Source organism: Burkholderia sp. BCC1988, assembly GCF_905339895.1.
GTDB lineage: Bacteria > Pseudomonadota > Gammaproteobacteria > Burkholderiales > Burkholderiaceae > Burkholderia.
In genome coordinates, this window is the sequence record NZ_CAJPHA010000023.1 from 1 (window position 1) to 113267 (window position 113267).

104 protein-coding genes and 1 pseudogene (1 of these 105 running past the window's edge) are annotated in these 113267 nt (G+C 67.7%); 61 read left to right on the forward strand and 44 right to left on the reverse strand.

The features are described 5' to 3' along the window. From U4012_RS28060 to U4012_RS28080, 5 genes are all read right to left on the reverse strand, one after another. A partial coding sequence (locus U4012_RS28060) for an FAD-dependent oxidoreductase (protein WP_321802614.1) occupies positions 1-151 on the reverse strand: 151 nt, incomplete at its 3' end. A gap of 21 nt (positions 152-172) precedes the next feature. Next, positions 173-838, reverse strand: a complete 666-nt coding sequence (locus tag U4012_RS28065) for a HutD family protein (protein WP_321802387.1) — start codon at positions 836-838, stop codon at positions 173-175. Beyond that, positions 835-1779 (reverse strand): electron transfer flavoprotein subunit alpha/FixB family protein, encoded by a 945-nt coding sequence (locus U4012_RS28070; protein ID WP_321802390.1) that lies wholly within the window; start codon positions 1777-1779, stop codon positions 835-837. Before U4012_RS28070 ends, U4012_RS28065 begins: the two co-directional genes overlap by 4 nt. Continuing rightward, a complete protein-coding gene (locus tag U4012_RS28075) occupies positions 1776-2555 on the reverse strand; it encodes an electron transfer flavoprotein subunit beta/FixA family protein (protein ID WP_321802392.1) in 780 nt (259 codons plus the stop codon). The genes U4012_RS28070 and U4012_RS28075 overlap by 4 nt, the downstream gene beginning before the upstream one ends. 27 nt (positions 2556-2582) lie before the next feature. Next, positions 2583-3767: an FAD-binding oxidoreductase gene (locus U4012_RS28080; RefSeq protein WP_321802394.1), complete on the reverse strand. Its 1185-nt coding sequence runs from the start codon at positions 3765-3767 to the stop codon at positions 2583-2585. A gap of 176 nt (positions 3768-3943) precedes the next feature. On the opposite strand from U4012_RS28080, the gene U4012_RS28085 reads away from it, so the two are divergent. After that, entirely contained in the window at positions 3944-4909 is a 966-nt protein-coding gene (locus U4012_RS28085) for a LysR family transcriptional regulator (RefSeq protein ID WP_321802616.1), read from the forward strand. 17 nt (positions 4910-4926) lie between these two features. Next, a complete protein-coding gene (gene hutG / locus U4012_RS28090) occupies positions 4927-5736 on the forward strand; it encodes an N-formylglutamate deformylase (protein ID WP_321802396.1) in 810 nt (269 codons plus the stop codon). A gap of 212 nt (positions 5737-5948) precedes the next feature. Here the strand turns inward: hutG and U4012_RS28095 are convergent, their stop codons facing one another. Then, entirely contained in the window at positions 5949-6551 is a 603-nt protein-coding gene (locus tag U4012_RS28095; protein ID WP_321802398.1) for an XRE family transcriptional regulator, read from the reverse strand. A 250-nt stretch (positions 6552-6801) separates the two neighbouring features. On the opposite strand from U4012_RS28095, the gene glnT reads away from it, so the two are divergent. The 5 genes from glnT to U4012_RS28120 all read left to right on the forward strand — a co-directional run bounded on the left by glnT (position 6802) and on the right by U4012_RS28120 (position 12762). Then, complete coding sequence (glnT, locus tag U4012_RS28100) at positions 6802-8190, forward strand: type III glutamate--ammonia ligase (protein WP_185715754.1); 1389 nt, start codon at positions 6802-6804, stop codon at positions 8188-8190. 12 nt (positions 8191-8202) lie between these two features. Beyond that, positions 8203-9111: an amidophosphoribosyltransferase gene (locus tag U4012_RS28105; RefSeq protein WP_321802401.1), complete on the forward strand. Its 909-nt coding sequence runs from the start codon at positions 8203-8205 to the stop codon at positions 9109-9111. Continuing rightward, positions 9099-9788 carry a protein glxC gene (locus tag U4012_RS28110; RefSeq protein ID WP_321802403.1) on the forward strand — a complete coding sequence of 230 codons (690 nt, stop codon included), beginning with the start codon at positions 9099-9101 and terminating at the stop codon, positions 9786-9788. The genes U4012_RS28105 and U4012_RS28110 overlap by 13 nt, the downstream gene beginning before the upstream one ends. Positions 9789-9813: 25 nt before the next feature. After that, positions 9814-11175, forward strand: coding sequence for an FMN-binding glutamate synthase family protein (locus U4012_RS28115; RefSeq protein WP_039370809.1), 1362 nt, complete (start codon positions 9814-9816; stop codon positions 11173-11175). Between the two features lie 189 nt (positions 11176-11364). After that, entirely contained in the window at positions 11365-12762 is a 1398-nt protein-coding gene (locus tag U4012_RS28120) for an ammonium transporter (protein WP_124521263.1), read from the forward strand. A gap of 198 nt (positions 12763-12960) precedes the next feature. On the opposite strand, the gene U4012_RS28125 is transcribed toward U4012_RS28120, so the two are convergent. After that, positions 12961-13266 (reverse strand): hypothetical protein, encoded by a 306-nt coding sequence (locus U4012_RS28125; RefSeq protein WP_260427865.1) that lies wholly within the window; start codon positions 13264-13266, stop codon positions 12961-12963. Between the two features lie 349 nt (positions 13267-13615). On the opposite strand from U4012_RS28125, the gene U4012_RS28130 reads away from it, so the two are divergent. Beyond that, complete coding sequence (locus U4012_RS28130; RefSeq protein WP_321802410.1) at positions 13616-14536, forward strand: SDR family oxidoreductase; 921 nt, start codon at positions 13616-13618, stop codon at positions 14534-14536. A 51-nt stretch (positions 14537-14587) separates the two neighbouring features. Here U4012_RS28130 and U4012_RS28135 read toward each other — a convergent pair whose 3' ends face one another. The 8 genes from U4012_RS28135 to U4012_RS28170 all read right to left on the reverse strand — a co-directional run bounded on the left by U4012_RS28135 (position 14588) and on the right by U4012_RS28170 (position 24047). Beyond that, positions 14588-16936, reverse strand: coding sequence for a DUF1989 domain-containing protein (locus tag U4012_RS28135; RefSeq protein ID WP_321802412.1), 2349 nt, complete (start codon positions 16934-16936; stop codon positions 14588-14590). Positions 16937-17056: 120 nt separating this feature from the next. Continuing rightward, positions 17057-18427, reverse strand: coding sequence for an NAD(P)/FAD-dependent oxidoreductase (locus U4012_RS28140; protein ID WP_321802414.1), 1371 nt, complete (start codon positions 18425-18427; stop codon positions 17057-17059). Between the two features lie 73 nt (positions 18428-18500). Further along, positions 18501-19367, reverse strand: a complete 867-nt coding sequence (locus U4012_RS28145; RefSeq protein ID WP_321802416.1) for a bifunctional methylenetetrahydrofolate dehydrogenase/methenyltetrahydrofolate cyclohydrolase FolD — start codon at positions 19365-19367, stop codon at positions 18501-18503. Continuing rightward, a complete protein-coding gene (gene purU, locus U4012_RS28150; RefSeq protein WP_260426285.1) occupies positions 19364-20221 on the reverse strand; it encodes a formyltetrahydrofolate deformylase in 858 nt (285 codons plus the stop codon). The genes U4012_RS28145 and purU overlap by 4 nt, the downstream gene beginning before the upstream one ends. Positions 20222-20294: 73 nt before the next feature. Next, positions 20295-21425, reverse strand: coding sequence for an aminomethyltransferase family protein (locus U4012_RS28155; protein WP_321802419.1), 1131 nt, complete (start codon positions 21423-21425; stop codon positions 20295-20297). Positions 21426-21473: 48 nt separating this feature from the next. Beyond that, a complete protein-coding gene (locus tag U4012_RS28160) occupies positions 21474-22490 on the reverse strand; it encodes a DUF3445 domain-containing protein (protein WP_321802420.1) in 1017 nt (338 codons plus the stop codon). 10 nt (positions 22491-22500) lie between these two features. Continuing rightward, complete coding sequence (locus U4012_RS28165) at positions 22501-23436, reverse strand: PDR/VanB family oxidoreductase (RefSeq protein ID WP_321802422.1); 936 nt, start codon at positions 23434-23436, stop codon at positions 22501-22503. Next, positions 23433-24047: a dimethylamine monooxygenase subunit DmmA family protein gene (locus U4012_RS28170; protein WP_321802424.1), complete on the reverse strand. Its 615-nt coding sequence runs from the start codon at positions 24045-24047 to the stop codon at positions 23433-23435. Before U4012_RS28170 ends, U4012_RS28165 begins: the two co-directional genes overlap by 4 nt. Positions 24048-24271: 224 nt before the next feature. On the opposite strand from U4012_RS28170, the gene U4012_RS28175 reads away from it, so the two are divergent. The 3 genes from U4012_RS28175 to U4012_RS28185 are packed head-to-tail and all read left to right on the forward strand — an operon-like array spanning position 24272 to position 26795. After that, positions 24272-25363: a sensor histidine kinase gene (locus tag U4012_RS28175; RefSeq protein ID WP_321802426.1), complete on the forward strand. Its 1092-nt coding sequence runs from the start codon at positions 24272-24274 to the stop codon at positions 25361-25363. Further along, positions 25363-26016 carry a response regulator gene (locus U4012_RS28180; RefSeq protein WP_124488086.1) on the forward strand — a complete coding sequence of 218 codons (654 nt, stop codon included), beginning with the start codon at positions 25363-25365 and terminating at the stop codon, positions 26014-26016. The genes U4012_RS28175 and U4012_RS28180 overlap by 1 nt, the downstream gene beginning before the upstream one ends. Next, on the forward strand, positions 26016-26795 hold the full coding sequence (locus U4012_RS28185; protein WP_321802618.1) for a PAS domain-containing protein: 780 nt from the start codon (positions 26016-26018) through the stop codon (positions 26793-26795). The genes U4012_RS28180 and U4012_RS28185 overlap by 1 nt, the downstream gene beginning before the upstream one ends. Positions 26796-26911: 116 nt before the next feature. Here U4012_RS28185 and U4012_RS28190 read toward each other — a convergent pair whose 3' ends face one another. Together U4012_RS28190 and U4012_RS28195 are read right to left on the reverse strand one after the other, a co-directional pair. Continuing rightward, on the reverse strand, positions 26912-28600 hold the full coding sequence (locus U4012_RS28190; RefSeq protein ID WP_321802429.1) for an APC family permease: 1689 nt from the start codon (positions 28598-28600) through the stop codon (positions 26912-26914). A gap of 265 nt (positions 28601-28865) precedes the next feature. Continuing rightward, complete coding sequence (locus tag U4012_RS28195) at positions 28866-29018, reverse strand: hypothetical protein (protein ID WP_321802431.1); 153 nt, start codon at positions 29016-29018, stop codon at positions 28866-28868. A 275-nt stretch (positions 29019-29293) separates the two neighbouring features. Between U4012_RS28195 and U4012_RS28200 the strand changes: the two genes are divergently transcribed. From U4012_RS28200 to U4012_RS28225, 6 genes are all read left to right on the forward strand, one after another. Beyond that, complete coding sequence (locus U4012_RS28200) at positions 29294-29860, forward strand: TetR/AcrR family transcriptional regulator (RefSeq protein ID WP_124488085.1); 567 nt, start codon at positions 29294-29296, stop codon at positions 29858-29860. Between the two features lie 226 nt (positions 29861-30086). Further along, on the forward strand, positions 30087-30512 hold the full coding sequence (locus tag U4012_RS28205) for an organic hydroperoxide resistance protein (RefSeq protein ID WP_011880657.1): 426 nt from the start codon (positions 30087-30089) through the stop codon (positions 30510-30512). Positions 30513-30579: 67 nt separating this feature from the next. Next, entirely contained in the window at positions 30580-31614 is a 1035-nt protein-coding gene (locus U4012_RS28210) for an alpha/beta hydrolase (RefSeq protein WP_321802440.1), read from the forward strand. 275 nt (positions 31615-31889) lie between these two features. Then, positions 31890-32261, forward strand: coding sequence for a CidA/LrgA family protein (locus tag U4012_RS28215; RefSeq protein WP_044847703.1), 372 nt, complete (start codon positions 31890-31892; stop codon positions 32259-32261). Further along, entirely contained in the window at positions 32258-32992 is a 735-nt protein-coding gene (locus U4012_RS28220; protein ID WP_124571249.1) for an LrgB family protein, read from the forward strand. The genes U4012_RS28215 and U4012_RS28220 overlap by 4 nt, the downstream gene beginning before the upstream one ends. Before the next feature lie 244 nt (positions 32993-33236). Continuing rightward, positions 33237-33572 (forward strand): hypothetical protein, encoded by a 336-nt coding sequence (locus tag U4012_RS28225; RefSeq protein ID WP_044847701.1) that lies wholly within the window; start codon positions 33237-33239, stop codon positions 33570-33572. Positions 33573-33746: 174 nt separating this feature from the next. On the opposite strand, the gene wrbA is transcribed toward U4012_RS28225, so the two are convergent. Beyond that, positions 33747-34349, reverse strand: a complete 603-nt coding sequence (gene wrbA / locus U4012_RS28230; RefSeq protein ID WP_321802445.1) for an NAD(P)H:quinone oxidoreductase — start codon at positions 34347-34349, stop codon at positions 33747-33749. A 61-nt stretch (positions 34350-34410) separates the two neighbouring features. Continuing rightward, positions 34411-35136: a pirin family protein gene (locus U4012_RS28235; protein WP_321802448.1), complete on the reverse strand. Its 726-nt coding sequence runs from the start codon at positions 35134-35136 to the stop codon at positions 34411-34413. Between the two features lie 126 nt (positions 35137-35262). On the opposite strand from U4012_RS28235, the gene U4012_RS28240 reads away from it, so the two are divergent. From U4012_RS28240 to U4012_RS28250, 3 genes are all read left to right on the forward strand, one after another. After that, positions 35263-36180: a LysR family transcriptional regulator gene (locus U4012_RS28240; RefSeq protein ID WP_321802449.1), complete on the forward strand. Its 918-nt coding sequence runs from the start codon at positions 35263-35265 to the stop codon at positions 36178-36180. A 103-nt stretch (positions 36181-36283) separates the two neighbouring features. Next, positions 36284-37405, forward strand: a complete 1122-nt coding sequence (locus U4012_RS28245) for a Fic family protein (RefSeq protein WP_321802451.1) — start codon at positions 36284-36286, stop codon at positions 37403-37405. A gap of 313 nt (positions 37406-37718) precedes the next feature. Then, complete coding sequence (locus U4012_RS28250; RefSeq protein WP_321802453.1) at positions 37719-38702, forward strand: lysozyme inhibitor LprI family protein; 984 nt, start codon at positions 37719-37721, stop codon at positions 38700-38702. Positions 38703-38927: 225 nt separating this feature from the next. Here U4012_RS28250 and U4012_RS28255 read toward each other — a convergent pair whose 3' ends face one another. Beyond that, entirely contained in the window at positions 38928-40196 is a 1269-nt protein-coding gene (locus tag U4012_RS28255; protein WP_321802455.1) for an alginate lyase family protein, read from the reverse strand. A gap of 342 nt (positions 40197-40538) precedes the next feature. On the opposite strand from U4012_RS28255, the gene U4012_RS28260 reads away from it, so the two are divergent. The 8 genes from U4012_RS28260 (at position 40539) to U4012_RS28295 (ending at position 46996) form a co-directional block, all read left to right on the forward strand. Continuing rightward, a complete protein-coding gene (locus U4012_RS28260) occupies positions 40539-41549 on the forward strand; it encodes an AraC family transcriptional regulator (RefSeq protein WP_321802458.1) in 1011 nt (336 codons plus the stop codon). Between the two features lie 11 nt (positions 41550-41560). After that, entirely contained in the window at positions 41561-42235 is a 675-nt protein-coding gene (locus U4012_RS28265) for an NAD(P)H-binding protein (RefSeq protein WP_321802460.1), read from the forward strand. Between the two features lie 41 nt (positions 42236-42276). Continuing rightward, positions 42277-42465 carry a hypothetical protein gene (locus U4012_RS28270; protein WP_321802462.1) on the forward strand — a complete coding sequence of 63 codons (189 nt, stop codon included), beginning with the start codon at positions 42277-42279 and terminating at the stop codon, positions 42463-42465. Between the two features lie 108 nt (positions 42466-42573). Next, on the forward strand, positions 42574-43191 hold the full coding sequence (locus tag U4012_RS28275; RefSeq protein ID WP_044847693.1) for an START domain-containing protein: 618 nt from the start codon (positions 42574-42576) through the stop codon (positions 43189-43191). A 111-nt stretch (positions 43192-43302) separates the two neighbouring features. Then, positions 43303-44136 carry an oxidoreductase gene (locus tag U4012_RS28280; protein ID WP_321802464.1) on the forward strand — a complete coding sequence of 278 codons (834 nt, stop codon included), beginning with the start codon at positions 43303-43305 and terminating at the stop codon, positions 44134-44136. Between the two features lie 41 nt (positions 44137-44177). Then, positions 44178-45026, forward strand: coding sequence for an SDR family NAD(P)-dependent oxidoreductase (locus tag U4012_RS28285; protein WP_321802466.1), 849 nt, complete (start codon positions 44178-44180; stop codon positions 45024-45026). Between the two features lie 451 nt (positions 45027-45477). Continuing rightward, a complete protein-coding gene (locus U4012_RS28290; RefSeq protein WP_044847690.1) occupies positions 45478-45891 on the forward strand; it encodes a DoxX family protein in 414 nt (137 codons plus the stop codon). 160 nt (positions 45892-46051) lie between these two features. After that, complete coding sequence (locus U4012_RS28295) at positions 46052-46996, forward strand: SDR family oxidoreductase (RefSeq protein WP_321802469.1); 945 nt, start codon at positions 46052-46054, stop codon at positions 46994-46996. 462 nt (positions 46997-47458) lie between these two features. Here the strand turns inward: U4012_RS28295 and U4012_RS28300 are convergent, their stop codons facing one another. Continuing rightward, on the reverse strand, positions 47459-48073 hold the full coding sequence (locus U4012_RS28300; protein WP_124488071.1) for a c-type cytochrome: 615 nt from the start codon (positions 48071-48073) through the stop codon (positions 47459-47461). 519 nt (positions 48074-48592) lie between these two features. Here U4012_RS28300 and U4012_RS28305 point away from each other — a divergent pair. Further along, entirely contained in the window at positions 48593-49174 is a 582-nt protein-coding gene (locus tag U4012_RS28305; protein WP_124521235.1) for a hemerythrin domain-containing protein, read from the forward strand. 69 nt (positions 49175-49243) lie between these two features. Here the strand turns inward: U4012_RS28305 and U4012_RS28310 are convergent, their stop codons facing one another. Then, positions 49244-49615, reverse strand: a complete 372-nt coding sequence (locus U4012_RS28310; RefSeq protein ID WP_321802474.1) for a DUF3564 family protein — start codon at positions 49613-49615, stop codon at positions 49244-49246. A 190-nt stretch (positions 49616-49805) separates the two neighbouring features. On the opposite strand from U4012_RS28310, the pseudogene U4012_RS36010 reads away from it, so the two are divergent. From U4012_RS36010 to U4012_RS28330, 4 genes and pseudogenes are all read left to right on the forward strand, one after another. Continuing rightward, positions 49806-49982: pseudogene (locus U4012_RS36010) on the forward strand (RNA-directed DNA polymerase); the annotation flags it as partial. Between the two features lie 366 nt (positions 49983-50348). Further along, a complete protein-coding gene (locus U4012_RS28320) occupies positions 50349-50678 on the forward strand; it encodes an H-NS family nucleoid-associated regulatory protein (RefSeq protein ID WP_044847685.1) in 330 nt (109 codons plus the stop codon). Between the two features lie 258 nt (positions 50679-50936). Then, the gene (locus U4012_RS28325) at positions 50937-52184 is read left to right on the forward strand and encodes an MFS transporter (RefSeq protein WP_321802477.1); all 1248 of its coding nucleotides are present in this window, start codon (positions 50937-50939) and stop codon (positions 52182-52184) included. A gap of 95 nt (positions 52185-52279) precedes the next feature. Beyond that, positions 52280-52846 (forward strand): DNA-binding protein, encoded by a 567-nt coding sequence (locus U4012_RS28330; protein ID WP_321802478.1) that lies wholly within the window; start codon positions 52280-52282, stop codon positions 52844-52846. A gap of 197 nt (positions 52847-53043) precedes the next feature. Here U4012_RS28330 and U4012_RS28335 read toward each other — a convergent pair whose 3' ends face one another. The 4 genes from U4012_RS28335 to U4012_RS28350 form a co-directional block, all read right to left on the reverse strand. Then, entirely contained in the window at positions 53044-54120 is a 1077-nt protein-coding gene (locus U4012_RS28335; protein WP_415750412.1) for a polyamine ABC transporter substrate-binding protein, read from the reverse strand. Between the two features lie 268 nt (positions 54121-54388). After that, positions 54389-54559, reverse strand: coding sequence for a hypothetical protein (locus tag U4012_RS28340; RefSeq protein ID WP_221622533.1), 171 nt, complete (start codon positions 54557-54559; stop codon positions 54389-54391). 449 nt (positions 54560-55008) lie between these two features. Then, entirely contained in the window at positions 55009-55701 is a 693-nt protein-coding gene (locus U4012_RS28345; RefSeq protein WP_321802483.1) for a pentapeptide repeat-containing protein, read from the reverse strand. An 86-nt stretch (positions 55702-55787) separates the two neighbouring features. Further along, positions 55788-56426, reverse strand: a complete 639-nt coding sequence (locus U4012_RS28350; protein WP_321802485.1) for a helix-turn-helix domain-containing protein — start codon at positions 56424-56426, stop codon at positions 55788-55790. Positions 56427-56654: 228 nt separating this feature from the next. Between U4012_RS28350 and U4012_RS28355 the strand changes: the two genes are divergently transcribed. The 4 genes from U4012_RS28355 (at position 56655) to U4012_RS28370 (ending at position 61837) form a co-directional block, all read left to right on the forward strand. Next, on the forward strand, positions 56655-57779 hold the full coding sequence (locus tag U4012_RS28355; RefSeq protein ID WP_321802487.1) for a Rieske 2Fe-2S domain-containing protein: 1125 nt from the start codon (positions 56655-56657) through the stop codon (positions 57777-57779). A 12-nt stretch (positions 57780-57791) separates the two neighbouring features. Beyond that, positions 57792-59519: an FAD-dependent oxidoreductase gene (locus U4012_RS28360; protein WP_321802490.1), complete on the forward strand. Its 1728-nt coding sequence runs from the start codon at positions 57792-57794 to the stop codon at positions 59517-59519. A gap of 113 nt (positions 59520-59632) precedes the next feature. Next, complete coding sequence (locus tag U4012_RS28365; protein ID WP_321802492.1) at positions 59633-60532, forward strand: acetoacetate decarboxylase family protein; 900 nt, start codon at positions 59633-59635, stop codon at positions 60530-60532. Between the two features lie 54 nt (positions 60533-60586). Next, positions 60587-61837, forward strand: coding sequence for a saccharopine dehydrogenase family protein (locus U4012_RS28370; protein WP_321802494.1), 1251 nt, complete (start codon positions 60587-60589; stop codon positions 61835-61837). A 230-nt stretch (positions 61838-62067) separates the two neighbouring features. On the opposite strand, the gene U4012_RS28375 is transcribed toward U4012_RS28370, so the two are convergent. Then, positions 62068-63156: an AraC family transcriptional regulator gene (locus U4012_RS28375; protein ID WP_044847711.1), complete on the reverse strand. Its 1089-nt coding sequence runs from the start codon at positions 63154-63156 to the stop codon at positions 62068-62070. A gap of 258 nt (positions 63157-63414) precedes the next feature. On the opposite strand from U4012_RS28375, the gene U4012_RS28380 reads away from it, so the two are divergent. The 3 genes from U4012_RS28380 to U4012_RS28390 all read left to right on the forward strand — a co-directional run bounded on the left by U4012_RS28380 (position 63415) and on the right by U4012_RS28390 (position 67729). Then, positions 63415-64806, forward strand: a complete 1392-nt coding sequence (locus U4012_RS28380; protein WP_321802497.1) for an APC family permease — start codon at positions 63415-63417, stop codon at positions 64804-64806. A gap of 64 nt (positions 64807-64870) precedes the next feature. Continuing rightward, positions 64871-66268 (forward strand): aspartate aminotransferase family protein, encoded by a 1398-nt coding sequence (locus tag U4012_RS28385; protein WP_321802499.1) that lies wholly within the window; start codon positions 64871-64873, stop codon positions 66266-66268. A gap of 36 nt (positions 66269-66304) precedes the next feature. Next, the gene (locus U4012_RS28390) at positions 66305-67729 is read left to right on the forward strand and encodes an aldehyde dehydrogenase family protein (protein ID WP_321802501.1); all 1425 of its coding nucleotides are present in this window, start codon (positions 66305-66307) and stop codon (positions 67727-67729) included. 67 nt (positions 67730-67796) lie between these two features. Here the strand turns inward: U4012_RS28390 and U4012_RS28395 are convergent, their stop codons facing one another. Further along, complete coding sequence (locus tag U4012_RS28395; protein ID WP_124571231.1) at positions 67797-68651, reverse strand: FadR/GntR family transcriptional regulator; 855 nt, start codon at positions 68649-68651, stop codon at positions 67797-67799. Between the two features lie 233 nt (positions 68652-68884). Here U4012_RS28395 and U4012_RS28400 point away from each other — a divergent pair, with 233 nt between their 5' ends. From U4012_RS28400 to U4012_RS28435, 8 genes are all read left to right on the forward strand, one after another. Further along, positions 68885-70093 (forward strand): ABC transporter substrate-binding protein, encoded by a 1209-nt coding sequence (locus U4012_RS28400; protein ID WP_321802505.1) that lies wholly within the window; start codon positions 68885-68887, stop codon positions 70091-70093. 69 nt (positions 70094-70162) lie between these two features. Further along, positions 70163-71023, forward strand: coding sequence for a branched-chain amino acid ABC transporter permease (locus U4012_RS28405; protein WP_044847063.1), 861 nt, complete (start codon positions 70163-70165; stop codon positions 71021-71023). After that, on the forward strand, positions 71020-72063 hold the full coding sequence (locus tag U4012_RS28410) for a branched-chain amino acid ABC transporter permease (protein ID WP_321802508.1): 1044 nt from the start codon (positions 71020-71022) through the stop codon (positions 72061-72063). The genes U4012_RS28405 and U4012_RS28410 overlap by 4 nt, the downstream gene beginning before the upstream one ends. Continuing rightward, positions 72060-72827 carry an ABC transporter ATP-binding protein gene (locus tag U4012_RS28415; RefSeq protein WP_124667137.1) on the forward strand — a complete coding sequence of 256 codons (768 nt, stop codon included), beginning with the start codon at positions 72060-72062 and terminating at the stop codon, positions 72825-72827. The genes U4012_RS28410 and U4012_RS28415 overlap by 4 nt, the downstream gene beginning before the upstream one ends. Further along, positions 72824-73525 carry an ABC transporter ATP-binding protein gene (locus U4012_RS28420; RefSeq protein WP_044847066.1) on the forward strand — a complete coding sequence of 234 codons (702 nt, stop codon included), beginning with the start codon at positions 72824-72826 and terminating at the stop codon, positions 73523-73525. The genes U4012_RS28415 and U4012_RS28420 overlap by 4 nt, the downstream gene beginning before the upstream one ends. Positions 73526-73559: 34 nt before the next feature. Beyond that, positions 73560-74840, forward strand: a complete 1281-nt coding sequence (locus tag U4012_RS28425) for a Zn-dependent hydrolase (protein WP_321802512.1) — start codon at positions 73560-73562, stop codon at positions 74838-74840. Beyond that, a complete protein-coding gene (locus tag U4012_RS28430; RefSeq protein WP_321802516.1) occupies positions 74837-76339 on the forward strand; it encodes a M81 family metallopeptidase in 1503 nt (500 codons plus the stop codon). The genes U4012_RS28425 and U4012_RS28430 overlap by 4 nt, the downstream gene beginning before the upstream one ends. A 120-nt stretch (positions 76340-76459) precedes the next feature. Next, positions 76460-77656, forward strand: a complete 1197-nt coding sequence (locus U4012_RS28435; RefSeq protein ID WP_321802518.1) for a beta-propeller fold lactonase family protein — start codon at positions 76460-76462, stop codon at positions 77654-77656. A 170-nt stretch (positions 77657-77826) separates the two neighbouring features. Here U4012_RS28435 and U4012_RS28440 read toward each other — a convergent pair whose 3' ends face one another. Next, positions 77827-78585 (reverse strand): hypothetical protein, encoded by a 759-nt coding sequence (locus tag U4012_RS28440; protein WP_124521195.1) that lies wholly within the window; start codon positions 78583-78585, stop codon positions 77827-77829. Between the two features lie 150 nt (positions 78586-78735). Then, the gene (locus U4012_RS28445) at positions 78736-78870 is read right to left on the reverse strand and encodes a hypothetical protein (protein WP_006750603.1); all 135 of its coding nucleotides are present in this window, start codon (positions 78868-78870) and stop codon (positions 78736-78738) included. 398 nt (positions 78871-79268) lie between these two features. Between U4012_RS28445 and U4012_RS28450 the strand changes: the two genes are divergently transcribed. From U4012_RS28450 to U4012_RS28470, 5 genes are all read left to right on the forward strand, one after another. Next, positions 79269-79700, forward strand: coding sequence for a hypothetical protein (locus U4012_RS28450; RefSeq protein WP_321802521.1), 432 nt, complete (start codon positions 79269-79271; stop codon positions 79698-79700). 112 nt (positions 79701-79812) lie between these two features. Then, complete coding sequence (locus U4012_RS28455) at positions 79813-80625, forward strand: alpha/beta hydrolase (protein WP_321802522.1); 813 nt, start codon at positions 79813-79815, stop codon at positions 80623-80625. A gap of 185 nt (positions 80626-80810) precedes the next feature. Then, the gene (ampC, locus tag U4012_RS28460) at positions 80811-81980 is read left to right on the forward strand and encodes a class C beta-lactamase (protein ID WP_321802523.1); all 1170 of its coding nucleotides are present in this window, start codon (positions 80811-80813) and stop codon (positions 81978-81980) included. A 248-nt stretch (positions 81981-82228) separates the two neighbouring features. Beyond that, positions 82229-83140 carry an NAD-dependent epimerase/dehydratase family protein gene (locus U4012_RS28465; RefSeq protein WP_321802525.1) on the forward strand — a complete coding sequence of 304 codons (912 nt, stop codon included), beginning with the start codon at positions 82229-82231 and terminating at the stop codon, positions 83138-83140. Between the two features lie 318 nt (positions 83141-83458). Further along, complete coding sequence (locus U4012_RS28470) at positions 83459-84361, forward strand: LysR substrate-binding domain-containing protein (protein ID WP_321802528.1); 903 nt, start codon at positions 83459-83461, stop codon at positions 84359-84361. A gap of 137 nt (positions 84362-84498) precedes the next feature. On the opposite strand, the gene U4012_RS28475 is transcribed toward U4012_RS28470, so the two are convergent. The 7 genes from U4012_RS28475 to U4012_RS28505 all read right to left on the reverse strand — a co-directional run bounded on the left by U4012_RS28475 (position 84499) and on the right by U4012_RS28505 (position 94018). Next, on the reverse strand, positions 84499-85893 hold the full coding sequence (locus U4012_RS28475; RefSeq protein WP_321802530.1) for an efflux transporter outer membrane subunit: 1395 nt from the start codon (positions 85891-85893) through the stop codon (positions 84499-84501). Beyond that, positions 85890-89081, reverse strand: a complete 3192-nt coding sequence (locus U4012_RS28480; RefSeq protein WP_321802532.1) for a multidrug efflux RND transporter permease subunit — start codon at positions 89079-89081, stop codon at positions 85890-85892. Before U4012_RS28480 ends, U4012_RS28475 begins: the two co-directional genes overlap by 4 nt. Then, entirely contained in the window at positions 89078-90313 is a 1236-nt protein-coding gene (locus U4012_RS28485) for an efflux RND transporter periplasmic adaptor subunit (RefSeq protein WP_321802534.1), read from the reverse strand. Before U4012_RS28485 ends, U4012_RS28480 begins: the two co-directional genes overlap by 4 nt. 280 nt (positions 90314-90593) lie before the next feature. After that, positions 90594-90935 carry a DUF4148 domain-containing protein gene (locus U4012_RS28490; protein WP_321802536.1) on the reverse strand — a complete coding sequence of 114 codons (342 nt, stop codon included), beginning with the start codon at positions 90933-90935 and terminating at the stop codon, positions 90594-90596. Between the two features lie 176 nt (positions 90936-91111). Beyond that, a complete protein-coding gene (locus U4012_RS28495; protein ID WP_321802538.1) occupies positions 91112-92254 on the reverse strand; it encodes an FAD binding domain-containing protein in 1143 nt (380 codons plus the stop codon). Between the two features lie 37 nt (positions 92255-92291). Further along, on the reverse strand, positions 92292-93167 hold the full coding sequence (locus U4012_RS28500; RefSeq protein ID WP_257773327.1) for an alpha/beta fold hydrolase: 876 nt from the start codon (positions 93165-93167) through the stop codon (positions 92292-92294). A 131-nt stretch (positions 93168-93298) separates the two neighbouring features. Next, complete coding sequence (locus U4012_RS28505; protein ID WP_321802542.1) at positions 93299-94018, reverse strand: TetR/AcrR family transcriptional regulator; 720 nt, start codon at positions 94016-94018, stop codon at positions 93299-93301. Positions 94019-94369: 351 nt separating this feature from the next. On the opposite strand from U4012_RS28505, the gene U4012_RS28510 reads away from it, so the two are divergent. The 3 genes from U4012_RS28510 to U4012_RS28520 are packed head-to-tail and all read left to right on the forward strand — an operon-like array spanning position 94370 to position 97560. Beyond that, the gene (locus tag U4012_RS28510; RefSeq protein ID WP_044847097.1) at positions 94370-95101 is read left to right on the forward strand and encodes a YoaK family protein; all 732 of its coding nucleotides are present in this window, start codon (positions 94370-94372) and stop codon (positions 95099-95101) included. 48 nt (positions 95102-95149) lie between these two features. Next, positions 95150-96091, forward strand: a complete 942-nt coding sequence (locus tag U4012_RS28515; RefSeq protein ID WP_124667126.1) for a glyoxalase — start codon at positions 95150-95152, stop codon at positions 96089-96091. 14 nt (positions 96092-96105) lie between these two features. After that, complete coding sequence (locus U4012_RS28520) at positions 96106-97560, forward strand: alginate export family protein (RefSeq protein WP_321802545.1); 1455 nt, start codon at positions 96106-96108, stop codon at positions 97558-97560. 28 nt (positions 97561-97588) lie between these two features. On the opposite strand, the gene U4012_RS28525 is transcribed toward U4012_RS28520, so the two are convergent. Next, positions 97589-98494, reverse strand: coding sequence for a LysR family transcriptional regulator (locus U4012_RS28525; RefSeq protein WP_044847188.1), 906 nt, complete (start codon positions 98492-98494; stop codon positions 97589-97591). Positions 98495-98598: 104 nt separating this feature from the next. On the opposite strand from U4012_RS28525, the gene U4012_RS28530 reads away from it, so the two are divergent. Together U4012_RS28530 and U4012_RS28535 are read left to right on the forward strand one after the other, a co-directional pair. Further along, positions 98599-99240: a DsbA family oxidoreductase gene (locus U4012_RS28530; protein WP_321802547.1), complete on the forward strand. Its 642-nt coding sequence runs from the start codon at positions 98599-98601 to the stop codon at positions 99238-99240. Between the two features lie 208 nt (positions 99241-99448). Next, the gene (locus tag U4012_RS28535; protein WP_321802620.1) at positions 99449-100390 is read left to right on the forward strand and encodes an MBL fold metallo-hydrolase; all 942 of its coding nucleotides are present in this window, start codon (positions 99449-99451) and stop codon (positions 100388-100390) included. 22 nt (positions 100391-100412) lie between these two features. On the opposite strand, the gene U4012_RS28540 is transcribed toward U4012_RS28535, so the two are convergent. Further along, the gene (locus U4012_RS28540; protein WP_321802549.1) at positions 100413-101321 is read right to left on the reverse strand and encodes an AraC family transcriptional regulator; all 909 of its coding nucleotides are present in this window, start codon (positions 101319-101321) and stop codon (positions 100413-100415) included. Positions 101322-101740: 419 nt separating this feature from the next. Between U4012_RS28540 and U4012_RS28545 the strand changes: the two genes are divergently transcribed. The 3 genes from U4012_RS28545 to U4012_RS28555 all read left to right on the forward strand — a co-directional run bounded on the left by U4012_RS28545 (position 101741) and on the right by U4012_RS28555 (position 107444). Then, on the forward strand, positions 101741-104632 hold the full coding sequence (locus tag U4012_RS28545; RefSeq protein ID WP_321802551.1) for an ATP-binding protein: 2892 nt from the start codon (positions 101741-101743) through the stop codon (positions 104630-104632). A 165-nt stretch (positions 104633-104797) separates the two neighbouring features. Further along, the gene (locus tag U4012_RS28550) at positions 104798-106678 is read left to right on the forward strand and encodes an amidohydrolase (RefSeq protein WP_321802554.1); all 1881 of its coding nucleotides are present in this window, start codon (positions 104798-104800) and stop codon (positions 106676-106678) included. Positions 106679-106772: 94 nt separating this feature from the next. Then, positions 106773-107444, forward strand: coding sequence for a phosphohydrolase (locus U4012_RS28555; RefSeq protein WP_321802555.1), 672 nt, complete (start codon positions 106773-106775; stop codon positions 107442-107444). Between the two features lie 113 nt (positions 107445-107557). On the opposite strand, the gene U4012_RS28560 is transcribed toward U4012_RS28555, so the two are convergent. The 5 genes from U4012_RS28560 to U4012_RS28580 form a co-directional block, all read right to left on the reverse strand. Continuing rightward, positions 107558-108670, reverse strand: coding sequence for an alkene reductase (locus tag U4012_RS28560; protein ID WP_321802557.1), 1113 nt, complete (start codon positions 108668-108670; stop codon positions 107558-107560). A gap of 162 nt (positions 108671-108832) precedes the next feature. Further along, the gene (locus U4012_RS28565; RefSeq protein WP_321802559.1) at positions 108833-110050 is read right to left on the reverse strand and encodes an MFS transporter; all 1218 of its coding nucleotides are present in this window, start codon (positions 110048-110050) and stop codon (positions 108833-108835) included. Positions 110051-110234: 184 nt separating this feature from the next. After that, positions 110235-111362 carry a hypothetical protein gene (locus tag U4012_RS28570; RefSeq protein ID WP_321802561.1) on the reverse strand — a complete coding sequence of 376 codons (1128 nt, stop codon included), beginning with the start codon at positions 111360-111362 and terminating at the stop codon, positions 110235-110237. Between the two features lie 141 nt (positions 111363-111503). Beyond that, positions 111504-112421, reverse strand: coding sequence for a LysR family transcriptional regulator (locus U4012_RS28575; RefSeq protein WP_044847103.1), 918 nt, complete (start codon positions 112419-112421; stop codon positions 111504-111506). 71 nt (positions 112422-112492) lie between these two features. Beyond that, on the reverse strand, positions 112493-113267 hold the 3' portion of the coding sequence (locus tag U4012_RS28580) for a xanthine dehydrogenase family protein molybdopterin-binding subunit (protein WP_321802563.1). The gene runs 1487 nt beyond the window's last position; 775 of the gene's 2262 nt are visible here — the last part of the coding sequence; its start codon lies beyond the right edge, outside the window — the gene reads right to left on this strand; it ends in the stop codon at positions 112493-112495.

The window sequence follows — 113267 nt, forward strand, 5'->3', positions numbered from 1 at the left end:
CGCACACGCCGATCTCGGTGCCTTTCTCGGCGGCCAGCTGCTTGAGCCGGATCGCGGCCGACAGTCCGGCCGGGCCGCCGCCGACGATCACGACGTCGTATTCCATCGATTCGCGCGGGCCGTATGGTGCGACAAACGAAGCGTGTGACATGAGCAGGTAGGCGGGCAGGGATTAGCGTTCGACCGACTCGATTGCGATCGAGATCAGGCGGGCGTCAAGTGCATCGGACTGCAGATCGATTTCTTCGCTGCGGCCGTCGAGCCACAGGCCATGCATCGGCAGCAGGGTCTGGGTACTGAGCGACGCGCTGCTGAAGCGCCATTGGCCGGCCGCGCAAATCAGCAGATGCGTCGGCGCCGGCGTTACGCGGCGTGAATGCGTCGCCACGCTCACGGTGGCCCGGCAGGCGGCGCGGCGCGTCATCACGTTGAGTACGTGCGTGGGTCGCACGATATCGGTCGTCCACACCGGCAAATCGCCGGGAAAGCATGCTGGCACGATCGGGTGCGCGACGAGATGCCCGTCCTGCGCGCGGAGTTCGACGCTCGAGTTGTCGACCGGCACGAGTATCCGGTCGACGCCCGGAAACTGCGAGAAGCGGGCCGGTCCGTCGAGCGTCGCGAGACTGATACGCCAGTCTACATTGCCGTCGGCGTCGATGCGGTTGGCGATCGTTCGCGTGACGCCGGCGCCGTTCGCCCAGGCTTCAGGCTCGACTTGCGCGCAATCGACAAACCTGACGGACGGGTAGTGCGATGCCGACGATGCACTCCCGCTGGAGGAACGTGGTGCAGGTACGCGCGGGACGCCGCCCTGCCCGGAATCCGGGTGCGTCATGCGCCACCCCCGGCGTCGATGTGACGTTCGAGGGCAGCCATCACGTCGAACAGGTCCCCCACGAAGCCCACGTCCGCGAACGAGAAGATGGGCGCATCCGGATCCTTGTTGACGGCGACGATCAGCTTCGAATCCTTCATGCCGGCCAGGTGCTGAATGGCCCCGGAGATCCCGAATGCGAGATAGGCGTCGGGGGCGACGGTTTTGCCTGTCTGGCCCACCTGAATGGCGTTCGGTGCATAGCCGGCGTCGACCGCGGCGCGCGATGCGCCGAGGGCTGCGCCGAAACGCGATGCGAGTGTGCCGAGTCGCACCATGTTCTCGCCGGACGCGAGCCCGCGTCCGCCTGACACGACGATCGGCGCATTCGCGAGATCGACGCCGGCTGTCTGAGTGCTGTTGCGTTCGACGAGCGTCGTCGCGGCGAATGCGGGCGGCGCATCCACGGAATCGATCGGTGCCGGTTCCGCACGCGCGCCTGCCGCCGCGAACGACGACGCGCGCACGGTCGCAAAGCTGGTCTCTCGCGCGCTTTCGACGGTCGCGACGATGCTTCCCGCATACAGGCCGCGCACGAAGCGCCCGTCGTCCGTGATGCCGGTCACGTCCGCGACGAACGCCGCGCCGGCGAGGGCCGCGGCCCGCGGCAACGCGTTCCGGCCCAGCGTGCGATGGGCGGCCGCGATCAGCGTGTAGCGTGGCGCCAGTCCGGCAAGCAGCACGGCGAGGCTTTCCGGCGTGACGGCGCCGGCCGTGCCGGGCAGATCGGGCCGGAGTACACGGTCGACGCCGTCGATCAGCGCGGCTTGCGCGGCCGCCGCGGGATCGAGCACCAGCACGTCGACAGGATGCCGGCGTGCCGTTGCGGCAGTCACGACGCGCCGGACCGTATCCGGCAGCGTATGGTCGGCCGTGGTTTCGGCGATGACGAGCGTTCTCATGCGGAGGTTCCTGTATGAGCAAAGACGCGGTGTGCGGCGAGCGCGGCGATCAACGCATCGATGTCGGCAACGCGGTGGCCTGTGCGCTGCGCCATCGGCTCGTCGAGCTGCACCGCGCGCGACGACGGCACGAGATCGACCGGGAACCGGGCGGCATGAATGACGGCAAGCGGCTTCTGTTTCGCCTTGACGATGCTGGGCAGCGTCACGCGTCGCGGTTCGGCCAGGCGCAGGTCGGCGCTCACGACGGCGCGGCCGGTCAGCCGCCAGGTTGCGGTGCCGCTGTCGTCGCCGCACGTGACGCGCCAGCCGTCGCCTTCGGGCGCGAGAGCGGTCGCGTCGAGACCTTGCGGCCAGCCGAGCAGGCCGGCGAGCATCGGCGCGACGCCGCCGGTGTCGTCGTCGATCGCCTGCTTGCCGCAAAGCACGAGGTCGTAAGGCGACGTGCCGAGGTACGCGTGGAGCAACCGTGCGACGCCCAGCGAGTCGAGCGACGCGGCGACGTCGCCGGTGTCGATCAGGATCGCGTCGTCGGCGCCCATGGCCAGGCCGGTGCGCAGCACGTCCTGGCAAGCGGCCGCGCCGCACGTGACGACGCTCACCTGGGCGGCATGGCCGGCCTCGCGCAGGCGCAGCGCCATCTCGAGCGCGCATTCGTCGAACGGGTTGATGGACATCTTGAGGCCGGTCGTCTCGATCGAACCGGTTGAACCGACCCGCACGCGCACGTTCGGATCGACGACGCGCTTGACGGGCACCAGTATCTTCAGGGGCATGGGAATGTCTCGTCGAAAGGATGAAGATCAGGACACGGCGCCGAGGCCATACTTGCCGGTGAGCAACGCGCCGGTCGCGAAGCGTTCGAGCGAGTAAGGGGCGAGCGACACGTCGGTCGGCTGTCCGAGCGCATGCTGTGCGAGCAGTTTGCCGATGCCGGGCGACAGCTTGAAGCCGTGGCCCGAGAAACCGAAGCCAACCACGAGTCCGTCGATGTCGCCGACGTTGCCAAGCACCGGGTTCCAGTCGGGGGTCACGTCGTAGACGCCGGTCCATGACGACGCGAGCCCGGCTGTCTCGTAGGCGGGAAAGCGTTCGGCGACCTGCGCACCGACTTCGGCGACGTAATCCAGCGAAATGTCGCCCTGTTCGGTTTCCGGCGCATTCAGCGTCTCGCCGACGACGCCCTCGGAGACCAGCATCTGGCTGCCGCCATAGCTGCGGTAATAGAGCATGCCGGGCGAGCCCAGGTCCTTGAACGCCGGCATCTGGAACGAATATCGTGCGTCGCACTCGAGCGCCAGCACGGTGTGCCGTTCCGGTTTCACGGGTAGCGGGACGTCGATCCAGCCGGACAGTTCCGGCGTCCAGATGTTCTGCGTACTGATCAGCGTGCCGCACATGAAGCGGCCGGCACTCGTGTCGACGCCGACGATGCGGCGGCCGTCACGCACGACCCCCGTGACGGTCGTGCCTTCGAGAATCTTCACGCCGCGCCGGCGTGCCGATTTCGCGAAGCTAGTCGCGACGAGATAGGCGTCGGCGAAGCCCGCTTCCGGCTCGAAGCCGATCAGCGCCGCGTCGTCGAACCGTGCGATCGGCAGGCGGGCACGTGCGTCGTCCCGATCGAGCAACTGCACCTCGATGTCCATCGCGCGTTGCGCGTCGAGCGACGCGCGCAGCGGCTCGAGCTTCGCCCCGTCCGGCGCGCAGATCATGTAGCCGCACTTGACGAGCCCGCACGACGCCTCGTCGTCGCCGACGTATTCGGCGAAGTTGTTGAAGGCCGACCACGACGCGCGCGCCAGCTCGACGTTCTGGCGGACCGAATAATGCGTGCGCAGCAGGCCGGACGATTGCGACGTGGTGCCGGCGCCGATCATGCCGCGTTCGATGACGAGCACGTTGCGTGCGCCGAGCGACGCAAGATGATGCGCGACCGACGTGCCGATCACGCCGGCACCGATCACGATGAAGTCGAAGTGGCTCATGGCTTCCCTCTGGATGGACGACGTGCCGATTCTAGGGAGCCGCGGTGCCGCCGAATTTTGTATTAGGCAAACTTATGCAACGTGCCCGGAAGTCCTCATCCTGCGTCCGGGCTGGCCGAATCGGCGCACCATGCGTTCCGTATGCCGGAATGGACGCCGCCGCCACTGGAGCCTCTATGCGACGCACCCTATCGCCTATCGACCTGCGTGCCCTGCAGGCCTTCGTCGCCGTGTGCGAGACCGGTTCGATGACCGCCGCGGCCAGGCGGATCGGTGTCAGCCAGAGCGCGATCAGCCAGGCGATTTCCGCCCTCGAGCGCGAACAGGGGACGGTGCTGTTCGATCGGGACAGCCGCCCGCCGCGCCCCAATATCGCCGGCCGGGCATTGCTGGAACTGGCCGGCCCGCTGCTCGAGCATGCGCAGATGGTCAGCACGCGCGTCGGCGATGCGTCGGACGCGGGCCGGGTGCCCGTGCGGCTCGGCTGCGTCGACTCGTTCGCGGCGACGGTCGGCCCGGAACTGATTCGCGCGGTGTCGGGCACGTCGCGACAGATTTCGATGTGGTCCGGGATCACGCCGGGTTTGAGCAAGCAATTGCATGACCGGGAGATCGACGTCGCCGTATGTACGCAGACCACGCTCAGCGACGCGCGTATCGTCGAAGTCCCGTTGTTCTCCGAAGCATTCGTCGCGGTCGTCGCGCGCGCGCATCTGGCCGGGCGCCCGCAGGCCGACTGGCGAACGCTGGCCGCCGAACTGCCGTTGATCCGTTACACCGCACGTTCCGTGATCGGCCAGCAGGTCGAGCGGTTCGCGCGCCATCTCGGCATTGATAGCCCGAGGCGCTTCGAATTCGACGCGACGGATCCGCTGCTGAGCCTGGTTGCCGCCCGGCTCGGCTTCGCGATCTCGACGCCGCTGTGCCTGTGGCAGGCGCGCCATTACCTCGGCGACGTCGTGGTCGTGCCGCTGCCGGGCGGCCGGCTCGGCCGGCGCGATTTCTTTCTCCTGCACCGACAGGGCGAGTGGGAGGACTTCGTCACGGAGATCATCGAGCTGACGCGCGGCGTGCTCGACCATTCGATCCGGCCGGCGCTCGCGCGCGCCGTGCCGCAGTTACCCGAAGATGCATTGCTTTGATTCGTACGGAGTGCTCGATGAGTGACCTATACACGCTGCAACGCGGCGATGCGCCGCTGCTGATTTCGATTCCGCACCTGGGAACGGCTGTACCCGCGCCGCTGCGCGATGCGTACACCGACCGCGCGCTGACACTCGCCGATACCGACTGGCACCTCGACCGACTGTACGCGTTCGCGACCACGCTCGGCGCGACGATGCTCGGTGCGACGGTTTCGCGTTACGTGATCGACCTCAATCGTCCGTCGGACGACGAGAGCCTGTACCCCGGCCAGACGACGACGGGCTTGTGTCCGACCGAAACGTTTCGGGGCGAGCCCGTCTATCGCGAAGGATGCGAACCGGATGCGGCGGAGAAAGGTCGCCGCGTCGACGCATACTGGCAGCCGTACCACATGGCGCTGGCGGCCGAGCTGGCGCGGCTGCGCGAGCGTCACGGGCACGTGCTGCTTTGGGAAGCGCACTCGATCGCGAGCCTGCTGCCGCGGCTGTTCGACGGCAAGCTGCCCGACCTGAACATCGGCACGCAGGACGGCAGGACCGTTGCGCCGTCCGTGCAGGCCGCGGTCGAGCGCGAGGCTGCCGCAAGCCCGTTCACGTGGGTCGCCAACGGTCGCTTCAAGGGCGGCTTCATCACCCGCTCGTCCGGCCGGCCGTCACACGGCGTGCACGCGATCCAGCTGGAGATGTGCCAGTCGACCTACATGGACGAAGCTTTCCCGTTCGCCTACGACACCGAACGCGCGGCCCACGTGCAGCCGACCGTGCGCCGGATGATCTGCGCGGCGCTGGATGCGCTGGCGGCACTGCCGCGGCTCGCAGCATAAGGAACGCTGATACATCTTCGTAATCAGGGTTCCCGTATCAGTGCGACGTTGCACCGAAGTTGGCGTGGCGCTGCACCCGCAGCACGCAGGGAGCGGGTTCTCACCCGCTGACGCACGGGTGCCATCTCGCCCGAAGTGTTTATTCACGGGAATCTTTGATTCCTGTAGATAAACCTGGCACGAGGCTTGCATTATCTCTCGCGACGGGAGGGTCATTCGTCGGCAGGGGGGCCGTAGACGAAGATCGACAGGAACTGGATCGGGGTCTTGACCAGGCGTTCCGGGCCGTGCGGTACGTCGGCGCGGAACGTCAGGGTGTCGCCTGGATGCAGGATGTAGGTCTGCTGACCGTGCCGGTATTCGATCACGCCCTTGAGCATGTGGATGAACTCGGTGCCGGGATGCTCGAAGACGGGAAAGCGTTCCGCCTGGTCCTCCATCGTGATCAGGAACGGCTCGAAGGTTTTACGCGGACCCTGGTCGTAGGCGAGCAGATGGTAGGTGTGGCCGCTTTTCGTGCCTTTCCGGACGACTTCCATGCCAGCGCCCTTCTTTACGAGCTGGGCGCCGCCCTGCGGGACGTCGAAGTTGCGGAACAGCACGGCCATGGAGACGCCGAGCGCCTGGGCAATGCGGTGGAGTACGTCGAGACCGGTCGAGGTCTGTGCGTTTTCGATCTTCGACAGCATGCCGCGGCTGATGCCGGCCTGTTCGGCGACCTGGGCGATGGTCAGGCCGTGGCTCTGGCGAAGCTCGCGGATGGTCGACCCGAGATAGCGTTCGAGCGGGGTCTTGCTGTCGTCAGCGGTATGCATCGTCGACCTCGGCAAAAGGGGCAAGGGTAGCAGATTGCGGCGTGCGCGCCGGCACGGTCGGGACCGCCGGCGTGCGCACCGCAAGTTTCATATAGGGAATTATTGTTTCACAACAATAAATCCCTTCGCATGCAGAAGGCGTGATCGCAGCGTACCGGACGCGGTGCTTGCCTCATGTCGCGCAATTGGGCCGCTCGCCAGCCGGGCGGATTCCACAAACCAGTGAACGCAGCAGTTGCAAGGAGAGACGATGAACCTGAACGATGCGAGCCCGTTGCCAGTCAACGCACTCGGAAGCGTACCGCGCTTCGATTCGGTGGACGAAGCGCAGACATACCTTGCGCAACACGGTGTGAAGTATGTGCTCGCGCAATTCGTCGACATTCACGGCGTGGCCAAGGCGAAATCGGTGCCGGTCGCGCATCTGGGCAGCGTGCTGACCGCGGGCGCGGGTTTCGCGGGCTTTGCGATCTGGGGTGTCGGCATCGAGCCGAACGGGCCGGACTACATGGCGGTCGGCGATCTCGCGACGCTGACGCCGGTGCCGTGGCAGTCCGGGCTCGCGCGCATCGCGTGCGACGGTCACGTCGACGGCGTACCGTGGGCGTTCGATTCACGCGTGACGCTGAAGAAGCAGGTTGCCCGCCTGACCGAGCGCGGATGGACGCTTTTTACGGGCCTCGAGCCCGAATTTTCGCTGCTGAAGCGCTCCGCGTCGGGCACGCTCGAGCCTTGCGATCCGAGCGATACGCTGGCGAAGCCCTGCTACGACTACAAGGGGCTGTCCCGCACGCGCGTGTTCCTGGAAAAGCTCACCGAATCGCTGCGCGCGGTCGGCATCGACGTCTACCAGATCGACCACGAGGACGCGAACGGGCAGTTCGAGATCAACTACACGTATACCGACTGCCTGACGTCGTGCGATCACTACGTGTTCTTCAAGATGGCCGCGTCGGAAATCGCGAACGAGCTCGGAATGATCTGTTCGTTCATGCCGAAACCGTTCGCGAACCGCCCGGGCAACGGCATGCACATGCACATGTCGATCGGCGACGGCAAGCGCAACCTGTTCGCCGACGCCGACGATACGCTCGGCATGGGCCTGTCGGCACTCGGCTACCGGTTCACGGCGGGCCTGCTCGCGCATGCGTCCGCGCTGGCGGCGCTCTGCAACCCGACGGTGAATTCGTACAAGCGCCTCGTCGTCGGGCGCTCGCTGACCGGCGCGACCTGGGCGCCGGCCTACATCAGCTACGGCGACAACAATCGCTCGACCATGGTGCGGATGCCAGGCGGCCGGATCGAACTGCGTCTGCCGGACGGCGCATGCAACCCGTATCTCGCGACGGCGGCCGTGATCGCCGCCGGGCTCGACGGCATCGACCGCGACCTGTCGCCGGGTGCGCCGGCGAACGAGAACCTGTACGAGTGGCCTGCGCAGAAACTTCGCGACCACGGCATCGGCGTGCTGCCGCAGAACCTTGGCGAGGCGCTCGACGCGCTCGAGGCCGACCGGACGATCTGTGATGCGCTCGGGCCGGTGGTCGACGAGTTCATCAAGCTCAAGCGAATGGAGTGGCTGGAATACATGCGCCACGTATCGGACTGGGAAATCAAGCAGTACGTCGAATTTTTCTGAGGAGCAGGCAACATGTGTGGAATCGTAGGATTGCTGGTCAAGACACCGGCGTTGCGCGACCGGCTCGGCGAGCTGATGGTGCCGATGCTGATCGGCATGACCGAACGCGGCCCGGATTCGGCCGGTCTCGCGGTGTTCGGCGACGCGGTCGAGCCGAACCAGCGCAAGCTGAGCCTGTACTCGGGCTTTACGGATGAAGGCGAGCATTTTCCGTGGGACGTGATGCTCGATCGGCTGAAGGCGTCCGTCGACGCCGCGGCGCGTGTCGATGCGAAGGGAAACCACGCGGTGCTGACCGTCCACGCGCAGGCCGACACGGTCAGGCACTGGCTGAACGAGCATTACCCGCGCGTGTACCTGCTGTCGGCCGGGCGCTCGATCGACCTGTACAAGGACATCGGCCTGCCCGCGGAGATCGCCGCGCGTTACGCGTTCAGCGGCCTCAAGGGCTCTCACCTGGTCGGCCATACGCGGATGGCGACCGAGTCCGCGGTGACGCCGGATCGCGCACATCCGTTTACGGCCGGCGAGGACTTCTGCCTGGTCCACAACGGCTCGCTGTCGAACCCTTACGGCGTGCGCCGGAAGCTGGAGCCGAAGGGCATTCACTTCGATACCGACAACGACACGGAGGCGGCGTGCCGCTTCCTCGAATGGCGACTGCGCGAGGGCGACACGCTGCCGGTGGCACTGCAGAAGGGTTTCGAGGAGCTGGATGGCTTCTACACGTTCCTGATGGGGACGCCCACCGAGCTGGCGCTGATTCGCGACCCGTTCGCATGCAAGCCGGCCGTCGTCGCCGAGAACGACGACTATGTCGCGATCGCGTCGGAGTTCCGCTCGCTCGCGCATCTGCCGGACATCAGGAACGCCAAGGTATTCGAACCCGCACCCGAGGAGATGTACGTATGGAACGCATGACATTCGACCTTGAGCACGCAACCGTCAGGGACGTCAACCAGTACCTGCACGGCAGCGCGGACGTGCTCGACGGGCAGGCGATCGTCGTGGCCTCGCCGAACGGTGCGCACAACATCGCGGTCGGCGTGGACGCCGACGTGACCGTGACGATCGATGGTCACGCCGGCTATTACGCCGGCGGCATGAACCAGCGCGCGACGATCGTCATCGAGGGCAGCGCCGGGACCGGCGTCGCGGAAAACATGATGAGCGGCAAGGTGCACGTGAAGGGCTTCGCGTCGAACGGCGCGGGCGCATCCGCGCACGGCGGGCTGCTCGTGATCGATGGCGATGCCGGGTTGCGTTGCGGCATCTCGCTGAAGGGCGGCGACATCGTCGTCGGCGGGTCGGTCGGCAGCTTCTCCGCATTCATGGCCCAAGCGGGCCGAATGGTGATTTGCGGCGACGCGGGCGACGCACTTGGTGATTCGCTGTACGAAGCAGTGCTCTACGTGAAGGGCGATGTGAAGTCGCTTGGCGCGGACGCGCAATTCGAGCCGATGGCCGACGCGGACTTCAGCGCCGTCGCGGCGCTCCTCGACGCGGCCGGGCTCGACCACGATCCGCGTGCATTCAAGCGCATCGCTTCGGCCCGCACGCTCTACCACTGGAACGCCGACGCGAACCAGGAATATTGAATCCACGCTCCATCGAGGCAACGCCATGGAAGTCAAACCCATTCATTTCGCCCGCTTGCAGCAGGAAGAGTCGTACGGCTACGACCGCAAGACGATCGACTACATCCACACGGCCGCCCAACGCGGCCTGTACGAGATTCGCGGCCTCGGGGCGAAGCGTCACGTACCGCACTTCGACGATCTGCTGTTCCTCGGTGCTTCGCTTTCGCGTTACCCGCTCGAAGGATATCGCGAGAAGTGCACGACGCAGACCGTGCTCGGCACGCGCTTCGCGAAGAAGCCCATCGTGCTCGACATCCCGATCACGGTGGCCGGGATGAGCTTCGGCGCGCTGTCGGCGAACGTCAAGGAAGCGCTCGGCCGCGCGGCGACGGCGGCCGGCACGTCGACGACGACCGGCGACGGCGGGATGACGCAGGAGGAGCGCCGTTCGTCGAAGACGCTCGTCTACCAGTGCCTGCCGTCGCGCTACGGCTTCAATCCCGACGACGTGCGCCGCGCCGATGCGATCGAGGTCGTGATCGGGCAGGGTGCGAAGCCGGGCGGCGGCGGCATGCTGCTCGGACAGAAGGTCAATCCGCGCGTGGCGTCGATGCGCACGCTCCCGGCGGGCGTCGACCAGCGTTCGGCAAGCCGCCATCCGGACTGGACCGGCCCGGACGATCTCGCGATCAAGATCCAGGAACTGCGCGAGATCACCGACTGGGAAAAGCCGATCTACGTGAAGGTCGGGGCAACGCGCACGTTCAATGACGTGAAGCTCGCGGTGCATGCGGGCGCGGATGTCGTCGTGGTCGACGGGATGCAGGGCGGCACGGCGGCAACCCAGACCTGCTTCATCGAGAACGTGGGCATTCCGACGCTCGCGGCGGTCCGTCAGGCCGTCGCCGCGCTCGAGGACCTGAACATGAAGGGGCAGGTTCAACTGATCGTGTCGGGCGGCATTCGCACCGGTGCGGACGTCGCCAAGGCGCTCGCGCTCGGCGCGGATGCCGTCGCGATCGGCCAGGGGGTGCTGATGGCGCTCGGCTGCAACAGCGAATCGTACTTCCAGGACGGCATGCTGCATTCGGCTGCGGCAGATTACGCGGCGCTGCATACGTCGCCGGGTTTCTGCCACCACTGTCATACCGGCAAGTGTCCGGTGGGCGTGACGACGCAGGACGCGGTGCTCGAAAAGCGTCTCGAGCCGGAAGAGGGTGCGCGTCGTGTGCGCAATTACCTGAAGACGCTGAACATGGAGCTGACCACCATCGCGCGCGCCTGCGGCAAGCAGAACGTTCATCACCTGGAGCCGGAAGATCTCGTCGCGCTGACGGTCGAGGCGGCCGCGATGGCGCGCGTGCCGCTGGCCGGCACGTCGTGGATTCCGGGCGAGCGGTCATGACCGCGGTGTGACGGTGCGCGCGACATGGCGCCGCGCAGTAGCGGGCGGCGTCATGTCGTCGGTCGCTTCAGACGCCGCGACCCGCTCGGTGCCTCCGTGCGGTGTCGCGGTCATTCCCGATTTTGCTGGTTCGTCATCGGTTATCGCGTGCATCGCGGGGCGGTGCATGCCTTGCTTCGAGGAAACGACATGAAAAAGACGATTGGCTGGATTCTGTGCGCGTGGCTCGCATTGCTGGCGCTACCCGTGTTCGCGGACGACAAGGTGGCGGCGGTGCCGGTGCCGAACAAGGGCGACACCGCGTGGATGATCGTCGCGACGCTGCTCGTCGTGATGATGGCGGCACCCGGGCTCGGCCTTTTCTACGGCGGAATGGTGCGGGCGAAGAACATGCTGTCGATCCTGATGCAGACACTCGTGGTGTTCTGCCTGCTCGGCGTTCTGTGGGCGGTATACGGTTACAGCATTGCGTTCACCGAAGGCAACGCGTTCTTCGGCGGGCTCTCGAAGGCGTTCCTGGTCGGCATCACGCCGGATTCGACCGCCGCGACCTTCAGCAAGGGTGTCGTCATTCCGGAGTTCATCTACGTGTCGTTCCAGCTGACGTTCGCCGCGATCACGCCCGCGCTGATCGTGGGGGGCATCGCCGAACGCGCGAAATTTTCCGCGGTGCTGGCGTTCATGGTGCTGTGGTTCACCTTCTCGTACCTGCCGATTGCGCACATGGTCTGGTACTGGGCGGGCCCGGATGCTTACACGAGCGCCGCGGCGGCCGACAAGGCCGGCGCGACGGCCGGCTTCTTGTTCCAGAAGGGCGCGATCGATTTCGCAGGCGGCACCGTGGTGCATATCAATGCAGGCATCGCGGCGCTGGTCGGCGCGATCATGATCGGCAAGCGGGCGGGGTTCGGCAGGGAGACGATGGCGCCGCACAATCTGACGATGACGATGATCGGCGGGTCGCTGCTGTGGGTCGGCTGGTTCGGATTCAATGTGGGCTCCGCGCTCGAGGCAAGCGGCGCGGCGACGCTCGCATTCGTCACGACGCTTTTGGCAACCTGTGCGGCGACGGTGTCGTGGACCTTCGTCGAATGGTCGCTGAAGAAGAAGCCGTCCATGCTCGGCGCGGTGTCCGGCGCGATCGCGGGGCTGGTCGTGATCACCCCGGCATGCGGATTCGTCGGGCCGATGGGCGCGATCGCGATGGGGTTGATCGCGGGCATCGTCTGCTATTGGGGCGTCAACGGGCTCAAGCGCCTGCTCGGCGTCGACGATTCGCTCGACGTATTCGGGGTCCACTGCATCGGCGGCATCGCGGGTGCGCTGCTCACCGGGGTATTCGCGTCGCCGTCGCTGGGCGGAACCGGGATCTACGACTACGTGGCAAACAAGGTCGCCGACTACCACATCGGCGAGCAACTGATTGCGCAGTGCTGGGGCGTCGGGACCTCGCTCGTGTGGTCGGCGGTCGTGTCGGTTGCCGCATTCAAGCTGGTCGACATGACGATCGGTCTGCGCGTCGACGGTGAGCGCGAACGTGAGGGTCTCGACGTCAGTTCGCACGGGGAGACGGCTTACCATTCGTGACGATCGGCGTAGCCGCAAACGCGCATTGTGTGCCGGTTCGGCCGCCCCTATCCGGGGCGGCCGAACTGCATCGATTGTAAAGCGGGGCGGCGAGATTGATTAAGGGAGCGCATCGACGGATGACTGAATTCGGCGGCAATTCGTCGTTCATCTGTCTGCCCGACGAACGCTTCGATTGCCAGCGCTCCAGTGCGGAAGTTACTTGCCGTGCTCCTCCCATACCTTCGACCATGAACGAATCGCCTCGAGATTCGTACGGATATCACACAGTACGCCGTCGGCACCCTGGGGATGAAATTGATGTCTGCGAACGCTGTAGAAGTCCTGGGCGAGGATCCTGATGTGACCTACCCTGTCGGCGCAGTAACCGCAGCGAGCGCGAATGCGACCATGCAGAAGCTCAAGTTGTTCCAGGGCCGAAGGGTTTGGAGCAGCGAGATCGTTTTCGCGAAAAATTGCTTCTATCTCGGCTGCGACGTCGCGAATGATTTCAGATGTCTTCATGGAAAACTTTATCCATAACACCGTAGGCGATAGCGATGTCAGATAGGTGCAAATGGGATTTAACAAATTATAATGTTTCGGTCGCGCAATTTTCTTGTTTTTCAAAAATAAATCACTAGTGGTGCAAGTTTTCGTGGGCACTCCCGGTGGCGTCTAATGCGAGTTATTTGGCGCATTTCGATAATGATTAAATGCAATGCAAATCACATAATGAAGTAAGGGAATTTATGAAAACCGCGCCATGGGGAATTTCATCGGCAAGCGAGTCGTCATTGCCGGTGGGTCCCGGTGGCTTCAGCGTCGGCGCGGCCAGGTGTCGTGATGAACCTGACAATGGGAGAGAAGGGTGATGGACCCGATAACCGCATTGCGCTTTTCGCGACGCAGCACCGCGGAGCAGGTCACCGAGGGCCTGGATCTCTCCGGCCGGACGATCCTGATCACGGGCTGTAATTCTGGTATCGGTCTTGAAACGACGCGGGTTTTGGCAATGCGCGGCGCCCGCATCATTGCCGTCGCGAGGGATGAAGACAAGGCGCGCGCCGCCCTGGCGATCGCCGACGCCGCAGATGGCATGGCCGTTGGAGCCGAACTGAGCGATCTCGCTTCCGTTGCCCGCGCCGCCGACCGCATTCTCGCGTGCGGCATCACCCTCGATGCCGTCGTCACCAATGCCGCGATAATGGCGCTGCCAAAGCTGGAGACGGTGAACGGCGTGGAAAAGCAGTTCTTCGTCAACCATGTCGCCCATCATTTGCTGGTGACGCGGTTGCTGCCTTCCATCAACCGCTCGCGCCCGGGCCGGATCGTCATTGTGGGCAGTCATTCCCATCGCTTTGCTCCAGGCGGGAAAGGCATTGATTTCGACAATCTCGACGGTAGCAACGGCTATCGCGGTTTTCCGTTCTATGGCCAGGCGAAGCTCGCCAACATCCTGTTCGCGAACGAGCTTTCACGCAGAGTGGGTCATGTCGGAATCACTGCAAACGCACTCCATCCGGGACTGATCGGCGCCACGGGGCTGCATCGGCATATGCGCGGGCCGTTCAACTGGATCGTCTCGGCTGCGATGCTGTTCGGCAAAACGGTGCCGCAGGGCGCCGCGACAACGTGCCTGCTGGCCGCGCATCCTGCGCTGAACGGCGTCACCGGCCGTTATTTCGCGGATTGCCGCCCTGCCGAATCCTCGGCCTTTGCCCGGGACGCCGATCTCGCCCGGCGCCTCTGGGACCGCACCGAGGAAATCATCGCATCCCACGGGATGACCTGATCCCGAACGCTTCGGTTGCCTGCAGGTGTGTGCAAGGGGCAATCGCATCCGCTAGCCGCGCACGCGCGCCTTCTCCGGATCGTAAAAGATCGGGGCGGTCACCCGCGCGTCGATGCGCTTCTGCTGGCCGTCGAGCTTGCCGACGTGGAGCACGTTGCCCGGCTCCGTGTGGTGAACGTCGATTCGCGCGAGCGCGATGCTCCTGCCGAGGATCGGCGAGCGCATGCCGCTCGTGACGACGCCGACCTGTGCCCGCCCGTTGTGCACGCAATCGCCGTGACGGGCCGGTTCGTTGCCGGCGAGTTCGAGCCCGACGAGCCGGCGGTGCGGATGCGCGCTGCGGCGAAGCAGCGCGTCGCGCCCGACGAAGTCATCGGTCTTCGTCGCGAGCGGAACGCTGAAGCCGATGCCGGCCTCGAACGGATCGGTTTCGTCGGAGAATTCGTAGCCGGCAAACACGAGCCCGGCTTCGATCCGCAACAGGTCGAGCGCGTCGAGACCGAGCGGCACGAGTCCGTGCGGCTGGCCCGCCGCCCAGATCGCGTCCCATACGGCTTGCGCGTCGCGCGGATGGCACCAGACCTCATAGCCGAGCTCGCCGGTGTAGCCGGTCCTGCTGACGATGACGGGGCAGCCGTCGTCGCCGCCGAGGCGGCCGATCAGGAAGCGGAACCAGCCGAGGCTGTCGAGCGACGGCTGGGTCGCGGGCGTGCGGATCAGCGCGCGCAGGATCTCGCGGCTGCGCGGCCCTTGCAGCGCGACATTGTGGATCTGGTCGGACGACGACTTGACCCAGGCCTTCATGCCGAGCCTGTTCGCCTGCTCCCGCAGCCAGATACCCGCGAAATCGTCGCCGCAGATCCAGCGGAACGTATCGGGGCCGAGCCGCATCAGCGTGCCGTCGTCGAGCATTCCGCCGTGCGGATGGCACATCGCCGAGTAGACGACCTGTCCGACCGCGAGCCTGCGCACGTCGCGCGTCAGGCAGTATTGCAACAGGGCCTCGGCGTCGGGGCCGGTGACGTCGAACTTGCGCAACGCGGACAGATCGACGATCGCCGCGCGCTCGCGGCAGCCGTAGTATTCGTCGATCGCGCCGTAGCCGTCGAACCGCGCCGGCAGGTGCCAGCCGCGGTAGTCGGCAAAGTGGCGCGTGAGCGCCGACGTGCGGGCGTGGAAGCCCGACTGGCGCGTCAGCACGGGCGGGGCGTCGGGGGTGGGTCTGATGGCGGTGGACATGGTGAAGCGCGCCTCGCTCGAATAGGTTCGGATCCGGATGTCGGTCGGTTGCCACGCGTTCGCGGGGTCGATGTCGTCGGGGCACGACGTGCTGACGCACAGCAGCGGCTTCAGCGCGCGCAGCAGCACGTAGTCGCCCGGGCGCGACCACGGCTCGTCGATCGTCATCTGGCCGTGCGCGTCGATCGAGGTGTTGAAGAAGAAATTGATCGCCGGCCAGCCGGGACGCGCGGCGATGCCGTATTCGGCGAGCGCCGCACTGATGTTGTCGCTGCAGTTCGCATGGCCCGGGTAACCCTGCGTGTCGTAATAGCGCGCGGTGCACGCGAGCGCGAACGTGTCGTGCCGGCCGACGGTATCGTGCACGACTTCGAGCATCGGCTGCATGAGCTGATCGAAGAACCGCGAGTACAGACCGGGCATGGGATACGCATGACCGTTCAGCGTGCGGGTGACGGTCGGATCGAGACCGACTTCCCGGTGCCCACCGAGCGCGTCGAGATCGAATGCGACGAAATCGGAGCATTGCCTGCCGTCGACGTCGACGATCTGCAGGTACTCGCCGGCCGCGACCGTGTACGCGACGGCCGTTCCGGGACGGATGAGGAAATCCGCGAGCGGATCGGCGAGCGGCACGCTCGTCTGCGTGGCAGCGGACGCGCCCGCGCGCACGACGGACAGCTGAAGCTCCGTCGCCGGCTGGCCGGCCCGGTCCACGGGCACGGGGCCGCCGGGCGCCGCGACGATCGCGACGATCGGCTCCGTCGCGACGAACGTGCGCATGGTGCCGGCGCGGGTGTCGCCGGACCAGAGGACGGCGCCGTCGGGCAACGGCTTGCCCGTCAGCCCGTGCCGTTCGAGCAGGATGGCGAGATCCGCTTGTGCTGCGGAAGCGCCGTTCAGGCATTCGGCGATGAAGCGTGCGCTGTCGTCGGGCGTCAGGGCGAGCGCGGCCAGCGCACTGCCGCCGTCGCGCACGCGCAATGCGAGCAGCTCCGCGCGCTGCCGGCCTTCGACGTCGATCACCTGCAGCGCATCGCCGGCATCGAGCTTGACGGCGGCGAGCCCCGCACCGGCGACACGATGGCGTTCGCGGCCGGCCGCATGCGCGGACAACGCAGGTTCGTGCGGCCGCGACACGGTCGGTGGTCGAATGAGCATGGACGTTCCTTGAATGAGTGGACGGGCGCGGCCCGCGATGCGCGCGGCCGCGAACGGCACGTCGGGTGTCGCGGCACCCGGGGCCCGGTCGGGTGACGCGACAGCGCAGTGCCGCGACAGTCAGCCGGCGCGAACGCGCGGCTCGGGCGCACGCTCGCCGAGGTACGCGTCCATCGAATCGTCGAGCGCGTCGAGCCACGGCGTGTGATGCGGCGGCGACTGGGTGCCGGTCATCAGCGAGCGATACGATTTGTCGCGATAGCCCATGATGTTCTCGTGCTTGTCGTGTTTCCACGCGAGGAACGTGCGATTGACGCCGGCGATGTCGAAGCTCGGATAGTCGGTCGCATCGATCAGGTCCTGGATATAGCTGCCCTGATACTCGAACATCTGCTGGTTGGTGACCAGCGTTTCCTCGCGCGCGCGCCACGCGAGACTGTCGGCGTGCATCGCGTCGAAACCGGGCAGCGCGATGCGGCCGAGGATGACGTCGCGTGCGTACCAGGCTTGCGCGTCGAACATGTTGAACGAGTACCAGAGGTCCTGCATGCCGAGATAGATCAATTTCGGATTGCGTTCCCAGAAGATGCCTTTGTACAGGTCGAGCGGCCAAAGCCGGTTGTTCGTCTTCAGGCGCAGGCTGTCGGGCAGGAACGGGAAATGGTGCTGGTATCCGGTGCAGAGGATGATCGCGTGGATCTTCTTGCTGCTGCCGTCGGCGAAAAACGCGACGTTGCCGCGCACGCGCTCGAGCAACGGCTTTTCCTCCCAGTTCGCCGGCCAGTGATAACCCATCGGCGCCGTGCGATAGCAGCTCGTGATGCTGCGCGCGCCATACTTGTAGCATTGCGACCCGATGTCCTCGGCCGAATAGCTGCTGCCGACGAGCAGGATGTCCTTGTCCTTGAATTCGAGCGCGTCGCGAAAGTCGTGCGCATGCAGGATGCGTCCGCCGAAGCTGTCGAAGCCGGGAAAGCTCGGCATGTTCGGGGTCGAGAAATGGCCGCACGCATTCACGACGTAGTCGAAGTCTTCCGCGTACACGACGTCCTTGTCGAGATCGTGAGCGGTCACCGTGAAGCGGCCGCTCGCGCCGTCGAACGCAACCTGGCGCACGACGGTGCTGAAGCGGATGTCCTTGCGCACGCCGGCCTTCTCGACGCGTCCCTTGATGTAGTCCCACAGCACTTCGCGCGGCGGATACGACGCGATCGGCTTGCCGAAGTGTTCCTCGAACGTGTAGTCGGCGAACTCCAGGCATTCCTTCGGGCCGTTCGACCACAGATAGCGGTACATGCTGCCGTGGATTGGCTCGCCATGCTCGTCGGTGCCGGTGCGCCACGTGTAGTTCCACATGCCGCCCCAGTCGCGCTGCTTCTCGAAGCAGACGAGCTGGGGGATGTCCGCGCCCTTCGCCTGGGCCGACTGGAAGGCGCGAAGCTGGGCCATGCCGGACGGGCCGGCACCGATGATTGCAACACGTTGTGTCATCGCGTTCTACCTCGTTGGAAGTGGTTAGCCGTGGTTCGGCGAACGGCGCGTGCCGTTCGTGCGCGGACGCGGGTCACGTCGCGCGCTGCCGCCGCGCCGCGAGCGCGGTGTTCTTCATCAGGAAGGCGATCGTCAGCGGACCGACGCCGCCCGGAACCGGCGTCAACGCGGCGGCGACGCGCGCCACGCTGTCGTGGTCGACATCGCCGACGAGCCGCGTCGCGCCGCCGGATTCGATGCGGTTGATGCCGACATCCACGACGACCGCGCCCGGCTTGATCCAGTCCGCATCGACGAGCCCCGGCTTGCCGGCCGCCGCGACGACGATGTCCGCCTGGCGGCACAGTTCGGCGGCGTTCGCGCTGCGCGAGTGGACGGTCGTCACCGAGCAGTCGGACTGGAGCAGCAGCGCGGCCATCGGCTTGCCGACGATGTTCGAGCGCCCGACGACGACTGCATGCTTGCCGCGCAAGTCGCCGACGATCTCCCGCAGCAGATGCATGCAGCCCGACGGCGTGCACGGCACGAGCGAGTCCTGGCCGAGCGCGAGCCCGCCGACGTTGTCGCGATGGAAGCCGTCGACGTCCTTGCGCGGATCGATCGCGTCGATCACGGCCGCGGCGTCGAGCGGCGCGGGCAGCGGCATCTGCACGAGAATCCCGTGGACGTCGGGGTCGGCGTTCAGCTCGGCGACGAGCGCGAGCAAGTCGGACGCGGCGGTGTCGGCGGGCAGCCGATGCTCGATCGAACGGATGCCGACCTGCTGCGCGCGCAGCATCTTGTTGCGCACATAGACGTGGCTCGCCGGGTCGTCGCCGACGAGTACGACCGCGAGGCCGGGCAGCACGCCGTCGCCGCGCAGCCGCGCGACGTCGTGCCGGACGGATTCCAGCAGCGCGTCGGCGATCGCCTTGCCGTCGATGATCGTCGCGCCGCTCATCGGAAGATCACCGTGCGGTTCTGGTTCAGGAACACGCGGTGCTCGGTGTGATACTTGACCGCACGCGACAGTGCGACCGTCTCGGTGTCGCGTCCGATCGCGACGAGATCGGACGGCTGCAGCACGTGGTCGACGCGCTGCACCTCCTGCTCGATGATCGGCCCTTCGTCGAGGTCGGACGTCACGTAGTGGGCGGTCGCGCCGATCAGCTTCACGCCGCGCTCGAACGCCTGGTGGTACGGCTTCGCGCCCTTGAACCCCGGCAGGAACGAGTGGTGGATATTGATCGCGCGGCCGGCGAGCCGCTCGCACAGGTCGTTCGACAGGATCTGCATGTAGCGGGCCAGCACGACGAGTTCGGTGCCGGTTTCGTCGACGATGCGCATCAGCTCCGCCTCCTGCCGCGTTCGGGTGTCCGGCGTGATCGGCAGGTAGATGAAGCGGATGCCCTCGCGCTCGGCCATCGGCCGCAGATCCAGATGGTTCGACACGACCGCGGTGATCTGCATGCGCAGCTCGCCCTTGCGGAAGCGGTACAGCAGGTCGGACAGGCAGTGGTCGAACTTGCTGACCATCAGCAGCACCTTCATCGGTTCGCCGGCGCTTTTCAGTTGCCACTGCATCGAGAAATCCCGGGCGACGCCCGCGAAATCGCGCTGCAGCTGCTCGACGTTGCCGTTCGCACCGGTGTTGAAGCGGAACACGGCGCGCATGAAGAACGTGCCGCTGACCTCGTCGTCGTATTGCGCCAGCTCGCCGATGTAGCAGTTCGATGCGGCGAGATGGGCGGTGACGGCAGCCACGATGCCGGACGTGGCCGGGCAGCTGATCGTCAGGATGTAGTTCGGATTCACGTCGTGTGTCCTCGAAACGGATCGGAATGCGGGAAAGGCCGGCCGTCGCCGGTCATGCATGGTCGTCAACGCGTCAGCCGACGGCCGTGCGCTTTTTCTTGTCGGGATCGTCGAACGGCAACAGCGCGGTGGTCGCGCGCGTCTCGACGCTGCCCTTCACCACGAGCGGCACGCCCGCACGGGCATGCCGGACGTCGAGGCGGGCGAGCGCGAGCGAGCGCCCCGTCAGCCGCGAATACATCGCGCACGTGATCACGCCGGCCGCCTTGCCGTCGTGCCACAGCGTGTCGCCGGCCTGCGCGGCCTTCGCGGCCTCGAGCTCGACGCCGAAGATCCGGAACCGCTCCTTGCCGGCGAGCCGGAAGTGCTCGGCCGCGCCGCAGAATTCGGTCTTGCCGGGCGACACCGTGAAATCGAGGCCGAGTTCCCACAGCGTGTCGCCGGCGCGCTCGTCGGCAAACGGGTACATCTCGGAGTTGTCGTACGGGTAGAACAGCAGGTAGCTCTCGACGCGCAGCCAGTCGAGCGCGGTGAATGCGCAGGGGACGACGCCCATCGCCCGGCCCTTGTCGAGGATCGTGTCCCAGATGAACGGCGCGTCGGCGGCCTTGCAGAAGATCTCGTAGCCGCGCTCGCCGGTGTAGCCGGTGCGCGAGATCATCGCCGGCCGGCCGAACAGGCGCGTCTGCACATGGTGGAAGTACGGCAGGTTGCGGATGTCCGGCACGTATTCGGCAAGGAAGTCGACCGCGACCGGCCCCTGCAGCGACAGGTCGTGCAGGTCGTCGTCGAACAGCACGGCGACCTGCCGGCCATACGCGGAGCGCACAAGGCGCTCGTACCCCGCGCCCGCGCCATGGACGACCATGAACGCATTGGGGCCGGTGCGGTAGACGATGCAGTCGTCGATGAACTTGCCGCTCTCGTCGAGCAGCGTCGCGTACACCGACTTGCCGGGATACAGTTTGCCGATGTCGCGCGTCGTCGCCCAGTTCAGCAGGCTTTCGGCGTGCGGGCCGACATAGTGCACCTTCTTCAGCCCCGATACGTCCATCAGGCCGGCACGGGTGCGAATGGCCTCGTGGTGGTCGGCGAGATCGGTCGCATAGGTCCATGCGGTGCCCATGCCGTTCCAGTCCTCGAGATTCGAGCCGAGTGCGCGATGCCGGTCCGCGAGGGCGGAGATGCGCCAGGAGTTCGCCATCTTGAATGCTCCAAACGAAAGTGAAGGTCGATTACGGAAAACGCCGGGTCAGGCGTGGACGTCGAACCGGCTGAGCCATTCGACGAGCGTGTGCCGGTAGCGGGTCATGCCCTTGTATTCGGCGATCGGGTCGGGCAGGTCGCGCAGCACGCGGTGCAGCCGGCGCGCCCACACCGGGTTGCCGACGAGGTCGGCCATGCTGCACAGGTAGGTGCGGATGCCGAACATCAGCGCATTGCTGCGCGCAAGCCGTGCCATCAATTGCAGCTCGACGCGCAGGTGCACGGCTTCGCCGACGTTGTCGGGCGTCACGCGCCCGCGGTCCGCGCCCCACTGGTGATAGGTCTCGGGCGACGTGTCGAGGCGCGGATGAATGGTCAGCGTCCAGTTCAGGCGGCGCACGGGGTGGCCTGCCTGCACGCCGAGCAGGTATTTCAGCGCGCGGTCGAATACGCCCGCCTGGTGCGCGAGCGGCACCGGCGCGTGCCATTGTTTGAAACTCATGCCCGCATCGAACGCGAGCGACCAGTCGGCCGGGCCGGTGACGACGCCGGCGTCCATGTACAGGTCGCCGTCGCGCTGGTCGAGCAGCGCGATGTCGCCTTGCGTCTGCCGCATGACGTATTCGAGCGGGCCGTACGGCAGCGTGCGCGCGTCGCCGAACACGAAGGCCTGGTCGAGGTCGAGCGCGTGGTTTCGCCAGCGCCAGCGATCACCGTCGCGCTCGAGCGCGAACCACGCCGGATAGTCGTGCGCGAGATGCGTCATGATCATCTCCAGCGTGTCCCAGCACGCGGTCTCCATGTGCGGCATCACGATCGCGCGGCGCGGATCGGCGTCGAGCACGCGTGCGCGTTCGGCGATCTCGGAACGGTAGTGCTCGTCGATGTCGAAGTGGTGCGCGAAGACCGAGCCGGGATCGCGCGGCGTCGCGGGCTCGAGGTTGACCGAATACATGTACCGGTCCTCGGGGAACGGAAACGGAAAGCGCGCGATCGCCGCCGGGCTGTTGCGGAACGAGAAGTCGTCGCGATAGGTTTGCGCGGGCTTGATGAATACGCTCATGGCTCGGATCTCACAGGTCGAGGGTCAATGCGGCGCCGCACGCGCGCGATACGCAGGGCATCAGATGGGTGGCGCGCGCGTCGGCGTCCAGGAACGCATCGCGATGCTCGACCGTGCCGTCGAGATAGCGCGTCGCGCACTGGCCGCATGCGCCGCCGCGGCACAGGTTCGGCACGTCGATGCCGGCCGATTCGAGCGCCTCGAGCAGGCTCTGCTCGGCGCCGACCGCGATGCGGCGGCCGCTGCGGCGCAGGTCGACCGCGAACGGCTGGCCCGGCGCCGGCGCCACGAAGGCTTCCCAGTGCACGCGGCCGGCCGGCCAGCCGAGCGCGGCGGCCGCGGCGCGCACCGCGTCCAGCAGGCTTGCGGGGCCGCACACGTAGACGTGCGTGCCGAGCGGCTGCCTTTGCAGCATCGCGATCGCATCGAAGCGTGCGTGCACGCCGTCATAGCCGTGAAAGCGCGCGCCGAGCCGCGCATCGAGCGACGCGCGATAGGCATCCGTCAGGCCCGCGCGGTACGCATGGTGCAACTCGTGGCTCGCTTGCCGGCGCTCGAGTTCCGCGAGATGCGCGATGAACGGCGTGATACCGATGCCGCCCGCGACGAGAACGTGATGGCGCGCGGCGGTGTTCAACGCGAACAGGTTCGCCGGTGCGGTGATGCGCAGGCGCGCGCCGGGTTCCAGACGGTCGTGCACGAACGCGGAGCCGCCGCGTGACGACGCGTGACGGCGCACGGCGATCCGGTAGAGGTTTCGTTCGGCCGGATCGCCCGCCAGCGAATAGGCATTGCGATAGGTGCGGCCGCCGTCGTTCAGCACGACTTGCACGTGGCTGCCGGACGAGAACGCCGGAAGGGGGCCGTCGAGCGCCGTCAGCACCAGTTCGCGCACGACGGGTGTGAGCATGCGGGCTTCGGCCACGCGAACGTCGAGCAGGCTCATGCGCGGTCTCCCGCGCAGGGCTGGTCGGCATCCGCGCAGACGCCGAGATAGGCGCCGAGTCGCGCGGAGAAATGCTGGCGGACACTCAGGCGGACGTCGCATGACGGGCAGGTGACCTCGTCGGGCTCGTCATGCCCGTCGTGCCCGTCGTGCGCATGCGCGGTCCCGCAATGCACGCAGTACACGGTGCGCCGCGTGCCGGACACGGCCGCGGCCACCTCCTCGGGCAGCAGGCCGGCCGCCTGCGCGATACGCCGAATGTGCCAGACGAACGTCTCGTCGCCGCACACATAAAGACGCACGCCGACCGTGCTTTCATCCAGCCGGTGCCGCACCTCGTCTTCTAGCGTGTCGAGCGACGCGTGAAACACGGTCGGCAGGCCGATTGCCTGCAGCTTGCCGAGCGTGACGAGCAGCGCGCTGCCCGGCAGCCCGGCGAGCGCGTTGATGAACGCCGGCAGCGCGTGGAGCGCGTCGCCTTGCGCGACCACGAGATGCGAGCGGGCGTCGGCGCAGGGCTGCAGCGGCGCATAGTGCGGCAAACTCGGCGGCACGAACGGCGTATGGGCCGGTTGCCGGCTGCGGGCTGCGAACGGTTCAATTGAGTGCATCGATCGGCTCCCAAAATGGGGCGTTTGCATCATGAATGGGCGTACGCTCGGCGACGGTCGTGGCGTCACGTTTGCGTTCCTGTTGTTCAACATAGTTTCTTGCCAGTAATTGCCGTTCAATCCTGAAGAGGAGGTACGCCCTAAGAGGTAGCGCGCCGGAACGGCGTCGAAAGGCATGGAACTTGCGTCGTGGTTCGATCCTGGTTTGTCCGTGCCGAACGACCGTGACTCCTGACGACAGCCTGACCGACCGATGCATGCGGCCCGCCGGCGGCGCGTCGTTGCCGACGCGCATGCGTGACGCGCTGCTCGCGTTTCTGGCCGGATACGTCAATGGCGCGCCACGCCACGTGGCGTTTCACGCGTTCTTCACGGGGCTCGCGCGCGAATTGCCGGACGCGCGGATCGTGCTCGCGCTCGATGGCGGCGCGGGCTACGAATCCGCGCCGGACACGCTGGTGCGATGCACGCAGGGGCATCGCTGCAAGCTGCGGCACGGGGCAAGCGACGGCGCATGCGAACTGTGTCCGGACTGCGTCGGGCAGGGTCACGGGCGCGCGGTGCGCGCGCTCGGCGACGCGGTGCTGGTGCTGGACGTCGCGCTGCCGGCGGCGCCGACGCTGCTGATGGACCTCGAGATCGTCGCGATCACGATCCGCGCGGCGCTGATGCGTCGCGCGCCCGCCGACGCGCACGGGCGCGACGCGACGAACCCGTCGGAGGCGCTGACACGCGAGTTGCACGACTCGGTCGCGCAGCAACTGGGCTTCATGTCGTTCCTGGTCGCTCGCCTGCAGCAACAGGACACGACCGGCAACCCGCTGTTGGCCGAACTGCGCACGATGACGACGCGCCTGCAGCGCCAGGTGCGCGAGCTCATCACCAGCGCGCGGCTGACGCTCGACGGGCGCTCGCTGCAGCAGGCGCTGGCCGAGTCGGTCGCGGAATTCTCGCGCCGCTGCGATGTGGTGTTCGAACTCGACAATCGCGTGCCCGACCTGCGGATCGATCCGCGCATCGCGCTGCATATCCTGCAGATCGTCCGTGAAGCGCTGTCGAACGTCGTGCGTCATGCGCAGGCCGGCCATGCGTGGATCACGCTGCGGACCGACGGCGACGGTTTGCAGGTATCCGTCGTCGACGACGGAATCGGGCTCAGCGAGGGATCGGCCGACCTGAACCACTACGGCCTCGACATCTTGCGCGAACGCGCGGCGGCGATCGGCGGACGCATCGCGATCGACAGCGGCGCCTGCCGCGGGACGCGCGTGATACTTGTCGTGCCGGACGGCGCGACATTCGGAGAGACATCCTGATGGAACCGACGACGCTGCTGTTGATCGACGATCACCCGCTGTTTCGCCGCGGCGTGGCCGAATTTTTTGGTGCGACCGGAGAATTTCGCGTGGTCGGCGAATCGTCGAACGGCGCGCAGGGGATTTCGCTCGCGGGCATGCTGCGCCCGGAGCTGGTGCTGATCGATCTGCACATGCCGGGGCTCGGCGGGCTGCAGGTGCTCGACGGGCTCAGGCGCAAGGAAGTCGATTGCGTGAAGGTGCTGCTGACGGCGTCGATGGAGCGCGACGAGCTGCGGGCGGCCGTGCGGCTCGGCGCCGACGGCTACGTGCTGAAGGAGTCGGAGCCGCAAGCGCTGCTCGCCTACGTGCGTAGTTGCATGCGGGGGCTCGTGGTGCTCGACGACGAACTCGCCGACGAAGACGGCGTCGCCGGCGCGCATGCCGACGCGCGGCCGGCCGACCTGACCGCGCGCGAAACCCAGACGCTGACGCTGATCGCCGACGGCATGAGCAACAAGCAGATCGCGCGCGTGCTCGGCATCAGCGAGGGCACGGTGAAGGTCTACGTGAAGAACCTGCTGCGGAAACTGGACGCGCGAACGCGGCTCGAGCTGGCGGCATCGGTGCACCGGCGCGCGATCGGCGCATCGACGCGGGAACGGGGGGCGTGATGAAGGACGGCGCGCGCCTGACTCAGTCTGTTCAGCCAACGCAGCCGTCGAGCGGCGCGTTCGACGTGGACGATTGCCCGCTCGCGCTGCTGAAGCTGGACGGCGCGGGACGGATCGCCGGCTTCAACGTCGCGTGGACCGACGCGATGGAACGGCCCGCGGCCGGTCGGCGCTTTGTCGATTACGTGCATCCGGAGGACCGGCGCATCTGGAGCGGCATGCTGCAGCGTGCGCGGGCGATCTCGCGCGGCGGGGTCCGCGAGCGTCTGCGCTGCGTGCGTCCGGACGGCGAACTGCGCTGGTTCGAGGTGTCGTTGAAGAGAAATGCCGGCGGCTCGTCCGTTGCGCTGTCCGACGTGACGCTCGACCGCCGTCGCGAGACTTCGACGCAGGCACACCTGAGAAGCGTCGCGGGGCTGCTCGACAGCATTCCGGGCCTCGTCTACCGCGGCCGCAACAACCGGCTGTGGACGATGGAGTACGTGAGCGCCGGATGCGAGGGCTTGACCGGCTATCCGCGGCAGTGGTTTCTCGACGGGCATGCGCATGCATTCGGGCAGCTGATCGTGCCCGAGGATGCCGATTACGTGTGGACGGGTGTACAGCAGGCGCTGGCGGTGCGCGGCGTCTTCGATCTGCGGTATCGGATCAGGTGCGCCGACGGACGGATCAAGCCGGTGTGGGAGAACGGCGTCGGGATTTATTCGGCGAGCGGCGAGGTGTTGGGCGTCGAGGGCGCGATCTTCGAAGTGCGGCCGGGCGACCGGTCGGGCGCCTGAGCGGCCGACGCATTCGCGCGGCCAGCCGCGCCCGCGCCGGATTGCCGGCGCGAAAGCGCGACGCCCGGTCGTGAACCGGGCGTCGTTTCGATTCGCGCGTAACCGCGACGGCGCGCTTATGGCGCGAACCAGTGCGTCGCAACGACGACCGCCACGCCGAGCAGCAGCGTCAGGTACGGCAGATAGCCGGCCTTGCGCGGCTGCATGCTGCCGGACAACGCCATGTCTTCCCGCATCTGGTCCGGGAAGCGGCCCTTGTCGGTCACGTAATGCCGCCAGGCGAACACCGGCAGGATCAGCGCGGCGAACATGAGGCCCGAGACCAGCGTGCCCTTGCCCCACACGTCGGCGCCGAACCCCATCAGCGCGAGGTTGACGAACGACAGCAGCGTGCCGAGCGCGAGCAGCCAGCGCGGCGCCCTGAAGGGGCGCGGCCAGTTCGCGCGGTCGAGGCGGTGGATCCAGGCCGCGTTCAGGTTGAGGAAGTTGAAGATGATGTACCCGACGTTCGACATCGCGAGCACGACGGTGTAGTCGGACATCAGCAGCAGAAACAGGTTGAAGCCGAGATCGGTCCACATCGCGCGGGTCGGCGCGCCGTTCTCGTTCACGTGCGACAGGTACTTCGGCAGCCATCCGTCGACCGATGCCTGATACAGCGTGCGCGACGATCCGGCCATCGACGTCATGATCGCGAGCACCAGCGCGAATACCAGCATCGGTTTCAGGATGTACTCGCCCCGGTTGCCGACGTGCACGATCTGCGTCATGGCTTCGGCGACGCCCATGCCGCTGAAGATGCCCGGCGACAGCACGCCGTCGTAGACGGCCGCCTGCGTGACGTTGCCGGCCGCATCCTTCACTTCGGGCGTGACGAGCTGGCCGAGGCCCAGCGCGCCCTGGAACGCGAGCGGGACCATCGTGAAGAACACGATGCACAGCAGGCCGGAATAGACGATGGCCTTGACCGTGTCGCGGCGCGGATCGCGAAACTCGCGCGTGTAGCAGACCGCCGTCTCGAAGCCGTAGGTCGACCATGCGGCGATGAACAGGCCGCCCGCCATCAGCTGCAGGCCCGCCAGATTCCATGTGCCGTCGATGACGCGGCCGGCCGCATCCTTCGCGAGCGGGTAGAGCGGCAGCAGGTGCGACTTGGGCAGGTCGCCGTTCAGGATCGGATAGACGCCGACGAGCAGCAGCGGCAGCAGCGCGGCGATCGCGAGAATCATCTGGAGTTTTGCGGCCTGCAGGATGCCGCGATGCTGGACCGCGAAGGTCGCGAGCAGGATGATCGCGCCGATCACGAAGGTCGCGTTGATGCGCAGCGACAGGCCGCTCGCGAGCCAGCCGAGATCGAGCAGCGTGATTTGCCAGGTGTTGATCGCAGCCGTGGCCGGGAACAGCATGTTCAGCACATAGCCGGCGCCCATGCCCGAGCCGATCGCCAGCACCGGCGACCACGCGAACCAGTTGCACCACACGGACAGCGGCGCGAGCAGCTTGCTGTAGCGCACCCACGCGATCGCACCGTACACCGATGCGCCGCCCGACTTGTGCGGAAAGAGTCCTGCAATCTCCGCGTAAGAAAACGCCTGGACGAAGCCGAACAGGATCGAGATCATCCATACGATCCACGACGGCTTGCCGACGGTGGCCGCGATGGAGCCGATCGAGAAGAGCACGAGCGCGGGCACGCCGCTCGCGACCCAGAACGCGCCGGTCCAGCTTATCTTGCGCTGAAGTCCGGCCGTCTCGCCATGCGCGGCGGGGAAATCCGCCGGTGCGCTGTCAGGGAGGGAACTCATGGGGGTCTCCGTCAAGTCGGGTTGGGTACGATGCGATCAACGATCGTTGGCCAATAACGCGCAAACAACTCTCTTGAAGAGGTACTCCTTCCGAGAGAGAACCGGCGTCGCACGGCGACGGAGGGGCGATGCCGGCACGCGCTCGGGCGCGCATGTGCGGAAATCGCGCAGGCGAAGCGGGGTGCGCTTCGTTAGGTTGACGAAGAAACTGGAACGAAGGGATGGTGTCCGGTGAGTGGTGCGCCGCGACCCGAGCATGGGCGGATCATTCGAAACGTTCGTTGCCCACGCGTCGTCGCCTGTCCGGGTAGTTCCGCCGGCCGCCGCGCTCTGGCGTGACCCGCACGCTGTTGCGCGCGTTGATCGCGATTTCCTCGTGGTTCGCGTTCGAGACGAACACCGACGACAGCCGGTCCAACGTCAGCTTGCCGTCCGGCTTCGAATACTCGACCGGCGCGCATCAGCGCGGCGTCACTGACGGTTGTCTGAATCGTCGCGAGCAGGCCGCGTTCGGCCTCTGCCCGGATTACGCGTCCCAAGTTGTCGCATTAGTTCGCCCGCGCCGCAGGACGGTTGTAAGCAATTGCGGCGGCACGGCGCCACGCGAGCCGGCACCCGGGACCCGCCGGGCCTTTCATCGCGCCCCACAAAAAAGTCTTGACTATCTATCTACGAGTAGATAAAGTTCGATCCATGGAAACGAAGACAACCGTCCGCGAACAGATTCTCGACCACGCGATCACGCTGATGATGCTGCGCGGTTACAACGGCTTCAGCTATCGAGACCTGTCCGATCTGGTTGGCGTGAAGACGTCGAGCATCCACTACTACTTCCCGTCGAAAGACGATCTCGTTCTGGAAGCGGTGGCGGCGTACAGCGACGAAGTGCTCGCGGCGATGCGTGCGATCGATCCGGCATTGCCGGCCGACGTCAAGCTGAGCCTCTACACGAAGCTGTTCGGCAGAACGCTCGGCGACGGCAATCAGATCTGTCTGTGCGGCATGCTCGCGGCGGACATCGAATCGTTGCCGGAGCGCGTGCGGCAGGCGGTTCAGGCCTTTTTCAAGGCCAACGAGAACTGGCTCGCCGAGTTGCTGGCGCAGGGCGCGAAGGAGCGCACGCTGCAGTTCAGCGGCACGCCGGAAACGGCGGCGCGCACGTTGTACGCGGCGTTCCAGGGCAGCGTGCTGGCCAGTCGGCTGTTTCATACGCGGGCGCGTCTCGAGGATGTCGAGGCCGTCTGGAAAACCCGGTCCTGACGGACGGGGCAGGCAGTCAGGCGGTTCGCCGCCTTTTGTTGGGGTTAGTTATCTATCTCGTAGTAGATAGATGATCGGGCGGATGGATTCGATCATCCGCATTTTTTGGGGATATATGTCTATCTATGAGTAGATAAACAGGCGTGATGCCGGCGGCCAGGCCGTCGGCGCGCGATCCCGGGTTGGAAGGCTGTTTCACTCACTCATCATTGAAAAGGAGTCTGTCATGTCGATCGAAAAAGTGCTGTACCGCGCTCATGCAAAAGCCACCGGCGGCCGCGACGGCCGTGCCACGGTGCCCGAAAGCGGTCTCGACCTGAAGCTGACCACGCCGCGCGAACTCGGCGGTGCAGGCGGCGCCGGCGCGAACCCCGAGCAACTTTTCGCGGCCGGCTACAGCGCGTGCTTCATCGGTGCGATGAAGTTCGTCGCGGCCCGCGACAAGATCGCGATTCCCGCGGATGCCGCGATCGAAGGCAGCGTCGGCATCGGCGCGATCCCGAACGGCTTCGGCATCGAAGTCGAACTGAAGATCTCGCTGCCGGGCCTCGACCGTGAAACCGCGCAAACGCTGATCGACCGCGCGCACATCGTCTGCCCGTACTCGAACGCGACGCGCGGCAACATCGACGTCACGCTGACGCTCGTCTGATCGCACGCACTACGAAGTAATCCGTCGTCATTCATTGCATACACCGGTTGAGCCAAGGAGTCTCATCATGAAGATCGTCAAGCCGCTGCTGATCGCCGCTGCCGTTGCGGCCGCGTTGTTCACCGCCCCCGCCGCCTTTGCCGCCGGCAGCGACGGCGTCCGTCCCGATACGGCGACCAGCGGGTTGCTCGCCGTGCTGAACGGCCAGAAGGGGCCGGGCCTCGAAACGCTGAGCCCCGCGAAGGCGCGTCAGGTGCTGGTCGATGCCCAGCGCGGCGCGAAGGTCGACCTGTCCGGCATCGACGTGTCGAACCGCACGATCGAGCAGGACGGCCTGTCGGTGCCGATCACGATCGTGCGTCCGCAAGGAGTGGCGGGCACGCCGCCGGTGTTCATGTTCTTCCATGGAGGCGGCTGGATTCTCGGCGACTTCCCGACGCATGAGCGCCTGGTGCGCGATCTGGTGGTGCAATCGGGCGCCGTCGCGGTGTTCGTGAACTACACGCCGTCGCCGGAAGCGCATTACCCGGTCGCGATCAACCAGGCGTATGCGGCGACGAAGTGGGTCGCCGCGCACGGCGCGGAAATCGGCGTCGACGGCAGCCGCCTCGCGGTGGTCGGCAACAGCGTCGGCGGGAACATGGCGGCCGTCGTCGCGCTGATGGCGAAGGACAAGGGCGGCCCGGCGATCCGCTTCCAGGGCCTGTTGTGGCCCGTGACGGACCACGACTTCAATACCGGTTCGTACAACGCGTATCAGCAGGGGCACTTCCTGACCCGGCCGATGATGAAGTGGTTCTGGGACGCCTATACGAAGAACGAAGCGCAACGCAACGAGATCTACGCGTCGCCGCTGCGTGCGAGCACCGCGCAGTTGAAGGGATTGCCGCCCGCGCTGATCCAGGTCGCGCAGTTCGACGTGCTGCGCGACGAAGGCGAAGCGTACGGCCGCAAGCTCGACGCAGCCGGCGTCGATGCGACGACCACGCGCTACGACGGTACGATTCACGACTTCGGTCTGCTGAACGCGCTGGCCGAGGATGCGCCGACCAAGGCGGCGATGAAGGCGATGGCCAACGAAATCGCCACGCGCCTGAAGTAGGGCTGCGAGCGGCATTCGAACGGGTTCGAATGCGAACGGCGGAGCGGCGGGCTCGGGTCCGCCGCTTTCGCGTGGGGGGCGGGGCGACAGGTGCGTCGAAACGCGAGCCCGGCGGCCGGATCGAAGCGGCCCGATGCCGATGCCGATCGCGTGATGGCCCGCGGTGCCCGCCGCGCCCATTGTTGGTACGATCGCGCGTATCGTCCACGCCGGCGTCGCATGCCGCCGGCCCATCGGCTGCACGGTCACGCGGCCACGTTCGGGAGAAGCGCTTCATGCTGCAGGCGTTCGCGGTCTTGCTGACCTTCCAGTGTCTCGGGGAAGGGGTGTCCTACCTGTTCGGCCTGCCGGTGCCGGGCCCCGTGATCGGCATGCTGCTGCTGTTCGGTTTCGTGATGCTGCGCCCGCGGGTGGCCGACGCAATCGAGCCGACCGCGCTCGAGCTGCTGCGCCATCTGTCGCTGCTGTTCGTGCCGGCCGGCGTCGGCATCATGGTGTCGGCCGACCGCGTGCGCGGCGATGCGCTGGCGGTCGTCGTCGCGCTGGCGGTGAGCACGTCGCTCGCGATCGCCGTGACGGCGCTCGTCACGCGCGCGTTGCTGCGGCGCCAGCGGCGCGCGGACGGCGCGGCGGAGGGCACGCAATGACGGCCTTCCCGAAACTCGGCGCGATCTGGGTCTACCTCGCCGCGACCCCGCTGCTCGGCCTGACGATCACGCTGATTGCCTACCTGATTGCGCAGGCCGTCTATGCGCGGGCGCGCTTCAACCCGCTCGCGAACCCGGTGCTGATCGCGGTCGCGCTGATCGTCGTGCTGCTGACGATCACGCACACGCCGTATCCGACGTATTTCGAGGGCGCGCAGTTCGTCCACTTCCTGCTCGGCCCGGCGACCGTCGCGCTGGCGCTGCCGCTGTACCGCCAGTGGTCGAAGCTGCGGCGCGCCGCGGTGCCGCTGCTCGTCGGGCTGCTGGCGGGCTCGCTGACCGCGATCGTGTCGGCGGTCGGCATCGCCGCGCTGTTCGGCGCGTCGCACCAGACGATCGCGTCGCTCGCGCCGAAATCCGCGACCACGCCGATCGCGATGGCCGTCGCGCAGGAAATCGGCGGGATTCCGTCGCTGACCGCCGTGCTGGTGATCTCGACCGGCATCTTCGGCGCCGTGTGCGCCCGCGCGATCCTGAACGCGCTGCGCATCGACGAGCCGGCCGTGCGCGGTTTCGCGCTCGGCGTCGCGTCGCACGGGATCGGCACCGCGCGCGCGTTCCAGGTCAGCGAGGAGGCCGGCGCGTTCGCGGGCCTCGGGATGGGGCTGAACGGCGTGCTGACCGCATTCGTCGTGCCGATCCTGCTGCCGGTGCTGTCGCGCTGGATCTGAGCGGCGCAGGGCAGCGGCGGCGCGCGATGCTATCGGTTTCCCTGATGGCCGAGCCCCCCGCGCCGGCCCGCCGGGCGCCTGCCGCGGATGTATCGTGGCCGTTATCGGGAGAATTCAGGAACCGGCACGGACATTTGTGCAGCGATCGGCTAACGTTGCATCGGCGCCGTGGCGGCACGCCGACGTCCGTCGCGTGCGGGCCGGCGTTCGACCCACATCCAACAATCGACAAGGAGAACCGGTCATGACGAAGTCTCGCGTGGTTTCGGTGGCAGTGGCAGTAACGGCGTCGTTCGGTCTGCTGTTGACCGCGGCGCCGGCGGCATATGCGCAGGATCCGGCGTCCGCGCCCATTGAGAATCCGGCATCCGCACCGACGCAGAAGCAACTCGACAAGGCGCAGAAGAAAGCTGCCCGCAAGGCAGCGCGCGCGCGTCACGCGAAGGACCTGAAGGCGATCGGCACGGGCACCGGCTACCGGCTCACCAACGACCAGAGCAACTATCCGCAGAACGCGGTGGAGAAGGCGCCCGCGACGAAGGCGGCGCCGGCGCCGGCCGCGCCTGCATCGGGCCAGTAACGGCCGCAAACGGCTGCAAACGGCCGCAGGCGGCCGGCAAGGGCCGACGTTGGTTCAATGAAAAACGGCGCCGGGTTCGACCGGCGCCGTTCGCTCGTGTGTGTGCCGCGCAAGCGCCACGCGCCGCGGCCCCGGGGCCCCGGGGCTTCCCGGCACGCGCGGCATTCGTTCGCGTTACGACGCGAGCTTCGCGGCGAGTTCCGCGACGTGCTTGCCCTGGTAGCGGGCGATGTCGAGTTCGTTCGCGCTCGGCTGGCGGCTGCCGTCTGCGCCCGCGAGCGTGGTCGCGCCGTACGGCGTGCCGCCCGTGATCTCGTTCATGTTGACGAGCCCGCTGCATGCATAGGGCACGCCGACGATCACCATCCCGTGGTGCAGCAGCGTCGTGTGGAACGACGTGATGGTGGTTTCCTGGCCGCCGTGCTGCGTGCCGGTCGACGCGAACACGCTGCCGATCTTGCCGACGAGCGAGCCCTTCATCCACAGGCCGCCGGTCTGGTCGAGGAACGTGCGCATCTGGCCGGCCATGTTGCCGAAGCGGGTCGGCGTGCCGAAGATGATCGCGTCGTAACCGGCGAGTTCGTCCACGGTGGCGACGGGGGCGGCCTGGTCGACCTTGACGCCGATCGCCTTCGCCTGGTCGGCGGGAATGGTTTCCGGCACGCGCTTGAGCGTGACCTCGACGCCGGGCACCGATTGCGCGCCCTCCGCGACGTGCTGCGCCATCGTTTCGATGTGCCCGTAGGACGAGTAGTAAAGAACGAGTACCTTGGCCATGTTGCGAATCTCCGATTAAGAAGGCCCCGCCTTCAGCGGGGCCCGAGGTTCCAAGCAGGCGTCACGCCCACTCGGCCGTCACTTCGACCGGACGCAGGTCGAATACCAGCACTTCGGCATCCTTGCCGTCGGCGAACGTCAGCGCCTGTTCGTCGCGGATGCGCGCGCCGTCGCCTTCGCCGAGCGTCACGCCGTTGACCGTCACGCTGCCGCTTGCGACATGCACGTAGGCGAAGCGGCCCGGTGCCAGTTCGAGCGTGGCGCGCTCGTCGCCGTCGAACAGGCCCGCGTAGATCCGCGTGTCCTGGCGGATCTTCAGCGAACCGCCGCTGCCGTCGGGCGACACGATCGGCGTGAGCTTGCCGCGCTTGTCGGCTTCCGCGATGTTCGTCTGCTGATAGCGCGGCTCGGCACCCTTCTCGGACGGTCCGACCCAGATCTGCAGGAAGTGGACGGGCGTCTCGTGCGAGTGGTTGAACTCGCTGTGACGCACGCCGGTACCCGCGCTCATCAACTGGACGTCGCCCGGCACGATCACCGACCCGGTGCCCATCGAATCCTTGTGCTCCAGCGCACCGTCGAGCACGTACGACAGGATTTCCATGTCGCGGTGCGGGTGCGTGCCGAAGCCGCGGCCCGGCGCGACGCGGTCGTCGTTGATCACCAGCAGGTCGGAGAAGCCGACTTGCTTAGGATCGTAGTAGTTCGCGAAAGAAAACGTGTGACGGGAGCTGAGCCAGCCATGCTCGGCACGGCCACGTTGGTTTGCTGCACGAGTCTCGATCATGATTTTTCCTGGATGTCGCCGGACCTCGGAAGTGGGCCCGGCCGTTCGTTGAGATGAATCTTAGGTCAATCTATTTGACAAATAAATGGCCGTGGAGATAATGACTGTCGCTATGGAGTGGACAATATGGAACTCAACGACCTGAGGATCTTCGTCGCGACCGTCGATGCAGGCAGCTTCACGGCGGCGGCCGACCAGCTGATGCTGTCCAAGCAGTTCGTGAGCCGGCGCACGATGGCGCTCGAGGCGTCGCTCGGCGTGCGTCTGCTGCATCGCAACACGCGCAATCTCGCGGTCACGGAATCGGGGCAGGAGTTCTATGCGCGCGCGCAGCGGATCCTCGCCGAGGTCGCCGACGCCGAGCAGGCGATGTCGGTGCGCAGCACCGAGCTGCACGGCTCGCTGAAGATCAGCGCGCCGCTGTCGTTCGGGATCACGCACGTGTCGCCGCTGATCGCGGAATTCCTGTCCGCGCATCCGGCCGTGCGGCTGAACGTCGACCTGACCGACCGGCGCGTCGACCTGATCGGCGAGGGCTTCGATCTCGTGCTGCGGATCGGCACGCTCGAGGATTCGACGCTGATCGCGCGAGCGCTCGGCGCGTGGCAGATGATCGCGTGCGCGAGCCCCGCTTACCTGAAGCGGCACGGCGCGCCCGCGACGCCGGCCGACCTCGCCGGCCATACGTGCCTGATGTACGGGCGCGAGCGGCGCGTCGGCTGGGAATTCCGGGTCGACGGGATGGCGCGCACCTTCGACGTGCAGGGGCCGCTCGTCGCGAACAACGGCGAAGTCGTGCGCGACGCGGCGATCGCGGGGCTCGGCATCGCGCTGCTGCCGCATTTCATCGTCGGCGCGGCGCTCGACAGCGGCGCGCTCGTGCCGGTGCTCGACGCGTACGCGCCGCCGCCGATCACGCTGAACGCGGTGTTTCCGCAGCACCGTGAAGGGTTCGTCACGCTGCGGACGTTCATCGGGTTTCTGGCCGAGCGGCTGGGGAAGGCCGTGCCGGCGGCGAACGGCGGCGCGGACCGGCGGCGGTAGAGGCGCGGGCGTGCGGCGCGTGCGGTGAATCGAAGCGTAATCTCCGCAGGATTTGCGGAGATTGTTGGGTCATGCGGAGAATCGGTGGGATAATCTCCGCATCATGAGCGGAGATTACACCTTCATCTGGCAGTCGTCCGACTGGCCCGCCTGGCGCTTCGACCTCCCGGCACTCGCGACGTCACTGGCCGATGTCAGCCGTGCGCAAGGTGCGCTGGCCGGGAGGCTGGCGGATGTCGGCCTTGCACTGCGCGATGAGGCCAGCCTGGCCGCATTGACGGAGGATGTCGTCAAGACCAGCGCCATCGAGGGCGACAACCTGAATGTCGCATCGGTCCGATCATCGATTGCGCGCCGGCTCGGCGTCGATATTGGGGCGCTGGCGCCGGTTGATCGCCATGTCGAGGGCGTGGTCGACATGGTGCTGGACGCGACGGCCCGTTCGGCGGAGGCGGTGACCGAAGCCCGGCTGCGCGGGTGGCATGCGGCGCTTTTTCCGACCGGCTATGCCGGGATGTCGCGGATCACCGTCGGCGCGTGGCGTACGGATGCGAGCGGGCCGATGCAGGTGGTGTCCGGGCCGATCGGCCGGCAACGCATGCATTTCGAAGCGCCGCCTGCCGCGCGCCTGCCGAACGAGATCGAGCGCTTCCTGCGGTGGTTCAATGCGACGCCGGTCGAGCCCTTGCTGATCCGGGCCGGCCTGGCCCACCTCTGGTTCGTCACGCTCCACCCGTTCGACGACGGCAACGGCCGTATCGCACGCGCGCTTGGGGATCTGGTTCTGGCGCGCGCTGATCGGAGCCCGCAGCGCTTCTATAGCCTGTCGGCGCAAATCCAGCGCGAGCGCAATGCGTATTACGACGTGCTGGAGCGCACGCAGCGCGGTGCGCTGGACGTCACGGCATGGCTCGCGTGGTTTCTGGATGCGCTGGGTCGGGCCGTCGATCACGCGCACACGACGCTCGATGCGGTTCTGGTCAAGGCGCGCTTCTGGCAGCGATGTGCGGGCCTCGCGATGAACGAACGTCAGGTCAAGGTGATGAATCGCCTGCTCGATGGTTTCGAAGGGAAGCTGACGACCAGCAAGTGGGCCGCCCTCGCGAAGTGCTCGCAAGACACGGCGCTTCGCGATATCGAGCAACTCGTCGCGCGCGGTGTGCTGCATCGCTCGTCGTCCGGTGGCCGGAGCACGAGTTACGAACTGGTGCCATTTGACGGCTGACGGCTGACGCGTGCTTGCGCTGCCGGCGTTCGCGCGTGTCGCCATCAGAGCGCGGACAGGCAAGGCATCGTGCGCTTGATCTGTGTGGATGGCGCGCCCGGTTCGGGTTACGCTTCGGCGGGCGGGGCGAGTGCCGCATGCCGCGCCGGGCATTTTTACCTCGAACGTTGCGGGCATGGCGTTTCTACAGGCCCGTGAACCAGCGACGATCCAGGCCATGACAACCCAGAACCGATCGAGTGCTCGCGCCGGCGAGCGAGGGCAAGCCGCGCTTCGCGGCCGGCATGCGTGGAGCGTGAGCCCGCGAGCCGCCATGATGTTGGCAATACTGACGATCGCGCCGATGGCCGCGCATGCGGCCGGCTTCGACTGCGCGAAAGCCGCTTCGCCGACCGAGAAGGCGATCTGCGCGGACGCCGGGCTGTCGAAGCTCGACGGCCAGCTGGCGGCGGCGTGGAAGAAGACGCTCGCGAAAGGCGGCGATACCGCCGCGCTGAAGGCGGCGCAGTTGAAATGGCTCAAGCAGCGCGATCGTTGCGGCAACGATGCATCGTGCCTTGGCGATCGCTATCGCGAGCGGCTCGCGAGCCTGAACGGCGCGCCGCTTGCGGCCGACCGCTGGCAACAGACGTGGTATCGCGACAGCGACAACCCGTCGTTCGGCGGCGTGCTGACGTTCACCGGCACGGCACCGCGTCTGCACTTCGAACTGAGCGGCAACAACGGCGCGAATACCGGCGGACTCGGCGGCGATATCGACCTGCACGGCGAGCGCGGCACGTTTCGCCAGGATCGATGCCGGCTCGATTTCAGCCGCAAGGGCGGCCGCGTCCAGGTCGCGCAGCAGGGCGGCGATGCCGATTGCGGCGCCGGTGCGGGCGTCGTGTATTCGGGCGAGTACGTGACGGCGTCGAAGGCGCAGGCGAGCCAGGCGGCTGACCTCGTGACGCTGAAGGTGCTGGCCGACGCGCACCAGAACGCGATCGCACACACGCTGCTCGGCGCCGACTATCAGACGCTCGTCGATACGATCAACACCAGCGCGGACGAGCAGGATCTTGACGGCCTGAACGCCGACGTGAAGTCGTACTGGGTGCGCGGCATCGCGACGACGAACGCCGCGATCGTGATGCGTCGGGACACAGAATTGTGGATCGGGCTGCTCGTGTTCGATGCCCATGACAAGGTGCGCATGCGCTACTACTCGAACGTGCCGGCGTGGAAAAAGACCGTGCCGAAGACCATTCGCGCCTGGCACGACAATCTCGACAAGACGCTGCCGATCGATTTGATGTGATCCGGCGGGCGGATGCGCCGGGCGTGACAAGGCCCTGGTCTTGGGCCAACGCGCTTCGCGATCGACGGCCGGCCATCCTGGCGACTGTCTTCAAGCTCGGCCGTGATGCGAGCGGCATCCGGCAAGATGTGCGCACCGGAAGCGATCTACCTCGCTGTCTCGGGGTGGGGCAAATTCGGCGGCGAACCGTGGGTTCACGATTCGCTGATCGCTGACAGCTGCCCGTCATTCGAGCGTATACGTCAGCGTGCCATATCCCAGTTGATCGAAGCCGCCGCTGTTGGGACCATAGTCGCCACCGCCGCCTTCCGGCGCGACCTTGCGGGCAAAGGCCTCGACGTCCGGCGCGGAGAGCCCTTTCAGCACGACGTAGTGGTTATAGACGAGTGCCCATACAGGGCGCTCGTTTCCGCGCGAATTCGGCGAGATGACGGGCTGCGTGACGTCGCTGTTCGTGTATTGCGTGTAAGGCACGTCCTTCCCGAGGTTGTATCGAGCGGCGTATTCCGCTGCGCGCAGGAACCGGTTGTCGTCATATCCGTAAAGATCGTCTCCCTGGCTCCAGGCCATCTGGCAGAACGCCCCGAGCAGCGCAATATCGAGCATGGCATGCCCCTGGTCGCGCCCGCTTTCCTGCAGCTGACCCAGCCCGTCCGGATACAACTTCCACACCACGTGTTCGATCGAGCCGTTGCCGGCGCCATGCCTGAAATAGTCGACCGCTTCGGCGTAGATGTCGTGGCGATCGGTCAGGATCCCGATCGCCAGCATGGACGCCATGTTGGCGAGATCCCAGTTGGCCCAGTAGTGGTCGATCCTTGCGCCGTTGTGCCGAACCAGGAAGTCGTGGTTCATCGGATAGAACACGCCGAGCATCATCGACTGGAAGCGCCGGAAATCGTCGGCGCGCCACAGCGGAGACGTGCGCAGGATTTCGCCCGCGTTCGCCAACTGGTAGCCGTAGATACCGGAAGCCAGGAACTTGTCGGAACTGCCGCCGATCGTCGTCAGCGTGCGCGACCACGCGTTCAGGACTCCTATCGCGTGTTGCGCATAGGCGTCGTCGCCGGTGATCTTCCACCGAAGTGCCAGCGCGTAGGCCGCGGCGGCATCATTGAAGAGCGTCGCGTAATTTTCCGGGTGGTCGGGGTTTCGGCCGCGATAGATGGCCGGCTGCGGATTCGGCTTCCAGTCGAGCGAAGCATGCCGATTGGCAACCAGGCGTTGCCAGCCGTCGAACCAGGGCTGCCGCCGCGCGGCGACGTTCTCACGCATGCGCGTGAAATCGCTCGCCGTATGCAGCAGGCCGGGGTGCACAAAAGGCGCGCCGGCCATCCGGGCGCCGGGCACGGTCTTCAGCTGCGTGCCGGTGTGCGATCGAGATGAAACGGTCGCGTCGGCAGGGTGCTGCGCCACGGCGGCGCACGCGCCCAGCATCGCCACGCAAAGAACGCAAAGCGTGGCTGCTGTTCGCAAGGACGGACGAAATGCCATATGGCTCCGATGATGGTCGCGCGGTCTTGCCGAAAAGAACCGGCATGGATTCGAACAGCGACCGTCGCACGATGAACGGGCCGCCGGGAGAAAGCCGCGTTGCCGAGTATGAACGGTCATCGCGACGCGACGGTTGACAGTAAGCATGCCGTAAAGAATCGTTTGGATTCTTCGCATGCCTTGCGCCCGGCCGCTATCTCTTGTGCAACTGCCGCCCCCCTCGAATGTCACATCCTGCGATCGATTTGGCGCGCATTGCATGTATCCGATCGCGGTTCAACAGCTAAGCTGTTACCGCACACCGGACCCCGTCCGGCCATCATCGACTTTTGGTGCACACCCATGGCACGCAACCTCACTTTCTCTCTGGATATCGCATGGCGCACGCTGCTGAAGGACTTCGGCGTGCAGCCCGACCACGTGCTGCGCAGGGCGCGTCTGCCTGAAGACCTGTTTCACCGCGCAGATCGCGGGCTAGACACCGACGAGTACTTCCGCTTCTGGCGCGCGCTGGAGCTGGAAGCGAACGACCCCATGTTTCCGTTGCGCCTCGTCGAGATGGTCTCGGCCGAGGTATTCGATCCGCCGCTGTTCGCCGCCCTGTGCAGTGCCAACCTGATGCAGGCGGTGCAGCGCCTGGCCAAATACAAGCAACTTGTGGCGCCCATGAGGCTCGAGGTCGACGTGGATGAGGCCGGATCGCTGACGGTGTCGCCGCGCTGGTTGTCGGTGCAGACCGAGTTGCCCTATTCGCTGCAGGTCGCCGAGGTCGCGTTCTTCCTGCGGCTGGCTCGCCTGGCCACACGCGAGCCCGTGCAGGCATTGCGGGTGGCCCTGCCACAGCTTCCGCCCGCTAGCTGTGCGCCGCGCTACCAGCGCTTCTTCGGCGTGCCCGTTCAACGTGGCGAGCGTCCGGCCATTACCTTTGGCGCCGCCGATGCCCTGCGCCCGTTCCTGACCGTGAACGAAGGCATGTGGCGCGTGTTCGAGCCCGAACTGCGCCGTCGGCTCAGCGAACTGGACGCCACAGCCACGATGGCCGAGCGCGTGCGTGCGGTGCTGCTGGAGCTGCTGCCCGGCAACACGGCCACCATCGAGAAAGCCGCCGAGCGCCTGGGGCTCAGCAAGCGCACGCTACAGCGCCGCCTCGAAGACGAAGGGGAGAGTTTCCGCTCGCTGGTGAACACCACCCGGGAAAGTCTTGCCCGCCACTACCTCGGGAGCACGACGATGACTGCCGGCGAAATCGCCTTCCTGCTCGGTTTCGAAGATCCCAACTCCTTTTACCGCGCCTTCCTGGAATGGACCGGGCAGACGCCGGATACCGCGCGCAATGCCATGCGCCTGAACTGAGAACGACACTCATGACCCTGCAAGAGAAACAACGCAAAGTGCTGCTGGCAGGTGCCACCGGACTCGTGGGCGGCCTGATGCTGAAGGCCCTGCTGGCCGACCGGACTGTCTCGGAGGTCCATGCGCTGAGCCGCCGCCCGCTGGCTGTGCGCGACCCCAGGCTCCAGGTCCACCAGGTGGATTTCGGCCGCTTGCCCACGCTGGCGCAGGTCGACGAGGTGTACCTGTCCATGGGCACGACGATCAAGGTGGCGGGCAGCAAGGCGGCCTTCCGAGCGGTGGACTTCGATGCCAACCTGGCCGTGGCGCAGGCCGCATTTGCGGCGGGGGCGCGGCGCGTGGGGCTGGTCAGCGCCGCAGGGGCGAATGCCCGGTCGTCCATGTTCTATACCCGCGTCAAGGGCGAACTGGAAGATGCGCTCAAGGCCATGCCCTTCACGGCGCTGGTCATCGCGCAACCTTCGCTGCTGCTGGACTACCGGGACGGCCTGGGCCAGGCCACGCGGTACGGCGAGATCATCGCGATCCCCGTCGCCAGACTGCTCGCGCCGATCCTCCCCGGCGCCTACAAGCCCGTACACGCCGAGGCCGTTGCCCAGGCGCTGGTACGAACCGTTCCCACGTCCCGGGGCGTGGTGGTCCTACCTTCTGCCGAGCTGGCCCGGCTGGGCGCCGCGCAGAATTGAGCGAGATGGGAACGCGTCGGCTGCGCGCAGGCCTGCCTTTGATGCTGGCGATCGACGTGCTGATCGCTCCACCGATCGCGCCCGCGGGCATGGACGATGCCGAGGGCCGGGAAACGGCGCGGCACCTGGGCTACGAGGCTGTCGTCGCGCAATTGCCTGCCATCCGGTCGGTCTTGCAGCGCCACGGCCTTGCAGCCCAGGTTGCACAGGCGCGAACGAAATCGCCCTGAGCCACGTTCAGGCTGGCGCCGATCGCCATCCCTCTGGCGCGCGTGGCGAGTTCGCTGCGCAGCGTGGCCCTCTATGGTGAAGGCATCTTCACTCCATGAGGTTTCGCGATGATCGCCCGACGCAATCTTCTTTCCGCCGCCCTGCTGATTGGGCTGCTGGCCAGCCAGACGACCTTCGCGCAGGACGGCTGGTCGCTCGCCAGGCAGGCCGATGGCATCAGGGTCTACGTGCGCAACGTCGACGGATCGCCGCTGCGCGAATTCCGCGGCGAGGTGCAGATCCGGGCTACCCCCGATGACGTCGTCAAGGTGCTGCGTGACGCCGATGCCTACCGTCAATGGATGCCCGACGTGGCCGCTTCCGAACTGCTCAAGGCCACCGACACCGAGCAGTTCCATTACCTGGACAACAAGGCGCCCTGGCCGGTCTCCAACCGCGACGGCATCTATCACTTCACCTACACGAAGGCCGGCGACGGCGCGGTCACCGTGCGCGTGGAGGCGGTCCCCGACTACCTGCCGTTGCGCGAGGGCAAGGTGCGGATTCCGCAGGCCAAAGGTCAGTGGAAGCTGGTGCCCGACGCGGAGGGTGTGAAAGTCACCTATCAGATGCATGCATCCCCCGGCGGCGCCATTCCCGACTGGCTGGCCAACCGGACAGTGGTGGACACGCCCTACGGGACGCTCAAGGCACTGCGCAGCCGTGTGCAGGAGGCCGGCCGATGAACATCGCGCCCCGTGCGGCGGCGCGGATCGCAAGCCGTTTGGCACATGACGCGAGGCAAGCGGCCTGCTTTTCCTGAAAAGCTAGCGGCAACTCAACAAACGAGGTGCGGCATGTCCACCACAGGAAAGAGAAAAACGGCTTTGGTCACCGGCGCATCGTCAGGCATGGGCAAGGCCATTGCGCAGCGTCTGATCGAGGACGGCTATCAGGTCTATGTCGCTGCGCGCAGTGTCGACAAGATGGACGACCTGGCGCGACTCGGCGCCGAGCCTCTGCGCATGGACCTCTCCAGGGACGACGAGATCGTCGATGGCGTCAAGTTCATCCTGTCCCGGACGGGCGGGGTGGACGTGCTGGTCAACAACGCGGGCTTCGGCCTGTATGGGCCGGTCGAGGAAATCGGCATCGACGAGGCGCGCTACCAGTTCGAGGTCAATCTGTTCGGCGCTGCGCGGCTCACGCAACTCCTGCTGCCGGCCATGCGGGCCAGGCGCTCGGGATACGTCGTCAACATCACCTCGATGGGCGGCAAGATGTACAGCATCCTGGGGGCCTGGTACCACGCGACCAAACACGCACTGGAAGGCTGGTCGGACTGCCTGCGCCTCGAAGTGGCCGAGTTTGGCATCAAGGTCGTGATCGTCGAACCCGGCGTGATCGAGACGGGCTTCGGTGATGCCGCCACCGACAGCATCGTCAAGCGCTCGGCCAGCGGCCCGTATGGCCGCCTGGTGCAGATGGTGGCCAAGTCGATCAAGAAGACATACGGACACGGCACCGGTAGCGATCCGCGCGTGATCGCGGACGTGGTCTCCAAGGCCGTCTCCAGTCGCAAGCCGCGCACGCGCTATGCGGCCGGCAAGTTCGCCAAGATGCTGATCCGCATGCGCGTCTGGCTGGGCGACCGCATGTTCGACCGCATCATCCTCAGTCAGACGCGCTGACAGACCGTACGGCTTTTTTCCCCAACATGGAGGTATGCGATATGACATCGAAAGTCTGGTTCATCACGGGCGCCGCACGCGGATTCGGGCGCATCTGGGCAGAAGCCGCGCTGGCGCGCGGCGACAGGGTGGCTGCAACGGCCCGCAACGCGGGCTCACTGGACGTGCTTGCGGAGCGCCATGGCGACCGCGTACTTCCCCTGGCCCTGGACGTGACCGATGCGCAGCAGGTTGCGGACGCAGTCACGCAGGCGCACCAGCATTTCGAGCGGCTCGACGTGGTGCTGAACAACGCCGGCTACGCGTTGGTCGCCGCGATCGAAGAAGCCACGGTCGACGACGTGAAAGCCGAATTCGAGACGAATTTCTTCGGTGCGCTGCGCGTCATCCAGGCGGCGCTGCCTGTCCTGCGCAGCCAGGGCAGCGGGCATATCCTGGGCGTCTCCAGCGTAGCGGGCATCGTGGCCGGTCCCATTTCCGGCTTCTACAACGCCTCCAAGTGGGCGCTGGAAGCCCTGCACGACAGCCTGGCGCAGGAAGTCGCCAACTTCGGCATCAAAGTGACGCTGATCGAGCCCGGTGCCTACGCGACCGACTTCGCGAGTCCCGCGTCCCTGAAGATCTCCCAGGGGCTGGAGGCCTACGCCGCGCTGCGTCAGCAAGCGTTCGCGCGGGGTGCGGCCATGGAATTCGGCGAACCGCAGGCCACGGCGCAGGCCGTGCTGCAGGTGGTCGATACGGACAAGCCGCCGTTGCGTCTGTTCCTGGGCACCGAGGGCATGCCCGTCGTGCGCGCGGCCTACGCGGCGCGACTGGCCGAGTGGGAGCAATGGGAGGCCGTATCGAATGCGGCCCAGGGCGTCTCGATCCGCCAGGCCATCGTCAGCTGAGGTCATGCGGTGGCCGGTGGTATCGGCATGTCCGGTGCGTGCGGTTCGGCGTGTTCGCGGGCCGAGGGGCTGCGCAACTGCGCTGGCCGGCCCACCGCCGACCGCCGGCTGCCTTTGCATGGAAGGGAAAGCCGCGATAGCCCTTTCGTGTGCGATGCCTCCGCCGGCCGCCTATGACGCGTTTGTTACGTGACAATTGTCCACTAAACCGAGACAGCCAATCTTGTTATGGCGGATTGATGATTTCCGGTGAGACAGTAGACTGCACCCGTGCTTCGCCAGAACCGTTCCGCAGCGCGCCACGACGGCGCGACCGGACGGATTCTTCGGCAGCGGGCCGGCCGGCCCGCGGTTCGATCGTGCGAGGCGGGTTCGTTGTCGATCCGTGAGTTCGCCGTTGCGGCGGACGTCGGCACCGAATGCGTCAAACCGTCAAATCAAGGTGATTGCTATGCGTTACGTTTCGCTGGAGTCGAAGAAGGACGAGCTGCTGCTGGCGGCTCGCGTGCTGCTGATGATCCTGTTCGTGCTGTTCGGCTGGCAGAAGCTGAACGGCTTCTCGGGCACGGTCGCGTACATGGCGTCGACGGGTGCGCCGTCGCCGGAGCTGTCGGCGGTGATCGCGGTGGCGGTCGAGCTGGTCGGCGGTGCGCTGATCGCGGTCGGGTTCTATACGCGTCCGCTCGCGCTGGTGTTCGCGGTCTATACGCTCGCGACCGCGTTGATCGGGCATCGCTACTGGGCGCTGCAGGGCATGGACCAGTACCTCGCGATGATCAACTTCTACAAGAACATCAGCATCATCGGCGGGCTGCTGTTGCTCGCGGTGAGCGGGCCGGGGCGGTATTCGTTCGACCGGAAGTAAGCGGCGCGAGAATTCGTGCTGCACGACGGGCCCGGTGCGTGGAAGCGCACCGGGCCCGTGTTTCATCATCCGCGCGTCGTCGAGGTGCGCGCGAAATCGACATCGGTTGCCGGTTCTCGTATAGATTGGGGCCCCTCATCCGCTTTCATCGTTGGCTACCGTGTCGCACCCGACCATCCTTCTCATCGGCGCGTCCGGCCTGCTCGGCCGTGCGGTTGCCGCATCGTTGTCCCGCGCAGCGTCGCTGACGCTCGTCGCAACCATCCGGAACCCGGACGCCGCGGGCGCGCGGCGCCTCGCATTGCCGCCGGACAACATCGTCCGACTCGACGTGCTCGATCAGCCGGCACTCGAACGTCTGTTCGACACGCGCCGCCCGGCCGCCGTGATCATCTGCGCGGCCGAGCGCCGCCCGGACGTCTGCGAACGCGACCCCGCGGCCGCGCGCGCGATCAACGTCGACGCGCCGGCCCGCATCGGCGCGCTTGCCGCGCGCTACGGCGCGTGGACGCTCGGCATCTCCAGCGACTACGTGTTCGACGGCAAGGCCGCACCGTACCGCGAAGATGCCACGCCGAACCCGCTGAACATCTACGGCCGCACCAAGCTGGAAGGCGAGGCCGCGTTGCTCGCCGCGTCGCCGCTTGCCTGCGTGCTGCGCCTGCCGTTGCTCTACGGCCCGATCGCCGACTGGCGCGAGTCGGCCGTCACGAGCCTCGTGCCGGCGATCGTCGCGTCCGCGCGAGCGGGCGCGGATGCGGTCGGCATGGACGCGTGGGCGATCCGCTATCCGACCTACACGCCGGACGTGGCGGACGTGATCCGCGACCTGACGCTGCGCCGGCTCGCGGGTTCGCCGGTCACGGGTATCCGTCATTGGTCGGGTGAGGAACCGATGACGAAGTACGACATCGCGCAACGGATCGCGGCCGCGCTCGGCATCGACGCCGCGCTCGCGCGGATCGACACGCCGGCCGATGCGACGCCGCGTCCGTACGACTGCCATCTGGATGCATCGCGCGTGCGCGCACTCGGGATCGATCATGCGACGCCGTTCGCGACGGGGCTGCAAGCCGTGTTGCGCGACGCGCCGCCGCTGCCGTAAGCGCGGCGCGCCGCAATGCCGGAACGTGTGGCAGCGGTCGGCGCCGGGGCGCGGCTGGACGTTACACTGCGCAACATTCCCGTTTGGCGGGAAGCGTCCGGGCCGCGAGGCGGCCCGTCCGGTTCGCCGATACCCTGGCGCATTCGAAAAATCACGAGAGCAGGAGAGAGCCGATCGTGGCGTGTCTTCGTATCGGATGCGATCGCGCGCGCGACCTCGTGCGTGCCAGTTCCCGGCCCGGCCGACTGCTTTCTGGCCGCGTTGCCGGACGAAGCGGAACGTTACGTCATCCATATCGATATCGACGCGTTCCATGCGCCGTGGCTCGGGACGAGCCGGGCTGAATCGGGGTTGATCGTGTCACCCGTCACCGTGGTTGCATCCGCAACTGTGGGTTGCGGACGCAATCGTGGATCGATTCAGCAATGTCGGCGACGTGCAGAGGATTTCGCGCTTACGACCCTACTGCGATTCGAGCCATGTGGCGACCGCATTGGCGTCGTCGGCATCCAGCGTATGAGCAACGGCTGTCATGACGGGGGAATTGGCACGTGTCTCGTTCTTGAAGAACTCGATCTGCCGAAGCAGATAGTTCACGTGTTGTCCGGCAAGCCGCGGGAACGCGCCGGCACCCTGGCCCTGCGGGCCATGGCACGACGCGCATGCCGGGGTCCCCCGGTGCGGTACGCCATGCTCGAAAATATCTTTCCCCCTGGCCATCAGCGCGGCGTTGCCTGCCTTGCCATGCACCGGTTCCTGATGCGAGTAATAGGCTGCAAGCGATGCAATCGTCGCATCGTCGAGCCGCGACGCAATACCCCACATATACTCGCGCGCATGCGTCTCGCCCCGCGTGTGCTCGCGGAAGCCCTTGAGCTGCACAGTGAGATATTCCGGTGTCTGGGCGCTTAAGCGCGGGAACATGGGTGATTCGCTGTGTCCCCGTGCACCGTGGCAAGTGGCACAGACCTGCCGAGCCAGTTGCTCCCCGTCCTCGGCGCGTGCGTGCGACGGGACGCCGCCGATCGCGATGACGATCGGTAGCAGTGACATTGGCAAGAAAAACATCTTGTTCATCTTTCTTTGCTTCCAGTCGAACCGCGGTACAGCCAAACAGCCGGTATCGGTCGCTTGCGTTGGTATCGATGTCTTCCCTGGCGGCCTCATGCTTGCGTAGCGATACTGAATACAGTGTGAGAGCGCCGGAGACGGGTATCTTGATTGAAGTCAAATACGAGTGTATTTCGCCGCTCGCCGCGGGTGTTTCGCCGGTCCATCGCTGTCGTCCGTCTTTCACACGATCGCGCTGACGGCAGAGCGCATCCGGACCTCGAAAACCAGGTGCCGGATCGATGACACGCACGAGCGATTCAGTCGGCAGGGCGCCCGTTCGAATCGGCCGACGCATGCCGACTTCGCGCGTTGCCGGGCCGGCACACTCTTTGATCTCCCTCAAAGCCGTCGCGTCGGCACACTTTGATGTCGAGCCGCAGCCGACCAAGATGGAAATTGTGGGCACTGGCTGACGGGCTCGCCGAGCAAGCGAGTCGATCGAGCGATCGCCAGTGCGTTCCGCCTGTTTCCGTGAGGTCTGGTATGTCGTCGTTGGGGCCGCGGGCCGCGATCACCGTTATCCTCCGTGAGCACGAGCGGCTGTCTGCCGTCGTCGAGGGCATGCGGCGCTATGTCCATCTGCTTGCGGCTGGCAAGCCCGTTCCGGGTCTCATGGTGTTCCGGGCGATGCTCTATTACATTCGAGAGTACCCCGAGCAGATACATCATCCGAAAGAGGAGCGCTACCTGTTTGCCCCATTGCGGGATGTGGCTTCCGAATTCGACGGCGTGATCGACGAACTGGAGACTCAGCACGCGCGAGGTGACGGGATGTTGACCAATCTCGAACACGCGCTGACCCGGTACGAGTTGAAGGGGGCGCCCGCATTAGCGGCACTGGTGGCGCTGGTGGATGAATATGCCGAGTTCTATTCGGATCACCGGTTTACCGAGGAGACGCTGATTTTGCCGGCCGCGAGACGTTTGCTGTCAAACGAGGACTGGGCGGAACTTGATCTCGCCTTCGGAGCCAATCGCGATCCATTCGACGGGGTCAAGCTCGAAGCCGATCTCGGCAAGCTGTTCTCGATGATCGTCAATGCGATTCCGGAAACGGAAGATTAGCGGTTCGCGCGTCAGTCTCGGCCGAGCTCTCGACCGAGCCAGGATGCCGGCTCCGTGTGTGCGACGCGCTCAGCGTGCGTCGTCTGCAAACAGCCGGTGCTCGGGTTCGGCCTGCTCGGTATCGAGACATTGCACGCGCCAGCGACCGGCATCCGGCGCGTGATGGGCATGCGGGTACCAGCGTGCCATGCCGGATGCGCCGACACTTGGCGCTTTGGCATTGCCGGACGCGAAGCCGTCAAGGACGATGAGCGGACGGCTTGCATCGGGCACGGCAAGCCGGATGCCGTCGGCGGTCCGGGCAAGCGTCCCCCATGAGGGCATTGCCATCGCGTAGTGGCCTTCGCACGACCACTTTTGCTCGTCGAAATCAAGCCAGACGATCGCATACGCCGACGGGCCGGCATGCGCGAACGTGTCGAGATGAACGGTGATGCGCATGGTGGATTCCTGTGACGAGTGACTGCCGACATCCGGTGAGAGGGCATGGGTCCAGTCTAGGTTTGGCCGTGCGCCTAGCCTTGACGCACGTCAACCGGTCAAGCGGCATGACGGCCGTCGGCGATCGCTGGCTCGACGACTTCCGTCGTGGTTTTCTCGTGACGCTGACGACAAGCGTCGCGGCTGCTGCCGCCTGGTCCTGACCAACTGCATTCGCCACGGGCCGGCGTCGCGGAACCGCGCTGCGCATCCGGATTTCCGCCGACATCTGGCCGGACGCGTCGCCCACGCGAGCGCGCCGAACGCCGCGCGCGGTGCGAAACTGCATGCGCGGATCGCGCGGGACGGGTGCCGCTTCGGCACGTGAAACGCCGTGCCGGCGTCGAGGCTCGTGGGCCAAGGCCGGCGAGTGTGCGCCGGACCGCAAAAGTCCTCGAACATGACGGATGCGCACTGCTATCATTCGCGCCATGCCGCGCCTGTGCCAGGGTGCGGCGCCAGGCGGCGAGGAGGTCGCCGCCGAAGGCTCGCCGCGCGTTCGAACGCGGCGCGCCAGGTGTTGCGTGCCGATGTCATGCGGTTTTCGACGATGGTGTTGCGTTCGGCACACTTCGAAAGCCTTACAGATCGAGGCAAACGATTCACACATCGCAACACAGATTGGCGGAACTTCGTGATAGGTTCTGCCATCGGAGGTTTTTTGAATAAAAACATGCCCAAAGAGGATGAATACATGACCCAGGCTCTGCAGGAACTCGAAGCACAACTTCGGGACCTGAACATCAAGCTGTCGGAAGCCAAGCAGAAGGAGAAGCAAGCCGCACTGGCGGCATTCAGGGAGCAGGTCCAGCTGTTGGGCATCTCGCAGCAGGAAGTGCTGAGCGCCCTCGGCTACATCGTCCAGCGAAAACGCAAGGCGCCTGCCAAGTATTACGATCCGACGACCGGCCGCTCGTGGTCGGGCCGCGGTCCGCGACCCAAATGGCTCGAAGGCCGGGATCTCGATACGCTGCTCGTCGACCGCGAGGCCAAAACCTGGTGGCCCGGGGACGATCAGGGCTGAGGCAGCACCGCACCGGCACCGCGCCGGTGCCGTTCGACCCGCGCCGGCCTCACCACTCCCGCTTCATCCCGTTCTTTCGGTGTCCCGGCCTGACTGCGGGATCGCCGGCTTCAACATCTTTCAAATTTATTACCGCCGCTGCCCGCTTCCGTTCCCGGAAGCGGGCAGCGCGGCGCTTTCTGCGTGCGCCCGTGCACGGGCCCGTCATGCGCGGGAACAGGCTTTAGAATGTCGCCCGGACATTTCCGGCGGGACACCATGGCAGCAAACATGAAATCTTCGGCGCTCGACGATCCGGCGGCGCCGCGCGGCGGGCAGGTCGGGGCGTACGCGTGGAAGGCGCTGGCCGGCTCGGCGATCGGCTACGCGATGGACGGCTTCGACCTGCTGATCCTCGGCTTCATGCTGCCGGCGATCACCGCGGCTTTGCAGCTGACGCCCGGGCAGGGCGGCGCGCTCGTCACGTGGACGCTGATCGGCGCCGTCGCGGGCGGCATTCTGTTCGGTGCCCTGAGCGACCGCTACGGCCGCGTGCGCGTGCTGACCTGGACGATCATGCTGTTTGCGGTCTTCACCGGCCTGTGCGCGTTCGCGCAGGGCTTCCGGGACCTGCTCGTGTATCGCACCATCGCGGGCATCGGCCTCGGCGGCGAATTCGGCATCGGCATGGCGCTCGCGGCCGAAGCGTGGCCGGCGAGCAAGCGGGCGCGCGCGTCGTGCTACGTCGCGCTCGGCTGGCAGGCCGGCGTGCTGCTGGCCGCGCTGCTGACGCCGCTGCTGCTGCTCCATATCGGCTGGCGCGGGATGTTCGTGGTCGGCGTGTTGCCCGCGCTGCTCGCGTGGGTGCTGCGCAACCGGCTGCACGAGCCGGAAGTCTTCGTGCAGCGCGCGACGCGGCCGCGCGCCAACGCGTTCCGGATGCTCGTCGCCGACGCGCGCACCGCGCGCACGAGCCTCGGCATCGTGATCCTGTGCTCGGTCCAGAACTTCGGCTACTACGGGATCATGATCTGGCTGCCGACCTTCCTGTCGAAACAGATGGGCTTCTCGCTGACGAAGTCGGGGCTGTGGACCGCGGCGACCGTCGTCGGGATGATGATCGGCGTCTGGACCTTCGGGCAGCTCGCCGATCGCATCGGCCGCAAGCCGACGTTCCTCCTGTACCAGCTCGGCTCGGTCGTAACGGTCATCGCCTACGCGCGCCTGTCGGACCCGACGGCGATGCTGTGGGCCGGCGCGCTGATGGGGATGTTCGTCAACGGGATGGTCGGCGGCTACGGCACGCTGATGTCCGAAGGCTATCCGACCGCCGCGCGCGCGACCGCGCAGAACGTGCTGTGGAATATCGGCCGTGCGGTCGGCGGCTTCGGGCCGGTGGCGGTCGGCGCGCTGGCCGCGCGCTACTCGTTCCAGACGGCGATCGCGCTGCTCGCCGGCCTCTACGTGCTCGACATGGTCGCGACGCTGTTCCTGATCCCCGAGCTCAAGGGCGTCGAACTCGAATGACGATGCATGACGATGCGCGGCGCGCGGCCGGGTTTCGCAGTCCGCTGCCGCGCCGCGGTTCAATTCAACGATTCATCACATCACCGGAATACACGATGCAACGCAACCACCGAACGATCGGCGTGATGGGCTCGGGCAAGGAACCGTGGCTCGCGTTCTCCGAGCCCCTCGGCGCATGGCTCGCGCAGGCCGGCTTCAACCTGCTGACGGGCGGCGGCCAGGGCGTGATGCAGGCGGTCGCGCGCGCGTTCGCCGGCGTGCCGGGGCGGGCCGGCCGGTCGATCGGCATCCTGCCGACGCAGGCCGATCCGCATGCGGGCTTCGTGCCGCTCGACGGCTACCCGCATCCGTTCGTCGAGATCCCGATCCTCACGCCGCTGCCGCGCCGCGAACCGGGCGCCGATCCGCACACCATCAACCGGAACTACGTGAACGTGCTGAGCAGCGACCTGATCGTCGCGCTGCCCGGCGGGCATGGGACCGCCGAGGAGATCGCGCTCGCGCAGCGCTGGCGCAAGCCGCTCATCTGCCTCGGGCCCGACGGCGCGTTTCGTGAGCTCGCCGCGGGCGCGACGTGCACGTCGTCGCTCGACGACGTGATCCGCTTCATCGACGCAGCGTTCGCGGCGGCGTTGCCGCATGCGGAGCCGGCGCAGCGATAGTGCGGCCGCGGCCGGGCGTCAGTCGCCGGGTGCGGGTGCCGACGGCGGCTGGCCGTGCAGCCGGTCGAGCGCGGCGCGTTTGGATCGGCGCGTCGCGCGTCCGCGGCCGTTTCCCGAAAAGTGGGTGATCGTCGCGGGAGCGCGTCGGCGCGTGCTGGCGATCTGTCGGTGCGGCTCGACTGGCCGTCCCGCGCTGGTCAGCGCCCCGTCTTCAGTTGCGCCCACAACCGGTTCTGAAGCCGGCGAATCTCGGGCGGCATCGGCTTGAGCAGCGTCATCTTGCTCAGCACCTCGTCGGCCGGATAGACCGACGGATCGCGCGCGATCGCGGGCTTCACGAACTGGCGCGCGGCCTTGTTCGCGGTCGGGTAGAACACCGCGTTGGTGATCCCCGCGTTGACCTTCGGGTCCTGCAGGTAGTTGATCCACTTCAGCGCGGCATCGCGGTTCGGCGCGTCCTTCGGGATCACCATCATGTCGAACCACAGCAGCCCGCCTTCCCGCGGATTCGCGAAGCGGACCTCGTACGGACGCTTCGCTTCCGCCGCACGGCGATGCGCGATGCCGACGTCGCCGGAATAGCCGAACGACACGCACAGGTCGTTGTTCGCGAGATCGTTGATGTAACCCGACGAGTTGAACTGCGTGATGTACGGGCGCACCTTCTTGAGCACCTCGTATGCGGCGCGGTAATCGGCCGGATTCGTGCTGTTCGGATCCTTGCCCATGTATTGCAGCGTCGCGGCGAACACGTCGACGGCCTGGTCGAGGAACGATACGCCGCAGCTCTTCAGCTTTGACATGTTGGCCGGGTCGAACACCAGCGCCCAGCTGTCGACCGGCGCCTTGTCGCCGAGCGCCTTCTTCACCGCCTGCACGTTGTAGCCGATGCCGTCGGTGCCATACGCCCACGGCACGCCGTACTGGTTGCCCGGATCGGCGTCGGCGACCATCTTCATCAGCAGCGGATCGAGGTTCGACAGGTTCGGCAGCTTCGTCTTGTCCAGCGGCTGGTAGACGTTTGCCTGGATCTGCTTGGCCATGTAGTTCGACGTCGGCACGACGATGTCGTAGCCGGAGTTGCCCGACAGCAGTTTCGCCTGCAGCGTGTCGTCGCTGTCGTAGTTGTCGTAGCGCACGTGCAGGCCGGTCTGCTTCTGGAAATTCGGGATCGTGTCCGGCGCGATGTAGTCGGACCAGTTGTAGATGTTCAGCTCGCCGGCGGCCTGGGCGTGTGGGGTGACGACGGCGGCGATGCCCGCGACGGACATCATGGCGGCGGTTGCGATGGTGCGGCGAAGGGTGCGGAGTTGCATGGCTTGTCGTTCGTATCGGGGGGCTCGGCGGTTGGCTGCTCGCCGCGCCACGGTTCAAGGGATGGACGTGTGCAACCGGCCGGCGCGCGAAACGAACGCTGGCGGCGCATGATGATCAGGAGTCCGTTCGGTCTACGCAGCGAATCGTGCCGACGCGCAACGCGAGCCGATCCTGTCGTGAGTCACGCGACACGATGCGCAGTTCGAACGGAACGGAGGGGGGGCGCTAAGGCAGCAGCGACGCCACGTCGTCGGTGTGGATCGCGACGTATGCGCGCGCGGCGACGGCGTTGTGACGGCGGACGGAACGGCGGGACAGGATGGTGTAGATCGACAGATGCAGGCGAGGACTTTGCCGGCGGTCACTGTCGCCGGTGGACGAGATCGATGCACGCACGTTGCGCGCATCGCCTCGTCTCCACCGCACCAGCGGGCCACGGATTCTCACGATTGCTCTCGACCGGGTTGTTGAAAGTATTGAACACCTGGCGACTCGCGGACGCTGGCCGTTTCACGTGTCGATCGTCGCATTTGCCGCGCGGGGGCATCGGGACCGTCAAGCAAAACGAAAGCATGATGCAAAGCGAAATCGCCGAAACATCGCGTTCCTGTGAATCATCAGGTAAATCGCTGTAAGGATGTCTCCGGATTTTCCCTAGTGATTCGCATGTCGATGGATCGGGGCCGTCGAGCGTGAGTGCCAAGGCGCGCGTGACGTGTGCCGGTCGGAATGCGGCTGAAGTGATGAGAATATTCGACAGATTGCCGGCAGCACATGCGACATGCGCGGTTCGCGGCCGGCGTCGCGCATGTCGGCCGCGGGGCGAAGCAACGCGCGTGCGGTCGTCAGGCGACCCGGATCCCCAGATTCTCGATCAACATCGCGGCCTGGTCATACGAGATGGTCGCGCCGCGCAGCACGCCCGACGCGAGCAGCTTCGGCGTGCCGCCGAGCTCCACGTCGCGCAGGTCGGCCCCGTCGAACCGGGCGTCGTTCAGATGCGCGTTGCGCAGGCTGCCGCCTTCGAACACGGCGTCGCGAAAGTCCGTGCCGGCGAGATCGGCATCCGAGAAGTCGAGCGCCACGAGCCGCGTTTTTCGAAACGAGAAGCGGCGCAGGCTCGCGCCGACCAGCAACGTGTTCGCGAATTCGATGCCGAGCGACTTGCATTCCTCGAAGTCGGCGCCGGTCAGCCTGCATTCGTCGAAGCGCGCCGAACCGAGCTTGCTGCGGCGCCAGCTCGTGTTGTTGAGATCGCAGGACTGAAACTGCGCGTCCTCGAGGTCGGCCGACGCGAAGCTCGTCTGGCGCGCGCGGCAGCGAATCCACGCGGTCTGCGCGAGCGTCGCGCCGACGAACGACGCTTCCGCGAGCGCACAGCGCTCGAATCGCGCGCCGCGTAAATCGAGCCGCGACAGGTCCGCACCTTCGAGATCGCAGTCTTCGAGACGAAGCGGCGCAGGCGAGCCTTCGACGAGAAGCAGCAGGTCGGCGCGATCGAGCGTTCGGCCGGAGACGGAAACTCCGCAGGTCGTCATGGGGTAGTCCGGTGTGAGTTGAAATGTTCGAGGCCGGTATCGGATGGTATCGGCCGGGCTGCGCGACATCGCGCGGGCGCCGCCGCTCAGCGCGCGGCCTTGATCCGGGCCGCGACCGGCTTGCCGGCCGGCTCGCGCTGGAACGTCCACAGGATGCGCATCTGCGCGCGCATCGCCTGCTCGTCAGCCGGAACCAGGCAGTACGCGAGCCCGATACGGCTGATCAGCGCGATGATGTCGTCGAGCGCGGGCACCCGAGCGCCGTGCATGGCGACATATTCACGGTACGGCTTTTCGAGCACGCGCTGCCACATCGGCGCGATGTTCTCGACGATGTAGCCGAACACGTCGGTGGACAGGCTCGTGGCCAGATAGTTGTGGTGAAAGCCGCCGTGATGACGATCGCGATAGCGCACCGCGAAGCACACGCTCTCTTCGCAGTAGGCCTCGAAGTCGTGCTCGAAGGCGGTGAGCGCGCGCTGCATCTCGTCGAAGAACTCGGCGTTCTGGATGCCGATCACGCCCTGGATCAGCTCTTTTTTCGTGCCGAAGTAGCGGTACAGCGTGCGCCGCGAAATGTTCGCGCGGCGTGCGACGTCGTCGATCGACAAACGGTCGATCCCGTGCTCGATCATCGCGTCGAGCGTGGCGCGCAGGATCGCGCTTCGCCCGTCATTGACGCTGTCCATCCTGCTGGCGTCGCCCCAGCGCAGTTGCCGATCCATACCTTTCCTCGTTGCCGTGCGTCGCGCGGCGTGTGCCGATGAGCCGACCGAATACCTCGGTTCGGAATTTTCGCACACGTTGTCACAAAAATGGAATTTGTGCCATTATGCGTCACAAAATAAGCAGTTTGTGACATAGCGCCGGGTGCATCGACCTGCCCGGTGTGTTCCCGGCACGGTCCGCCAGGCAGTGCAGGGCTGCGCCTTTCGACTGGAAGGAGACGATCCATGACCGAATCATCCGCGCCGGCCACCCGGCATCCCGTTCACCGGATTCATGCCGCACCCATCGACGCGCGCTACGCGCGCGGCTGGCATTGCCTCGGGCTCGCCGACGACTACCGCGACGGCCGTGCGCACGGCCTGTCGATCTTCGGCACGCGCGTGGCGGTGTTCCAGGGCGAGGACGGGCAGTTGCGAATCCTCGACGGCTACTGCCCGCACATGGGCGCCGACCTCGGGCGCGGCCACGTCGACGGCAACGCGCTCGTGTGTCCGTTTCACGGCTGGTCGTGGGCCGGCGACGGCACCTGCACTGCGATTCCGTATTCGCAGCGCATCCCGCCGAAGGCGCGCATCAAGTCGTGGCCGGTGATGGAGCAGAACCGCCTGCTGTTCGTGTGGAACGATCCGGAGGGCAATGGGCCCGATCCGGCGGTCGAGATTCCGCGCATCGACGCGTGTTTCTCCGATGCGTGGAGCGACTGGGCGATCGTCAAGTGGGTGATCGACACGAACTGCCGCGAGCTGATCGACAACCAGTCCGACATGGCGCACTTCGGCCCGGTGCATGGCGCGCCGATCGACTACTTCTGCAACACGTTCGCGGGCCCGGTGGCCTACCAGAAGCTGCGCGGCGGCAGCACGCGGCTGGCCGGCAGTGGCGGGTTGACGGCCGACTCGGCCTACTTCGGCCCGGCATACCACGTCACGCTGATGACGGGTGAAGCGCAGGGGCAGCCGCTCAGGTCGATCCTGCTCAACAGCCACGTGCCGATCGATACGAACAGCTTCGAGCTGCGCTTCGGCGTGATGGTCGAGAAGAATCCGGCGCTGACGGAAGAACAGAATCGCGCGATGGTCGACGGCTACGTGCTGGCCGCGCAGTCGGCATTCCGCGAGGACGTCGCGATCTGGGACCACAAGACGCGCGTCGACAATCCGCTGCTGTGCGACGGCGACGGCCCGATCTATCGGCTGCGCCAGTGGTACCAGCAGTTCTACACGGACGTGGGCGAGCTGCCCGCGCGGCACGCGAGCGTCGAGGTGCACGAATACCGCGGCGAGCACGGCGCCTGGCGCCAGCTCGCCGACGTGCCGGCCGATGCGGCAAGCTGCCTTGCCACGATCTGAGCGGAGGCGATCATGTACGACGATCGACACGATTCGTTCGGCGACGCCACGTACGACGTGGTGGTGGTCGGTTCCGGCGCGGGCGCGATGACGGCGGCGCTGCGCGCGCACGACCAGGGGCTGTCGGTACTGGTGGTCGAGAAGAGCACCGTCTATGGCGGCACCACGGCGGTGTCCGGCGGCGGCATCTGGATTCCGTGCAACGACCAGATCGCCGCGCTCGGCGGCAGCGATTCGTACGACGAAGCAATCATGTATTTGCGCGACGTGGTCGGCGAGGATTTCGACGCGCAGCGCATCGATGCGTATCTCGACAATGGCCCGAAGATGGTCGCGTATCTCGCGAAGCACGCGCACACGCGGTTCAATGCGGTGCCGCGTTATCCCGACTACTACCCGGACCGCAAGGGCGGCAAGCCCGGCTACCGGACGATGGAGCCGGCGGCGTTCGATGCCGCGCGTCTCGGCGCGCATTTCGACACGTTGCGCGCGCCTTCGCCGGCGACGCTGATCGGCGGGCGCGTCGCGATGACGCAGATCGAGGCGCACACGATCCTCACAAAGGAGCGCGGCTGGCTGCGGCTCGCCGCGCGCCTGATGCTGCGCTATGCCACCGATTTCAAATGGCGGCGCCGCACGCCGCGCGACCGGCGCCTGACGCTCGGCAATGCGCTCGTCGCGAGCCTGCGCGCAGCGCTCGAGCAGCGCGGCATCGCGCTGTGGCTCGCAACGCCGATGCGCTCGCTGCACACCGACGGCGTACGCGTGAACGGTGTGGTCGTCGAGCGCGACGGCCGGCCGTTCGGCATCCGTGCGACGCATGGCGTCGTGCTCGCGTGCGGCGGATTCGAGGCGAACCAGGCGATGCGCGACCAATACCTGCCGAAGCCGACGCGCGCCGAGTGGAGCGCGGCGCCGCCGATCAACACCGGCGACGGCATCCGCGCGGGGCTCGCGCTCGGGGCCGACGTCGCGCTGATGGACTTCGTCTGGGGCGTGCCGACGGTGCGCGTGCCGGGCGAGGAGAAGCAGCGCGGGCTGTTCGTCGAGCGCTCGGCGCCGCGCTGCGTGATGGTCAACCGGCTCGGGCGGCGCTTCGTCAACGAATCGGCGCCGTATCCGGACGTGATCCACGCGATGTATGCGGACCATGCGAACACGCAGGCCAACGTGCCCGCGTGGCTGATCTTCGATGCCGAATATCGCAAGCGTTATCCATGCGGCGTGCTGCTGCCCGGCAGCGTGCAGCCGGACAGCAGGATCCCGCCCGGCTGGCTCGACTCGGTCATCTATCGCGCGGGCACGCTGGCCGAGCTGGCCGTGAAGATCGGCGTGGATGCGCAGGGGCTCGCGCAGACGGTCGAGCGGATGAACGGTTACGCGCTCACCGGCATCGATACCGAATTCGGCAAGGGCGGCAACCTGTTCGATCGCTATTACGGCGATTCGTCGTCGAAACCGAATCCATGCCTCGGGCCGATCGAGCGTGCGCCGTTCTATGCGCTGCGGGTCGACCCGGGCGAGATCGGCACGAAGGGCGGCTTGCGTACCGATGCGCATGCGCGCGTGCTGCGTTCCGACGGTTCGGTGATCGACGGTCTCTATGCGCTCGGCAACACGTCGGCGGCCGTGATGGGCAAGACCTACCCGGGCCCCGGCTCGACGATCGGGCCGGCGATGACGTTCGGCTATGTCGCGGCCGATCACATCGCGGCCGCGCGTTCCGACCGCTTCCTCTAGTCGAGGCCTTGACCTTGAAGTCGGGTTGAATCTTAGAGTGCCTGCTGACGGTAGTGAATCGGCAGGCCCGCACGTTGCCTGCGACGATCAATCTTCGACGAGAGGCAACGCAGATGGACAGGCGCTTTACACAGGTCGAATTCGGGCCACACAAGGTCGATGTGCCCGAAGGCGGGTACTACGACCGGTTCCGGATGAATCCGGATCTCGACGCGGTCGCGTGCGATCCCGCCGCCGGGAACATCGATTTTTTCCGTCGGATTCCGAAGCGTCAGGTCGCGTCGCGCGTCGGTCCGACCTGGGCGCCGAATTTCTACTATCGCTCCAGCAGCATCCAGCTGCTGTTTCTCGCGCCGCTCGAGCGCCTGCGTACCACGCTGCCGGTGCCGCTCGAACCGCTGCGCGCATTTCCCGGTTACGGGCTGGTCGCGCTGACGTTCTTTTCGTATTCGGTCTGTGACAACGATCCGTATGACGAGGTGTCCGTCGCGGTCGTGATTCGCCGGCCGGGTGCGCGCGGCTCGCATGCGCTCGAGCTGCTCGACGCGATGCGGCGCCGGAGCTTCTTCGCGCATGTGCTGGCGCTGCCCGTCACCACGGAAATCGCGCGGGTGCGCGGCGTGCACGGCTATCAGCTGCCCAAATGGCTCGCCGATATCGACATGAGCATCGGCGCACGCGTGAGCGCGCGGATCGCCGGGATGGACGGCCGGCCGGACCTGACGCTGAACGCACCGTCGCCCGCGCTGATCGACGTGCCGTCGCAGTCGCGGATGGGCACGAATACCATGGTCAATCTCGTCGACGGCGTGTGGCACCAGAGTTCGGTGCAGACCAATACGCTATCGTTCGCACAGCGCGTGTTGCCGCGCGGCATCGAGCTGGTGCGGCACGGCGGGCCGCTGAGCCAGCTGCTCGACGGGCTCGGTGTATCCACCATCGTGCGGTTCGACGTGGTCAAGGATGCCCAGCTGGTGCTGAATCTGCCGACGCCATTGGGGAGCGTTCGATGAACCCGTTCGATGAATCCGGCTGCTCGTAACCAACCCGTTTCGGAGGAAACATCGATGACCCAGCCGACCCGTGATCTGGATCTCGTCGTATTCGGTGCCACCAGCTTCGTCGGGCAGATCCTGACGCGCTACCTGTCCGAATACCTGTCGGGCAGCGGAGAAGCGCTGCGCTGGGCGATCGCCGGCCGCTCCGAGGCGAAGCTCCGGCAGGTCAGGGGCGCGCTGGGCGCCGCATGGCAGGCGCTGCCGATCATCGTGGCCGATGCCGCCGACGAAGCGCGGTTGCGTGCGTTGTGCGAGCGCACGCGCGTCGTCGTGTCGACCGTCGGCCCGTACGCACTGTATGGCGAGCCGCTGGTGCGGATCTGCGCGCAGACCGGCACGGACTACTGCGATCTCACCGGCGAAACGCAGTGGATCAAGCGGATGATCGAACGGTACGAACCGGCGGCCAGGCAATCGGGCGCGCGCATCGTGCATTGCTGCGGTTTCGATTCGGTGCCGTCGGACATCGGCGTCCTGTTCCTGCAGCAGCACGCGCGGCGGCAGTGGGGCGGGCCGGCCACGCAGGTGAAGATGCGCGTGAAGACGCTGAAGGGCGGCGCGTCGGGCGGAACGGTCGCGAGCGTGATCAACGTCGTGCGCGAAGCCGCGGCCGATCCCGCGTTGCGCCGCGAACTGCTCGATCCGTATGCGCTGTGTCCGAAGGATCATCGCTTTACGGTGCGGCAGCACGCGGTCCGGTCGGCGGAATTCGATCGCGACGGCGGCACGTGGATTGCGCCGTTCGTGATGGCGGCCATCAACGAGCGCGTCGTGCATCGCTCGAACGCGCTCGCGGACGACGCGTACGGCAGCCGGTTCGCGTATGACGAAGCGGTCATCACGGGCACGGGTTTCAAGGGCCGCCTCGCCGCGCTCGCGATGGTGGCCGGCCTCGGCGCGTTCATGGCGGGCGTTCTCGTCAAGCCGGCGCGCAGCCTGATGGAGCGCTTCCTGCTGCCGAAGCCCGGCGAGGGGCCGAGCGTCGCCGCGCAGCTGGCCGGCCGTTTCGACCTGCGCTTCTTCGGGCGCGCCGACGACGGGCGGACGCTGCGCGTGAAAGTCACCGGCGATCGCGATCCGGGCTACGGCTCGACCGGGAAGATGCTGGGGCAGGCCGCGCTCAGCCTCGCGCTGGATTGCAGCCGCGACGGCGAGAAGACCGGGCGCGGCGGGGGCTTCTGGACGCCCGCGACGATGTTCGACGAGCGCTTCGTCGAGCGCCTCGTGCGTCATGCCGGGTTGCGTTTCGAGGTGCTTTGAGCGCGTGGCGCACGCGTCCGGGTCGACAGGAATCGACGCGCCGCCATTTTGTCGGATGGCAGGACACATACCCATGGCCTCGATACGCTTGCCGAGGCAAACCGTAACCTTTAAGTGAAGTTCAAGGGCAGGCGTTTTTCGCCTTGCCTTTGCGCGCGCGCATCGCCCGTGACGGGGCCGGGAAGTGCCGGTACGGCGCGGAGTGGCTGACGTTCGCGCGCCGCGCGATTTCAGTCGTTCGCGCCCGCGCGCGGCGTCTTGCCGGTCCAGCGCCGGTACGCATGGCGGAAGCTGCGCGGCTCGCTGTAGCCGAGCCGCTCCGCGATCGCGGCGACGCTCAGCGCCGGCTCGTCGAGCAGCCGCACCGCCTCCTGACGACGCACGTCGTCGAGCAGCGACTGAAACGTGATGCCGTCCTTGTCGAGCCGGCGTCGCAAGGTGCGCTCGGTCAGGTGCAGCGCATTCGCGAGCGACGTCATCGACTTGAAGCGCGCGAGGTCGCGCGCCATCAACTCCTTCGCGCGATCGGCGAAACGCGTGCCGACCGACGCGGCCCACTGCCGTTCGAGCGCTTCGCATTGCCCGTGCAGCGCATTGAAGCTGACTTCGTTCGCGAGCCGCGGGGCTTCCGTGCCGTTCACGCTCGTGAACACGAGCCGGTTCTCGCCCGCATTGAACGTGACCGGGCAGTCGAAGTGGCGCGCGTAGTCCGCGCCGTTGCGTGGCGTGCGGCGGGCGAGATGCAGCTGCGCGGGCCATACCGGCTTGCCGACCAGATCGGACACGATCAGGCGCAGGCTCGACAGGCACATGTCGGTCTGGAACACCTCGAGGTCGGGTTCGCCGTTGTAGCGGCCGATCGTCACGCTCATCCCGTCCGCGTGCGCGTGCACGCGCACGTCGAAATACAGCCCCATGAACAGCGGAAACTGGCTCATGCACCGGAACGCCTGCATCACGGAGCCGCTGATCAGCATCGCGTAACCGGCGAGGCCGAGCGTCGACACATGGAGCCGCGCGCCGATCGACAGGCCGATCGACGGTACGCCGCTGCAGCGCAGCAGGTTGCGGAAGCAACGCTGCTCCTGGCCGCGATTCACGTGCAGGTTCGGCGACGCGACTTCGGCCGCGCCGAGGCCGGTGCCCTCGAGCAGCGCGGCGCCGTCGATGTGCCGGACGCGGCATTCGTCGAGCGCGACCGCGATCGCGTGCACGGTGGCGGGAATGTCTTCCTGGCGTCCGGCCGGACGCGCGAGGCCGAGCGCCGAACGCAGGCTGCGTTCGGCGCGGCTTTGAGGTCGATGGGACTTGCTGTCCATGGCGAAGGGCGGCAACGGGTTCGCGTAGAACATAGCCGGAATGTCCGCGAAACGCCAGAGGGCACGCATCACCGGGGGGCAGGCCGCCCGCCACGCGTCCGGAAATATCCCCCGATTACGTCCGCTTTTCTCATTCGTCGTCGATTTTTTGGCGCACCACACTCGTTTCCGGATCGCGCAATGCCTGCATTGCCTGCACTGCCCGCATTGCCGACGAGACGAGTGTTGATGTCATGGACCACGCCACGTGAGGACAGCATGAAAGACACCAGGCCGGAGCAGCGCACGCCCAGCGCCGCGACAGACGACGTGCGGGCACGCACGGACGGGCACGCCGACGCAGGGCCACGCGCCGCGCATTCGCTCGGGTTGTTCACGCTGGTGATCTTCGGCCTCGCATACATGCTGCCGATGACGGTGTTCACGACCTACGGGATCGTCACGCGCGAAACCAACGGACACCTGACGATCGCGTATGCGGTCACGCTGGTCGCGATGCTGCTGACCGCGCGCAGCTACGGCCACATGGCGCGGCTGATGCCGAGCGCCGGTTCCGCCTATACGTTCGCGAGCCGCAACTTCGGCACCTCGGCCGGCTTCATGGTCGGCTGGGCGCTGCTGATGGACTACCTGTTCATCCCGATGATCAGCTACCTCGCGATCGGCATCTACATGAAACAGCTGTTCCCGGCCGTGCCGGCCAGCGTGTGGATCGTCGCGAGCATCGCGCTGGTCACCGGGCTGAACATCGTCGGCATCCGGCTCGTCAACCGCGTGAACCTGATCCTGATCGCGAGCCAGCTCGTGTTCATCGCGGTCTTCGTCGCGGCGGCCGCGCATGTCGCGAGCGGCGAGGGGCTGGCGCCGACGCTCGCGCTGCCGTCGTCGGACGACGCACGGGCGATCTTCGCCGGGTCCGCGATCCTGTGCCTGTCGTTCCTCGGTTTCGATGCGGTGTCGACGCTGTCGGAGGAAACGCGCGAGCCGCGCCGCACGGTGCCGCGCGCGATCCTGCTCTGCACGCTCGCGAGCGGCCTGCTGTTCATGCTGATCGCGTATGCGGGACAGGTGGTGTTCCCCGACTGGCATGCGTTCAAGGATCTCGATTCGGCCAGCCTCGAACTGATGCGGCGCATCGGCGGCGGCACGTTGTCGGCGCTGTTCGTCGCGGTCTACGTGGCCGGCTGTTTCGCGAGCGCGATGGCCGGCCAGGCGAGCGTCACGCGCGTGCTGTTCGCGATGGGCCGCGACCGGGTGCTGCCCGAGCGCGTGTTCGGCCACCTGCATGCACGGTTGCGCACGCCGGTGCGCGCGACGCTCGCGGTCGGCGTCGTGTCGCTGTCCGCGCTGTTCATCTCGCTCGATCTCGCGTCGACGATGATCAGCTTCGGCGCGCTCGTCGCGTTCGCGGTCGTGAACCTGTGCGTGATGCGCAGCTATCTCGGCCGCGCGGAACATCGCCGCTTCGCGGGCTGGATCAGGTTCGGCGCGGTGCCGGCGCTCGGCTTCGCGATGAACGTCTGGCTGTGGTCGGGCCTGTCGCGCCAGACCTTCTACGTCGGCATCGGCTGGCTCGCGATCGGGCTGTGCCAGCTGCTGTGGCTCACGCGCGGCTTCACGCGCCCGGCGCCGACGCTGTCGATGAACTGAACGACCGGCCGGCGGCTTCCGGCTGGGGGCCGCCGGTTTCGAATCCCTGAAGGAGGAATGACCCATGAACGGTGTTGACGTCAATCTCGATGCGGACCTGCAGGCGCTCGGCAAGCGCCATCTGCTGATGCACTTCACGCACGCCGATGCGTATCGCGACCACGCGCTGACGGTGTTCGACCGCGGCGAAGGCTGCTGGCTCGTCGATCGCAACGGCAAGCGCTACTTCGACGGGCTCGCCGGGCTGTACTGCGTGCAGGTCGGCTACAGCCACGGCGCGGAGATCGGCGACGCGATCCGCGAGCAGATGGTGCGGCTGCCGTTCGCGACCAACTGGGGCTACGGCCACGAACCGGCGATCCGCCTCGCGCACAAGCTCGCGGCGCTCGCGCCGGACGGCCTGAACCGCGTGTTCTTCACGTCGAGCGGCTCGGAGTCGAACGAATCGGCGATCAAGCTGGTGCGCCAGTATCACCAGGCGCGCGGCGAGCCGCAGCGGCGCAAGTTCATCGCGCGGCGCGTCGCGTATCACGGCACGTCGTTCGGCGCGCTCGCGCTGAACGGGATGACCAACTTCCGCAAGCATTTCGAGCCGCTGATGGCGGGCGTGCGGCACGTGAGCAATACGAAGCGCTACGGGCGGCCGGGAGGCGAGACGGAGGCGCAGTTCACGCGCCATCTGCTCGACGAGATCGAAGCGCTGATCGTCCAGGAAGGGCCGGACACCGTCGCCGCGCTCGTCGTCGAGCCGCTGCAGAACGCGGGCGGCAGCCTGACGCCGCCGGCCGGTTATGCGCAGGGGCTGCGCGCGCTGTGCGACCGGCACGGCGTGCTGCTCGTGGCCGACGAAGTGATCTGCGGGTTCGGCCGGCTCGGCGAATATTTCGGGTCGACGCGTTACGGGCTGAAGCCGGACCTCATCACGTTCGCGAAGGGGATCGCGTCGGGCTACGTGCCGCTCGGTGGCGTGATCGCGAGCGACACGGTGGTCGACACGGTGCTCGCCGGCCCGCAGCAGATGTTCCTGCACGGCGCGACCTACGGCGGCCATCCGGTCGCGTGCACGGCAGCGCTCGCGAACCTCGCGATCATGGAGCGCGAAGGCGTGCTCGCGAACGTCCGCGCCAACGAAGCGGTGTTCCGCGAAACGCTCGACGGCCTGCTCGAGCTGCCGTGTGTCGGCGACGTGCGCGGCGACGGCTACCACTACTCGCTCGAGCTCGTGACCGACAAGGCCGCGCGCCGCTGGGCGGCCGGCATCAGCGCGCAGACGTTCGTGTCGACGCTGCTCGCGCCCGCGATCTTCGAAGCCGGGCTGTTGTGCCGCGCGGGCGTCGACCACGAAGGCACGCCGATCGTGCAGTTCTCGCCGCCGCTCGTGATGTCGCGCGACGAGATCGTGTGGTTCGTCGCGAAGATCCGCGACATTCTCGCCGACACTTACGCGCGTGCGACGCGCTGAGCGCGGCAGCACCGTTCGTCATTCCAGGAGCCTTCGATGCGAACCTCACAACAGAGCTATATCGCCGGACAGTGGTGCGATCCGGCCGATGCGCGCGCGATCGACGTGATCGATCCGGCCACCGCGAAGCCGTATGCGCGGCTCGCGATCGGCGGGCCGGCTGACGTCGACCGCGCGGTCGGCGCGGCGAAGCGGGCATTCGACGCGTATTCGCGCTGGACGGTCGACGCGCGCGTCGCGCTGCTGCAGCGCGTGCTCGAGATCTACCGGCGCCGCTACGACGAAGTCGCGCGCACGATCAGCCAGGAGATGGGCGCGCCGATCGCGTTCGCGCGCGCGATGCAGGCCGCGGTCGGCACCGCGCATCTCGAACAGACGATCCGCGCGCTGCGGTCGTTCCGGTTCAGCACGCAGACCGATGCGCTGCTGGTGTCGCACGAGCCGATCGGTGTGTGCGCGCTGATCACGCCGTGGAACTGGCCGATCAACCAGATCGTCTGCAAGGTCGCGCCGGCGCTCGCGGCGGGCTGCACGATGGTGCTCAAGCCGAGCGAGATCGCGCCGTTCAGCGCGATCCTGTTCGCGGAGATCCTGCACGAAGCCGGCGTGCCGCCGGGCGTGTTCAACCTCGTGCACGGCTACGGGCATGAGGTCGGCGATGCGCTGTCGCGGCATCCGGACGTCGACATGGTGTCGTTTACGGGCTCGACGCGTGCCGGTGTCGAAGTCGCGAAGGCCGCGGCCGATACCGTGAAGCGCGTGCATCAGGAACTCGGCAGCAAGAGTCCGAACCTGATCCTGCCCGATGCCGACATCGAGGATGCCGTCACGCGCGGCGCGCGCAGCTGCTTCAGCAACAGCGGGCAGTCGTGCAACGCGCCGACGCGGATGTTCGTACACGTCGATCAGCTGGCCGCGGCCGAGGCGGCGGCGCGCGATGAGGCTGCGCGCACCGTCGTCGGCGATCCGCGTTCGCCGGAAACGGGCATCGGGCCGGTCGTCAGCCGCACGCAGTTCGACCGCATCCAGCAGCTGATCCGGCGCGGCATCGACGAGGGCGCGACGCTCGTCGCAGGTGGGCCCGGCCGTCCGGACGGGCTCGGCGACGGCTTCTACGTGAAGCCGACGGTGTTCTCGAACGTCACGCCGGACATGACGATCGCGCGCGAGGAGATCTTCGGTCCGGTGCTGTCGATCCTGACCTACCGGACCGAGGATGAAGCCGTGGCGCTCGCGAACGATTCGGTCTACGGGCTCGCGGCTTACGTGCAGACGAAGGATCTCGAGCGCGCCCGCCGCATCGCGGCGCGCTTGCGCGTGGGCAACGTGCACATCAACTATCCGGCGTGGAACCCGGCCGCGCCGTTCGGCGGCTACAAGCGTTCGGGCAACGGACGCGAGTATGCGGAGTTCGGCCTCGTCGAATATCTGGAGACGAAGGGCACGACGGGGTACGCGTGAGCGGCGGTGGCCGACCGTCGCCGGACGGTCGGCTTTTGCCGCGAGCCGGCTTCGCGTGTGCCGACAGTCAGTTGTCCTCGCCATCCGCCGCGGCCGCGTCGGCGCCCGAAACGGGCGCGGCGGCCCGCCTGCGGATTTCGGAGTCGAGGATCAAGCGCCCGCGCAGCTTCCCTTTCATCCGTTTCACGTGCTTGGGCGCCTCGGTCATGTGCTCGACCATCAGCGCACGTACGCGCTCGGCATCGCGCGCGCGCGCGGCCAGCAGGATCTCCTTGTGGATCGACACGTTCGCTTCGCCGAAGCGCTTGTGTTCCGCGAGCGGCGTATCGTTCCTGAACTCGATCAGCTGCCGGATCATCTCGTTGATCAGCTCGCAGCTGAAGCGCAGGAAGGGGTTCGGGTTCGCGGCCGCGAGGATGTCGTGGAACGTCGTGTCCTCCTGCCGCTGGCGCAGCATGTGGCCGCGGTCGTGCACGCCCGACGCGCCGTCGCAGCACGCGATGTTCGCCTCCAGCGCCGCGAAGTCGCGCTCGGTCAGGTGTGGCACGGCGCCCGCCGCCAGCTCGGGTTCGAGGAGCTTGCGCACCGTGTAGATGTCGTCGATCGTCACGTCCTTGAAGAACAGGTAGTTCTGCAGAAGTTGCAGCGTGCGGTCGAGCGGCACCTCGACGACCATCCCGCCGCCCGACGGCCCCGTCGTGACCTTGATGAGCCCCTGCACCTCGAGCGACTTCAGCGCCTCGCGGATCGTGCTCTTGCTCACCGCGTACAGCTGCTGCAGTTCCGCCTCGCGCGGCAGGCGGTCGCCCGGTTTCAGATCCTTCTCGGTGATCAGCCGCTTGATCTCCTCGGCGACGAGATCCGCCCGCTTCGGCTGCTTGATTTCGACCGCGAGGCCCGCCCTGGCTCGGTCCATGACCATCTTCAAGACTCCTTTGTCTGACTGCGCGCCACGTCATCGTCGACGATCCGTTCCGGCGCGGGGTACGGAATTTTGCCTGATTGACACCAATTTTGATCAACTCTAGCATCAGGTTCATTCTATTTATCATGATAAATAGGATCAACCGGCAACGCGCATCCTGCAGGGCGTGGAAACGGTTTGGGTTTGGCAGTCGGTCGCATCGTGTGTCCCCCTTTATCAGGAGCGTCAACTTGAATCGCCGAGAACTGTTGAAACTGGCCGCGCTGTCGGCCGTGCCGGGTGCGCTCGGCAGCATGTCGTCCCGTGCCGCATTCGCGCAGGGTTCGACCATCCAGCTTGCCTGCCCGGTGCCGATGTCGGGGCCGTTCGCCGCCAATGGCAAGTACGCCGATCTCGGCATGCAGCTCGCCGTCAGGCAATACGGCAAGGTGCTCGGTGCGCCGCTCGCGTATACGGCACTCGACACCGAGGGCAAGCCCGCGACCGCCGTGCGGCGCGTGCAGGAGATCGCGCAGCAGAAGGGGGCCCGCTTTTTCGCGGGCGGCATCCTGTCGTCCGAATCGCTGGCGATGGGCAAGGAAGTCCAGAAGGCGGGCGGCGTGTTCATCACGACGGCGGGCGCGGACGAACTGACCGGCAAGGACTGCAACGATGCGACGTTCCGCTGGTCGGTGCCGACCTTCGGCGCGATCGAGCAGACGGTGCGGCCGTTGCTCCAGATGCTGCCGAAAGCGAAGCGCTGGTACACGATCACGCCGCAATACGTGTTCGGCGAGGGCCTGCTGTCCGCCGCGAAGGCGATCTTCAAGGAGAAAGGCATCGAGCATGTCGGCAACAGCTACCACTCGCTCGCCGAGAAGGAGTTCAGCGGCTACCTGACGAATGCGGCGGCCGCGCAACCCGACGTGCTGCTGATCCTGAACTTCGGCTCGCAATCATCGGACACGCTGCGCCAGGCCGTCAGCTTCGGGATGAAGCGCAACTGCACGATCCTGCTTGCATGGGCATCGGGCCTCGAGCAGTTCGAGGCGCTCGGCCCCGACATCTGCGATGGCGTGTATTTCGGCGCGCAGTACTGGCACGGCATCGATTCGCCGCTGAACCGCGACCTCGTGAAGCGCGCGAACGCCGCGTTCAAGGCGAACCCGAACTACAGCCTCGCGGGTTCGTACATCTGCTCGAAGATCCTGCTCGACGCGATGGTGAAGGCCGGCAGCGCCGATCCGAAGAAGGTCGTCGCGGCGATGGAAGGCATGAAGTACGACGGTCTCACGGGCCCGGAGGAAATCCGCAAGGGCGACCACCAGGTGCTGAAGAACTACTACCTGCTGAAGGGCAAGCCGAAGAGCCGGATGAAGAACGCGGACGACTACGCGGATATCGTCAGCTCGGGTCAATCGTTCCTGTCCGTCGACAAGACGGGGTGCAAGCTCGCGTAACGCGATGCGCGCGTTCGCGGCCGTCGCGCGCCGCGGACGTCCGTTTCACTCCTTTCCGGTACGGAAGCCATGAACGTCTATCTGCTGCAGATCGTCAACGGCATCGGCGTGGGCATGCTGTATTTCCTGCTCGCCGTCGGCCTGTCGATCGTGTTCGGCCTGCTGCGCTTCGTGAACTTCGCTCACGGCGCGTTCTATCTGCTCGGTGCGTACCTGTGCTACCAGGCGCTGCAATGGTCGGCCAACTTCTGGGTTGCGCTCGCGGTCGTGCCGCTCGTCGTCGGCGCGTTCGCGTGGATCGTCGAGAAGCTCGTGCTGCGTCACGTGTATGCGCAACAGCATGAATTCCACATCCTCGCGACCGTCGGGCTCGCGCTCGTGCTGCAGGAGTGCGCGATCCTCGCGTGGGGCCCGCTCGGCGACAACGTGCCGCCGCCCGACGCGCTGAACGGCGTCGTGATCTGGGGCGGCTTCGTCTACCCGAAATACCGGCTGTTCGTGATCGCGTTCACGGCCTTGCTTGCCGGACTGCTGTGGTGGGTGCTCGAAGGCACGCGGCTCGGCAGTACGGTGCGCGCGGGCAGCGAATCGACGGAGATGGTGTCGCTGCTCGGTATCAACGTGACGCGCGTGTTCAGCCTCGTGTTCGCGCTCGGCGCGGCCACCGCCGCGCTCGCCGGCGTGCTCGCGGCACCGATCCGCGGCGTCGATCCGTTCATGGGCATCGAGGCGCTCGGCGTCGCGTTCGTGGTGGTCGTCGTCGGCGGGATGGGGAATTTCCTCGGGGCGCTCGTCGGCGGGCTGCTGGTCGGCATCGTGCAGAGCCTGATGAGCACGCTGTGGCCGGAAGGCGCGCGCCTGATGATCTACGTCGCGATGGCGGCCGTGCTGCTGCTGCGTCCGAACGGATTGCTGGGGAGGGCCGCATGATCGAATCGTCGAAACCGCTGCCGCCCGCGGCGGCAGCCTCGCCGCGCGCGCGGCCGTGGCGCGGCGCGCTGCGGCGGCCGGAGGGCTGGCTCGCGGTGGCCGTCGCGTGCGTGCTGCCGCTGGCGCTGAGCTCGGGCTCGCTCGCGACCGAAGTGCTGGTGTTCGCGCTCGCCGCGCTCGGTTGCAATCTGCTGCTCGGCTATACGGGGCTGCTGTCGTTCGGGCAGGGCATCTTCTTCGGGCTCGGCAGTTACGCGGCGGGGCTGGTCCTGACGCACGGCATCCGGTCGATGACGGCTGCGCTCGTCGCGGCCGCCGTGCTCGGTGCCGCCGCGGCCGCGCTCGTCGGCTGGTTCTCGATCCGGCAGCGCGGCACTTACTTCGTGATGCTGACGCTCGCGTTCGGGCAGCTGTTCTACTTCCTCGCGTATACGACGCCGGATGTGACGGGTGGCGACAACGGGCTGCTCGACATCCCGCGCCCCGCGCTCGCCGCATTCGGGCATCCGCTCGTCTCGCTCGATTCGCCGTGGCGCTACTACGGCTTCGTCGCGGTGCTGTTCGTCGCGGTGTTCTGGCTGCTGCTGCGCGTATCGCGCTCGGTGTTCGGCCGGACGCTGCTCGCGATTCGCGACAACGAGGCACGCGCGGCGGCGGCCGGCTACGACGTGCAGCGCTTCAAGCTCGCGGCGTTCGTGATCTCGGGCGCGGTCACGGGTCTCGCGGGGGCGCTGCACGCGCTGATGACGGGCATCGCGCCGCTGTCGAACATCGACTATCACACGAGCGAGATGATCCTCGTGATGACGGTGATCGGCGGCACGGGCAACCTGTTCGCGTCGGTGCTCGGCGCGGCATTCTACGTGCTGTTCGCGGATTGGCTGTCGACGCTGTGGCCGCGCTGGCTGCTGTTGCTCGGCCTCGTGCTGATCGCGGTCAGCCTGTTCATGCAGCGCGGATTGTGGGGACTCGGCGAACGCGTCGCGGCATCGCTGCGGCGCGCCGATCGCACTGAGGCTACGGCCAGGGAGCGGCAATGAGCGAAGCGATTCTCGAAGCGCGCGGCATCGTCAAGCGCTACGGCAAGTTCACGGCGCTGGGCGGCGTCGATCTGCGGATCATGCCGCGCACCGTGCATTCGGTGATCGGCCCGAACGGTGCCGGCAAGACGACGCTGTTCCATACGCTGACCGGCACACTGCCGATCACGTCGGGCTCGATCCTGTTCGATGGTCACGACGTGTCGCGCGAACCCGATCACAAGCGCGTGCGGCGCGGCATCGCACGTTCGTTCCAGGTGACGAGCCTGTTTCCGAACCTGAGCGTGCGCGAGAACCTGCGCGTCGCCGCGCAGGGCGTCGAATCGCGACGCGCGCTGAATCCGTGGACGCCGCCGCGCGGCGCACTCGCGCATGACGGCGTCGTCGACGAGGTGCTCGAGCGGCTCGGCCTGCAGCGCTTCGCCGACACGGCGGCGGGCGTGCTGTCGCACGGCCAGCAGCGCCGGCTCGAGGTCGGGATGGCGCTTGCGGCGCGGCCGCGCGCGATCTTCCTCGACGAGCCGACGTCGGGCATGGGCATCGACGACCTCGACGACATGAAGGCGCTGATCCGCGGCCTGCGCGACGACTACACGGTCGTGCTGATCGAACACAACATGGGAATCGTGATGGACATCTCGGACACGATCACGGTGATGCAGCAGGGGCGCGTGCTGGTCGAAGGCAAGCCCGATGCGATTCGCGGCGACGCGCGCGTACGCAGCGCGTATCTCGGCAACATGATCACCGGAGGCCGCGCATGATGCTCGACGTGAAGGAGGTTCACGCCTGCTACGGCAAGAGCCACGTGCTGCAGGGCATTTCGCTGAACGTGAACGAAGGCGAGACGGTGACGCTGCTCGGCCGCAACGGCGCGGGCAAATCGACCACGCTCAAGGCGATCGCGGGTGTCGTCGCGCCGACCGGCGGGACGGTGACGTTCGCCGGCCGGCCGGTGTCCGGGCAGCCCGCGCACCGGATTGCCGCGTGCGGCCTGTGCTTCGTGCCCGAGCATCGCGGCATCTTCCGGCTGCTGTCGGTCGAGGAAAACCTGCGGCTCGGCGCACGCCGCGATTCGCCGTGGCAGCTCGACGATATCTACCGGATCTTCCCGCGCCTGAAGGAGCGCCGCCGCAACGGCGGCGCGCAGTTGTCGGGCGGCGAGCAGCAGATGCTCGCGATCGGCCGCGCGCTGATGAACCACCCGCGGCTCTTGATGCTCGACGAGCCGGTCGAGGGGCTCGCGCCGGTGATCGTCGAGGAGATCGTCGCGCAGCTGAAGCAGATCAAGGCGGCCGGCGTCGCGATCCTGCTCGTCGAACAGAACCTCGAAGTGTGCACGCAGCTCGCGGACCGCCACTTCGTGATCGAACAGGGCGTGATCGTCTACGAAGGCAGCAACGCGGCGTTCGCGGCCGATCACGAGGTGAAGGACCGTTACCTGGGTGTCGGCGTCGCGTAAGCGCCGGGCCCGTTCATTGCGAGGAATTCCACCGATGCAAGTTCTGGATTCGACACAGGGCGCCACGGCGTCCGGCCTGCGCGTCGACGGCGCGCGGCTGTGGGACAGCCTGATGCGTCTCGCGCGAATCGGCGCGACCGACAAGGGAGGCGTGTGCCGCCTCGCGCTCACCGAACTCGATCGCGAGGCGCGCGACCTGTTCGTCGCGTGGGCGAAGGAAATCGGCTGCACGGTACGCATCGATGCGATCGGAAACATCTTCGCGCGACGTGCGGGCGAACGCGACGACCTGCCGCCCGTGACGACGGGCAGCCATATCGACACGCAGCCGACCGGCGGCAAGTTCGACGGCAACTACGGCGTGCTCGCCGGCCTCGAAGTGCTGCGCACGCTCGACGACGCGGGCGTGCGTACGCGTGCGCCGCTCGAGGTCGCCGTGTGGACCAACGAGGAAGGCTCGCGCTTCGTGCCCGTGATGATGGGCTCCGGCGTGTTCGCGGGTGCGTTCACGCTCGACCACGCGCTCGCGCAACGCGATCGCGACGGCACATCGGTGGGCGATGCGCTGGCCGCGATCGGCTATGCGGGCGACGCGAACGGTGCGCATCCGGTCGGCGCGTATTTCGAAGCGCATATCGAGCAGGGGCCGGTGCTGGAGGCGCACGACACGACGATCGGCGTGGTCGAGGGCGCGCTCGGGCAGCGCTGGTACGACGTGACCGTACACGGGATGGAGGCGCATGCGGGACCCACGCCGATGGAACTGCGGCGCGACGCGCTGCTGGTCGCGGCCGATCTCGTGCGCACGGTGAACGGCATCGCGCGTGCGCACCCGCCGCACGGGCGCGGCACGGTCGGCTGGGTCGACGTCCATCCGAATTCGCGCAACGTGATTCCGGGCCGCGTGACGCTGACCGTCGACTTGCGCGCGGCCGACGATGCGACGCTGGCGGCGATGGATGCGGAACTGCGCGCGGCCTGCGCCGATCTGGGGGCGGTGGCCGACATGCGGATCGACGTCGAGCAGGTCGTGTATTTCGCTCCCCAGCCGTTCGACGCGGCACTCGTCGAGCGGGTGCGCGCGGGCGCAAGTGCGCTCGGGCTGTCGTCGATGAACGTGATCAGCGGCGCGGGTCACGACGCGGTGTATCTCGCACGCGTCGCGCCCACCGCGATGATCTTCGTGCCGTGCAAGGACGGGATCAGCCACAACGAAATCGAGGACGCCGATCCCGCCCACCTCGAAGCGGGCTGCAACGTGCTGCTGCATGCGATGCTCGGCGCGGCGGGCGTGGCGGAGGGCGCCACGCGATGAAGATCCTGATCGCCCGGATGAACCACGAAACCAATACGTTCTCGCCGGTGCCGACGCCGCTCGCCGCGTTCGGCCGCAACGGCCCCGACTGGGGTGACGACGCGTATCGCGCGAATCGCGGGATGCGCACCGCGATGGCCGCGTTCATCGATGCGGCGGCTCGCGCAGGCGCGGAGATCGTCACGCCGGTGTCGGCGGCCGCGAACCCGAGCGGGCCGGTCGCCGCCGACGCGTATGCGGCGATCTGCGACGCGATCGTCGCGGCCGCGCCCGGCTGCGACGCGGTGATGCTCGACCTGCACGGCGCGATGGTCGCCGAGCAGAGCGCGGACGGCGAGGGCGACCTGCTCGCGCGCGTGCGTGCCGCGTTGCCCGATGCGCCGATCGCGGTCGCGCTCGACTTGCACGCGAACGTCACGCAGAAGATGATCGACCATGCGGACGTGATCGTCAGCTTCAAGACCTATCCGCACGTCGACATGTACGAAACCGGCGAGCACGCGGCGCGTGTGCTGCTCGACCGGCTGCACGGCCGCGCTCGGCCCGTGCTCGCGTGGCGGCAGCCGCCGCTGATGACGTCGACGCTGCGCAGCGCGAGCGCCGAAGGCGCGATGCGGCGCGTGGTGGAGGCCGCGCGCGCGGCCGAAGCCGACGGGATGCTGGCTGTATCGGTGCTGCCCGGCTTCTCGCTCGCTGACATTCCCGCGCCGTGCATCAGCATCGTCGTGGTCGCCGACGGCGACCGCGCAGCGGCCGACGCGGTGGCCGAGCGCATCGCCCGGCAGATCTGGGACGCACGCGACGCGTTCGTCTACCGCAGCGCGCCGCTCGCGGAATCGGTCGCGCAGGCCGCGGCGCTGGCGCGCGGTGCGGACCGTCCGGTGCTGATGCTCGATCACGGCGACAACTGCATGTCGGGCGGCCCGTGCGACACGATGGACCTGCTGGAGGAAGCGCTCGCGCAGGGGCTCGACGGGATCGTCAGCGGGCCGCTGTGCGACCCGGATGCAGTCGCGGCGCTGATCGGCGCGGGCGTCGGCGCGACCGTGACCGTGCTGGTCGGCAACCGGATGCCGTCGCACGGCGGCGCGCGGCGCGCGCCGTTTCGGGCGACGGGCATCGTGCGCGCGATCACCGACGGCGAATACGTGATTACCGGGCCGACGTATACGGGCCAGCGCGCATACATGGGCCGCGCGGCGGTGCTCGATATCGGCGACGCGACGCTGGTCGTCACCGAGCGCACGCAGGAGCCGTGGGATCTCGGCGTGTTCGAGAGCGTCGGCATCGATCCGCGCCGCGCGCGATTCCTGCTGCTGAAGTCGCGGATGTACTGCCGGCCGGTGTTCGTGCCGATCGCGGCCGCGCTCGTCGAGTGCGACAGCCGCGGCGTGACCGGCTCGGACTACGGGCTGTTCCGCTACGAGCGGCTCGCGCGACCCGTGTATCCGCTCGACGACGTCGATCGGTGGGACAGCGCGGGCGTGCGCACGACCTGAGCGGCGGGCGCGAGACGCCGGTTTCGCGCGCTTTCGTGCATCATGCGGTGGCATCGACCCGTCGAGCAGCAGGGTCGTGCCAGTCCTTGCGTCCGCAACCGATCCGGAGAACCGACCGCCATGCATTCGAATCGCTTTCGCCTTCGTCGCGCCCGCCTGCTCGCCGCGCTGACGCTCGCTACCACCACCGTCACCGCCGTCACCGCGCACGCGGCCGACTGGATCGTGTCCGGCAACGACGGCAAGTATCAGCGCGTCGAAGGGCGCGACACCTATCTCGCGTCGCCGCCCGCCGACACGCTGACGTTGCTCGACGCGAGCGTGTTTCCGCCGAAGGTCGCGCTGCAGGTCGACGTCGAGAACGGCATCCAGGGCCCGCCGCAGGCCGTCGCGATCGCACCCGACGCGAAGCTCGCGCTGGTCGGCGCGCCGACGCGCTACGACCAGGGGGCGAGGCAACTCGTGTTCGATACGTTTCTGCAGGTCGTGAACCTCGCTGCGTCGCCGCCGGCGATCACGCGCATCGAACTCGGCACGCACCCGCAGGGGATCGCGATCGATCGGTCGGGCCGGCTCGCGCTGGCGGCGAACGTCGACGGCAGCGTGTCGATCCTGCGGATCGACGGAACGCAGGTGACGCTCGACGGCAACCTGAAGATCGGCAAGAAGCGGCTCGCCGGGATCAGTTTCACGCACGACGGCAAGCATGCGCTCGTGTCGCTGCGCGACGAGCAGGGCATCGCGGTGCTGAACGTCGACGACGGCAAGGTGACCGACAGCGGCACGCGGCTGAGCACGGGCGTCGCGCCCTACACGATCGACGTGTCGAGCGACAATCGCTGGGCCGTCGTCAGCAACGTCGGGCTCGCGGGGCTGCCGGGCTATACGGGCACGCTCGCGGGCGATGCTGATTCGGTCGCGCTGATCGACGTGTCGCGCACGCCGTTCCGCACGGTCCAGTACCTGACGGTGCCGTCGCTGCCGGAAGGCGTCGCGATCTCGCCGGACGGAAAGTGGATCGCCGTGCAGGCGATGGACGGCTCGAACCTGACGCCCGACAACCCGGGTCGCCACAAGCTCGGCAAGGTGGTGCTGTTCGAGATCCGCAACGGCCGTGCGGTGCAGACGAGTGAAGTGCCGGGCGGCGAAGCCGCGCAGGGCATCGTGTTTACCGCCGACAGCCGGCACGTGATCGTGCAGTTCAACGTCGAGCGGCAGCTTGCGCTGTATGCGGTGGACGGCGGCAAGCTGCGCGATACGGGCAAGCGCATCGCGCTCACGGGCGGGCCGTCGTCGCTGCGGACGTTGCCGCGGTGATGGGTTGAAGCGTTCGACGGGCTAGCCGACGCGTGCGTCGCGCCGGTCCGGGATGCCGGGCTGCGCACGCAGCCCGAAGTCGCGACGACGGCGACGGTCAGCCGCCATCCGCTAGCCGAACTGCTCGCGCCGCTACGCGTTGCGCAGCGCCAGCCGTTCGCGCCCGCGGCTCATTGACCGAGCAACGCCGGCAGGTTGCCCTCATAGAGATGAACGCCCGCATGGACGGTCTGGAACCACGAACACGCATACAGCTTGCCGCCGCACATCCGCCATTTCTTGCAGAACGACAGATCTTCCGACAGCGAGCGCCCGTCGGGTTCCCTCAGGAATTCGAAATGCTCGTACATGGAGGTCGAATTCGGCGACAGGTTCCGATAGCTCGGCGGAAACTGGACCTGCGTCTCGGGATAGGCCTGCGCCATCGTGTCGAACACGGGGCGCGCGATCATCATCAGGCCGGCGCCGCCCGAGTGGATCTCGGAAACCGAATCGAGCTGGATCCGGGACTGTGCACCGTCCACCGCATACGCGGTCTGGCTGTAATCGGCGCTGAACAGCGCGAGCCGCTCGGGCGGCGCCGACGGATCCGAGCGCGCGGCCTCGGCGACCGCCGCCCAGTTGATGCTCTTGGACGGATACAGCCCGAGCATCACGTCGTGCTGCTGTTCGAACATCCGGATCACGTCGCTGCCGCGAAAGCCGATGTCCGCATCGATGAACATCATGTGCGACAGGCCGCTGTGCAGGAAGCGCTCGACCGCGACGTTTCGTTGCTGATGCAACAATGCGGTGCCGCTCAGGTAGAAGTATTCGAACGCGAGGCCGGCGCTCAGGCACGCATGCTGGAGCTCCAGCAGCCCGTTCACGTAGGGCAGGTAACACATGCCGCCGTAGGCGGGCGTGGCGACGAAAATGCCTTGTTTCATGATCGGACGGCCTGCGTGGGCGGTGCCCTGTTCGTGCTGCGCGAGAATGACGACTCCGACCCGCATCTTACCCTGCGTCGCGGGCCGCCGGTCGGCGTTTTTCAGTGCGGCGGCGAAGCGCGTCTGTCGCTGCCGCGCGCGCTGCCGCCGTTACGGACGCAGCAGGTCGAATCCGCCGAACACGACCACGCCGCTGAGCGCAATCATCGCGACCGAATGCTGGCCGAAATAGAGAATCGCGGCCGCGAGCCACGTGGTCAGGCAGAAGGCGCCGATGCGGGCCATCGTGAATTCCTCGAAATGCGTGATGAAGGGGGAGCGTGCCGAAGTCGGCGCGTCGCATGTCGATGCGGGCGCGGGGCTCGCGTTGCGACGGCGCCGGACGGCATCGCGTATCGGGCCCGACCGGGCGGGCACCGACGCGGGGCAGCCCGCGAGGCCTTGCCGGAAGCAGCCGGTGTGCTGCGGCAGCAGGCCAGCCGGCGATTTTACCAGCGTCGACGGCCGGCCAATCTGGCCCCTTCGCGACGATCGGCGGTACGCGCACGGCGCGGGCATCTCTGGGCATCTCAGGGCAGCTGGAAAGGCGGGGCTCAAGTTTCATCCGACGAATACCGTAAACCGGTTGGAAGGTTTCCCCTGTTCAACCGACCCGAGTCGCACACTCACTACGGACCGACACGATGCAGATCGACCCTTCTTCCGCCGCGCAGACCTCGCCAGCCGCTGGCAACGCGACCGCCGATCCGTCCGGCACCGGTGCCGCGTCGACGGCGACGTCCGCCGCGTCGACGCCGGCGGGTGGTGCCGCGCAGTCGGACGGCGCAGGGCAGACACTGGGCGCGTCGGGATCCCCGGCCGAGGATCCCGCGGTCAAGCAGTTGAAGCAACTCATCGAGCGCTTGCAGAAACAGCTTGCGCAACTGCAGCAGCAGATGGCGGCGGCCGCGCAGCGCGCGAAGCACGATCCGGCGGCGGCACTCGAGCAGCAGACGCTGGGCGCGGAAGCCAGCACGATCTCCGCCGCGCTGTCGACGGCGATCGCGCAGCTTGCGCAGGCGATCCAGAAGTCGGGCGGCTCGACGTCCGGCGCGCTGGTGTCGACGCAGGCCTGAAGGCACGGCACGGCGCCGCGCCGTCGCCCACCGCAGCGCGCGGACGCGTCGCGGCACGCCGTCCCGCGCATTACAATCGCAAGCTCGTCTCCCTCGCAAGGACGGCAGAACGATGAACGCGGAATTCGCCGACGACGACCTCGTCCGCTTCGACGCGCAAGGCGGCACGCCGCTGCCGGCGGCCGACGCCGAAGGATGGCTGGATCACGACGGCGCGCGCATCTGGCACGCGTCGTTCGGCCACGGCCCGCCCGTCGTGCTGCTGCACGGTGGCCTCGGCCACGGCGGCAACTGGGGCAACCAGGTGCCGGCGCTGCTCGCGGCCGGCTACCGCGCGATCGTGATCGACAGCCGCGGCCACGGCCGCAGCACGCGTGACGATCGCCCCTATTCCTACGAACGCATGGCCTCCGACGTGCTGGCGGTGCTCGATGCGCTGCGCATCGGGCGCGCACGCTTCGTCGGCTGGAGCGATGGCGCGTGCGTGTCGCTCGTGCTGGCCGCCCGCGCGCCGGCGCGTGCGGCGGGCGTGTTCTTCTTCGCGTGCAACATGGATCCGGGCGGCACGAAGGAGATGGTGCCGAGCCCGCTGATCGACCGCTGCTTCGCGCGGCACCGCAAGGACTACGTGCGGCTGTCCGCGACGCCGGACCGTTTCGACGCGTTCGTTGCCGCCGTCAGCGAAATGATGCGCACGCAACCGGATTACCGCGCGGCCGACCTCGCGGCGGTCGCCGTGCCGGTCGCGATCGTGCAGGGCGAGCACGACGAGTTCATCCGCCCCGACCATGCGGCGTATCTCGCGCGCACGATTCCGGGCGCAACGCTGACGATCCTGCCGGGCGTGAGCCATTTCGCGCCGCTGCAGCGGCCGGCGCGCTTCAATGCCGCGATGCTGGCGTTTCTCGACCGCTTGCCGGACTGACACGCGCGGGACCGGTTCACGCGCCGCATAAGATTTTCTTTAGGCTCGCGCAACATATCGTCGATTGTCGGCTGGCGGCCGGCAGCGGATAGTCCTGCTTCGACGGGACGGCTGGCGCGGCGTCCGCGCGGCGCGGCCGAATCCGTTGTTCATGCAACCATATGAAAATCGAAGGAACCGCACCCATGCGATTCAACGCGATCCGCATCGCCGCGACCCTGTTCGTCGCCGCATGCGCCGCCACCACGGCCGGCCGCGCGGCCGCCGCCACGCAGGACGAGATTCACGACACCGTAACCCGCCACGTCGCACCGCTGATGAAGCAGTTCGCCATTCCCGGCATGGCGATCGGCATCGTCGCCGACGGCAAGCCTTATGTGTTCGACTACGGCGTGATGTCGACGCAAACCGGCCAGCCGGTGACCGGCGACACGCTGTTCGAGATCGGCTCCGTCAGCAAGACGCTGACCGCGACGCTCGCATCCGACGCGCAGGAGGGCGGCGAGCTGTCGCTCACGGATCCGGCCGACAAGTATCTGCCCGCGCTGCGGGGCAAGCCGTTCGGCCGCGTGACGCTGCTCGAGCTTGGCACGCACACGCCCGGCGGGATGCCGCTGCAGGTGCCCGACAGCATCCGCGACGACGCGGGCCTGATGCGCTATCTCGACGCGTGGCGCCCCGCGTACGCGCCGGGCACGCGCCGCACCTATTCGAACGTCGCGATCGGGATGCTCGGGCAGCTCACCGCGAAGGCGATGAATCGCGACTTCGCGGGGCTGATGGAACAGCGGCTGTTTCCCGCGCTCGGGATGACGCACACCTACATCAACGTGCCCGCCGCGCGGCAGGCCGACTATGCGCAGGGTTATACGCAGGACGGCAAGCCGATCCGGATGACGGGCGGCATGCTGTGGCAGCCGGCGTACGGCGTCAGGACGACGGCGGCCGACCTGTTGCGCTTCGTGCAGGCGAACATGGGGCTCGTCGAAACGGCGCCGCGGCTGCAGCGTGCGCTCGAACGCACGCACACCGGCTATTTCCGCGCGGGGCCGTTCACGCAGGACCTGATCTGGGAACAGTATCCGTATCCGGTCGCATTGCCGACGCTGCTCGCGGGGAATGCGCCGCCGATGCTCCACGATGCGACGCCCGCGACCGAACTCAAGCCGCCGCTCGCACCGCGCCCGGACGCGTGGATCAACAAGACGGGGTCGACCAACGGCTTCAGTACCTATGTCGCGTTCGTCCCCGCGAAGCGGCTCGCGATCGTGATGCTCGCGAACCGCAGCTTTCCGATCGAGGATCGCGTGAAGACTGCGTACCGGATCGTCGAGTCGCTGGGCGGCAAGCCGTAGCCTGGAGGATCCGGCACTGACGCGGCGCCGGCGCCGATCTTCCCGCCCGGATCAAAACTCTTTTCACGATCGGCCTCTTTCGCCGGGCGCGCGCGGCATCGATACTGACGCTACAGGCCGCGTTGCGCAGGTTCGACGCGCAGCACGGCCGGCATCGACGGCCCGCGCCCATCCGACACCGGTGCGCGCGGGCCGACTCATTTCCGCGAGGCGCGGGCAGTTTCGCGGCCTCGCCATCGGAGCGGTGGATGAAGGGCATCAAGGTATTCGTGACGGGCGCGGCCGGCTACATCGGCGGCTCGGTGGCCACACGGCTAGTATCGGAAGGGCATGTCGTCACCGGGCTGGCGCGCAACGGCGAGAAGGCCGCGACACTCGCGGCAGCCGGCATCTTGCCGGTCATCGGCACGCTCGACGACACGGCGCTGCTGCATGCGTTCGCGAGCGACGCGGACTGCGTGATCAACGCGGCGAGCAGCGACCACCGCGCATCGGTCGAGACGATCGTCGCGGCGCTGAGCGGCTCGGGCAAGACCTTCCTGCATACGAGCGGCACCAGCGTGATCGCGGACGACGCACAGGGCGCGCACGGCGACGCGCCGGTGTTCGACGAAGCGACGCCGGTCGTCGCGCCGGCCAAGCCCGAGCGCCGCGCGATCGATCAGCTCGTGATGTCGGCGGCGACGCTCGGCATCCGCTCGGCGGTGATCTGCAACAGCATGATCTACGGCGACGGGCTCGGCATCCGGCGCGACAGCGCGCAGCTTCCGCTGCTCGCGGCGATCGCGCGCGAGGCCGGCGCGGTCCGCGTGATCGGCAAGGGGTTGAACCGCTGGTCGAACGTGCATGTCGAGGACGTCGCCGATCTCTACGTGCGCGCGATGCGGCACGCGGCGCCCGGCGCGCTGTATTTCGCGGAGAACGGCGAAGCGTCGTTCGCGGACATCGGCGCGGCGCTCGCCGCGCGTCTCGGTTTGCCGTCGGTCGTCGAGTGGGACATCGCCGAGGCCGAGCAGGTGCTCGGCCACTCGCGCGCGCATTTCTCGCTGGCGTCGAACAGCCGCGTGAAAGCCGTGCGCGCGCGGCAGGAACTCGGCTGGGCGCCGCAGCATGGCGCGATGCAGGACTGGATCCGCCACGACATGCCGATCGCGGCCTGACGCCGCAGAATTGCTTCGCAGCACGCAGCACGCAGCACGCAACACGCAGCACGCAGCACGCAGCACGCAGCACGCAACACGCAACACGCAGCACGCAGCACGCAGCACGCAGCACGCAACACGCAACACGCAACACGCAACACGCAACACGCGCCCTCCCGGGCGCGTGCGCCCCCCGGCCTGCGATCGCATCGGTCGGACAATATTAGCCGCGCATTCTTGAATCTGAATCAACTATGATTCGCGTCGGCTCTCGCTTATCAAACGGGCGCTGCGGCACTATCGTGACGGTTCTGAAACCGTCACCGATTCCCGACCATGAAGACCACCCTCGACGAGATGCTCGCATTCGTGACCATCGCCGATACCGGCTCGTTGACGGGGGCGGCGGACAAGCTCCACCAGCCGACGTCGGTGATGAGCCGGATCCTGCGGCGTCTCGAGGAAAAGCTCGACACGACGCTGATTCGCCGCACGACGCGCCGGCTCGAAGTGACGGAAGAGGGCACGCTGTTCCTCGAATACGCGCGCGAGATCATCGCGTCGGTCGAATTCGCCGAGGAACAGCTCGCCAGCCAGCGCGAGAAGCCGGCCGGGCGGTTGCGCATCAACGCGGCGATGCCGTTCATGCAGCACGTGATCGCGCCGATGATGCCGGGCTTTCGCGAAGCGTTTCCGGCGATCGCGGCCGAACTGCATACCAGCGACGAAATCATCGACTTGCTCGAACAGCGCACCGACGTCGCGATCCGGATCGGCGAGCTGCGCGATTCGACGCTGCACGCGCGCAAGCTCGGCAGCAGCCGGCTGCGCATTCTCGCGAGCCCCGCGTACCTGGAGAAGGCCGGCGTGCCGACGCGCGTGGCCGATCTCGCGGACCATACGCTGCTCGGCTTCGTGCAGCCCGAAACGCTGAACCACTGGCCGCTGCGCACCGCGGACGGCGACGTATACCGGATCCATCCCGCGCTGCAGGCGTCGAGCGGCGAGACGCTGCTGACGCTCGCGCTTAACGGCGCGGGCATCGTGTGCCTCGCCGACTACATGACGGGCACCCATCGCCGCGACGGCAGTCTCGTCGAAGTGCTGGTCGACGACACGACCGAATTCCGCCAGCCGATTCATGCGGTCTACTATCGCAACGCGACGCTGTCGTCGCGCATCGTCAGTTTTCTGGACTACTTGAGCGCACAGCTGAAGGAAGGCGGCGATATCGACTGAAGGGGCGCGCAAACCGCCGCTCGTCTCGTGCGAAGGGCGACGTGTTCGATCGATATCGGGCACGTCGCTTTTTTTCATGGCGACCGACGCGACCAACGCGACCGATGCGCCGCACCAGCCGCATCGCACCAACCCGACTATTGTCCGAGCGCGGTCATCAGCCTGACCTGCGCGAGCATCTCGTCGGTGCGCGCCTGCGCGAGCGAATCCTCGGCCGCGAGCAGCGAGCGCTGCACCTCCAGCGTGTCGATGAACGCCGATTCGCCGCTGCGCCACGACCGGTTGATCTGCGCATAGGCATCGCGCGCATTCGACGCCGCGCGTTCGAGGCGCTCGGTCCGGCTGTGATCGCGGGCGGTTGCGGCGAGCGACGTTTCGACGTCGCTGACCGCGCCGAGCACGGCGGAGCGATAGGCGGCGACGGCCTGATCGGCCTGCGCGCGTCGCAACGCGACGATGCTGCGGCGCCGTCCGCCGTCGAACAGCGGCGCGCTCGCGCCGGCGCCGGCCATCCAGGCGAGCGAACGCGCGAGCGTCGCGCCGGAGAAGCCGTCGACGGCCGCGCCGATCACGCCGATCAGCTGCAGGTGCGGCTTGAGATCGGCTTCGGCCACGCCGATGCGTGCATACGCGGCGACGACCCTCGCTTCGGCGGCGCGCACGTCGGGCCGGCGGCGCAGCAGGTCGGCCGGCGTGCCGATGCCCGGCGCCGCTGCCGTCCACACCGGCCCCGGCGCGGGCGGATCGAGTTGCGCATAGACGTCCTGCGGCGTCGCCGCGGTGATGATCGACAAGCGGTGAATCGCGGCCTGCCGCTGCAACTGCAGCGCGGGCAACTCGGCAAGCGTGGTTTCCGCCTGCGCGGCGGCGCGGTCGACGTCGGCGATCGGCACGACGCCCGCGTCGAACAGGCGCCGCGTCGATGCCTCGGTGCCGCGCTGACTCTCTGCGTTCGCCTCGACCAGCGCGAGCCGCTGCTCGAGCCCGCGCACCGTCACGTAGGTGCGCACGGTTTCGTCGATCGTCGCGATCCGCACGGCCGCCGCGTCGTTCTGCGCGGACGCGATGTCGGCGTCGGCGGCCGACACGCCCTGGCGGATGCGCTCGAAGATGTCGATTTCCCACGCGACGCTCGCATTCAGGTCGAACGCATTGCCGGTCGTCGGCGTGTCGGTCGGGAACGCCTGCGACGCGGACAGCCGCCGGCGGCCGGCATCCGCATTCAGGTCGAGCGACGGGAACCACTGCGACGCGGCGCCGATCCGTACCGCGCGCGCCGCGTCGATGCGCGCGACCGCTGCCTTCAGGTCGAGGTTGTTCGCGAGCGCGCGATCGACCAGCCGGTCGAGAATCGGATCGTGAAAGCCGTGCCACCACGCGTCGGTCGCGGCGGCAGGGCCGGCGGCGACGAGATCCGCGTTCGCGTAGGTCGCGGCGAGCGGCGGCGGGGCGACGGTGGCGACCGGCGCGCTCGTGCACGCGGTCAGGACGGCCGCCGCGGACAGCGCGGCCACGAGTCGGATGAATTTCATTGCACCACCTCCGCGGCCGCCGCCGCGACGCCGGATTTGCGCGTCGCGAGCCGGCGGACCAGCACATAGAACACGGGCGTGAACAGCAGCCCGAAGAACGTCACGCCGATCATCCCGAAGAACACGGCCGCGCCGACCGCCTGGCGCATTTCCGCGCCGGCGCCTTCGGAGATCACGAGCGGCAGCACGCCGAGAATGAACGCGAGCGACGTCATCACGATCGGGCGCAGCCGCTGCACGCACGCGTCGACCACCGCGTCGACCAGCTCCCGGCCGTCGGCCTCGAGCTGCCGCGCGACCTCGACGATCAGGATCGCGTTCTTCGCGGCGAGCCCGACCAGCACGATGAAGCCGATCTGCGTGAGGATGTTCACGTCCTGGCCGAGCGCGCGCACGCCGAGCGACGCGGCCAGCAGGCACATCGGCACGATCAGCAGGATCGACACCGGCAGGCTCCAGCTGCCGTACTGCGCGGCGAGCACCAGATAGACGAGCAGCACGCACAGCGGGAACACGAGCAGCCCCGTGTTGCCGGCCGTGGTCTGCTGGTACGACAAGTCGGTCCATTCGAACGAGATGCCCGGCGGCAGCACCTGCTTCGCGAGCGTCTCCATCGTCTTGATCGCAAAACCGGAACCGAGGCCGGGTGCGGTATCGCCGTTGATCTCGGTGGCCGGATACAGGTTGTAACGCGGTGCGCGATCGACGCCGAGCGTGTCGTCGATGCGCGTGACGCTGCCGATCGGCACCATGTCGCCGTCGCGGTTGCGCACCTTCAGGCGCCCGAGGTCGGAGGCCGTCACGCGGAACGGCAGGTCGGCCTGCGCGGTGACGCGATAGGTGCGCCCGACGATGTTGAAGTCGTTGATGTAGGTCGAGCCGAAATACGTTTCGACCGCGTCATTGATCTCCTGGCTCGGCACGCCGAGCATCTCCGCCTTCTCGCGATCGAGCTCGACGTGAACCTGCGGACTCGTCGCCGAGTAGGGCGTGTAGACGCCGACCATGCCGGGCGTGCGGTTCGCGGCTTCGACGAGATCCTGCGTCGCCTTCGCGAGCGCGGCCGTGCCGAGGCCGTTGCGGTCTTCGAGCCGCATCGCGAAGCCGCCCGTGCTGCCGAGGCCCTGCACCGGCGGCGGCATCGCGACGACGATCGACGCTTCGGTGATGCCCGCGAGGCGCTTGCGCAGCTCGGCCGCGATCGTGTCGATGGTGAGGCCCTGCGCCTTGCGTTCGGGCCAGGGCTTGAACACCGGGAACAGGCCGGCGCTGTTCGCCGAATTCGTGCCGGTGGCCGCATTGACGCCGGAGAACACCGGCACGCGCGCGACGCCCGGCACCGACAGCGCGATGTCCTCGATCTTGCGCGCGACCGCGCTCGTGCGTTCGAGCGTCGCGCCGTCGGGCGTGCGCACCAGCACCACCAGGTAGCCGCGATCCTGCGCGGGAATGAAGCCCTTCGGGCTCGATACCAGCAGATAGCCGGTCGCCGCGATCAGCACGACGTACAGCACGCTCATCGCGGGGATGATCCGCACGAGCTTCCTGACCAGCGCGCCGTAGGCGTCCGACACGCGCTGGAACACGCGGTTGAATGCATCTGCGAAACGTTGCACCGCGCGCATGAGCGGCGCAAGCAGCGCGGCCGTGCGCGACGTCGACGCCGGCGCATCGTGCGCGGGGTCGTGCGCCTTCAGCATCATCGCGGACAGCGCGGGCGCGAGCGTGACCGACGTGAAGAACGAGATCGCGGTCGACACGGCGATCGTCACGCCGAACTGGCGGAAGAACTGGCCGGAGATGCCCGGAATGAACGAGGTCGGCACGAACACCGCGCACAGCACCAGCGTGATCGCGAACAGCGCACCGCCGACTTCCTTCATCGTCAGCAGCGTCGCATCGCGCGGCGCGGCGCCGGCCGCCAGGTGCCGCTCGACGTTCTCGACCACGACGATCGCGTTGTCGACGACGATCCCCACCGCGAGCACGAGGCCGAACAGCGTCAGGTTGTTGATCGAGTAGCCGAGCACGGCCATCGCCGCGAACGTGCCGACCAGCGACACCGGAATCGACAGGATCGGGATGATCGAAGGCCGCCAGCCCTGCAGGAACAGCAGCACGACGAACACCACGAGCACGACGGCCTCGTAGATGGTCTTCACGAGTTCGTGGATGCTGTCGCCGATGAACGCGGTCGGGTTGTAGCCGATGTTGTAGACGATGCCCTTCGGGAACGCCTTGCCAAGCTCGGTCATCTTCTTCTCGACCGCGTCCATCGTCGCGACCGCGTTCGCGCCGGGCTGCTGCAGCACCTGCAGCGCGATGGTCGGGTGGCGCAGCATGTAGCTGTCGGTCGCGTACGCGAGCGCGCCGACCTCGATGCGCGCGACGTCCTTCAGCCGCACGAGACGCCCGTCCTGCCCCTGCTTGACGACGATGTCGCTGAAATCCTCGGGCCGCTTCAGGCGCCCTTCGAAGATCAGGTTCGGCTGGAACGCCTGGTTCGTGATCGGCGCCTGCGCGACCACGCCGCCCGCGAGCTGCGTGTTCTGCGCGCGCACCGCGGCGATGAGGTCGCGCGGGCTCAGGCCGAACGACGCGACACGCTCCGGGTCGAGCCAGATGCGCATCGAGTATTCGCGTGCGCCGAGTGGGTTGATGTCGCCGACGCCGTCGATCCGCTTCAGCACGTCGGCGACGTTGCGGATCGCATAGTTCGACACGTACAGCGGATCGTAGCGCTGGTCGGGCGAGTAGATGAAGATCGTGCCGAGCTGCGTCGGCGACGACTTGCGGACCGACACGCCGCTGCGCTGCACGGGCTCGGGCAGGCGCGGCGTCGCGAGCGCGACGCGGTTCTGCACCAGCACCTGCGCCTTGTCGACGTCGGTGCCGGGCTTGAACGTCGCGGTGATGTTCAGGCTGCCGTCGGAGGTCGCCTGGCTGTACATGTACAGCATGTCCTCGACGCCGTTCACTTCCAGCTCGATCGGGGTCGAGACGGTTTGCGACACGGTTTCCGCGGACGCACCCGGGTAGCTCGCCTGGATCACGACGGTCGGCGGCGCGATGTCCGGATACTCGGACACCGCGAGCGAGAAATAGGCCAGCGCGCCGGCGATGGTCAGCACGATCGACAGGACGATCGCGAGCACCGGCTGCTGGACGGACAGGCGGCCGAGGTTCATTGCGCGCTCCCGGTCGCGGTGCTGGACGCAGCGGTTGCGTTCGCAACTTTTTCGGAATTCGTCGCATTCGCCATCTGAGCCGCATCGATCGCACGCGGCACCGCGTTGACCTGATCGCCGGCCTGCACGCGCTGGAAGCCGTCGACGATCACGCGGTCGCCGGCCTTCAGCCCCGCATCGATTTCGCGCAGGTTGCCGAACAGGCGGCCGGGCGTCACCGGGCGCACCGACACGGTGCCGTTCGCGTCGACGAAATACAGTACGCGGCGCGTCGCGTCGGTCGCGACGGCCGAATCCGGCACGAGCAGCGCCGCGTGCGCGACGCGGCTCGACAGCGACACGCGGCCGAACTGGCCGGGGCTCAGGCGTCCGTCCGGATTCGCGACGCGTGCGCGCTGGCGCAGCGTGCCGGTCGAATCGTCGAGGCGGTTGTCGACGAAATCCATCGTGCCCGACAGCGACGGCTTCGCGTCGCCCGGCAGCGCGATCGCCACCTGTCGCGACGACGCGCTGCCGCCATGTTGCGCGGCTTCGCGCGTGTAGCGCAGGTAGCTTTCCTCGTCGACGTCGAAGTAGATGTCGATCGGGTCCTGCGAAACGATCGTCGTCAGCACCGTGGCTTCGCTGTCGCCGCCCTTCACGAGGTTGCCCTCGCTGACGCGCTTGCGGCTGATGCGCCCCGACATCGGCGCGACGATGCGCGTGAACGACAGGTCGAGCCGCGCGCGTTCGAGCGCGCCTTGCGCGCTCGTCACGTCGGCCTGCGCGCTTTGCACGGCCTGGCGGCGCTGGTCGTACAGGCTCTGCGCGATGGTGTCGGTCTTGATCAGGACGCTGGCCCGCTCGAAATCCTGCCGGCTCAGCTTCAGTTGCGACTGCGCGCGCTCGAGCGTGCCTTGCGCGGCCGTCACCGCCGCCTGGTACGGGCGCGGATCGATGACGAACAGCAGGTCGCCTTTTTTCACGGTCGCGCCGTCCTGGAACGCGACGCGTTCGAGATAGCCGCTCACGCGCGGGCGCACGTCGACCGTGTCGACCGCTTCGAAACGGCCCGTGTAGACGTCGACGTCGTTCACGTTGCGCGCGACGGGCGCGCTGACGATCACGTTCGGCTTCGGGGCCGGCGCGGTGTCGTCCGACCGGCAGCCCGTCAACGCGAGCAATGCGGCGAGCGGAAGGGCGGCCAGCACGGCCGGTCGCGCGAAGCGCTTCAATCCTGGGTAGCTGTTCATGTTGTTCGGGGTATCGAATGACGCGCACGGCGCCGGATGGTGCGCAGTATCGTGCGTGGCGCGCGATGGATAAACGGACGCGGCGTCATAAGAACTTGTACTGCGCAGTCACGAATCGCGCGGTGCGGCGACGATGCGCGCGGCAGGGGCGTGATGCGGGAAGCGGCGCGACGACGCGCGGCCCGAATGCCTGTTCAGGCGATTCGGGCCGGCGATGCGGAGGGGACGGACGAGCGGGGGCGCGTGGCGGGCAAGGTGCTCGCGCGCGCGTCGATGCCGCTCAATGACCGCGATAGATCGCGTCGCGGCCGTTGGTCGTCAGTGCGCGGCCGGATGCGCTGGTGCTGGTGCCTTCGCTGCCGTAGCCGGTCGTGTCGGCGGACGGTGCGGTGTTCGATGCCGCTTGCGCGCCGGCGTTTTCACGCACGCGCTTTTCGGCGGCGAGGATCGCGACCGGATACTGGTTGTGGTCCAGTGCCGGCGTATAGCCGACGGCCGCGAGGCGGGCCATTTCGGCCTTAACTTCGGCGCGGGTCAGCGGGCGGTCATGCTGCTGCGCGAACGAAATGGCCGGCGTGGCGATGATCAGTGCGGCAAGCGTGGAAGAAACGAGCGTTTTCATCAGGGGTACCTATCGGGTCGAGTGAACCGCAACCACGTCGTCGTCGTTGCGAGTGCAGCCAATATAGGTATCCCGACGCCGCGGAAAAACGGGCCGCCGGCGAAATCATTTTTGACCTGGAATCACGAATCGGCGGCCGATGCAAACGATCGGGCCCGCACACGGCGGCCGGCCGGTCACGCGCGTCCCATGATCCGCGTGCCGAGCGAGATGCCGAGCGCGGACAGCGACGCATTGGCCGCGAGCTGCGCGGCCTCCCAGCGCGACAGCGCGGCGTCGAACGCGGTGGCGGGCACGCCGCCGCGCAGCGCCTCGGCAAGACCGACCGCGTTCTCCGCCGCTTTCGCGACACCGGCGGCCGTATGTGGCCGCACGAGGCAGGCCGCGTCGCCGAGCAGCACGGCGCGGCCGAACGCCATGCGCTCGACCGCGAGATCGAAGATCGCCTGGGCGAACGGCGCCTGGGTCGCGTCGACGAGCGCGGCGAGCGTCGGTGCGAGCATCCGGCGGCCGGCGTTCACGAGTTCGAGCCGGTTGTCGTCGCGCATCGCACCGGGCGGCAGCGAGCCGTCGCGCTGCGTGCCGTCCTGGCCGAGAAACAGCGACGGCAGGTGATCCTGCGCGAGCCGCCGGTACCAGACCCAGTTCACGCGCCGCTTGCCGGGCGCGATCGCGCCGTCGCGGCCGGGCACCAGATAGGTCAGGAACAGATGGGCGTCGCCTTGCTGGAACGTGAAGCGGTCGCGCAGCACCTGCAGCACCGTATCGGGAAGCAGGTGCTCGTCGACGAGCCCGCGCCACGCGACATACCCCGCGTATGCGGGCCGCGCATCGGGCAGCAGCTGCGCGCGCACGGCCGAGCGGCCGCCGTCGGCGCCGACCAGCAGGTCGGCCTGCTCGACGCGGCCGTCCGAGAAGTGCGCGATCACGCGCGCACCGTCCTGCTCGAACCGGTCGAACGCGACGCCGGCGTGCAGGACGTCGGCGGGCAGCGCGCGCTTCAGCGCCGTGTAGATCACGTTCCAGGCGGTCTGCGTCTGCGGCATGTAAAAGCGCTGCACGATCCGGTCGTGTTCGTCGACGTAGATCCGGTCGCCCGAATCGACGCCCGCATCGCGCGGCACCGGCACGCCGCCGAATGCGAACGCGCGCTCGATCGGCGGCTGCAGCACGATGCCGCCGCCGCGGCTGTCGAGATCGTTCGGCGATTGCTCGAACACCTTGACGCGCCAGCCGGCCGCTCGCAGCGCGGTTGCCGTGAACAGTCCGCCCACCGATCCGCCGACGACGATCGCCGACGGGCCCGAAACGTCGCTCATGATTGCTTTCTCCCGATGATTCGCCGCACGCGGCGGTTCAACCTTCCCAGTGCTCGAGGAAGTCGAGCAGCAACGCGTTCACGCGCTCCGGCTGCTCCTCCTGCGGCAGGTGCCCGCATTGCGCGATCGGCTCGGCACGCAGGTTGGTCGCCATGCTTTCCCACACGGACTTCATGTCGAACAGCTTGCCGACCGCATAGAAATCCTCGCCCCAGATGGCCATCGTCGGGCAGGCGATCGGGACGTCGGCGTCGACGAGATCCTGCTTCACGTCCTCCGCGTTCGCGCGGTAGTCGGCCAGCGCGCCGCGCACGGCGCCCGGGCGCCGGTACGCACGCACGTACGTGTCGAACGCGTCGCCGGAGATCGCGTGCGGGTTGTAGCACCAGTCGGAGAAAAAGTGGCTCAGCCACTCGGCTTCCTTGCCGGCGATCAGCGCCTCGGGCAGGTCGGGCACCTGGTGGAACAGGAAGAACCAGTACGCGCGCGCGGTTTGCGCGGTCATGTTCTGCGCGACGATGCGCGTCGGCACGTTGTCCATCACGACGAGCCGGTCGACGCGCTCGGGGAAGTCCTTCGAGAAGCGCGTCGCGACACGCGCGCCGCGATCGTGGCCGACGAGCGCGATGCGGCCGATGCCGAGCGCATCGAGCAGCCCGGCTACGTCGCGCGCCATGTTGCGCTTGTCGTAGCCGGCGGCAGGCTTGTCCGTTTCGCCGTAGCCGCGCAGGTCGGGCGCGATCACGCGGTAGCGCCGCGCCAGCGCCGGGATCTGGAAGCGCCACGCGAAGCTGGTTTCCGGGAAGCCGTGCAGCAGCACGACGACCGGCCCGCTGCCGGCATCGATGTAGTGCTGGCGGATGCCGTTCGCGGTGACGGTGTGATGCGTGATCGAAGGCGCGTCGTGGGTCATGGCGTGGTCCCTGTCCGGTTCGGTGTGCGCGCAGCCGGAGGCGGGCGCAGATGCCGTTCGAGGATAGGCGAAGCGATCGGCGCGCCGGATAAATTGTTCTGAAATCGTCTGGCGGCGCGCGCCGCGCCGAATTACGCGCGCCGGCGGCGCCGGCCGCCCGCGCCGGACGCGAGCTGCTTCAGCGTAGCGGGCGTGCCGTGGAGAAACGCGTCGACCAGCCGCTCGATTTCGGTGTCGAGATCGTCGGGCACCGGCAGGCCATAGACCCACTTGCGGACGCCGAAATAGAAGATGCTCGCGTGCAGGCTCCAGACCAGTTCGATTTCCGCGTTGCGCTGTGCCTCGGTCGCCGGCGTCGCGATGTCGTACTCGTGCCGCAACTCGCGCAGCACCGGCAGGAACACGCGTTCGCGCAGCCGCGACAGGTAGCGCGTGTTGAAACCCTCGCGGCTGAGCCCCGCGAAGATGAAGGTGCGGATCCATTCGCGCCGCAGGATGGTTTGCGCGTACGCGCGATAGAACGCGACGAGCCGTTCCTGCAGCGGGACCGTGCGATCCGCGATCAGTTTTTCCCAGTCGGGACTCCACGTGTAGATCTCGTCGTACACGCGGTCGATCAGCGCTTCCTTGCTCGGGAAGTACCGGTACAAGAGCGGCTGGGTGACGCCGATCTGCCGCGCGAGCTCGCGCGTGCTGCCGGAAAAGCCGTGCGTCGCGAAGTGCTCGATCGCCTTCTCGACGATCTGCCGCTCGCGCGCTTCCGGCGCGAGGCGCCGGCCCGGCGTGACGGCGTTGCCGTCGGCGTCCGTCCCGCGCTCGCGGGCCGGCGTGCTGCGTTTTCTTTCGGTCATGCATCGGCTCCTGATGGCGCGCTTAAGCTATCGATCGAAAAATAGCACGTTCGGGAGCGCGAATCCGGTTTGCGGCGCGGCTTTCGACGCGACGCGCGCGGTGGTCCGCGCCGCGCCGCGCTGGCCATCCCGTCGGGCGCGCGAGCGGCATTTTCAGAAAAATTCAGCGGCGCCGCCATGACATTAAGACGTGCGTTGACTAGTCTTGCTGTCGAACCGCCGCATGGGCCGGACGCCAGTCGGCGCACCGGGCCGTGCGGCGCAACCGGAGCGGAACATGCGTGATCAGATCTCGCCGGACGCAGGCAGCACGTGCGCCGGCGCAACCGTCGCCATCCAGGAAGCCGGGCCATGCCGACGCAGCCGGTAACCGCGGCCGCGGCACCCGACCACGTGCGCGGCGAGGACGTGTTTCTCGCATCGATCGCCGGCTACGTCGACACGCTCGGCTTCGTCGCGCTGTTCGGCCTGTTCACCGCGCACGTCACCGGCAACTTCATCCTGATCGGCTCGGGGCTGGCCGGCGTCGGGCAAGGGCTCGTGATCAAGTGGCTCGCATTCCCGGCCTTCATCGCCGGCATCGTCGGCGCGCGCGTGCTCGACCACCGGATGCGTTCGCTCGGCCACGGCCCGCGCGCGCGTTCGCTGTATGCACTGCAGGCCGTGCTGCTGGCCGGGTTCATGCTGGCCGGCGTGATGGCGTCGCCGATCGCGGACGCCGACGCGCCGCGCACGATCCTGTGCGGCCTGCTCGGCGCCGCGGCGATGGGCGTCCAGAACGCGCACGGCCGGCTGACGGCGCGCTCGGTCGTCGCCAACACGGTGATGACGGGCAACGTCACGCAGGCGGTGATCGATGCATTCGACTGGCTCGTGCCGCTCGCCGCGCCGGCCGAACGCGAAGCCGCGCGCGTGCGGCTGCGGCGCACGCTGCCGCCGGTCGCGGGCTTCGCGCTCGGGGCCGGCGCGGGGGCCGCAGCCTACGTGTCCGCCGCCTTCTGGGCGCTGGCGTTGCCGCTCGCGGCCTTGTGCTTCCTCGCCTATCGATCCGGCCGGCCCGACGACGGGCCGGCGTCACGCTGAATCCGCGCGCGGCGTATGGCCGCGCTTGTCATTTTCAAGGAGATTTCGATGATTGCACTGAAGTTGCGACAGGTATTGCGGATGATGGCCGCATCGACGGCCATGTTCGGCGCATTGCTGGCGAGCGCGCCGGCCCACGCGGACGAGACGCGCCTGCTCGATACCTCGTCAGGGAAGGTGCCGGCCGTCGCGGTCGGCCCGCAATACGACACGACGCACGTGTGCGTCGCGCCGGAAGACTTCGACCGCTTCACCGACAGCTTCGTCGCGACGTTCGGCGGCAAGAAGTCGCAACAGGGCGTGTTCCAGGTCACGCCGACACCGAGCCAGACGATGTCGCAGCTCGTGCTGACGCCGTTCGGCACGATCTCGGTGTTCGGCTTCAAGACGCCGATCCCGTATCCGTTCTGCGAGGAGCGCACCGGCTATCTCGTCACCGACATGGACGTCGCGATGAAATCGGCGCGCGCGCACGGCGCGGACGTGGTCGTCGACACGTTCCCCGATCCGATCGGCCGCGACGCGATCATCCGCTGGCCGGGCGGCGTGAACATGCAGCTGTACTGGCACACCCAGGCGCCGCACTACGACCCGCTGCAGACGGTGCCGGAAAACCGCGTGTACGTGTCGCCGGAAAGCGCGAGCAAGCTGGTGCACGACTTCGTCGCGTTCTCGCGCGGCAAGGTCGTGTCCGACGTGCGCAAGGCGCCGGGCATCGAGATCGGCCGGCCGAACGACACGTATCGCCGCATCCGCATCGAGTCGGGCTTCGGCAAGATGACGGTGCTGGCGACCGACGGCCGTCTGCCGTATCCGTTCGGGCGCGAAATGACGGGCTATGAAGTGCCGGACCTCGCCGCCACGCTGGAGAAGGCCAAGGCCGCCGGCGTGACCGTGCTGGTGCCGCCCTTCACGTCGGACGGGCGCGATGCGGCGCTCGTGCAGTTCCCGGGCGGCTACGTCGCCGAGATCCACGCGCGGTCGAAGTAATGGCGCATCGGGCGATGAGGTGGGCGTGGCGGGGCGTGCTGCCGGCCGCCGTGCTGGCGGGCGGCGTCGCGACGACGTACGCCGGGACGGCGGCCGCCGCCGAGGACACCGCGGCGGCGGCGCCGGTCGCGTCGGCCGCCGGCACGACGTGCACCGCGAAGCGGCCCGCGGTGCTGTTCAACCGCTGGCAGGAAGACTGGTCGGTGCTCGCGAATCCGTGCGTGCCGCGCAAGCCGCTCGACGGGCTGAAGTACATCCCGCTCGGCGGCGACCCGTCGACCTACCTGTCGCTCGGCGCGAACCTGCGCGAGCGTTTCGAGCTGAACAACGCGCCGCTGTTCGGGCTCGGCGCCGCGCACGACGACAACTACGTGATCCAGCGCGCGACGGTGCATGCGGACCTGCGTTATGCCGGGCATTTCCAGGCGTTCGTCCAGTTCGTCGATGCGCGGCCGTTCGGCAAGGACACGGTCGGCACGGTGGACAAGGATCAGCTCGACATCGAGCAGGCGTTCGTCGCGTATGTCGATCAGCTGGGCGGCGGCACGTTCAAGGCGCGTGTCGGCCGGCAGGAGATGGCGTTCGACCTGCAGCGGTTCGTGTCGGTGCGGGACGGCCCGAACGTGCGCCAGGCATTCGACGCACTGTGGGCGGATTACGAAATCGGCAAGTGGCGGCTGATCGGCTATGTGACGCGCCCGGTGCAATATCGCAACGACGCGGTGTTCGACGACGTGTCGAACCGTCACCTGAGATTCGACGGCGTGCGCGTCGAGCACAGCGGCGTGGGACCCGGCGAACTGTCGGCCTACTGGTCACGCTATACGCGCGACAACGCGCGCTATCTCGCCGGTGCCGGCACCGAGCGGCGCGACGTGTTCGACATGCGCTACGCGGGCAAGTCTTCCGGGTTCGACTGGGACGCCGAAGCGATGCTGCAGACCGGCCACATCGGCCAGGACACGATCGGCGCATGGGCGTTCGGCGCGCTCGGCGGCTACACGTTCGCGAAAGCGCCGGGCACGCCGCGCATCGGCATCCAGGTCGACGGCGCGTCGGGCGACAAGCATCCCGGCGACGGGCGCATGGGCACGTTCAATCCGCTGTTCCCGAACGGCTATTACTTCACGCTCGCCGGCTACACCGGCTACAGCAACCTGATTCACGTGAAGCCGTCGCTGACGTTCAAGCCGGCCGGCAACGTGACCGTGCTGACCGCGTTCGGTTTCCAGTGGCGCCAGACGACCGCCGATGCGATCTACGGACAGGGGATGCAGGCGGTGCCCGGTACGGCCGGCAAGGGCGGCGCGCGCACGGGCATGTATGCGCAGGCGCGCGTCGACTGGCTCGTCAATGCGAACGTGGCGCTGGCGGTCGAGGCCGTGCATTTCCAGGTCGCCGATTCGATTCGCGCGCTCGGCGCGCGCAATGCCGACTACGTCGGCATGGAGGCGAAGTTCGGCTGGTAACGCGGCAAGCCGCACCGCGTCGCGCGGCTCACGGCTGCGCGCGGGCCAGCGCCTCGACGAAATCGATGAACGCGGTGACGCGCTTCGAGCCGCGCTGATTCGGCAGGTACAGCGCGGTCACGACCGAGCGCGCCGCATCGGGCGTGACGTCGTACGCTTCGAACAGCCTGCGCAGGCGGCCCGACTGGACATCGGCATCGACGAGCCAGTCGGGCAGCAGCGCGATGCCGGCGCCGTCGAGCACGGCCTCGCGCAACACTTCACTGTGATTCGATTTCAGGCGCCCGGCGACCAGCACCCGCGTCGTGCCGTGCGCATCGGCGAACGACCACGCCTGCTGGTCGCCGCCGAAGTGAAAGCGCACGCACGCGTGATCGACCAGTTCGCCCGGCGTTGCCGGCGTGCCGTGCGCGTCGAGATAGTCGTGGCTCGCGACGACGTAGCGCTGGAACGTCGCGAGCTGCCGTGCGACGACCTCCGCGGAAGGCGCCGCTTCGCCGAGCCGGATCGCGACGTCGATCCGGCCGGCGACGAGATCGACGCGTTCGTCGGTGAGCTGCAGGTCGAGGTCGAGTTTCGGATGGCGCGCGAGGAAGGCCGCGACATGCGGCGCGATGCGTCGCACGCCGTACGCGACCGGCACCGACACGCGCAGCGGCCCGGACGGCTCGTCGCCGCGATCGGAGACGAGCGCGTCCGCTTCCGCGAGTTCCTCGAGCAGCCGCTTCGCGCGCGCGTAGTACATGGAGCCGGCATCGGACAGCGTGACCTGGCGCGTGGTGCGGTTCAGCAACGCGGTGCCGAGCGACGCCTCGAGCGCATCCACCGCGCGCACGACCGACGAGGCCGCGAGGTCGAGACGGCGTCCCGCGCTCGAGAAGCCGCCGGCTTCCGCCACTTCCACGAACGCGCGCAGCGCGGAGAATTTGTCCATGTCGTCGCCTTTGTGCATGCCGCAACGATCCGTTGCGCGCCGTTCGCATTCTATCGCCGGCCGGCAAGCGCTATCGTTGAAACTGCAATCAACAGGAGAGCGCAATGAATTCCGTCGAAGTCACGGTCACCTACGACCTCATCTGCCCGTGGTGCTGGATCGCCGAGCGCAGGCTCGCGGAGGCGATCGACGCAGCGGGGCTGACCGGTGACGTGAAGGTCAGGTTCGTGCCGTTCGAACTGAACCCGGCGATGCCGGCCGCAGGCATCGATCGCAAGGCATACCGCAGCGCGAAATTCGGCAGCTGGGCGCGCTCGCAGGCGCTCGACGCGCAGGTGGCCGAGGCCGGCCGCGCGGCGGGCCTGATGTTCGATCACGCGCGGATCGCGCGTACGCCGAACACCCGGCTCGCGCACCGGCTCGTCTGGTTCGCGCAGCAGCGCGGCAGTGCGGCGGCGCTCGTCGATGCATTGTTCGCCGCATACTTCCGCGACGGCCGCGACATCGGCGATGCGGACGTGCTCGTGGAGATCGCGGTGGGCGCCGGCTTGCCGGGCGACACGGTGCGGGCGTTCCTCGCATCCGGCGAAGGGCTTGACGCGGTGATCGCGCTCGAGACCGATGCGGTGCGCGCCGGCATTGCGTCGGTGCCGTCGACGCGCATCGGATCCACCGTCATCAGCGGCGCGCAACCGGCCGCCGTGTTTCTCGAGGCGTTGCTCGCCGCGCATCACGCGGCCGCCTGACCTGCCGCCGCCGCCGGGGCCGTCGCGCCCCGGTTTTCAGAACGTTTCATGTCCGGCTCAGGATTATTGCGCCAGCGGCCGGTACGCTCGACGTCGTGCGGATGTCGCTTGCCGGACCGGCAGGCGCCGCGCGACGTCGATACGCCAACCGGGGAAATCGGACATGAACAGGCTCAACCGGCGCATGCATGCGCTGCGCGCGGGCGCCATGCTGCTCGTCGCATGGTGCGTCGGCCTTCTCGCATCGGCCGCGTCCGCCGCCGAGCCGGGCGGCGGCACTCAGCCGCCGGGCTTCTACCGGCAGAAGCTCGGCGACCTGACGATCGTCGCGCTGTCCGACGGCACGCATCCGTTTCCGGTCGATACGGTTTTTCGCGATGTGTCGAAGGACGAAATCCGGCGCGATCTCGATCGGGCCTTTCTCGAGCCGCCGGTGCAAGGGTCGATCAATGCGTTCCTGGTCGACACGGGATCGAAGCGGATTCTCGTCGATACGGGCGCCGGCGTGCTGTACGGCGACTGCTGCGGAAAGCTGCTCGGCAACCTGCGCGCGGCAGGCTACGCGCCCGCGCAGATCGACGAGGTGCTGCTCACGCACCTGCACAAGGATCATGTCGGCGGCATCGTGACGGACGGGCGGATGACCTTTCCGAACGCGGTCGTCCGGGTGAACGAGATCGAGGCGGATTACTGGCTCGACCCGGACCACAAGGCGCAGGCGCCGGCGTTCCTGGCGTCGTTTTTCGACGCGGCGGCCGCGGCGGTCGCACCGTACGTCGCCGCCGGCCGCTTCAGGACGTTTCGCGGCGAAGCGACGCTCGCCCCCGGCATTCGCGCGGTGCCGATGCTCGGCCACACACCGGGTCATACGGCCTATCTGATCGAGAGCGGCGATGCGGGACTGCTCGCATGGGGCGACATCGTACACGTCGCGGCGATCCAGCTGCAGGATCCGGATGCGACCGTCCAGTACGACAGCGATGCCGATGCGGCGCGCCGCACGCGGCACGACGTGCTCGGGCGCGTGGCCGACCGGCGCTATCTGGTCGGCGCCGCGCACATCGCGTTTCCCGGGCTCGGGCACTTGCGCCGCGAAGGGGCGCGCTACGACTGGGTGCCGGTCAACTACGATGCGACGCCGCTGCGCTGACCAGATGACGTGCGCGACGGCGTCAGCGCGACATGCCGCGTCGCCATACGCCGGGCGGATGGCCGACGATGCGCGCGAAGATGCGGTTCAGGTGGCTCTGGTCGGCGAAACCGCAGACGGCCGCGATTTCTGCGAGCGTCATGTCGGTCGTCTCGATCAGCTGGCGGGCCCGGATCACGCGCTGCTCGAGCAGCCACTGATGCGGCGTGCGCCCCGTCGTGCGCGAGAACGCGCGGATGAAATAGCCGCGCGACAGGTCGCATTCGTTCGCGACTTCCTCGATCGATACGCCGAGGTTCGCCTTTTCCATCAGCAGTTCCTTGGCGAGCGCCGTCTTGGCCGGCGACAGCAGGCCCTTGTGCTGCAGGTCGCGCGCACGCGCGTCGCCGTACCGGCACGCGAGATGCGTGCCGATCGCGACGCCCATCTGCTCGACGAACAGCGCGTTCAACGCGCCCGGCACGTCGAGGCTGTCGGCGACCGCGTGCGCGAGATGGCCGAGCACCGGGTCCTGCACGTCGGGCGCACAGGTCAGGCCGGCGATGCCGGCGCCGTCGTGTTCGCGGCCGAGATGGTCGAGGTAGCTGCGCGACAGCTCGATCAGCACGAAATCGAACTTGCCGTACAGGTCGGCGCGGAAATTCCGCGAAAAGTCGCGAATGTAGATCGAGTCGTGCTGGAACCGCCGCTCGGATTTGCCGGCGCCGCCATAGATCGTGCGCCGGTGGCCGCCGTTCAGCGATACGCCGATCAGGAAGCCGCGATCGCTGGCGGCCATCTCGATGCGCTCGAAGTGTTCGTCGCGCATGCATTTGCGGTGGAGCGTCACGCCGCCGGCCGACCGCTCGATATCCTTGGACAACAGGCTCGACATGCATCCGAGCGTGTCTTTCGGCGGCGCCGCGGCGGGGGCGACGAGAGGATTTGACATGATGGAGCGTCCTTCTATGGGGTACGACGCGCGAGCATTTTTACGTGCAGTTTATACGGCGCGCCCGACAGGCCCAAGGTAACTTGAATAAATGTCCGCTTGCTGACGAAAAATGCATGGGTCCGGGCCGATCCGCTCCGCCGACGCGCGAACGGTATGGCCGGCGTGCAAACGGCGCGCGGACGCGGCAGGCCGGAATGATACTGCCCCATTTGCATTCGCGCTGTCCGGGCCTATGCCGCGTGCCGCTGCGGCGGGCGCCGGTGCATTTTCATTCAAGATTTTTCTTTATGCGGCGTTTACACTCGGCCCACTTTTTGAGATTTCGTGCCCCGCCTGCCCAGCCGGCCGGCGCGGGCTCCCGCCCCGGTGAACCGCGTGTTCACATGGCGGTCATCGTGGGGAACCTGGAGGCGGCCATGATCCAGATCGGGAATTTGTCGGTGGATTTCGAGCAGCGCGACATTCGCCACCACGGCGCGTCGTTGCGGATTGGCGCCCGCGCGCTCGACATCCTGGAAGTACTGCATCGCGCGAACGGCTCCCTCGTGTCGAAGGACGACATCATGGACGCGGTATGGCCGGGCCTGATCGTCGAGGAGAACCGGCTGCAGGTGCACGTCGCGACGTTGCGCAAGGCGCTGGGCCCGAACCGCGACCTGATCAAGACGGTGCCGGGCCGCGGCTACCTGCTGATCGCGCATCCGCCGGTCGCGCACGCGGTGGCACCGCCCGCGTCCGACGTGGCGCACGACGCGGATGCGGCGTCCCACCCGGTGCCGCTCGTCGGGCGTCAGGCCGAGATCGGACAGATCGTCGACATGCTCGAACGGGCGCCGGTCGTCACGCTCGTCGGCGCGGGCGGCATCGGCAAGACGAGTCTCGCCGGGCGCGTCGCGCACGATCTGCGCGCTCGCGCGGGCGAGCGCGTGCTGTTCGTGGAACTGGCGCGGGCCGCGACGCGCGACGACGTGCTGCGCGCGATTGCCGCGGAACTCGGGCTCGACGTGGACGGCGTGCCGGCCGTCGAGCGGCTCGGCGAGGCATTCGCCGCGTCGAGCGGGCTGCTGGTGCTCGACAACGCGGAGCATGTCGTCGACCTGGTGGCCGATCTCGTCGAAACGCTGACGTCGCACTGTGCGTCGCTGCGCGTGCTCGTGACGAGCCGCGAGCCGCTTCATATCTCGGTCGAGGCCGTGTTCCGGGTGAGTCCGCTGGCGGTGCCGGACGGGCGTGCAACGCCCGACGAGATCGTGCGCCATTCCGCCGTCGAACTCTTCCTGGCGCGGATTCGTGCCGCCACGCCCGATTGCGCGGTCGATGCGGCCGGCGTCAGGCTGATCGGCGACATCTGCCGGCGCCTCGACGGGCTGCCGCTCGCGATCGAACTCGCGGCCGCACGCGTCGCGACGCTCGGGCTCGAGGTCGTCGCATCGCGTCTCGACGACCGGCTGAACCTGCTGACGGGCGGGCTGCGCTCGGCGTTGCCGCGCCACCAGACGTTGCGGGCCACGTTCGACTGGAGCTACGTGCTGCTGGATGCCGCCGCCCGGTCGCTGTTTCGGCGCATGGCGTGTTTCATCGGTCCGTTTACGTTCGATGCCGCGCGCGACGTCGCGATGGACCCCGACATGCCGGCCGCCGAGATGGTCGCGTTGCTCGGCGAACTGGTGACGAAGTCGCTGGTCGCCGTGGAATTCAACGGTGCGCAGGCACGCTATCGGTTGACCGAATCGACACGGGCGTACGCGCTCGAGAAATTGCGCAACGAAGGCGAATTCGACACGGTCGCCGCGCGTCTCGCGCATTACGAACGCGAGCAGGCGCAAGCGCGAATGCAGGCCCACGCACAGCTCGCGCATGCGGCGGCCCTGCGTCCGGGCGCGGGCGCGACACCGCTTCGCGAACTCGCGGCGGCCGGGCCGCAGGCTGCGGAACTCGACGGGCTGGCGCATGCGTTGCTCGAGCCGGCGCGCATGCGCGAATCTTCGATACCCGCGCGACGCGCGCTCGACACGCTCGACGCCGGCGCACCGGGGGCCGTCGACGCCGGGCGCGAAATGCGCCTGCGCGCGGCCTATGCGGCTGCGCTGCTGCATACGGACGGCGACACGCACACGGCCGCCGCGCTGTGGGACAAGACGCTCGGCCTCGCGGGCCGGATCGGTGACGAGGCGTTCGACGCGCGCGCGCTGGTCGGGCTGTGGAACACCATGCTGACTCGCTCCGAGATTCACGAATCGCTGCGTTATGCGACGCGTTTCGAGCGGGCCGCGCAGCGGCGGGGCGACCGGTCGCAACGGCTGCTGGCGAACGCGATGGTCGCGACCTCGCTGCATTACTTCGGCGAACATGCGCAGGCGCGCGAGCGGCTCGAGGCGGCGACGGCCGAGCTGGCCGACGCGGGCGAGCCGCCGTGCGCCGAGGCGGCGCTGGGCATCGACGTCGCGACGCTCGGCCGCACGATGCTGACACGGCTCGTATGGATGCAGGGCGATCCGGAATACGCGATGCGGCTCGCCGCGCAGGCGGTCGAATGCGCGCGCCGCAGCGGCTCGGGACCGGCGTTGTGCGTCGTGCTCGGCGCGGCGGCCGTGCCGATCGCGTTGCGCTACGGCGATCACGACGTGATCGCCGACTATCTCGCGACGCTGCGCGCGGCCGCCGATGCGAACGGGTTCGACGTCTGGCGCAACCATGCCGAATGTCTCGCCGGGCAATTCGACATGCAGTCAGGCCATCCGGGCACGGGGCTCGCGCGGCTCGAGCCGGCGTTGCGGCGCATCGAAGCGAGCGGATTCCGGCGCCTGCTCGCGCCGCTGACCGTCGCCTACGCGGAAGGGCTGACGCGCACCGGCCGGGCGGCCGACGCGTGCACGAAGCTCGACGCGACGCTCGCGCGCTGCCGCGCGCACGGCGAGCATCTGTTCGTGCCGGAGCTGCTGCGCGCGCGCGGGCTCGCGACGCTCGAACAGGCCCGCAGCGCCGATCCGGATCTCGCGATCGCGTGCGAAGCGGACGGGCACCGTCACCTGCTGATGGCGATCCATGCGGCGAACGGGCAAGGGGCCGCGATGTGGGCGCTGCGCAGCACGCTGGATCTCGCCGATCACCTGATCGAGCGTGGGCGCACCGTGCAGGCATCGTCGCTGGTGGCAGATCTGTCGGGACATGTCGATTCGCAATCGCGTGCCTTCGACGTTCGGCGCCTGGCGCGCCTGCAGAATTTCGTTCGTCCGGAGGCGCCGTCGTCGACCGGTGTGACGCGCACGCGACGCGAGGCAACGGATGCGATGCAGTCGGTGGCGTAACGGCGCGCCGGGGCCGGGCGCGACGGCGCCGCGGCAGCGTCCGGCGACGGCTCGGCTCGATCGCGCAATGTACAAGGGGGAAGGGATGGTCGGTGTATCGTCGAACCGGATGCATGCCGCGTGCGGCCGCATGCCGGCTTCAGGCGCGAGCGGGGGAGGCTGACGGTGCTCAAGACGACGGCAGCCGCCGAAGCGGCGGACCTCATCGTATACAACGGCAAGATCGCGACGCAGGACGCGCGGCAGTCGTTCGTGACCGCGCTCGCGGTGAAGGACGGCCGGATCCTCGCGACCGGCAGCGGGCACGACGTGATGCGCCACGCGCGCGACGGCACGCTGCGCATCGACCTGAACGGCCGCACCGTGATCCCGGGGCTGAACGATTCGCATCTGCACGCGATACGCGGCGGCCTGAACTTCAACCTGGAGCTGCGCTGGGACGGCGTGCCGACGCTGGCCGACGCGCTCGGCCTGCTGCGTCGCCAGGTATTGCGCACGCCGGCGCCGCACTGGGTGCGCGTGGTCGGCGGCTGGTCCGAATTCCAGTTCGCGGAAAAGCGCGGGCCGACGGTGGCCGAGCTCAACGCGATCGCGCCCGACACGCCGGTCTTCATCATGCACCTGGGCGACAGCGCGCTGCTGAACGCGGCCGCGCTGCGCGCGATCGGTTGCGGCCGCGACACGTCCGATCCGCCCGGCGGCGAGATTCAGCGCGATCGTCTCGGCCGGCCGACCGGCATGCTGATCGCGCGCCCGGACATGGCCGTCCTGCACGCGGCGCTCGAGCGGGCCCCGAAGCTCGGCCTCGACGACCAGATGAACTCGATGCGGCATTTCATGCGCGAGCTGAACCGCCTCGGCGTGACGAGCGCGATCGACGCGGGCGGCGATTTCCAGGCATATCCGGACGACTATGGCGCGGTCCTCGCGCTCGCGCAGCGCGGCGAAATGACGGTGCGCATCGCCTACAGCCTGTTCGTGCAGCATGCGGGACGGGAGCTCGACGACTATGCGCGCTGGGTGACGCTCGCGAAGCCCGGCGACGGCGACGCGTTCCTGCGGATGAACGGCGCCGGCGAGCTGCTCGTCTATTCGGCGGCCGATTTCGGCAATTTCCTGGAGCCGCGCCCCGATCTGCCCGCCGCGCTCGAGGCCGAGCTGGCCGCGGTGGTCCGGCTGCTGGTGCGGCACCGCTGGCCGTTCCGGCTGCACGCGACGTACGACGAGTCGATCGGCCGCTTCCTGAACGTGCTCGAGGCCGTGAACCGCGAGATCCCGTTCGACGGGCTGCGCTGGTTCTTCGATCACTGCGAGACGGTGTCGGACGCGAACATCGCGCGCATCGCCGCGCTGGGTGGCGGCGTGACGGTCCAGCACCGGATGGCGTTCCAGGGCGAGTACTTCATCGCGCGCTACGGTGCGGAAGCCGCCACGCGCACGCCGCCGATCCGCGCGATGCTGGCGGCCGGGCTGCCGGTCGGCGCCGGTACCGATGCGACGCGCATCGCGAGCTACAACCCGTTCGTGTCGCTGTACTGGATGGTGTCCGGGCGCACGGTCGGCGGCACGGCGCTCTACCCCGAGCGCAACCGGCTCGACCGCATGGAAGCGCTGCGCCGCTACACGGTCGGCAGCGCGTGGTTCTCGAGCGAGGACGATCGCAAGGGCGCGCTGGTGCCCGGCCACTACGCGGATTTCGCGGCGCTGACGGACGACTACTTCACGATCGACGAAGCGCAGATCAAGTCGCTGTCGTCGGTGCTGACGGTCGTCGACGGCAAGGTCGTGCACGCGGACGACGAGTTCGCGCCGCTCGCGCCACCGCCGCTCGCGGTCAGCCCGGCGTGGTCGCCGGTGGCCGAATTCGGCGGCTTCGGCCGGCGTCGTCCGGCCGCGCCGGCACCGCTGCGTGCCGCGGCCGACGGGTGCCCGGACGGCGGTTCCGCGCATGGCCACGGGCGCCGTTTCGCGCGGCGCATGCGTGCTCCGGCCACGGAAACCGTCGAGCAAGACGAAGCATCGGGTTACCCGAGTTTCGCGTTCTAGGGTGACGCCGGTCGGCAGGCACGCCGCGTGCCTCGGCGCCGTCGCGCGAAGCGTGGTTAATTTATCGCCCGGGCAACGGGCGGAAGGAGACGAGATGAGCCCTGCGCACACGTGTGCACCGGCCGACGACGAAGTCGCCGGCGTCCGCATTCCGCGGACGCCGATGGCGATCGAAGCCGCCGAGGCGGCCCGCGCGTCGCTGCCGCGCGCGATCGCCGATCATGCCTGCCGGGTCTTCATCCTCGCGTCGCTTGCCGCGCGCCGTGCCGGCGAGACGCTCGATGCCGATGCGCTGTACGTGGCCGCGATGTACGCGAACATGGGGTTGAGCCCGGCCTACTTCCGCTCGACCGAACGCTACGAGATCGACAGCGCCGATGCCGCGCAGGCGTTCCTGCTGCGGCACCAGACCTCGCAGCGCCTGCGCGACGACGTGTGGCGCGCGATCGCGCTGCATACCACGCCCGGCGTCGCGGTGCGCGTGTCGCCGCTCGCGCGCGTGCTGGCGTCTGCCGTGTCGACCGACCTGATGGCGACCGGCATCGACGCGTATCCGGCGGACGAACGTCGCGCACTGCTCGCCGCCTACCCGCGCGGCGAAGGGTTCGGCGAAGCGTTCCTCGACGCGCTCGCACGCGGTGTCGCGCACCGGCCGGCGTCGACGTTCGGCACGTGGAGCGCGGATGCGCTCGAGCGTGCCGATCCCGATTTTCACCGGCCGAACTTCTGTGGCCGTGTGCTTGGGGCGCGCTGGCAGGACGTCTGAGCGCTGGTTTCGCGATCCCGGCGAATCCGACGAATCCGACGATCCCGTCGATCCCGTCGATCCCGTCGATCAGGCCGTTCGCGGCGGCAGCCGGGCTGCCGCCGGTGCGGCGCTCAGGCGCTCAGGCCCGCTCCGTCGTGACGCGCATAGTCGACGTATCCCGCGCGGTCGCCGCCATACCAGCCGACCGGCTTCGGCGCGGCGAGCGGCGCCTTCGCCGCGATGCGCTCGACGAGGTCGGGGTTCGCGATGTAGGCGCGCGCGAACGCGACGAGATCGGCATCACCCGCATCGATCAGCGCATTCGCGGCCTCCGGCGCGATGCCGCCGTTGACGATCAGCGTGCCGCGGTACGCGTTGCGCGTATTCGCGACGATGCGCGGCAGGTCGGGTTCGCCGCTCCAGCCGTTGGTGTCCGCCGCGTGTACATAGGCGACGCCGGCTTCGTCGAGCATGCGCCCGACGTAGGCGTACGTCGCATCCGGATCCGCGTCGCGCACGTTGTTGTACTTCGCGTACGGCGAGATGCGCACGCCCACGCGATCGAGCGGCAGCACGCCGCCCACCGCGTCGACGATTTCCTCGAGGAAGCGCGCGCGGTTCGGGAGCGAGCCGCCGTAGCGGTCGTCGCGGCGGTTCAGCGTCGACGACAGGAACTGGTGCGGCAGGTAACCGTTGGCCGCGTGAATCTCGACGCCGTCGAAGCCGGCCGCCTTCGCGCGCAGCGCCGCCTGGCGGAATTCCTCGACCGTCGCGGCGACCTCGTCGGTCGTCATCGCGCGCGACGGCGTCGCATGAATCTTCGTGTAGTAGCCGTTCTGCAACTGCGCCCACACCTGCAGCTGTTCGAGATCGTCGTTGACGCCGGACGGCGACAGCGGCGCTTCGCCGCCGAGCAGCGTCAGCGAGCTGACCCGGCCGCCGTGCCAGAGCTGCGCGAAGATGCGCCCGCCGTTCGCATGAACTGCGTCGGTGACCTGTTTCCAGCCGGCCGCCTGCTCGTCGGTGACGAGCCCGGGCGTCAGTTCGAACGCCGCGGAGGCCGGGCTGACGTTGGTCGCTTCGGTGACGATCAGGCCGGCGGATGCGCGCTGGGCGTAGTACTCGGCCATGAGCGCGGTCGGCTGGCCGCGCGAAGGCGCGCGAGAACGCGTCATCGGCCCCATCACGATACGGTTGGGAAGCGGCAGGCCGCGCAGATCGTAGTTACCGAGCAGGGTAGACATGATGAATTCCTTTTGCGTGGAGCAGGGCGGCGCCGCGGATCGTGCGGCCGTGGCCGGTGTCGCGGCGGGCCCTGCGGAAAGTCGGAGGTGACGTGCCGGCAGCGTTCCAATGGCGCGAGCGACCCGAGCGGCGTTCGCGCGTGAACCGGTGCCGGCGCCGGTTCAAGCCTGGGCGTGGCGTTGCGCGTGCGGCCGCCCGATCACGAGGTAGTGGGCGAGCGCGACGATCGGGAACGCGCCGGCGACGGCCGCGACGAGCGGCCAGCCGCCATGCTCGTACAGCGGGCTCGCGAGCGCGGAGCCGAGGGCGCCGCCGACGAAGATGCTGGTCATGTACAGCGCGTTCAGGCGGTTGCGGCTCGCCGCATGCAGCGCGTAGATCTCGCGCTGGCCGAGCACCATGTTCATCTGTACCGCGAAGTCGAGCACGATGCCGGTGACGACGAGGCCGTACAGCCCGGCACCGTGGACCAGTGCAACCGCATACGACAGTGCGCCGGCGACCAGCGCGATCAGCGTCGCCCGCACCGTATGGCCGGCATCCGCGAGGCGGCCGGCGACGGGCGCCGACGTCGCGCCGATCGCGCCGACCAGCGCGAACAGGCCGATGGCCGATTGCGACAGGCCGTAGTGACGCGTGAGCTCGACCGGCACGGCGGTCCAGAACAGGCTGAACGACGCGAACATCAGGCCCTGGTAGAACGCGCGATGGCGCAGCACCGGCATCGTGCGGACCAGATGCAGCAGCGAGCCGATCAGTTCGAAATAGGTCGCGCGGTGATCGGGCTGGCGCGACGGGATCGTCAGCGCGAGCACGGCCGTCACGAGCGTCATCAGCACGGCGGCGGCCGCGAACACGAAGCGCCAGCCGAACGCGTCGGCCACCACGCTCGACAGCGGGCGCGCGAGCAGGATGCCGAGCAGCAGCCCGCTCATGATCGTGCCGACCACGCGGCCGCGCGAATGATCGGGCGCGAGGTGCGCGGCGAGCGGCACCAGGATCTGCACGGCGACCGAGCTGAAGCCGATCAGCAGCGAGATCGCGAGGAACGGCCCGGGCGTATGCACCATCGCCGCCGCCGCGAGGCTCGCGATCGACACGACGGCGGTCGTGATCATCAGCTTGCGGTTCTCGAGCAGGTCGCCGAGCGGCACGATGAAGAACAGGCCGAGCGCGTAGCCGATCTGCGTCAGCGACACGATGAGGCTCGCGGTTTCGCCCGACATGTGCAGGCTGGGTGCGATGAGTTCGGTGATCGGCTGCGCGTAGTACAGGTTCGCGACGATCGCGCCGCAACTGAACGCGAACAGCAGGATGAGGCCCTGCGTGAGCTTGGCCGCGTGCCCCTGGGGCGCGAGCGGGGTGGATTCTGCTGACATGGTCGACTCCTTCGAAAGAGATGTCGGGTGCCCGGTCGTCGGGCGGATGATGCGGTGTGAGTCGCGGCGAACCGGAAGCCGCCGCATTGCCGTCAAGATTATTGATCGATCGATAACAAGGGAATACGCCCGCTGCGCAATCGAGCATTGCGCGGCGCGCAAAGGGGCCGGAGCACGTGCGGGTTCATGCGCGGGCACCGAGGCCGAATTCGGCCGCGCGCCGCATGCCGGCGTCGGCGAGGCCGGCCAGCGCGACGCGGCGCGTGGCCGCCCACGATGCGGTCCGCGCCGCGACGTCGTGCGCGTCGGGCGGCAGCGTCTGCGCGAGCGTGACGGCGTCGGCGAGCGCCTGCGACATGCCGGATGCCGAGTGGGGCCGCAGCGTGCACGCCGCGTCGCCGACCAGCGCGATGCGGCCGCCGGCGAACGCGGGGCTCAGCACATCGAACACGGCCTGGACGGTCGGTGCGGCGGTCGCGTCGACCAGTTGCGACAGCACCGCCGGCAGTCGCTCGCGTGCCAGCACGCCGAGCGCGGTGTGCGAGCGCATCGACAACCGCCCCGGCTCTGCCGAGGTGCCGGGCGGGCGGTCGCCGATCCCGGCCAGATGGCCGCGCAACTGTTCGAGATCCGCTTCGCTGCGATACCAGATCCAGTTGAAGCGTCGCGTGCGCGCGCCCAGCCTGCCGTCGGCTGCGGGAATCTGGAATGCCATGAACAGTTCGCCGGGCTGGCGATGGAGCGTCAGGTTCTCGACGAGCAGTTCGATGCCCGGCGCATCGAACGAGGCTTCGTCGACGACGCCGCGCCATGCGAAATAGCCGGCATAGCGCGGCGCGTAGTCGGGAAACAGCGCGGTGCGCACGCGCGAGCCCGTGCCTTCCGCCGCGACCAGCAGGTCCACCCGTTCGCGCGCGTCGCCGATCCGCAAGTCGACGCCGTCCGGGTCGCGGCTTTCCACGGTGACCGGGCTGTCGTGGCGGATCATGTCTTCCGGCAGCATCGCGCACAGTGCCCGGTACACGATGTCCCACGACGAGAACGGCAGCCACTGGCAGGCGTCGTCGACGATCCGGCCGGCACGGTCGATCCAGCGCCGGCGGCGCGTCGGCACCGTCGCAATCGCGAGCCGGTAGCCGCCGCCGTGTGCGTCGAGAAAGGCGGTCATGCGGCGCAGTACCGCGACGCCGCCGCCGTGATCGGGAAACGGCCGGTCGCGTCGCTCGTAGACGCGGACTTCGTGGCCGATGCAATTCAGCGTGACGGCGGCAGCCAGGCCCGCGATGGAGCCGCCGGCGATCGCGATCTTCATGATGGCCTCTCGTCGCGGGCCTCCGGCGCGGATATCGCGGATCGCGAAGCCCATGAAACCAGTCTGGATCGCGCGGGCTGAATTGTCCTAAAACGCCGCCTTAAATCACTTGATTCATGCGCTGCGCGATGCGGGCGGCCTTCAGCCTCGCTGGCCCTGCAGCGTCGGGATCTGCGCGAACAGGCCGGCGAGCCAGTCGACGAAGACCTTGAGCTTGACGGGCGTATGCCGGTTGGGCGGATACAGGATCGAGATCGGCCGCGGCGGCGTGTTGAAATCGGTCAGCACCTCGCGCAGGCGTCCCGATTTCAGGTACGGCTCGACCAGGTACAGCGAGGTCTTGATCAGGCCGATCCCCGCGACGCCGCATGCGATGTAGGTGTCGGCGTCGTTGACCGCGACCGTGCCGCACATCTGGATGATGCGCGTTTCGCCGTCGACGACGTAGTCCCACGGCCGCGGCCGGCCCGTATCGGCCGACATGTGGCTGACCGCGATGTGCTGCGCGAGGTCGTCCACCGTGTCGGGTGCGCCGCAGCGCTCGAGATACGCGGGGGCCGCGCAGGTGCAGGTGGTGAGGCTGCCGATCCGTTTCGCGACCAGCCCCGAGTCGTCGAGCGCGCCGATGCGCACGACGCAATCGACCCCCTCGCCGACGAGGTCGATCTGCCGGTCCGTCACGCCGAGTTCGACCGAGATGCCCGGGTGGGCGGCGAGGAATTCGGGCAGCGCGGGCACCATGATCTGTTTCGCCATCGCCGGCGGCAGGTTCACCTTCAGGCGGCCGCGCGGCACGTTGCGCGCCTGCGAGACGGCCGCTTCCATGTCGTCGATCTCGCGCAGCACGCCGACGCAGCGTTCGTAATAGGCCTGCCCGTCCTCGGTCAGCGAGATGCGGCGCGTCGTGCGGTTCAGCAGCCGGCAGCCGAGATGCTGTTCGAGCGTGCTCAGCAGCGCGGACACGCGCGGCGTCGTGAGCCCGGTGGTGTCCGACGCGCGCGTGAAGCTGCCCGTCTCGACGATGCGCGTGAACACGCGCATCGAAAGCAAGGTATCCATCGTTCAGAAATCTCCAGCCTGTCGGGTTGCCGGCGCCGGTCCGTGCCGGCGCGGTCGGTTGTGAGGTGCGGCTATGCGTCGATCCGTTTCCTGAGCGAATCGCCGGCGAACGGCATTTCGCGCATGCGCTGGCCGGTCGCGTCGAAGATCGCGTTGGCCAGCGCGCCCGCGGTCGGCCCCATCGACGCCTCGGCCGCGCCGAGGAACGGCGCACCGGGGCGATTGATCAGATGCACCTTGATGCTTTGCGGGGCCGAGCCGAACCGCAGGATCGGATAGCTGCTCCAGTCGAAACTGCGAATGCGCTGCGTATCGTATTTCAGCGCCTCGTACAGTGTCCAGCTGGCGGCCTGCACGATGCCGCCCTCGATCTGGTTGCGGATGCCGTCCGGCGACACGACCTGGCCGGCGTCGACCGCGACTTCCGCGCGATCGAGCGTCACGTGGCCCGTCTCCGGCTCGACCGTGATCTCGATCGCGATCGCGACGTAGGCCATCAGGTTCTTGTACTTGCCGAACGCGAAGCCGACGCCGCGGTTGCGCGCGCGCGGCGGCCGCGGCCAGCCGAACCGGGCCGCGGCGAGCTGGATCACCTGCCGCGCGCGAGGGTCCTGCATGTGGCGCAGGCGGAATTCGACCGGATCGACGCCGGCCGCGTGCGCGAGCTCGTCCATGAAGCTCTCGATGGCCCACACGTTGGTGTGCGCGCCGAGCGAGCGCATCGCGGAAGTCTGCAGCGGCATCGTCGGCGAGAAGTTGTTGACGATGTGCATGTTGGGCAGCGCGTAGAGCGGGATCGCGTTGCGATCGCCGCCGCCCTCGGGCTGCAGCATCGGCGTCGACGGC

Excerpts from the sequence above, each read along its gene's own strand:
- U4012_RS28365 (WP_321802492.1), top strand. The coding sequence starts at position 59,633 with ATGGACAGGCGCTTTACACAGGTCGAATTCGGGCCACACAAGGTCGAT.
- U4012_RS28255 (WP_321802455.1), bottom strand. The coding sequence starts at position 40,196 with ATGGCATTTCGTCCGTCCTTGCGAACAGCAGCCACGCTTTGCGTTCTT.
- U4012_RS28440 (WP_124521195.1), bottom strand. The coding sequence starts at position 78,585 with ATGAAACAAGGCATTTTCGTCGCCACGCCCGCCTACGGCGGCATGTGT.
- U4012_RS28235 (WP_321802448.1), bottom strand. The coding sequence starts at position 35,136 with ATGATCGAGACTCGTGCAGCAAACCAACGTGGCCGTGCCGAGCATGGC.
- U4012_RS28270 (WP_321802462.1), top strand. The coding sequence starts at position 42,277 with ATGCTGGCGATCGACGTGCTGATCGCTCCACCGATCGCGCCCGCGGGC.
- U4012_RS28105 (WP_321802401.1), top strand. The coding sequence starts at position 8,203 with ATGTGTGGAATCGTAGGATTGCTGGTCAAGACACCGGCGTTGCGCGAC.
- U4012_RS28540 (WP_321802549.1), bottom strand. The coding sequence starts at position 101,321 with ATGTCAAATCCTCTCGTCGCCCCCGCCGCGGCGCCGCCGAAAGACACG.
- U4012_RS28305 (WP_124521235.1), top strand. The coding sequence starts at position 48,593 with ATGTCGTCGTTGGGGCCGCGGGCCGCGATCACCGTTATCCTCCGTGAG.
- U4012_RS28485 (WP_321802534.1), bottom strand. The coding sequence starts at position 90,313 with ATGAACAGCTACCCAGGATTGAAGCGCTTCGCGCGACCGGCCGTGCTG.
- glnT (WP_185715754.1), top strand. The coding sequence starts at position 6,802 with ATGAACCTGAACGATGCGAGCCCGTTGCCAGTCAACGCACTCGGAAGC.
- U4012_RS28445 (WP_006750603.1), bottom strand. The coding sequence starts at position 78,870 with ATGGCCCGCATCGGCGCCTTCTGCCTGACCACGTGGCTCGCGGCCGCG.
- U4012_RS28390 (WP_321802501.1), top strand. The coding sequence starts at position 66,305 with ATGCGAACCTCACAACAGAGCTATATCGCCGGACAGTGGTGCGATCCG.
- U4012_RS28465 (WP_321802525.1), top strand. The coding sequence starts at position 82,229 with ATGAAGGGCATCAAGGTATTCGTGACGGGCGCGGCCGGCTACATCGGC.
- U4012_RS28300 (WP_124488071.1), bottom strand. The coding sequence starts at position 48,073 with ATGAACAAGATGTTTTTCTTGCCAATGTCACTGCTACCGATCGTCATC.
- U4012_RS28280 (WP_321802464.1), top strand. The coding sequence starts at position 43,303 with ATGTCCACCACAGGAAAGAGAAAAACGGCTTTGGTCACCGGCGCATCG.
- U4012_RS28180 (WP_124488086.1), top strand. The coding sequence starts at position 25,363 with ATGGAACCGACGACGCTGCTGTTGATCGACGATCACCCGCTGTTTCGC.
- U4012_RS28265 (WP_321802460.1), top strand. The coding sequence starts at position 41,561 with ATGACCCTGCAAGAGAAACAACGCAAAGTGCTGCTGGCAGGTGCCACC.
- U4012_RS28425 (WP_321802512.1), top strand. The coding sequence starts at position 73,560 with ATGCAAGTTCTGGATTCGACACAGGGCGCCACGGCGTCCGGCCTGCGC.
- U4012_RS28575 (WP_044847103.1), bottom strand. The coding sequence starts at position 112,421 with ATGGATACCTTGCTTTCGATGCGCGTGTTCACGCGCATCGTCGAGACG.
- U4012_RS28370 (WP_321802494.1), top strand. The coding sequence starts at position 60,587 with ATGACCCAGCCGACCCGTGATCTGGATCTCGTCGTATTCGGTGCCACC.
- U4012_RS28535 (WP_321802620.1), top strand. The coding sequence starts at position 99,449 with ATGCTGCTCGTCGCATGGTGCGTCGGCCTTCTCGCATCGGCCGCGTCC.
- U4012_RS28420 (WP_044847066.1), top strand. The coding sequence starts at position 72,824 with ATGATGCTCGACGTGAAGGAGGTTCACGCCTGCTACGGCAAGAGCCAC.
- U4012_RS28560 (WP_321802557.1), bottom strand. The coding sequence starts at position 108,670 with ATGTCTACCCTGCTCGGTAACTACGATCTGCGCGGCCTGCCGCTTCCC.
- U4012_RS28135 (WP_321802412.1), bottom strand. The coding sequence starts at position 16,936 with ATGCTCATTCGACCACCGACCGTGTCGCGGCCGCACGAACCTGCGTTG.
- U4012_RS28130 (WP_321802410.1), top strand. The coding sequence starts at position 13,616 with ATGGACCCGATAACCGCATTGCGCTTTTCGCGACGCAGCACCGCGGAG.
- U4012_RS28570 (WP_321802561.1), bottom strand. The coding sequence starts at position 111,362 with ATGAAGATCGCGATCGCCGGCGGCTCCATCGCGGGCCTGGCTGCCGCC.
- U4012_RS28480 (WP_321802532.1), bottom strand. The coding sequence starts at position 89,081 with ATGAACCTCGGCCGCCTGTCCGTCCAGCAGCCGGTGCTCGCGATCGTC.
- U4012_RS28530 (WP_321802547.1), top strand. The coding sequence starts at position 98,599 with ATGAATTCCGTCGAAGTCACGGTCACCTACGACCTCATCTGCCCGTGG.
- U4012_RS28240 (WP_321802449.1), top strand. The coding sequence starts at position 35,263 with ATGGAACTCAACGACCTGAGGATCTTCGTCGCGACCGTCGATGCAGGC.
- U4012_RS28320 (WP_044847685.1), top strand. The coding sequence starts at position 50,349 with ATGACCCAGGCTCTGCAGGAACTCGAAGCACAACTTCGGGACCTGAAC.
- U4012_RS28115 (WP_039370809.1), top strand. The coding sequence starts at position 9,814 with ATGGAAGTCAAACCCATTCATTTCGCCCGCTTGCAGCAGGAAGAGTCG.
- U4012_RS28310 (WP_321802474.1), bottom strand. The coding sequence starts at position 49,615 with ATGCGCATCACCGTTCATCTCGACACGTTCGCGCATGCCGGCCCGTCG.
- U4012_RS28330 (WP_321802478.1), top strand. The coding sequence starts at position 52,280 with ATGCAACGCAACCACCGAACGATCGGCGTGATGGGCTCGGGCAAGGAA.
- U4012_RS28395 (WP_124571231.1), bottom strand. The coding sequence starts at position 68,651 with ATGGTCATGGACCGAGCCAGGGCGGGCCTCGCGGTCGAAATCAAGCAG.
- U4012_RS28355 (WP_321802487.1), top strand. The coding sequence starts at position 56,655 with ATGACCGAATCATCCGCGCCGGCCACCCGGCATCCCGTTCACCGGATT.
- U4012_RS28505 (WP_321802542.1), bottom strand. The coding sequence starts at position 94,018 with ATGACCGAAAGAAAACGCAGCACGCCGGCCCGCGAGCGCGGGACGGAC.
- U4012_RS28080 (WP_321802394.1), bottom strand. The coding sequence starts at position 3,767 with ATGAGCCACTTCGACTTCATCGTGATCGGTGCCGGCGTGATCGGCACG.
- U4012_RS28225 (WP_044847701.1), top strand. The coding sequence starts at position 33,237 with ATGACGAAGTCTCGCGTGGTTTCGGTGGCAGTGGCAGTAACGGCGTCG.
- U4012_RS28095 (WP_321802398.1), bottom strand. The coding sequence starts at position 6,551 with ATGCATACCGCTGACGACAGCAAGACCCCGCTCGAACGCTATCTCGGG.
- U4012_RS28140 (WP_321802414.1), bottom strand. The coding sequence starts at position 18,427 with ATGACACAACGTGTTGCAATCATCGGTGCCGGCCCGTCCGGCATGGCC.
- U4012_RS28205 (WP_011880657.1), top strand. The coding sequence starts at position 30,087 with ATGTCGATCGAAAAAGTGCTGTACCGCGCTCATGCAAAAGCCACCGGC.
- U4012_RS28165 (WP_321802422.1), bottom strand. The coding sequence starts at position 23,436 with ATGAGCCTGCTCGACGTTCGCGTGGCCGAAGCCCGCATGCTCACACCC.
- U4012_RS28385 (WP_321802499.1), top strand. The coding sequence starts at position 64,871 with ATGAACGGTGTTGACGTCAATCTCGATGCGGACCTGCAGGCGCTCGGC.
- U4012_RS28155 (WP_321802419.1), bottom strand. The coding sequence starts at position 21,425 with ATGGCGAACTCCTGGCGCATCTCCGCCCTCGCGGACCGGCATCGCGCA.
- U4012_RS28510 (WP_044847097.1), top strand. The coding sequence starts at position 94,370 with ATGCCGACGCAGCCGGTAACCGCGGCCGCGGCACCCGACCACGTGCGC.
- U4012_RS28110 (WP_321802403.1), top strand. The coding sequence starts at position 9,099 with ATGGAACGCATGACATTCGACCTTGAGCACGCAACCGTCAGGGACGTC.
- U4012_RS28275 (WP_044847693.1), top strand. The coding sequence starts at position 42,574 with ATGATCGCCCGACGCAATCTTCTTTCCGCCGCCCTGCTGATTGGGCTG.
- U4012_RS28075 (WP_321802392.1), bottom strand. The coding sequence starts at position 2,555 with ATGCCCCTGAAGATACTGGTGCCCGTCAAGCGCGTCGTCGATCCGAAC.
- wrbA (WP_321802445.1), bottom strand. The coding sequence starts at position 34,349 with ATGGCCAAGGTACTCGTTCTTTACTACTCGTCCTACGGGCACATCGAA.
- U4012_RS28350 (WP_321802485.1), bottom strand. The coding sequence starts at position 56,426 with ATGGATCGGCAACTGCGCTGGGGCGACGCCAGCAGGATGGACAGCGTC.
- U4012_RS28065 (WP_321802387.1), bottom strand. The coding sequence starts at position 838 with ATGACGCACCCGGATTCCGGGCAGGGCGGCGTCCCGCGCGTACCTGCA.
- U4012_RS28250 (WP_321802453.1), top strand. The coding sequence starts at position 37,719 with ATGATGTTGGCAATACTGACGATCGCGCCGATGGCCGCGCATGCGGCC.
- U4012_RS28380 (WP_321802497.1), top strand. The coding sequence starts at position 63,415 with ATGAAAGACACCAGGCCGGAGCAGCGCACGCCCAGCGCCGCGACAGAC.
- U4012_RS28260 (WP_321802458.1), top strand. The coding sequence starts at position 40,539 with ATGGCACGCAACCTCACTTTCTCTCTGGATATCGCATGGCGCACGCTG.
- hutG (WP_321802396.1), top strand. The coding sequence starts at position 4,927 with ATGAGTGACCTATACACGCTGCAACGCGGCGATGCGCCGCTGCTGATT.
- U4012_RS28285 (WP_321802466.1), top strand. The coding sequence starts at position 44,178 with ATGACATCGAAAGTCTGGTTCATCACGGGCGCCGCACGCGGATTCGGG.
- U4012_RS28500 (WP_257773327.1), bottom strand. The coding sequence starts at position 93,167 with ATGACCCACGACGCGCCTTCGATCACGCATCACACCGTCACCGCGAAC.
- U4012_RS28525 (WP_044847188.1), bottom strand. The coding sequence starts at position 98,494 with ATGGACAAATTCTCCGCGCTGCGCGCGTTCGTGGAAGTGGCGGAAGCC.
- ampC (WP_321802523.1), top strand. The coding sequence starts at position 80,811 with ATGCGATTCAACGCGATCCGCATCGCCGCGACCCTGTTCGTCGCCGCA.
- U4012_RS28565 (WP_321802559.1), bottom strand. The coding sequence starts at position 110,050 with ATGTCAGCAGAATCCACCCCGCTCGCGCCCCAGGGGCACGCGGCCAAG.
- U4012_RS28470 (WP_321802528.1), top strand. The coding sequence starts at position 83,459 with ATGAAGACCACCCTCGACGAGATGCTCGCATTCGTGACCATCGCCGAT.
- U4012_RS28495 (WP_321802538.1), bottom strand. The coding sequence starts at position 92,254 with ATGAGCGACGTTTCGGGCCCGTCGGCGATCGTCGTCGGCGGATCGGTG.
- U4012_RS28435 (WP_321802518.1), top strand. The coding sequence starts at position 76,460 with ATGCATTCGAATCGCTTTCGCCTTCGTCGCGCCCGCCTGCTCGCCGCG.
- U4012_RS28490 (WP_321802536.1), bottom strand. The coding sequence starts at position 90,935 with ATGAAAACGCTCGTTTCTTCCACGCTTGCCGCACTGATCATCGCCACG.
- U4012_RS28415 (WP_124667137.1), top strand. The coding sequence starts at position 72,060 with ATGAGCGAAGCGATTCTCGAAGCGCGCGGCATCGTCAAGCGCTACGGC.
- U4012_RS28190 (WP_321802429.1), bottom strand. The coding sequence starts at position 28,600 with ATGAGTTCCCTCCCTGACAGCGCACCGGCGGATTTCCCCGCCGCGCAT.
- U4012_RS28185 (WP_321802618.1), top strand. The coding sequence starts at position 26,016 with ATGAAGGACGGCGCGCGCCTGACTCAGTCTGTTCAGCCAACGCAGCCG.
- U4012_RS28160 (WP_321802420.1), bottom strand. The coding sequence starts at position 22,490 with ATGAGCGTATTCATCAAGCCCGCGCAAACCTATCGCGACGACTTCTCG.
- U4012_RS28345 (WP_321802483.1), bottom strand. The coding sequence starts at position 55,701 with ATGACGACCTGCGGAGTTTCCGTCTCCGGCCGAACGCTCGATCGCGCC.
- U4012_RS28070 (WP_321802390.1), bottom strand. The coding sequence starts at position 1,779 with ATGAGAACGCTCGTCATCGCCGAAACCACGGCCGACCATACGCTGCCG.
- U4012_RS28325 (WP_321802477.1), top strand. The coding sequence starts at position 50,937 with ATGGCAGCAAACATGAAATCTTCGGCGCTCGACGATCCGGCGGCGCCG.
- U4012_RS28555 (WP_321802555.1), top strand. The coding sequence starts at position 106,773 with ATGAGCCCTGCGCACACGTGTGCACCGGCCGACGACGAAGTCGCCGGC.
- U4012_RS28125 (WP_260427865.1), bottom strand. The coding sequence starts at position 13,266 with ATGAAGACATCTGAAATCATTCGCGACGTCGCAGCCGAGATAGAAGCA.
- U4012_RS28145 (WP_321802416.1), bottom strand. The coding sequence starts at position 19,367 with ATGAGCGGCGCGACGATCATCGACGGCAAGGCGATCGCCGACGCGCTG.
- U4012_RS28290 (WP_044847690.1), top strand. The coding sequence starts at position 45,478 with ATGCGTTACGTTTCGCTGGAGTCGAAGAAGGACGAGCTGCTGCTGGCG.
- U4012_RS28200 (WP_124488085.1), top strand. The coding sequence starts at position 29,294 with ATGGAAACGAAGACAACCGTCCGCGAACAGATTCTCGACCACGCGATC.
- U4012_RS28410 (WP_321802508.1), top strand. The coding sequence starts at position 71,020 with ATGATCGAATCGTCGAAACCGCTGCCGCCCGCGGCGGCAGCCTCGCCG.
- U4012_RS28375 (WP_044847711.1), bottom strand. The coding sequence starts at position 63,156 with ATGGACAGCAAGTCCCATCGACCTCAAAGCCGCGCCGAACGCAGCCTG.
- U4012_RS28335 (WP_415750412.1), bottom strand. The coding sequence starts at position 54,120 with ATGATGTCCGTCGCGGGCATCGCCGCCGTCGTCACCCCACACGCCCAG.
- U4012_RS28215 (WP_044847703.1), top strand. The coding sequence starts at position 31,890 with ATGCTGCAGGCGTTCGCGGTCTTGCTGACCTTCCAGTGTCTCGGGGAA.
- U4012_RS28430 (WP_321802516.1), top strand. The coding sequence starts at position 74,837 with ATGAAGATCCTGATCGCCCGGATGAACCACGAAACCAATACGTTCTCG.
- U4012_RS28120 (WP_124521263.1), top strand. The coding sequence starts at position 11,365 with ATGAAAAAGACGATTGGCTGGATTCTGTGCGCGTGGCTCGCATTGCTG.
- U4012_RS28245 (WP_321802451.1), top strand. The coding sequence starts at position 36,284 with ATGAGCGGAGATTACACCTTCATCTGGCAGTCGTCCGACTGGCCCGCC.
- U4012_RS28405 (WP_044847063.1), top strand. The coding sequence starts at position 70,163 with ATGAACGTCTATCTGCTGCAGATCGTCAACGGCATCGGCGTGGGCATG.
- U4012_RS28520 (WP_321802545.1), top strand. The coding sequence starts at position 96,106 with ATGAGGTGGGCGTGGCGGGGCGTGCTGCCGGCCGCCGTGCTGGCGGGC.
- U4012_RS28170 (WP_321802424.1), bottom strand. The coding sequence starts at position 24,047 with ATGCACTCAATTGAACCGTTCGCAGCCCGCAGCCGGCAACCGGCCCAT.
- U4012_RS28220 (WP_124571249.1), top strand. The coding sequence starts at position 32,258 with ATGACGGCCTTCCCGAAACTCGGCGCGATCTGGGTCTACCTCGCCGCG.
- U4012_RS28515 (WP_124667126.1), top strand. The coding sequence starts at position 95,150 with ATGATTGCACTGAAGTTGCGACAGGTATTGCGGATGATGGCCGCATCG.
- U4012_RS28450 (WP_321802521.1), top strand. The coding sequence starts at position 79,269 with ATGCAGATCGACCCTTCTTCCGCCGCGCAGACCTCGCCAGCCGCTGGC.
- U4012_RS28360 (WP_321802490.1), top strand. The coding sequence starts at position 57,792 with ATGTACGACGATCGACACGATTCGTTCGGCGACGCCACGTACGACGTG.
- U4012_RS28210 (WP_321802440.1), top strand. The coding sequence starts at position 30,580 with ATGAAGATCGTCAAGCCGCTGCTGATCGCCGCTGCCGTTGCGGCCGCG.
- U4012_RS28545 (WP_321802551.1), top strand. The coding sequence starts at position 101,741 with ATGATCCAGATCGGGAATTTGTCGGTGGATTTCGAGCAGCGCGACATT.
- U4012_RS28475 (WP_321802530.1), bottom strand. The coding sequence starts at position 85,893 with ATGAAATTCATCCGACTCGTGGCCGCGCTGTCCGCGGCGGCCGTCCTG.
- U4012_RS28455 (WP_321802522.1), top strand. The coding sequence starts at position 79,813 with ATGAACGCGGAATTCGCCGACGACGACCTCGTCCGCTTCGACGCGCAA.
- U4012_RS28085 (WP_321802616.1), top strand. The coding sequence starts at position 3,944 with ATGCGACGCACCCTATCGCCTATCGACCTGCGTGCCCTGCAGGCCTTC.